Origin of the sequence: Gordonia sp. NPDC062954, assembly GCF_044543825.1 — a bacterium.
Lineage (GTDB): Bacteria > Actinomycetota > Actinomycetes > Mycobacteriales > Mycobacteriaceae > Gordonia > Gordonia tangerina.
The window spans coordinates 1-114,413 of sequence record NZ_JBITWL010000018.1 but is presented as its reverse complement, the minus strand read 5'-3'; the positions used below and the strand labels follow the sequence as shown (position 1 = coordinate 114,413).

The 114,413-nt window shown below is 65.8% G+C and carries 102 protein-coding genes, 1 tRNA gene and 3 pseudogenes (1 of these 106 running past the window's edge); 54 read left to right on the top strand and 52 right to left on the bottom strand.

Going from position 1 to position 114,413, the window contains the following annotated elements; translation table 11 throughout:
* On the bottom strand, window positions 1–1,197 hold the 5' portion of the coding sequence (locus ACIGKQ_RS17260; protein ID WP_235722013.1) for an FMN-binding glutamate synthase family protein. It extends 327 nt beyond the left edge of the window; 1,197 of the gene's 1,524 nt are visible here — the first part of the coding sequence; it begins with the start codon at window positions 1,195–1,197; its stop codon lies beyond the left edge, outside the window.
* A gap of 591 nt (window positions 1,198–1,788) precedes the next feature.
* Between ACIGKQ_RS17260 and ACIGKQ_RS17255 the strand changes: the two genes are divergently transcribed.
* Genes ACIGKQ_RS17255 through ehuA form a run of 4 tightly spaced genes read left to right on the top strand, consistent with a single transcriptional unit; the run spans window position 1,789 to window position 4,820 of the window.
* Entirely contained in the window at window positions 1,789–2,634 is an 846-nt protein-coding gene (locus tag ACIGKQ_RS17255; protein ID WP_235722014.1) for an ectoine/hydroxyectoine ABC transporter substrate-binding protein EhuB, read from the top strand.
* A 20-nt stretch (window positions 2,635–2,654) separates the two neighbouring features.
* Window positions 2,655–3,386 carry an ectoine/hydroxyectoine ABC transporter permease subunit EhuC gene (ehuC, locus tag ACIGKQ_RS17250; protein WP_235721870.1) on the top strand — a complete coding sequence of 244 codons (732 nt, stop codon included), beginning with the start codon at window positions 2,655–2,657 and terminating at the stop codon, window positions 3,384–3,386.
* Window positions 3,383–4,027 carry an ectoine/hydroxyectoine ABC transporter permease subunit EhuD gene (gene ehuD, locus ACIGKQ_RS17245; protein ID WP_235721871.1) on the top strand — a complete coding sequence of 215 codons (645 nt, stop codon included), beginning with the start codon at window positions 3,383–3,385 and terminating at the stop codon, window positions 4,025–4,027. Before ehuC ends, ehuD begins: the two co-directional genes overlap by 4 nt.
* 31 nt (window positions 4,028–4,058) lie before the next feature.
* Window positions 4,059–4,820 carry an ectoine/hydroxyectoine ABC transporter ATP-binding protein EhuA gene (ehuA, locus tag ACIGKQ_RS17240; protein WP_235722015.1) on the top strand — a complete coding sequence of 254 codons (762 nt, stop codon included), beginning with the start codon at window positions 4,059–4,061 and terminating at the stop codon, window positions 4,818–4,820.
* A gap of 142 nt (window positions 4,821–4,962) precedes the next feature.
* On the opposite strand, the gene ACIGKQ_RS17235 is transcribed toward ehuA, so the two are convergent.
* Window positions 4,963–6,180 (bottom strand): DUF418 domain-containing protein, encoded by a 1,218-nt coding sequence (locus ACIGKQ_RS17235; RefSeq protein WP_235721872.1) that lies wholly within the window; start codon window positions 6,178–6,180, stop codon window positions 4,963–4,965.
* Between the two features lie 110 nt (window positions 6,181–6,290).
* Here ACIGKQ_RS17235 and ACIGKQ_RS17230 point away from each other — a divergent pair, with 110 nt between their 5' ends.
* Complete coding sequence (locus ACIGKQ_RS17230) at window positions 6,291–6,875, top strand: TetR/AcrR family transcriptional regulator (RefSeq protein WP_235721873.1); 585 nt, start codon at window positions 6,291–6,293, stop codon at window positions 6,873–6,875.
* A 199-nt stretch (window positions 6,876–7,074) separates the two neighbouring features.
* Here the strand turns inward: ACIGKQ_RS17230 and ACIGKQ_RS17225 are convergent, their stop codons facing one another.
* From ACIGKQ_RS17225 to ACIGKQ_RS17210, 4 genes are read right to left on the bottom strand one after another with little or no spacing between them, the layout of a single operon-like run.
* Window positions 7,075–9,708, bottom strand: a complete 2,634-nt coding sequence (locus tag ACIGKQ_RS17225) for an MFS transporter (RefSeq protein WP_396574552.1) — start codon at window positions 9,706–9,708, stop codon at window positions 7,075–7,077.
* A 36-nt stretch (window positions 9,709–9,744) separates the two neighbouring features.
* Complete coding sequence (locus ACIGKQ_RS17220; RefSeq protein ID WP_328716035.1) at window positions 9,745–10,551, bottom strand: YceI family protein; 807 nt, start codon at window positions 10,549–10,551, stop codon at window positions 9,745–9,747.
* Window positions 10,548–11,381, bottom strand: coding sequence for a collagen binding domain-containing protein (locus tag ACIGKQ_RS17215; RefSeq protein ID WP_396574551.1), 834 nt, complete (start codon window positions 11,379–11,381; stop codon window positions 10,548–10,550). The genes ACIGKQ_RS17220 and ACIGKQ_RS17215 overlap by 4 nt, the downstream gene beginning before the upstream one ends.
* Window positions 11,381–11,857, bottom strand: a complete 477-nt coding sequence (locus ACIGKQ_RS17210; RefSeq protein WP_396574550.1) for a MarR family winged helix-turn-helix transcriptional regulator — start codon at window positions 11,855–11,857, stop codon at window positions 11,381–11,383. Before ACIGKQ_RS17210 ends, ACIGKQ_RS17215 begins: the two co-directional genes overlap by 1 nt.
* Window positions 11,858–12,171: 314 nt before the next feature.
* Between ACIGKQ_RS17210 and ppk2 the strand changes: the two genes are divergently transcribed.
* Both ppk2 and ACIGKQ_RS17200 read left to right on the top strand, forming a co-directional pair.
* Entirely contained in the window at window positions 12,172–13,065 is an 894-nt protein-coding gene (ppk2, locus tag ACIGKQ_RS17205) for a polyphosphate kinase 2 (RefSeq protein WP_235721878.1), read from the top strand.
* 131 nt (window positions 13,066–13,196) lie between these two features.
* Entirely contained in the window at window positions 13,197–13,442 is a 246-nt protein-coding gene (locus tag ACIGKQ_RS17200; protein ID WP_235721879.1) for a three-helix bundle dimerization domain-containing protein, read from the top strand.
* Between the two features lie 40 nt (window positions 13,443–13,482).
* On the opposite strand, the gene ACIGKQ_RS17195 is transcribed toward ACIGKQ_RS17200, so the two are convergent.
* Both ACIGKQ_RS17195 and ACIGKQ_RS17190 read right to left on the bottom strand, forming a co-directional pair.
* Entirely contained in the window at window positions 13,483–13,689 is a 207-nt protein-coding gene (locus tag ACIGKQ_RS17195; RefSeq protein ID WP_235721880.1) for a hypothetical protein, read from the bottom strand.
* A gap of 93 nt (window positions 13,690–13,782) precedes the next feature.
* Window positions 13,783–16,566, bottom strand: coding sequence for an AAA family ATPase (locus ACIGKQ_RS17190; RefSeq protein ID WP_235721881.1), 2,784 nt, complete (start codon window positions 16,564–16,566; stop codon window positions 13,783–13,785).
* Window positions 16,567–16,730: 164 nt separating this feature from the next.
* On the opposite strand from ACIGKQ_RS17190, the gene ACIGKQ_RS17185 reads away from it, so the two are divergent.
* A complete protein-coding gene (locus tag ACIGKQ_RS17185; RefSeq protein WP_235721882.1) occupies window positions 16,731–17,300 on the top strand; it encodes a DUF4333 domain-containing protein in 570 nt (189 codons plus the stop codon).
* A 207-nt stretch (window positions 17,301–17,507) separates the two neighbouring features.
* Window positions 17,508–19,262: a BCCT family transporter gene (locus ACIGKQ_RS17180; RefSeq protein WP_235721883.1), complete on the top strand. Its 1,755-nt coding sequence runs from the start codon at window positions 17,508–17,510 to the stop codon at window positions 19,260–19,262.
* Between the two features lie 49 nt (window positions 19,263–19,311).
* On the opposite strand, the gene ACIGKQ_RS17175 is transcribed toward ACIGKQ_RS17180, so the two are convergent.
* Window positions 19,312–20,031, bottom strand: coding sequence for an alpha/beta fold hydrolase (locus ACIGKQ_RS17175; protein ID WP_235721884.1), 720 nt, complete (start codon window positions 20,029–20,031; stop codon window positions 19,312–19,314).
* A gap of 271 nt (window positions 20,032–20,302) precedes the next feature.
* Between ACIGKQ_RS17175 and ACIGKQ_RS17170 the strand changes: the two genes are divergently transcribed.
* Window positions 20,303–20,731, top strand: a complete 429-nt coding sequence (locus tag ACIGKQ_RS17170) for a hypothetical protein (RefSeq protein WP_235721885.1) — start codon at window positions 20,303–20,305, stop codon at window positions 20,729–20,731.
* Between the two features lie 206 nt (window positions 20,732–20,937).
* Here ACIGKQ_RS17170 and ACIGKQ_RS17165 read toward each other — a convergent pair whose 3' ends face one another.
* From ACIGKQ_RS17165 to ACIGKQ_RS17150, 4 genes and pseudogenes are all read right to left on the bottom strand, one after another.
* Complete coding sequence (locus ACIGKQ_RS17165) at window positions 20,938–21,546, bottom strand: pyridine nucleotide-disulfide oxidoreductase (RefSeq protein WP_396574549.1); 609 nt, start codon at window positions 21,544–21,546, stop codon at window positions 20,938–20,940.
* Between the two features lie 117 nt (window positions 21,547–21,663).
* Complete coding sequence (locus tag ACIGKQ_RS17160) at window positions 21,664–22,260, bottom strand: DUF1214 domain-containing protein (RefSeq protein WP_396574548.1); 597 nt, start codon at window positions 22,258–22,260, stop codon at window positions 21,664–21,666.
* Between the two features lie 145 nt (window positions 22,261–22,405).
* A pseudogene (locus ACIGKQ_RS17155) lies at window positions 22,406–22,618 on the bottom strand (DUF1254 domain-containing protein); the annotation flags it as partial.
* Window positions 22,619–23,055: 437 nt separating this feature from the next.
* A pseudogene (locus ACIGKQ_RS17150) lies at window positions 23,056–23,397 on the bottom strand (hypothetical protein); the annotation flags it as partial.
* 218 nt (window positions 23,398–23,615) lie between these two features.
* Between ACIGKQ_RS17150 and ACIGKQ_RS17145 the strand changes: the two are divergent.
* From ACIGKQ_RS17145 to ACIGKQ_RS17125, 5 genes and pseudogenes are all read left to right on the top strand, one after another.
* Window positions 23,616–26,345, top strand: coding sequence for a cation-translocating P-type ATPase (locus ACIGKQ_RS17145; RefSeq protein WP_396574547.1), 2,730 nt, complete (start codon window positions 23,616–23,618; stop codon window positions 26,343–26,345).
* 174 nt (window positions 26,346–26,519) lie between these two features.
* A complete protein-coding gene (locus ACIGKQ_RS17140) occupies window positions 26,520–27,743 on the top strand; it encodes an alpha/beta hydrolase (RefSeq protein WP_235721890.1) in 1,224 nt (407 codons plus the stop codon).
* An 80-nt stretch (window positions 27,744–27,823) separates the two neighbouring features.
* Window positions 27,824–28,264 (top strand): hypothetical protein, encoded by a 441-nt coding sequence (locus ACIGKQ_RS17135; protein WP_396574546.1) that lies wholly within the window; start codon window positions 27,824–27,826, stop codon window positions 28,262–28,264.
* Between the two features lie 103 nt (window positions 28,265–28,367).
* Window positions 28,368–28,853: pseudogene (locus tag ACIGKQ_RS17130) on the top strand (dihydrofolate reductase family protein); the annotation flags it as partial.
* A 129-nt stretch (window positions 28,854–28,982) separates the two neighbouring features.
* Window positions 28,983–29,189: a DUF2945 domain-containing protein gene (locus tag ACIGKQ_RS17125; RefSeq protein WP_396574556.1), complete on the top strand. Its 207-nt coding sequence runs from the start codon at window positions 28,983–28,985 to the stop codon at window positions 29,187–29,189.
* Between the two features lie 32 nt (window positions 29,190–29,221).
* Here the strand turns inward: ACIGKQ_RS17125 and ACIGKQ_RS17120 are convergent, their stop codons facing one another.
* Window positions 29,222–29,995 (bottom strand): enoyl-CoA hydratase, encoded by a 774-nt coding sequence (locus ACIGKQ_RS17120; RefSeq protein WP_396574545.1) that lies wholly within the window; start codon window positions 29,993–29,995, stop codon window positions 29,222–29,224.
* 168 nt (window positions 29,996–30,163) lie between these two features.
* Window positions 30,164–31,018, bottom strand: coding sequence for a hypothetical protein (locus tag ACIGKQ_RS17115; RefSeq protein ID WP_396574544.1), 855 nt, complete (start codon window positions 31,016–31,018; stop codon window positions 30,164–30,166).
* Window positions 31,019–31,797: 779 nt separating this feature from the next.
* On the opposite strand from ACIGKQ_RS17115, the gene ACIGKQ_RS17110 reads away from it, so the two are divergent.
* The 5 genes from ACIGKQ_RS17110 to ACIGKQ_RS17090 all read left to right on the top strand — a co-directional run bounded on the left by ACIGKQ_RS17110 (window position 31,798) and on the right by ACIGKQ_RS17090 (window position 35,705).
* Window positions 31,798–33,324: a protein rep gene (locus tag ACIGKQ_RS17110; protein ID WP_396574543.1), complete on the top strand. Its 1,527-nt coding sequence runs from the start codon at window positions 31,798–31,800 to the stop codon at window positions 33,322–33,324.
* Window positions 33,325–33,375: 51 nt separating this feature from the next.
* Window positions 33,376–33,795, top strand: coding sequence for a hypothetical protein (locus ACIGKQ_RS17105; RefSeq protein ID WP_396574542.1), 420 nt, complete (start codon window positions 33,376–33,378; stop codon window positions 33,793–33,795).
* Window positions 33,796–33,958: 163 nt separating this feature from the next.
* Entirely contained in the window at window positions 33,959–35,410 is a 1,452-nt protein-coding gene (locus tag ACIGKQ_RS17100) for an FtsK/SpoIIIE domain-containing protein (RefSeq protein WP_396574541.1), read from the top strand.
* Window positions 35,407–35,535 carry a hypothetical protein gene (locus ACIGKQ_RS17095; protein ID WP_396574540.1) on the top strand — a complete coding sequence of 43 codons (129 nt, stop codon included), beginning with the start codon at window positions 35,407–35,409 and terminating at the stop codon, window positions 35,533–35,535. The genes ACIGKQ_RS17100 and ACIGKQ_RS17095 overlap by 4 nt, the downstream gene beginning before the upstream one ends.
* Window positions 35,535–35,705 carry a helix-turn-helix domain-containing protein gene (locus ACIGKQ_RS17090; protein WP_396574539.1) on the top strand — a complete coding sequence of 57 codons (171 nt, stop codon included), beginning with the start codon at window positions 35,535–35,537 and terminating at the stop codon, window positions 35,703–35,705. The genes ACIGKQ_RS17095 and ACIGKQ_RS17090 overlap by 1 nt, the downstream gene beginning before the upstream one ends.
* Here ACIGKQ_RS17090 and ACIGKQ_RS17085 read toward each other — a convergent pair.
* Window positions 35,687–36,241, bottom strand: coding sequence for a hypothetical protein (locus ACIGKQ_RS17085; protein WP_396574538.1), 555 nt, complete (start codon window positions 36,239–36,241; stop codon window positions 35,687–35,689). The genes ACIGKQ_RS17090 and ACIGKQ_RS17085 overlap by 19 nt on opposite strands.
* A gap of 386 nt (window positions 36,242–36,627) precedes the next feature.
* Entirely contained in the window at window positions 36,628–37,170 is a 543-nt protein-coding gene (locus tag ACIGKQ_RS17080; RefSeq protein WP_396574537.1) for a hypothetical protein, read from the bottom strand.
* Between the two features lie 97 nt (window positions 37,171–37,267).
* On the opposite strand from ACIGKQ_RS17080, the gene ACIGKQ_RS17075 reads away from it, so the two are divergent.
* Both ACIGKQ_RS17075 and ACIGKQ_RS17070 read left to right on the top strand, forming a co-directional pair.
* Window positions 37,268–37,438, top strand: a complete 171-nt coding sequence (locus tag ACIGKQ_RS17075) for a helix-turn-helix transcriptional regulator (protein WP_396574536.1) — start codon at window positions 37,268–37,270, stop codon at window positions 37,436–37,438.
* 320 nt (window positions 37,439–37,758) lie between these two features.
* Window positions 37,759–38,868, top strand: a complete 1,110-nt coding sequence (locus ACIGKQ_RS17070; RefSeq protein ID WP_396574535.1) for a tyrosine-type recombinase/integrase — start codon at window positions 37,759–37,761, stop codon at window positions 38,866–38,868.
* Between the two features lie 96 nt (window positions 38,869–38,964).
* Here ACIGKQ_RS17070 and ACIGKQ_RS17065 read toward each other — a convergent pair.
* Window positions 38,965–39,035 (bottom strand) — tRNA-Gly (locus ACIGKQ_RS17065).
* A gap of 177 nt (window positions 39,036–39,212) precedes the next feature.
* Between ACIGKQ_RS17065 and ACIGKQ_RS17060 the strand changes: the two genes are divergently transcribed.
* The 3 genes from ACIGKQ_RS17060 to ACIGKQ_RS17050 are packed head-to-tail and all read left to right on the top strand — an operon-like array spanning window position 39,213 to window position 41,521.
* The gene (locus ACIGKQ_RS17060; RefSeq protein ID WP_396574534.1) at window positions 39,213–40,052 is read left to right on the top strand and encodes an SDR family NAD(P)-dependent oxidoreductase; all 840 of its coding nucleotides are present in this window, start codon (window positions 39,213–39,215) and stop codon (window positions 40,050–40,052) included.
* A gap of 31 nt (window positions 40,053–40,083) precedes the next feature.
* Window positions 40,084–40,716 carry a TetR/AcrR family transcriptional regulator gene (locus ACIGKQ_RS17055; protein ID WP_266062826.1) on the top strand — a complete coding sequence of 211 codons (633 nt, stop codon included), beginning with the start codon at window positions 40,084–40,086 and terminating at the stop codon, window positions 40,714–40,716.
* Window positions 40,717–40,732: 16 nt separating this feature from the next.
* Complete coding sequence (locus ACIGKQ_RS17050; RefSeq protein WP_396574533.1) at window positions 40,733–41,521, top strand: SDR family NAD(P)-dependent oxidoreductase; 789 nt, start codon at window positions 40,733–40,735, stop codon at window positions 41,519–41,521.
* Between the two features lie 9 nt (window positions 41,522–41,530).
* On the opposite strand, the gene ACIGKQ_RS17045 is transcribed toward ACIGKQ_RS17050, so the two are convergent.
* On the bottom strand, window positions 41,531–43,000 hold the full coding sequence (locus tag ACIGKQ_RS17045; protein ID WP_396574532.1) for a hypothetical protein: 1,470 nt from the start codon (window positions 42,998–43,000) through the stop codon (window positions 41,531–41,533).
* A 212-nt stretch (window positions 43,001–43,212) separates the two neighbouring features.
* Between ACIGKQ_RS17045 and dcd the strand changes: the two genes are divergently transcribed.
* From dcd to ACIGKQ_RS17025, 4 genes are all read left to right on the top strand, one after another.
* Window positions 43,213–43,788 carry a dCTP deaminase gene (gene dcd / locus ACIGKQ_RS17040; protein ID WP_235721898.1) on the top strand — a complete coding sequence of 192 codons (576 nt, stop codon included), beginning with the start codon at window positions 43,213–43,215 and terminating at the stop codon, window positions 43,786–43,788.
* A gap of 119 nt (window positions 43,789–43,907) precedes the next feature.
* Entirely contained in the window at window positions 43,908–45,317 is a 1,410-nt protein-coding gene (locus ACIGKQ_RS17035; RefSeq protein ID WP_396574531.1) for a UDP-glucose dehydrogenase family protein, read from the top strand.
* Between the two features lie 99 nt (window positions 45,318–45,416).
* Window positions 45,417–47,036 carry a hypothetical protein gene (locus ACIGKQ_RS17030; RefSeq protein WP_396574530.1) on the top strand — a complete coding sequence of 540 codons (1,620 nt, stop codon included), beginning with the start codon at window positions 45,417–45,419 and terminating at the stop codon, window positions 47,034–47,036.
* A gap of 204 nt (window positions 47,037–47,240) precedes the next feature.
* Window positions 47,241–48,233 (top strand): hypothetical protein, encoded by a 993-nt coding sequence (locus tag ACIGKQ_RS17025; protein WP_328715142.1) that lies wholly within the window; start codon window positions 47,241–47,243, stop codon window positions 48,231–48,233.
* A 25-nt stretch (window positions 48,234–48,258) separates the two neighbouring features.
* On the opposite strand, the gene ACIGKQ_RS17020 is transcribed toward ACIGKQ_RS17025, so the two are convergent.
* Window positions 48,259–49,038 (bottom strand): MerR family transcriptional regulator, encoded by a 780-nt coding sequence (locus ACIGKQ_RS17020; RefSeq protein ID WP_266062820.1) that lies wholly within the window; start codon window positions 49,036–49,038, stop codon window positions 48,259–48,261.
* 35 nt (window positions 49,039–49,073) lie between these two features.
* Window positions 49,074–49,649 carry a TetR/AcrR family transcriptional regulator gene (locus ACIGKQ_RS17015; protein WP_396574529.1) on the bottom strand — a complete coding sequence of 192 codons (576 nt, stop codon included), beginning with the start codon at window positions 49,647–49,649 and terminating at the stop codon, window positions 49,074–49,076.
* Window positions 49,650–49,747: 98 nt separating this feature from the next.
* Here ACIGKQ_RS17015 and ACIGKQ_RS17010 point away from each other — a divergent pair, with 98 nt between their 5' ends.
* Window positions 49,748–51,307, top strand: a complete 1,560-nt coding sequence (locus ACIGKQ_RS17010) for an MFS transporter (protein WP_396574528.1) — start codon at window positions 49,748–49,750, stop codon at window positions 51,305–51,307.
* On the opposite strand, the gene ACIGKQ_RS17005 is transcribed toward ACIGKQ_RS17010, so the two are convergent.
* From ACIGKQ_RS17005 to ACIGKQ_RS16980, 6 genes are all read right to left on the bottom strand, one after another.
* The gene (locus tag ACIGKQ_RS17005; RefSeq protein WP_396574527.1) at window positions 51,272–52,408 is read right to left on the bottom strand and encodes a PDR/VanB family oxidoreductase; all 1,137 of its coding nucleotides are present in this window, start codon (window positions 52,406–52,408) and stop codon (window positions 51,272–51,274) included. The genes ACIGKQ_RS17010 and ACIGKQ_RS17005 overlap by 36 nt on opposite strands.
* Window positions 52,409–52,412: 4 nt before the next feature.
* Window positions 52,413–53,306: a metal-dependent hydrolase gene (locus tag ACIGKQ_RS17000; RefSeq protein WP_235721906.1), complete on the bottom strand. Its 894-nt coding sequence runs from the start codon at window positions 53,304–53,306 to the stop codon at window positions 52,413–52,415.
* Window positions 53,307–53,310: 4 nt separating this feature from the next.
* Window positions 53,311–55,098 carry an SDR family oxidoreductase gene (locus ACIGKQ_RS16995; protein ID WP_396574526.1) on the bottom strand — a complete coding sequence of 596 codons (1,788 nt, stop codon included), beginning with the start codon at window positions 55,096–55,098 and terminating at the stop codon, window positions 53,311–53,313.
* A 240-nt stretch (window positions 55,099–55,338) separates the two neighbouring features.
* Complete coding sequence (locus ACIGKQ_RS16990; RefSeq protein WP_235721908.1) at window positions 55,339–56,592, bottom strand: pyridoxal phosphate-dependent aminotransferase; 1,254 nt, start codon at window positions 56,590–56,592, stop codon at window positions 55,339–55,341.
* 160 nt (window positions 56,593–56,752) lie between these two features.
* Window positions 56,753–60,238 carry a heterodisulfide reductase-related iron-sulfur binding cluster gene (locus ACIGKQ_RS16985; protein WP_287014930.1) on the bottom strand — a complete coding sequence of 1,162 codons (3,486 nt, stop codon included), beginning with the start codon at window positions 60,236–60,238 and terminating at the stop codon, window positions 56,753–56,755.
* A gap of 272 nt (window positions 60,239–60,510) precedes the next feature.
* Window positions 60,511–61,920 carry a wax ester/triacylglycerol synthase family O-acyltransferase gene (locus tag ACIGKQ_RS16980; protein WP_396574525.1) on the bottom strand — a complete coding sequence of 470 codons (1,410 nt, stop codon included), beginning with the start codon at window positions 61,918–61,920 and terminating at the stop codon, window positions 60,511–60,513.
* 158 nt (window positions 61,921–62,078) lie between these two features.
* Between ACIGKQ_RS16980 and ACIGKQ_RS16975 the strand changes: the two genes are divergently transcribed.
* A complete protein-coding gene (locus ACIGKQ_RS16975) occupies window positions 62,079–62,726 on the top strand; it encodes a vancomycin high temperature exclusion protein (RefSeq protein WP_396574524.1) in 648 nt (215 codons plus the stop codon).
* On the opposite strand, the gene ACIGKQ_RS16970 is transcribed toward ACIGKQ_RS16975, so the two are convergent.
* From ACIGKQ_RS16970 to ACIGKQ_RS16960, 3 genes are all read right to left on the bottom strand, one after another.
* Window positions 62,666–63,433, bottom strand: coding sequence for a GAF and ANTAR domain-containing protein (locus ACIGKQ_RS16970; RefSeq protein WP_396574523.1), 768 nt, complete (start codon window positions 63,431–63,433; stop codon window positions 62,666–62,668). The genes ACIGKQ_RS16975 and ACIGKQ_RS16970 overlap by 61 nt on opposite strands.
* A gap of 137 nt (window positions 63,434–63,570) precedes the next feature.
* Window positions 63,571–64,827: an acyltransferase gene (locus ACIGKQ_RS16965; RefSeq protein ID WP_396574522.1), complete on the bottom strand. Its 1,257-nt coding sequence runs from the start codon at window positions 64,825–64,827 to the stop codon at window positions 63,571–63,573.
* A 149-nt stretch (window positions 64,828–64,976) separates the two neighbouring features.
* Window positions 64,977–67,112 (bottom strand): acyltransferase family protein, encoded by a 2,136-nt coding sequence (locus ACIGKQ_RS16960; RefSeq protein ID WP_396574521.1) that lies wholly within the window; start codon window positions 67,110–67,112, stop codon window positions 64,977–64,979.
* A 204-nt stretch (window positions 67,113–67,316) separates the two neighbouring features.
* Between ACIGKQ_RS16960 and ACIGKQ_RS16955 the strand changes: the two genes are divergently transcribed.
* The 3 genes from ACIGKQ_RS16955 to ACIGKQ_RS16945 all read left to right on the top strand — a co-directional run bounded on the left by ACIGKQ_RS16955 (window position 67,317) and on the right by ACIGKQ_RS16945 (window position 69,289).
* Entirely contained in the window at window positions 67,317–67,532 is a 216-nt protein-coding gene (locus ACIGKQ_RS16955; RefSeq protein WP_396574520.1) for a hypothetical protein, read from the top strand.
* A gap of 128 nt (window positions 67,533–67,660) precedes the next feature.
* Window positions 67,661–68,725, top strand: a complete 1,065-nt coding sequence (locus ACIGKQ_RS16950) for a hypothetical protein (RefSeq protein WP_235721915.1) — start codon at window positions 67,661–67,663, stop codon at window positions 68,723–68,725.
* Between the two features lie 123 nt (window positions 68,726–68,848).
* The gene (locus ACIGKQ_RS16945; protein WP_235721916.1) at window positions 68,849–69,289 is read left to right on the top strand and encodes an anti-sigma factor; all 441 of its coding nucleotides are present in this window, start codon (window positions 68,849–68,851) and stop codon (window positions 69,287–69,289) included.
* 56 nt (window positions 69,290–69,345) lie between these two features.
* On the opposite strand, the gene ACIGKQ_RS16940 is transcribed toward ACIGKQ_RS16945, so the two are convergent.
* A complete protein-coding gene (locus ACIGKQ_RS16940; protein WP_235721917.1) occupies window positions 69,346–69,747 on the bottom strand; it encodes an STAS domain-containing protein in 402 nt (133 codons plus the stop codon).
* Window positions 69,748–70,129: 382 nt separating this feature from the next.
* Here ACIGKQ_RS16940 and ACIGKQ_RS16935 point away from each other — a divergent pair, with 382 nt between their 5' ends.
* A complete protein-coding gene (locus ACIGKQ_RS16935) occupies window positions 70,130–70,897 on the top strand; it encodes a SigB/SigF/SigG family RNA polymerase sigma factor (RefSeq protein ID WP_396574555.1) in 768 nt (255 codons plus the stop codon).
* Window positions 70,898–70,920: 23 nt separating this feature from the next.
* Here the strand turns inward: ACIGKQ_RS16935 and ACIGKQ_RS16930 are convergent, their stop codons facing one another.
* Window positions 70,921–72,099: a zinc-dependent alcohol dehydrogenase gene (locus ACIGKQ_RS16930; protein ID WP_235721918.1), complete on the bottom strand. Its 1,179-nt coding sequence runs from the start codon at window positions 72,097–72,099 to the stop codon at window positions 70,921–70,923.
* A 207-nt stretch (window positions 72,100–72,306) separates the two neighbouring features.
* Here ACIGKQ_RS16930 and ACIGKQ_RS16925 point away from each other — a divergent pair, with 207 nt between their 5' ends.
* The 3 genes from ACIGKQ_RS16925 to ACIGKQ_RS16915 all read left to right on the top strand — a co-directional run bounded on the left by ACIGKQ_RS16925 (window position 72,307) and on the right by ACIGKQ_RS16915 (window position 74,560).
* A complete protein-coding gene (locus tag ACIGKQ_RS16925; protein ID WP_235722018.1) occupies window positions 72,307–73,104 on the top strand; it encodes an SDR family oxidoreductase in 798 nt (265 codons plus the stop codon).
* A gap of 87 nt (window positions 73,105–73,191) precedes the next feature.
* Window positions 73,192–73,581, top strand: coding sequence for a hypothetical protein (locus ACIGKQ_RS16920; RefSeq protein ID WP_396574519.1), 390 nt, complete (start codon window positions 73,192–73,194; stop codon window positions 73,579–73,581).
* A 43-nt stretch (window positions 73,582–73,624) separates the two neighbouring features.
* Complete coding sequence (locus ACIGKQ_RS16915; RefSeq protein WP_396574518.1) at window positions 73,625–74,560, top strand: oxidoreductase; 936 nt, start codon at window positions 73,625–73,627, stop codon at window positions 74,558–74,560.
* Here ACIGKQ_RS16915 and ACIGKQ_RS16910 read toward each other — a convergent pair whose 3' ends face one another.
* Window positions 74,561–75,388, bottom strand: a complete 828-nt coding sequence (locus ACIGKQ_RS16910; protein WP_396574554.1) for a helix-turn-helix domain-containing protein — start codon at window positions 75,386–75,388, stop codon at window positions 74,561–74,563.
* Window positions 75,389–75,590: 202 nt separating this feature from the next.
* Between ACIGKQ_RS16910 and ACIGKQ_RS16905 the strand changes: the two genes are divergently transcribed.
* A complete protein-coding gene (locus ACIGKQ_RS16905) occupies window positions 75,591–76,337 on the top strand; it encodes an SDR family oxidoreductase (protein ID WP_396574517.1) in 747 nt (248 codons plus the stop codon).
* A gap of 107 nt (window positions 76,338–76,444) precedes the next feature.
* Here ACIGKQ_RS16905 and ACIGKQ_RS16900 read toward each other — a convergent pair whose 3' ends face one another.
* The 14 genes from ACIGKQ_RS16900 to ACIGKQ_RS16835 form a co-directional block, all read right to left on the bottom strand.
* Entirely contained in the window at window positions 76,445–78,001 is a 1,557-nt protein-coding gene (locus ACIGKQ_RS16900; RefSeq protein WP_396574516.1) for a hypothetical protein, read from the bottom strand.
* A 259-nt stretch (window positions 78,002–78,260) separates the two neighbouring features.
* Window positions 78,261–78,602 carry a DUF1801 domain-containing protein gene (locus tag ACIGKQ_RS16895; protein ID WP_287016374.1) on the bottom strand — a complete coding sequence of 114 codons (342 nt, stop codon included), beginning with the start codon at window positions 78,600–78,602 and terminating at the stop codon, window positions 78,261–78,263.
* A 35-nt stretch (window positions 78,603–78,637) separates the two neighbouring features.
* On the bottom strand, window positions 78,638–79,666 hold the full coding sequence (gene nrfD, locus ACIGKQ_RS16890) for an NrfD/PsrC family molybdoenzyme membrane anchor subunit (protein ID WP_287016375.1): 1,029 nt from the start codon (window positions 79,664–79,666) through the stop codon (window positions 78,638–78,640).
* Window positions 79,663–80,583, bottom strand: a complete 921-nt coding sequence (locus tag ACIGKQ_RS16885) for a 4Fe-4S dicluster domain-containing protein (RefSeq protein WP_396574515.1) — start codon at window positions 80,581–80,583, stop codon at window positions 79,663–79,665. Before ACIGKQ_RS16885 ends, nrfD begins: the two co-directional genes overlap by 4 nt.
* A 4-nt stretch (window positions 80,584–80,587) precedes the next feature.
* Window positions 80,588–83,866 carry a formate dehydrogenase gene (fdh, locus tag ACIGKQ_RS16880; RefSeq protein ID WP_287016376.1) on the bottom strand — a complete coding sequence of 1,093 codons (3,279 nt, stop codon included), beginning with the start codon at window positions 83,864–83,866 and terminating at the stop codon, window positions 80,588–80,590.
* Window positions 83,863–84,159, bottom strand: coding sequence for a hypothetical protein (locus ACIGKQ_RS16875; protein WP_287016377.1), 297 nt, complete (start codon window positions 84,157–84,159; stop codon window positions 83,863–83,865). The genes fdh and ACIGKQ_RS16875 overlap by 4 nt, the downstream gene beginning before the upstream one ends.
* Window positions 84,160–84,256: 97 nt before the next feature.
* Window positions 84,257–85,096: a glycosyltransferase family 2 protein gene (locus tag ACIGKQ_RS16870; RefSeq protein ID WP_287016378.1), complete on the bottom strand. Its 840-nt coding sequence runs from the start codon at window positions 85,094–85,096 to the stop codon at window positions 84,257–84,259.
* A complete protein-coding gene (locus ACIGKQ_RS16865; RefSeq protein ID WP_287016379.1) occupies window positions 85,093–86,064 on the bottom strand; it encodes a hypothetical protein in 972 nt (323 codons plus the stop codon). The genes ACIGKQ_RS16870 and ACIGKQ_RS16865 overlap by 4 nt, the downstream gene beginning before the upstream one ends.
* Complete coding sequence (locus tag ACIGKQ_RS16860) at window positions 86,061–87,137, bottom strand: glycosyltransferase (protein ID WP_287016380.1); 1,077 nt, start codon at window positions 87,135–87,137, stop codon at window positions 86,061–86,063. Before ACIGKQ_RS16860 ends, ACIGKQ_RS16865 begins: the two co-directional genes overlap by 4 nt.
* Window positions 87,130–88,269, bottom strand: coding sequence for a glycosyltransferase (locus tag ACIGKQ_RS16855; protein ID WP_287016381.1), 1,140 nt, complete (start codon window positions 88,267–88,269; stop codon window positions 87,130–87,132). Before ACIGKQ_RS16855 ends, ACIGKQ_RS16860 begins: the two co-directional genes overlap by 8 nt.
* Window positions 88,270–88,344: 75 nt before the next feature.
* Entirely contained in the window at window positions 88,345–90,057 is a 1,713-nt protein-coding gene (gene ctaD / locus ACIGKQ_RS16850) for a cytochrome c oxidase subunit I (RefSeq protein ID WP_287016382.1), read from the bottom strand.
* 114 nt (window positions 90,058–90,171) lie between these two features.
* Window positions 90,172–91,971, bottom strand: a complete 1,800-nt coding sequence (locus tag ACIGKQ_RS16845) for a thiamine pyrophosphate-requiring protein (RefSeq protein ID WP_287016383.1) — start codon at window positions 91,969–91,971, stop codon at window positions 90,172–90,174.
* A 151-nt stretch (window positions 91,972–92,122) separates the two neighbouring features.
* Window positions 92,123–92,383, bottom strand: coding sequence for a DUF6480 family protein (locus tag ACIGKQ_RS16840; protein WP_287016384.1), 261 nt, complete (start codon window positions 92,381–92,383; stop codon window positions 92,123–92,125).
* Window positions 92,384–92,519: 136 nt separating this feature from the next.
* Window positions 92,520–94,289, bottom strand: coding sequence for a glycoside hydrolase family 15 protein (locus ACIGKQ_RS16835; protein ID WP_396574514.1), 1,770 nt, complete (start codon window positions 94,287–94,289; stop codon window positions 92,520–92,522).
* Window positions 94,290–94,376: 87 nt separating this feature from the next.
* Between ACIGKQ_RS16835 and ACIGKQ_RS16830 the strand changes: the two genes are divergently transcribed.
* Window positions 94,377–95,744, top strand: coding sequence for a glucose-6-phosphate dehydrogenase (locus ACIGKQ_RS16830; protein ID WP_396574513.1), 1,368 nt, complete (start codon window positions 94,377–94,379; stop codon window positions 95,742–95,744).
* Window positions 95,745–95,817: 73 nt separating this feature from the next.
* Here the strand turns inward: ACIGKQ_RS16830 and ACIGKQ_RS16825 are convergent, their stop codons facing one another.
* Window positions 95,818–97,416: a hypothetical protein gene (locus tag ACIGKQ_RS16825; RefSeq protein WP_287016386.1), complete on the bottom strand. Its 1,599-nt coding sequence runs from the start codon at window positions 97,414–97,416 to the stop codon at window positions 95,818–95,820.
* A 366-nt stretch (window positions 97,417–97,782) separates the two neighbouring features.
* On the opposite strand from ACIGKQ_RS16825, the gene ACIGKQ_RS16820 reads away from it, so the two are divergent.
* Window positions 97,783–99,183: an MFS transporter gene (locus ACIGKQ_RS16820; protein WP_396574512.1), complete on the top strand. Its 1,401-nt coding sequence runs from the start codon at window positions 97,783–97,785 to the stop codon at window positions 99,181–99,183.
* Between the two features lie 22 nt (window positions 99,184–99,205).
* Here ACIGKQ_RS16820 and ACIGKQ_RS16815 read toward each other — a convergent pair whose 3' ends face one another.
* Window positions 99,206–100,870, bottom strand: coding sequence for a PucR family transcriptional regulator (locus ACIGKQ_RS16815; RefSeq protein ID WP_396574511.1), 1,665 nt, complete (start codon window positions 100,868–100,870; stop codon window positions 99,206–99,208).
* A gap of 226 nt (window positions 100,871–101,096) precedes the next feature.
* Here ACIGKQ_RS16815 and ACIGKQ_RS16810 point away from each other — a divergent pair, with 226 nt between their 5' ends.
* The 13 genes from ACIGKQ_RS16810 to ACIGKQ_RS16750 all read left to right on the top strand — a co-directional run bounded on the left by ACIGKQ_RS16810 (window position 101,097) and on the right by ACIGKQ_RS16750 (window position 112,004).
* Window positions 101,097–101,546 carry a heme-binding protein gene (locus tag ACIGKQ_RS16810; protein ID WP_396574510.1) on the top strand — a complete coding sequence of 150 codons (450 nt, stop codon included), beginning with the start codon at window positions 101,097–101,099 and terminating at the stop codon, window positions 101,544–101,546.
* A 183-nt stretch (window positions 101,547–101,729) separates the two neighbouring features.
* Window positions 101,730–102,449 (top strand): TenA family transcriptional regulator, encoded by a 720-nt coding sequence (locus tag ACIGKQ_RS16805; protein ID WP_266062805.1) that lies wholly within the window; start codon window positions 101,730–101,732, stop codon window positions 102,447–102,449.
* Window positions 102,450–102,520: 71 nt separating this feature from the next.
* Window positions 102,521–102,895, top strand: coding sequence for a Rieske (2Fe-2S) protein (locus ACIGKQ_RS16800; protein WP_396574509.1), 375 nt, complete (start codon window positions 102,521–102,523; stop codon window positions 102,893–102,895).
* A complete protein-coding gene (locus ACIGKQ_RS16795; RefSeq protein WP_396574508.1) occupies window positions 102,892–104,115 on the top strand; it encodes an NAD(P)/FAD-dependent oxidoreductase in 1,224 nt (407 codons plus the stop codon). Before ACIGKQ_RS16800 ends, ACIGKQ_RS16795 begins: the two co-directional genes overlap by 4 nt.
* Before the next feature lies 1 nt (window position 104,116).
* Window positions 104,117–105,574, top strand: coding sequence for an aldehyde dehydrogenase family protein (locus tag ACIGKQ_RS16790; protein WP_277615220.1), 1,458 nt, complete (start codon window positions 104,117–104,119; stop codon window positions 105,572–105,574).
* 28 nt (window positions 105,575–105,602) lie between these two features.
* Window positions 105,603–105,959 (top strand): non-heme iron oxygenase ferredoxin subunit, encoded by a 357-nt coding sequence (locus tag ACIGKQ_RS16785; protein WP_235721935.1) that lies wholly within the window; start codon window positions 105,603–105,605, stop codon window positions 105,957–105,959.
* Complete coding sequence (locus ACIGKQ_RS16780; protein ID WP_396574507.1) at window positions 105,956–107,557, top strand: gamma-glutamyltransferase family protein; 1,602 nt, start codon at window positions 105,956–105,958, stop codon at window positions 107,555–107,557. Before ACIGKQ_RS16785 ends, ACIGKQ_RS16780 begins: the two co-directional genes overlap by 4 nt.
* A complete protein-coding gene (locus tag ACIGKQ_RS16775) occupies window positions 107,544–107,981 on the top strand; it encodes a RidA family protein (protein WP_396574506.1) in 438 nt (145 codons plus the stop codon). The genes ACIGKQ_RS16780 and ACIGKQ_RS16775 overlap by 14 nt, the downstream gene beginning before the upstream one ends.
* Window positions 107,978–108,673, top strand: coding sequence for a YoaK family protein (locus ACIGKQ_RS16770; RefSeq protein ID WP_396574505.1), 696 nt, complete (start codon window positions 107,978–107,980; stop codon window positions 108,671–108,673). Before ACIGKQ_RS16775 ends, ACIGKQ_RS16770 begins: the two co-directional genes overlap by 4 nt.
* A gap of 54 nt (window positions 108,674–108,727) precedes the next feature.
* Window positions 108,728–109,351, top strand: coding sequence for a glyoxalase (locus ACIGKQ_RS16765; RefSeq protein WP_396574504.1), 624 nt, complete (start codon window positions 108,728–108,730; stop codon window positions 109,349–109,351).
* An 82-nt stretch (window positions 109,352–109,433) separates the two neighbouring features.
* Window positions 109,434–109,796 (top strand): nuclear transport factor 2 family protein, encoded by a 363-nt coding sequence (locus tag ACIGKQ_RS16760; protein WP_266062798.1) that lies wholly within the window; start codon window positions 109,434–109,436, stop codon window positions 109,794–109,796.
* 115 nt (window positions 109,797–109,911) lie between these two features.
* Window positions 109,912–110,454: a hypothetical protein gene (locus tag ACIGKQ_RS16755; protein WP_396574503.1), complete on the top strand. Its 543-nt coding sequence runs from the start codon at window positions 109,912–109,914 to the stop codon at window positions 110,452–110,454.
* A gap of 68 nt (window positions 110,455–110,522) precedes the next feature.
* Window positions 110,523–112,004, top strand: a complete 1,482-nt coding sequence (locus ACIGKQ_RS16750; RefSeq protein WP_396574502.1) for an MFS transporter — start codon at window positions 110,523–110,525, stop codon at window positions 112,002–112,004.
* A 19-nt stretch (window positions 112,005–112,023) separates the two neighbouring features.
* On the opposite strand, the gene ACIGKQ_RS16745 is transcribed toward ACIGKQ_RS16750, so the two are convergent.
* From ACIGKQ_RS16745 to ACIGKQ_RS16735, 3 genes are all read right to left on the bottom strand, one after another.
* Window positions 112,024–112,509: a polyketide cyclase gene (locus ACIGKQ_RS16745; RefSeq protein ID WP_396574501.1), complete on the bottom strand. Its 486-nt coding sequence runs from the start codon at window positions 112,507–112,509 to the stop codon at window positions 112,024–112,026.
* On the bottom strand, window positions 112,506–112,706 hold the full coding sequence (locus tag ACIGKQ_RS16740) for a dihydrofolate reductase family protein (protein WP_287016398.1): 201 nt from the start codon (window positions 112,704–112,706) through the stop codon (window positions 112,506–112,508). The genes ACIGKQ_RS16745 and ACIGKQ_RS16740 overlap by 4 nt, the downstream gene beginning before the upstream one ends.
* A 507-nt stretch (window positions 112,707–113,213) precedes the next feature.
* Window positions 113,214–113,939 (bottom strand): cutinase family protein, encoded by a 726-nt coding sequence (locus tag ACIGKQ_RS16735; protein WP_266062793.1) that lies wholly within the window; start codon window positions 113,937–113,939, stop codon window positions 113,214–113,216.
* Between the last annotated feature and the right edge of the window lie 474 nt (window positions 113,940–114,413).

Genomic DNA, 114,413 nt, shown 5'->3' with positions numbered 1-114,413 from the left:
GGTGTGGCACCGCTGAGATTGGATGCAACCCACGGCCATCATCATCGGTCGTGCGGCATTGGTGTAGTCGGCTCCCTGGATGAGTCTTTTGACGATGTCGTTGCCGGTCGCGACCTTGCCGCTGGCACCGATCCGGATGATGTCGCGCAGCCCGGTCCCGACCAGCGCATTGTGTACCGTCATCAGTCCGTCGGTCAGCGGCAACCCGACGTGGTCCTCGTACTCCAGCGGTGCCGCGGCGGTACCACCTTCGGCGCCGTCGACCACGATGAAATCCGGCGCGATCGACTCCGCGCGCATCGCCTTGCAGATGGCCAGCACGTCGACTCGCGATCCCACGCACAGCTTGAAGCCGATCGGCTTTCCGCCGCTGAGCTCGCGCAGGCGGGCGATGAAGCCGACGAGTTCACGAGGCGTGGAGAACTCCGAGTGACCGGCCGGGCTGACACATTTCTGTCCCTCGGGCACGCCGCGGTAGCGGGCGATCTCTGCGCTGACCTTCGCCGCCGGCAGCACGCCACCGATGCCGGGTTTGGCGCCTTGGCTGAGCTTGATCGAGATGGCTTTGATCTGTTCGGTGGCCGCCTTGTCCGCGAACTGGTCGGGATCGAAGTGTCCCTCGTCGGTGCGGGTGCCGAAGTAGCCGGAGCCGATCTCCCAGATGACGTCGGCACCACCGAGGTGATACGGCGTGAGGCCACCCTCGCCGGTGTCATGGGCGAACTCGCCTCTGCGTGCGCCGTTGTTCAAGGCGCGCAAAGCGTTACCTGATAGTGCGCCAAAGCTCATCGACGAGATGTTGAGCAGCGACATGGCGTACGGTGCGGCGCAGTCCGGGCCGCCGACCGACACCCGGAATGGATGGGGCGGCGGCTCGACCGGCGCGGTGGAATGCACCAGGTATTCGTAACCGGCCCTGTCGATGTCGCGTTCGGTGCCGTAGGACAGCTCAGCCGCGGTGCCCTTGGCGCGCTCGTAGATCAACGAGCGGACATCCCGATCGAACGGCCGACCATCGACGTTGCGCTCGATGAAGTACTGCTGCAACTCGGGCCGCACCGATTCGAGCAGGAATCGCAGATGGCCGACGACGGGGTAGTTGCGCAACACCGAGTGGCGGCGCTGGACCAGATCGTAGACGCCGAGCGCGGCGAGCGCCCCCACAATCACCGTGGGAATGAGCCAGCCCCACCACACCGCCGACGCCGCGCCGCACCCGATGGCCGCCAGGACCAGAACCGCAACGCACAGGATTCGCACCGCTCGCACACCTCCCGCCCGAGCATAGCCAGGATGCTCCGGCCGCAAACCCGTTGCGTGCACCAGCCGTGACGACCGTGTGAGCTCCTCGGTGCGCTCGTGCTGCCTAGGTCGAAGGTGCGCGAACACAACGCGAGAGACGTCGGCGTCGGATCGGATGGTGTCGACGAATACCACCCGGATTCGTTTTCTGCACAAATGGTTTCACCCAATGACAACCCGATACCGTGTGTGCTGTCAGAAGAAAACGGTCGGACGGGGATGGGCTCGCGAAACCCGGAGGTGGGAAGCCCTTTTGGCGCCATCGTCAGGATGGGCGGGATGAGGGCCGCCTGAGCGCCACCTGAGATCCGTGTTAGGTTCACTAGGCGTACGAAGCGATCAAATCGGAGAAGTTGGGCGTCGGTTCGGTGACCGGAGCGCGGGCTCTGGCCTGTACGGCGGGTGCGTCCCGGCTGTTACCGGAAGGCTGAGTTCATGGCATTGTCTGCAATGAAGAAGACCCTGCATCGTCGATCCGTCCGGACCATGGCGGCTGCAGTCCTGGTGGGCGCGAGTCTCGCGGCGTGTTCATCGACCGATTCCGGCGGCGATTCCAGCCTGTTGGAACAGTTGCAGGACGAAGGGGTCGTCACGGTCGGCTTCGCCGGTGAGGCGCCGTATTCGTTCGAGGAGAACGGGCAGCTGACCGGCGCGACCGTCGCCCTGCACCGCGAGATCTTCGGCAACCTCGGCATCGAGACCGTCGAAGGCGTCAACGCCGACTTCGGTGCGCTCATCCCGGGTCTACAGGCCAACCGGTTCGACGTGGTCAGCGCCGGTATGTCGATCCTGCCCGAGCGTTGCGAGCAGGCCTCGTTCAGCGATCCCGAATTCAACTACACGACCGCTCTGATGGTGCCCACCGGCAATCCGATGAACCTCACCGACATGCAGTCGGTGGCCGAGAGCGGCGCCCGCCTGGCCACCATGACCGGCGCGATCGAGTCCGACTATGCGTCGAGCCTCGGCATCGACAGCATGCAGGTGGCCACCCCGCAGGACGGGATGGACGCGGTCACCTCGGGACGCGCCGACGTCTTCGCACTCACCGGCATCTCGCTGAACTGGATGAAGAATAACAACCCGGACGCCCCGGTCGATGTGACGCCGTCCTTCGTCGCCGTCATCGACGGAGTCCCGCAGGTCGGCGCGGGCGGCACGGTCTTCCGCACCGATGATCAGGACCTGCTCGACGCCTACAACTCCGAACTCGAGAAGATCACCTCCGATCCGGAGAAGTACCTGTCCATCGTCGGTGAGTTCGGGTTCACCGAAGAGGAGCTGCCCGATCCAGAGCTGACCACCGAGGATCTGTGTGCCGGCAACATCTGAGGGGCGACGAGTAACGACTCGTGGGTGACAACTTCGACGCCTTCCTGGATGCGTGGCCGCGCATCTGGGAAGGCATACTCACCACTGTCTACCTGACCCTCGGTGGGGCTGCGCTGGCGTTTGTGCTGGCGCTCGTTCTGGGGGTGGCGGCGGGGGCGCGTCAGATCGCGATCCGCGGGACCGCTCGGGTGATCGTGGAGTTCTTCCGCGGCACATCGCTTTTGGTGCAGCTGTTTTGGCTGTTCTACGTGCTGCCGTTGTTCGGTTACGAACTCGACCCGATGTTCTGTGGCATCCTCGCGCTCGGTCTGAACTACGGCGCGTACGGCGCGGAAGTGGTGCGCGGGTCGCTGGCCGCGATTCCCGCTCCGCAGCGTGAAGCCGCTGTGGCGCTGAACTTCTCGGCCTGGCAGCGGTTGCATCGGGTCATCTTCCCGCAGGCCTGGGTGCAGATGATCCCGCCGATGAACAACCTGCTGATCCAATTACTCAAGGGCAGTGCCCTCGCGAGTTTCATTCTGCTGCAGGATCTGACGTATCAGATCGAACAGCTGCGCCGCGGCACCGGTGACACGCTGTTCTCCTTCGGTATCGGTCTGATCCTGTACTTCTGCATCGCCTACGTGCTGACGCTGTTCATGAATCTCCTCGAGATGCGTGCCAAGTCGCGCCTGGGCGTGGGCCCGACGCTGCGCGAGGTGCTCAGCCTGCGACCCGAGCGGGTCGACGAGAACGTGGGGGTGGGCCGATGAACGTCGACTGGAGTTGGCAGCGCGCCTGGGACTGCCTGCCGATCTTGTTGGAGGGCTTCAAGATCACCTTGCTCGCCACGGTGCTGGGCTTTGTGATCGCGGCGGTACTGGGGTTGGCTATCGCGGTACTCCGTCGAACCGGGCCCGCTGTGATCAGCGTCCCCATCCGGGCGGTCTGCGAGTTCATCAGGCTCACCCCGCTGGTGGTGCAGTTGCTGTTCGCCTACTATCTGCTGCCGCAGTTCAGTGCGCTGCAGATCGGCATCGTGGTGCTCGGCATCCACTATTCGACGTACATGGCCGAGGTGTATCGCGCCGGCATCGACTCGGTGCCCAAGGGGCAATGGGAGGCGGCACACGCGCTGTCATTGCCCACCGCGCGAACCTGGCGTGCGGTCGTGTTGCCGCAGGCCATCCGCAACACGACGCCCGCCCTGGGCAATTACGCGATCTCCATGTTCAAGGACACGCCGTTCCTGTTCGCGATCACCGTGGTCGAGATGGTCACCGCGGCGCAACAGTACGGTGCCCGCACCTTTCAGTACCTGGAACCGATCACGATCGCCGGTGTCATCTTCCTGATTGCCAGCTATCCCACATCCATCCTGATCCGAAAGCTGGAGAAGTCCCTTGCCTACTGAGCTACTACCGACCGAACCGTCGTCGGATGCGATGATCGTGTTCGACAAGGTCGTCAAACGTTTCGGCGATCACGTGGTGCTCGACCACCTCGACTTCCGGGTCGAGCGCGGGGAACGGGTGGCCCTGATCGGTCCCAGTGGCTCCGGCAAGACCACGATCCTGCGCCTGCTGATGACCCTCGAGGACGCAAACGGCGGAGTGATCTGGGTCGAGGGTGATCCACTGACCCATCAGTTCAAGGGCGACAAGTTGGTGAAGCCTTCACAGAAGCACCTGCGTGCTGTCCGCTCCAAGATCGGCATGGTGTTCCAGCAGTTCAATCTGTTCCCCAACATGACCGTGCTGGAGAACATCACCGAGGCGCCGATCCACGTGCTGGGCAAGAGCAAGGCCGAGGCGGCCGAACGTGCCCGGGAACTGCTCGCCACCGTCGGCCTCCAGGACAAAGAGGACGCGCACCCCACCAAACTGTCCGGCGGCCAGCAGCAGCGCGTGGCCATCGCCCGGGCGTTGGCGATGGACCCCGACATCCTCCTTCTCGACGAGGTCACCTCGGCGCTGGACCCGGAACTGGTGGCCGACGTGCTCGGCGTGCTGCGGCGCATCGCCGAGACCACCGACATCACCATGCTCATCGTCACCCATGAGATGGGCTTCGCACGCGACGTCGCCGACCGGGTGCTCGTCTTCGACCAGGGGCGCATCGTCGAGGAGGGCGATCCGAAACAGATCTTCACCGCCCCGCGTGAGGAGCGGACCCGGTCATTCCTGAAGGCCGTTGTGGATCACTGAGTGTCGCGGTGGTGTGCGGGTAGCAGCGCCCTCCGACCGGTTTGTGTCCGAGCAGACCCGTGATCTTGGTGAGTGCTACCAGATCATTGCCGAGATCTGGGACGTCCCCGCAGATCGTCTGGGCGACTGCGACCTCATGGTCTCACGAGGAGGCATTCGTCGGGGTGTGGTCCGCCGGTTCGGTGGTCCGCATCCGCTCAGGCCGGTGTAGTCGCGCATAGCTGCTGTGCCAGAGCCGTTCCAGGGGACCGCGATCGAATCGCCGGAGCCACAGCCGCGCGAGCACCATCAGCACTACGGTGATGCCGAGGAACAGCCCGATCGTCGCGGGCACGACCGTGGTCGGGTCGAGGCGTGCGGCCAGGCCGAGTCCCCACCCGTAGCAGATGGCGCCGGCCAGTGCGTTCTGGAAGACGTAGCAGCTCAACGCCGTCCGGCCGATCGGCGAGAGGGCGCGGCCGAGGATCCCGGGTGTCCGGCCGTCCGCGTAGAAAGCCGCGATCGCCGCGAGGATCCCGAGTGCGACGATCGGCGCGAGCAGGTAGCGGCCGACGATCAGGCCGGCGTCGCCGCCGGTGATGCCGACGACGAGGTCGAGCGGGAACGCGACGCCGAGTCCGACGATCATCAGCCGCCTCCGCAGCCGGCCGGCCGACGGTACGCGTGTCGTCGGCTCGAGGACGCCTGCCCGCAGGAGGGCGGCGCCGACGAGGAACAGCGCCACCGACATCGGTAGGATCAGGACGACCTCGGCACGGAACAGCGCGATGTGCGCGGCACGGAACACGACGAGATCGAGGAACGAGCCGTCGGCGTACGGATTGGGTGACAGCGGTTGTGCTCGGTCGGTCGGTGGGGCGGTCGCGAGCGCGGCGACGATCAGCGTCAGCAGCAGCACATGGATGACTGCGGCAGTGATCAGCGCGACGTGTTGTCGTCGGATGGTCGTCGACAGGATGAACGCCACGATCAGGCCGGTGACCGCGTAACCCATCAGGACGTCGAACTCGGTGAAGAGGAAGTAGTTGACCGTGCCGTCGACGAAGAGCAGTGCCGCGCGCCACGGATAGCCACCGGGCCATGATTCGCCACGACGTTCCGCGGAACGCTGTTGGATGGCGAGTCCGATGCCGAACATGATCGTGAGCAGGCCGAGGAACTTGCCCTGTGCGAGCTGTTGCAGGACGTCCTGGACCACGGACCACGCCCCGGTCGCCTCGTGGGTGCCGTTGAGATAGCCGACCAGACCGTCGACATTCGTGAAGATCCAGATGTTGGTGGCCAGCGTCCCGAGAATGGCGACGCCACGCAAGACGTCGAGGGCGGCGAAGCGTCGGGGCGCGGTGGGCAGGTCCGTCACAGTTCCTTCGTCGTCGTCGGGAGTCGTCCGGGCAAGGCGCAGACGATTGTGGTGGCACGACTGTGTTGGCAACGCGACCTAAGCTAGCACAGTTGGGCTACCATGCGGAAGTGCCCAAGCTGATCGACCACGACGCCCGACGAACTGAGATCGCGGAGGCGCTCTGGCGGGTGGTGCTCCGCGAAGGGGTGTCGGGGGTGTCGATCCGGGACGTCGCCGCCGAGGCGGGGATTTCCGCCGGGTCGTTGCGACATGTGTTCGCCGACAAGGAGGAGTTGCTCGCGTTCTCGATGCGGCTGATCTATCAGCGGGTCGGGGAGCGTGTCGTCGGGCACGGGTCTGTCCGCGATCCGCTGCGGCGCGCGGAGGCGATGCTGTCGGAGGTTCTACCGTTCGACGACGTCCGGCGGGTCGAGATGCACGTGAACCTGGCGCTGGTCACCGATGCGGTCGCACATCCGGGGCTGGCCGAGGCCGGACTCGAGGCGCACGACGGCCTGCGGGCGCTGTCTCGGCGGGTGCTGACCGATCTGGGCGACCACGGGCTCGTCGACGCGCGGCACGATCTGGAGGCCGAGGCGATGAGACTGCACGCGCTTGTCGACGGGCTGGCGGTGCATCTGCTGTTGGGGCACAACGACGCGCCCGCCCGGGTACGCCGGCTGGTCCGGGATCACCTGGGGTCGTTGCGCTGAGGCGCGCTTTTCCGGAATGTGCCCGCCGAAGAATCCGCCGCGCCGGAAGACCGCCCCAGAAAAGCGCCCTGCGTAGCGGGGCAGCCGACGCATTGTTGACGGGTTCGCTACGGAGGGTGCTGTGTCGGGGCGCTTTTCCGGGGACGTGCACGGGCGGCCCGGACGGGCCGGTCCGGTGCCGACGCGCGCCGGACGATCGCTACGACACGACCGGCTTGTGTCCGGCGCCGAGCGCGATGTCGGCGGTGTTGCGTTGTCCGGCGGACACACTGACCGCGAGGGCCGTCGGCTCGTACATGTTGGCAACCACCGTGAACGCCGAGTCGGTGAGTCCCTCGATGCGGTAGCGGCCGTCGGTGTCGGTGGTCACCGACGCGACGATCGTCTGATCGGGTCCGATTGCCGATACCGTGGCGCCGACGAGCGGTGTGCCGTCGGGGGTGAGGACCGTACCCTGCACGCCACCGGTGGCGATCAGGACGATGTCGACCACGCCGGGTGCCGAGGCGTCGACGGTCACGAGTTGACTTGTCGGCTGGTAGCCGGGCGCCGAGGCCGTGACGGCGACAGTGTCCCCGTTCGACAGGCCGCCGATGACGAAGTCGCCGTCGGAGCCGGCGTGCGCCCGGGTGACCACCGCGCCCGACCGGTCGGTGACCACCAGGGCCGCCGGTAGCGGACGGTCCCCGTCGCGGACCGTGCCGCGCAGAGTCGATCCCCCGGCGAGGACGAAGTCGCGACGGAAGGTCAGCTCACCGACGACGGACACCGTGAGCGCCCGCGGCGACCGGCCCGGTGCGGTCGCGATGACCGTATAGGTGCCGTCGGCGAGATCACCCACCGCGTAGGACCCGTCCGGCCCGACCGTGGCCGTACCGACCTGGTGGCCCCGGACATCGGTCACCGTCACGGCGGCTTCGGCGGGCGCGACGCCGTCGGACCCGTTGATGTGTCCGGTGATTCGGGGGTCGCCGCTCGCCGCGGAACCTGCCGTCGACGGGCCAGGCTTGCGGTGTCGTGCCCCGGTCATGTGCGCTTCGTCGATCAGCTCCGCGGGTGTGCCTACGCCGGCATCGGCGGCGACGGCAGCCAGTTCGGCGCCCACCATCTCCGGTGTCGCCGACTTCGGCGATCCGGTGAACAGCGAGGCGATCGCACCGATCACACAGCAGATGAGAGCGAAGGTGAACGCGGCGGTGAGGCCATCGGAGAACGGATCACTGATCAGATGCGGGAAGAAGTCCAACCCGGTCAGGTGATCCACCGCCGACTGCGGCAGGCCCTGCAGCGCTTGACCGCCGACCTCACGGATGGGGTTGTAGCCGAGGAACGCCGCGAAAAGGATGCCCACGGTGGGCAGATGAGCAATCCCGTCGGCGGGCGCGTCGGGCATGCCGTTGGCAGTGAGTCCGCTGAACATCGCGTCGGGCAGATGCGCGCTGAGTCCGGCGATCATCAGCGAGAAGAACAACCCGATCGACAGCACCATCGCGGCGTTCTGGAATGTGGTCATCATCCCGGCGCCCGACCCGCGGGAGGTGATGGGCAAGCTGTTCATCACCTCGGCACGGTTGGGGGAGGCGAACAGCCCCATGCCGATTCCGTTGATGAGCATCACCAGAGCGAAGACCCAGTACTGGAAGTCGACCGGCATCGCGATGAGTGCGGCGAAGGTACCGGCGGTGATGACCATGCCGGTGGTGGTGAACCATTTGGTACCCAGCCGATCGGACAGTGCACCCGATACCGGTGCGCTGAGCAGGAAGCCGATGGTCATCGGCACCATGTAGATACCTGCCCACAGCGGCGTGCGCGAGTAGTCGTATCCGTGCTGCGGCAGCCAGATGCCCTGCAGCCAGATGATGAGGATGAACTGAAGACCGCCGCGTCCGATGGAGGCCATCAGATTCGCTATGTTGCCGAAGGCGAAAGAACGGTTGCGGAACAGGGATAGTTCGAACAGCGGGCTTGCGACCTTGGTCTCGATGAAGACGAAGATGCCCAGCACGACGGCACCACCGATGAGTCCGGTCAGGACCCACGGGTTGCCCCAGCCCATGTTGGAGGTGCCGTAGGGCTGGATGCCGTAGGTGATCGCGATGAGGATGGCGATGAGCCCGACGGCGAAGGTGATGTTGCCCCACCAGTCCATCTTGGCCTTGCGGCGTTCGCCGGTGTCGTGGAGTTTCAGGTACGCCCAGATGGTTCCGACCACGCCGAACGGCACCGAGACCAGGAAGATGTAGTGCCACTGGATCGGTGCCAGCACACCGCCGATCAGCAAGCCGAGGAACGACCCGGCGATGGCGGCAACGCCGTTGATGCCCATGGCTAGTCCGCGCTGATTGGCCGGGAAGGCGTCGGTGAGGATGGCCGACGAGTTCGCCATCAGGAAGGCGCCACCGACGCCTTGGATGATGCGCCAGAAGATCAGCCAGATGGCCGCTTCGCCACCGTCGAACCAGGTGATGGCCAAGAAGATCGACGAGACGGTGAAGATCGCGAACCCCATGTTGTACATCCGGGCGCGACCGAACATGTCGCCGAGACGACCGAAGCTGACCACCAGCACAGCGGTCACCACGAGGAAGCCCATCATCATCCACAGCAGATAGCTGGTGTTCTGCGGTTCCAACGGATTGAGGTGAATGCCCTTGAAGATGTCGGGTAGCGCGATCAGCACGATGGAGGAGTTGATGGTCGCGATCAGCATCCCCACCGTGGTGTTGGACAGGGCAATCCATTTGTAGTTGGGGCCGAGTTCGGCAAGGGAGCGCTGTCGGGAGCCGCGGGCGGTGGTGCCCGGGGCGACGGCGGTGCTGGTGTCGGACATGATGCCTTTCAGATCAATCAGGAACAATGTGGTTGCTCAGGGGGTACGGATGGCCTGGATCTCCAGATCGACCGATGCGGTGCCGCCGATCTGCGCCACCCCACTGATCAGTTTGTCGTCGAAGCTGATGCCGAAATCGTTGCGCTGCAACGTCCCCGTCGCGCGGAATGCGGCCCGCCGACCGCCCCAGGGGTCGTCGACCTCGCCGAGGTAGGACAGGTTGAGGTCGACCGGAACCGAGGTCCCGCGCAGGGTCAGATGCCCGGCCAGGCGCCAGGTGTCGTCGCTGCCCGGGCACACCCGCGTCGCCCGGAACTCGGCGAGCGGATACTGCTCGACATCGAAGAACGCCGCGGAGCGCAGGTGTCCGTCGCGGGTCTGGTTGTCGGTGTCGATGCTGGCCGTGCTGATCTGGGCGCTCACCGACGACGCCTCGACGTCCTCGGGCACCTCGATGCGGCCTGAGAAGTCGGTGAATCGGCCTTTGATGTTGGCGATTCCGAAGTGCCGGACGCTGATCTCGACGGTGGAGTGGCCGGGATCGATCTCCCATGATCCGGCCGCCGGCACCGGCGCTCCGCCGGAGCGGGTCACCGCGATCGTGCCGAGGCTCACCTGTCCAGCGCCGTTGACCACCGCCGTGCGGGCGGTGGGCGCGAAGCCGTCGGCGGTGATGACCACCGTGTAGGTGCCTGCGTCGAGGGCGTCGGTGGTGATGGCGCCGCCGTCGTCGCCGCGCAGGACGGCCTGCTGCTCGCCGGTGGCGGACATGACGGTCATCACCGCGGCCGGCAGCGGATGGCCGCTCGACGTCGCCACGCGCGCGGTGATGGTGCCACTCATGCCTGCCCCCGTGCGCCCAGGACGAATTCGTGGGTGACCACGCGCCCGGGCTCGATGTCGATGGTGATGGCCTCCGGCGCATAGCCGTTGGCGATGACGGTGTAGTCGCCGGGTGCGAGGTTCGCGAAGAGATAGCGGCCGGCGGCGTCGGTCAACGTACTCGCCGCCATCTGCCCGGCATTGTCGAGTAGACCGACCTGGCTGTGCGGCACCGGTTGTCCTTCGGTCACGCCGTCTCCGTCGGTGATCACCCCGGCCAGCTCCGCTGCGGTCCGCAGCACGATGTCGGCCACGGCGACTCCGGTTCCGCCGACGGTGACCGTCTCGGCGACCGGGTCGCAGCCGGCCGCGGTCACGATGACGGTGTACGTGCCGACCGGCAGTCCGGAGACTTCCCACCCTCCGGTGGCATCGGTGACCGCGGTGGTGGTGACGTGACCTGCCCGGTCGGCCACGGCTACCGACGCGTGGGCCACCGGCTCCCCGGTCGCCGACGTCGTGACCGTTCCGCCGAGTGCGGCCATCGAGGCGAGCACCACCTCGACGTCGATGGGCGCGGCTCCCACCGTCACCGTCACCGCGGTGGGTTCATGGCCGGCCGCGGAAACAACGAGAACGTAGTGGCCACCAGCGGACACGTCGACGACGAAGGTCCCGTCGCTGCGGGCCATCGAGCGCGCGGCCTGACGGCCACCCGGATCGACGACGGTGATCGTGGCGTCGCCGACCGCCGTTCCCCCGGAACGGATCTCGCCACGTATCACGCCGCCTGATACTCGGGGCGGCGCTGTGCCATCGCCTTCGCGATGGCCGTTGGTGCTGGGCTGCATCAGGTTCCCTTCTGCTGAATGGGGGTCAGGGCGCACACGGTGTCGGCGAGCAGCCGCATCGACCGTTCGACACACCGGCGATCCGGATCGGTGAGTGCATCGAGCGCGGACTCGAACAGCGCCGAGTTCCGTGACGAGGCACCAGCGAGATGCGCACTGCCGGCGTCGCTCAGCGCGAGCAGACTCACCCGGCCGTCGTGGGCGTCGGTGGTGCGGACCACCATCCCGAGGTGCTCGAGCGAGGCCGCCACCCGCGACATGGTCGGTGCCGCGACTCGCTCGCGGTCGGCGAGTTCGGTCACCCGGATGGGTGCATGCTGCGCAATCGTCCACAGCGCCGACATCTGGCTCGGCGACAACAGGTTGTCTCCGGTCGTCGACCGGACGGCACGCCCGATCCGGATCAGGTCGCGGTGGATGGCCGCGGCGCCGCGCAGCGCCATCGTGTCGGCGGGATCGTCGACGATGTGACTCATCCCTGCCCTCCAAAAAACTTAGTAACACTAAATTAATTACTTAGCCACCCTAAATGGATCTGGTGGGCACAGTCGATTCGGATGGGTGTGAGTTGGGCGACATCGGAGCTGAAAATTGGGACAAAGCAGCATATTTCGGACAACCCACGTTGGCGGAGGCGGTGTTTTCGTGGTCGTCGGCGTCGCCGGAGCGCACGGGATCCGTCGACGGGTGTATCGATGTTCGCGTTGCCGCGTCGGCGATGTCGTAGCATCTCGGACACGTCGAACACGGTGCGACACATGGTCTGGGGAGCGAAGGGAAGGGTGGCGCCATGGGGAAGAAGTCGAAGAAGAAGCGCGACGGGGGCCGCGCCGGGCACGACACCTCAACCGGTGGCTCGGGCCAGTCGGCGCCGATCGACAACAAGCCTGGCGAGACCAAACCGGTCGAGGGCAAACCGATGAAGAACAAGGAGTATCGGGAACAGCTCAAGCAGGTGCACGCGGAGCTCGTGGCGATGCAGGAGTGGGTGCGCTCGACCGGCGCCAAGATCTGCATCGTCTTCGAGGGCCGCGACACCGCCGGCAAGGGCGGCGTCATCAAGGCCCTGACCGAGCGGGTCAGTCCCCGGATCTTCCGGGTGGTCGCGTTGCCGACACCCACAGAACGCGAGAAGTCCCAGATGTTCCTTCAGCGGTACGTACCCCACCTTCCCGCGGCGGGCGAGGTCGTCATCTTCGACCGCAGTTGGTACAACCGTGCGGGCGTCGAGCGGGTGATGGGTTTCTGCACCGAAGAGCAGTCGAAACAGTTCTTGTCCGATGCTCCCGAGTTCGAGCGGGCCATGGTGCGGTCGGGAATCCTGCTGATCAAGTACTGGTTAGAGGTCAGCGACGACCAGCAGACCCTACGGCTGCAGAGCCGCATCGACGACCCCCGTAAGTATTGGAAACTCTCCCCGATGGATCTGAAGTCCTACACCCGATGGGACGAGTACACCCGTGCCCGCGACGACATGTTCCGCTACACCGACACTGGCTGGGCGCCCTGGTATGTGGCCAACACCGACGACAAGAAGCGCGGTCGGCTCAACATCCTCACCCATCTCCTCGGGCTGGTGCCCTACACTCCGCTCGAAGCGCCCGACGTGGAGCTTCCGAAACGAACAGTGGGTGCCTACGAGGGGCCGTCCCTCCCGGTGACCAGGGTGCCGTCGGCGTTCTGAGCGCCACCAGCCGGGGCCCGAACACGGGACGGCCGAAACGCGAGCACCATTCGAATGCAGATCGATGAACAGTCCATGAACAGTGTCCGGTTTGTCGGGCCGCGTCTGATGGTGACCCCTAGCCTTGTCCTGTGGAGGACGCAGACGAACGACGGCAGATCGGCGAAGTGCAGGAACGATTGATCGCCGCCTACTCGGATCGTCCGAGTCAAACGGTGGCGGCCGCGGTCGAGGCCGCGTATCGACATTTCGACGGCATCCGCGTGCGGGACTTCGTTCCGCTGCTCGTCGAGCGTAGGGCGAACGCGTCGCTCAACGGCAACGGCTCCGCCCCGATGGCGGACTCGCACCTCGCGCCGCCGCATCACGAAGACTGAGAGTCACCGCCGCCGGATTCAGACCGAGACGAACGCAAGTTCAGCCGTGGGCGGCGTTCAGCCCGAACCGCTGCTGTAGGCGCTGGATGTAGCCGCGTACCTCGAACAACTCGGCCCGTTTGGCCGCGGAGGCGGCACTGCTGGGTACGCTCTCCATCTCGTCGACGAGAGCGTCGGCTGCGCGTTCCAGTTCGTTGACCAACTGGCGCGCCTGGGCACGTGCCGCAGGGTCGAGGTCGTCGAGCATGCGCACGAGCGTAAGTCACCTGAACGACCTGCGCCAACTCTGACTGGGTCGACGGTCCGGTTGTACTCCCACTCATCGCAGGCGTCACGCGGCTCAGGGCGCAAGCGCAGGCCGCAGTTCCGCCCGCCCGGATATGCCGAGCTTGCGGTAGGTGTGGGTCAGGTGCAATTCCACCGTTCGGCGCGTGAGGAACAGTTGTTCGGCGATCTCCCGGTTCCCGATGTCGGTGGCGGCCAACTGGGCGACGCGGCGTTCCTGCGGCGTGAGCGCCTGCAGTCCGGTCACCTGAGGTCGACGCGGTCGCGCACCGGTGGCCCGCAGTGCGCTCATCGCCCGCGACACGAGTCGCCACGAACCGCATCGATGTGCCGCGTCCATTCCGGTACGCAACAGGTCGCGGCGCTCGGCGACGTCGCCGGATTCGGGCGCGGCGCCGAGCTCGACCAGCGACTCGGCGAAAACAAGCGCGGCCTGCGACGGACGAAGGATCTCGACAGCCTCCCGCAGGTCCGCCACCGCTGCTGCCCCCGATCGGAGCTGTGCTCGCGCGAGCAACGCCTGGCCGACGGCTCGGGGTGCGCCGTAACGCCGGGCCTCGGTCAACTCCGCCTCGAGCAGATCCCGGCAGCGTGTGTCGAATGTGCCCTGCAGCGACCGGACGGTCGCGGTCATCGAGCGCCACGGCGACGCGACCGGATTGAGATAGGCAGACCGATGGCCGCGCTCGCTCACCTCGGCGAGGTCTGCCAGCGCACGCTCGTGGTTGCCGAGTGCGGCGAACAGCCGGGCCCTCGACAGCAGCAACGTGTCGATCGTGCCGATGTCCGGAAGCTCACCGTTCAGTCCGTAGTGCTCGAGCATCGACATGGCGCCGGCGCAGTGCTCCCGCTCCACCGCGACCTCGATCTGCCATCCCACCGTCATCGCGAAGCACATCGGATCGACATTGGCCAACTCGTCGAGGACTCGGTGTGCGTCGGTCTCGGCTTGATCTATCGCGCCGCGGTAGACGGAGTTGCCCGCGCGCAACGCCGTCGCGTAGGCGACGCCGACCAGCGACCCGCTGCCGACTGCGGCTGTGATCCCGGCGGTGGCGAACTCGTCGACCTCCTGATACTCGCCGGTCCAGGCCAGGGCGCTGCCGGCGTAGATGAAGACCGGGGAGGCCGACCCGACCTCCGAGATCAGGGCTGTTCCACCGATCGCGCGCCGGGCGAGGTCGGCGACCTCCCGGTGACCGGCTGCCGCGCGCACCGCGGCATCCCACGCGACATGTGCCAGCACCGCACGCTGGGCAGGGGTGGTGGCACCGCACACCACGGGCCGCAGTTCTGCTGGGCGGCCGCGGTTGCGACGAGAGATCGCCTCGGCGTTGAGCGCTGCGGCCTCCAACCGCAACCATGATGTGTAGTCGCAGGTCTGGTCCACGGTGGCCAGCGCCGCGCGGCAGACCTCGCCGGCCTGCTCGAGTAACGCGGCATGAAAGAGTGCGGTCGCATACGCCTCGACGATCTCGATCGCGGGTGCGTCGGTGAGGTCTCGCGAGAGTTCCCACGCCCGGTGCAGGTGATCGAGCGCCTTCGGGTCCTTCGCCTCGTCGTACAGTCTGCCGAGCTGATGGCGGATCGTGATCTCGGCGCTTGTGTCCAACGATTCGCCAAGTGCGAGTTCGAGATAGGCGACCGCTCGCGTACTGCCGCCCTGCCCGCAGGTGACGGTGGCCGCAGCCGTCAAGGTGGGAACCACCCACGGGCGGTCGAACGGCGCGAGCTGTGCCGCCTGCAGCAGGTGTTCGGCCGAACGGACCGGGTGACGTGCCGAGTTCAGCTGTGCGGCACGAAGTGCGAGGTCGAGTCGATGACCGGGTGGTACGGTCCCGGCCACCGCGTCGCGCAGCAACGGGTGACGAAAATGTCGCGGGTCGGTGGGGTCGAGCAGTTCGGAGCCGATGAGTTCGTCGATGGCAGAGGTGGCTTCGGCCGTCGACACCCGCGCCAACTCGACGATGTCGCCGAGCACAGCGGATTCACCCAATGTCGCCGCCGCGACCGCGATCGACCGCGCTGCGCGGCCCACGGTGGCGAGCCGGCGATCGGTCGATTCGACGATGGTCGCCGGCACCTCGTCGAGGCGAGCGCCCCGCGCCGCGAGATGGCGGGCGAACTCGCAGACGTAGAACGGGTTGCCGCCGGTGCGTTCGGTCAGCGCGGGTAGTACCGCGTCGAGGGCGTGATCGTCGAGGCCGCTGAGGGTCGCGAGGAGGTCACGGGTTGCGTCCGGACTGAGTGGTTGCGGTTCGAGGCGTCGGTGCGCCGCGCCCGTCAGCTCGTCGAGTTCGGGCGGGGCGGGGGTCGCGCTGCGCGCGGCCACGACCACGGCGATCGGATGACCCGCGAGTCGGTCGGCCAGGTACCGGAGGAAACGCAATGACTGGGGATCGGCGAGCTGTGCGTCGTCGACGATGAGTAGCAGCGGTCGCTGTTCGCTGAGGCTGATGGTCAGCCAATGCAGGCCGTGGAGTAGTTGGAACTCGTGCAGATCGGTTCGCTCGCCCTCGAAGAAGAGAGGCAGACTCAGTGCACTGGCACCCCGGAACACCGCGGGATCGGTGTCGAAGACCGCCTGATCGAGCAAACCGACCATGGCGGCGAAGGGCTGGCCGGCCTCGCTGGCGCGACCCCGATAACGGCACGTCCGGAACTGTTCGTTCCGCTGCGCCAACGCCTCGAGCAGGGAGGTCTTTCCGATGCCGGCAGGCCCACGGACCACGACTGCCTCGCCGTCGCCGTCTGCGGCTCGCGCGAGCACATCGGTCAGGATGCGCAACTCGTCGTCACGCTCCATCAGGACCGGACTGCCGACACCCGCGGACCGCATGACACCAGATCCTATGTCGGATATGTCCCGTTGGCCTACGGACCGGCCGCCGAAACCCTTCGGTGCCGAGACCACTCGACGGGTGCGCGTTCATGACAGCCTTGAGATCGCCCCTTCCACGACCTGGCCCGCCCGCCGCGGCCGTCCTCGCGACAGGAGTAGCAGTGACCAGCAAACACCAATCCCTGAGCCGGTTTGCCATCCTTGCGGTGGCGATTGTTCTCGCCGGGTGCTCGGTGTCGGTCAGCACCGGTGACTCGCAAGGTCTCAGCGCCGATCAACTCGAGACCGAACTCGGTGACGAGGCCGCCGCCCAGACGGGCGACGCGCTCGACGCCATCGACTGCACCAATGGTCTCGACGCGGAGGTCGACGACGCCACCAACTGCTCGGTGACCGAGAAGGGGGTGGTCGCGATTTGGGATGTGAAGGTCACGAATGTGGACGACGACAACGACTCCATCGACTTCAGCTGGCAGGTACAGGACGGATCTCAGCGGCTGTTGGCGTCCTCGATCGTCGATTCGATCGGCGCGGACTTCGGTCGGCAGACCGGCTACACGTTGACCGCCGTCCAGTGTCCTCAGCAGGAGATCTCCGCTCAACCGGGCACCACCGTGACCTGCGACGCCTCGACGGCGGAAGGGGAGACCGGCCCGCTACGCCTGACGATGGACGGGGCCGAGGGGATGGTCGTCAACTTCTCGTGGGATCTGCCGACCGGCGCGTCGTGAGCGGTTGGCGAGCGGGCCGGCTCCGGGTGCATCAGAACGGAAGCCGACGCGATTGCGGCAATCGGGGCAAATGTAACGAAGCGATTGCATCGGTGGCCATCGTCGAATCGGGGGACGATGCTGGGGTTCTAGTCGACGGTTCACACGACATCCGACACGCGCGATCCCGACCCGACATCGAGCCGTCGAGGATGGAGACGGCGACCTGTGGACACACTCGCTCGAAAGCTCGGTCTCAAGACGAACCCGCAGATCTTCTTCTGGTCGGCAGGGCTCACCATCTTACTGCTGGTGCTGTTCCTGATCTTCCAGGATTGGGTGGGTGACGCATTCGGGTCCGGCCGTGAATGGATTGTCACCAACCTCGGTTGGTTCTTCATCCTCGGGGTGACGGTATGGCTGGTCTTCCTGATCTGGGTGGCCATCAGTCGCTATGGGCGGCTCCGCCTCGGCGACGACGATGACAAACCGGCGTATTCCAACCTGTCGTGGTTCGCCATGCTCTTCGCCGGTGGTATCGGCACGGTGTTGATGTTCTGGGGTGTGGCAGAACCGATCTCACATTTCTCCAATCCGCCGTTCGAGGGGGTGCAACCCTACAGCGCGGAGGCCGCCGAAGATGCCATGAGCATCTCGCTCTATCACCTGAGCCTGCACACGTGGGCCATCTTCACCCTGCCCGGCTTGGCATTTGGCTACTTCATCTATCGCTACAAGCTGCCGATGCGTGTCTCGTCGGTGTTCTATCCGGTCCTCAAGGAGCGCATTCACGGGCGTATCGGTAAGACCATCGACGTCGTCGCGGTGCTGGGAACAGTTTTCGGGCTTGCGGTTTCGTTGGGTCTGGGCACCTCGCAGATCAACGCCGGTCTCAGCGAACTCATCGGTCTGCCGGACTCGGTGTGGGCCAAGGTCATCATCATCACCACGCTGACGATCGTCGCGACCTCATCGATCGTGGTGGGCTTGGAGAAAGGCGTCAAACGGCTCTCCAACATCAACATCCTGGTGGCGGTCGGCCTGATGATCTTCGTGCTCATCTTCTCCGACACCGTGTTCCTGCTCCGGCAGCTGATCGAGAGTCTGGGCACATATGCTTCCGACGTCGTGCCCCTTGCCTTCTGGAACGACGCCATGGCCGAGTTCACCAAGGACGGCGGTTGGGGCTGGCAGGGCGGCTGGACGGTGTTCTACTGGGCGTGGACGGTGACCTGGGCGCCGTTCATGGGGGTGTTTCTGGCCCGCATCTCCCGCGGCCGCACCATCCGCCAGTTCGTGATCGGTGTGCTGGTCGCGCCGTCGCTGTTCACCCTGGTCTGGTTCGTGATCTTCGGCTGGTCGGCCATGGAGATCGACGGTATCGGCGGTGACGGCGGCCCGATCTCCGAGGCCGTCGCCGAGAGTGTGCCGTTGGCGATGTTCGAGTTCTTCGACAACTTCCCGCTGACCACGTTGATCTCGGGTATTGCCGTCGTGGTGGTGGCGTTGTTCTTTGCCACGTCGTCGGATTCGGCATCCCTGGTGGTGGACATGTTGTGTTCAGGCGATGCCGAAGCCGGCCCGATCCGTCAGCGCGCCTTCTGGGGACTCACCGAGGGCGCGGTGGCCGCAACGCTCATCGTCGTCGGCGGCGAGGCCGGACTCAGTGCGCTGCAGGAAGTGATCACGGTGGTCGGCCTACCCATCTTCATCCTGGTGACATTGATGATCCCGACGCTGTTTATCGGTCTGCGCCACGAGAAACACAAGGTCACGCCGATGACCCATCAGCACTTCGTGCAGATGTACTCCGATCAACTCAACGGCAACGGGAACGGGTCGGACACCGGAGAGGCATCCGGCGGGGGAGACGAGTCGGTGAGCGCGCCGAAGTCCGGTGCGGCGCCTAGCGCCTCGACAACGCCGCCATCGGAAACCGCGACACCCACCGCGAATCCGGAAACACGTTCTGACACCAGCTGATACGCACACTGCGGTGCCCCGCGCCGAGTGATCGATCGGAGGGGATCGATCACTCGGCGTGATCGGCTGCGGTGGCGCGTTGAATCAGCCCTGCCAATGCTTTCGGGTCGATGAAGGCCGACATGTGCGACCAGTCAGGATGCAGATCGAACTCGGCACCGTGGATGCGTCGGGCGAGATCGGCCATGACCTCGGGCGTGGACACGCCGTCCTTACCCGCGGCCACCACGGTGACCGGCATGGCCAGGGAGCTCGTCCGCGACCATCGGTCATAGGTGGCGATTGCGGCCAGAGCGGCAGCCCAATCCTCGGTGTCGGCCTGGGAGAGTTGTTCTCGGGCAGCACACACCGCATCAGAGTCGGCAATCAGTTCGGCGGCGGTGAACCAGCGTGCCAGCGACCCGACAACCGATGGTCCCGACCCCGCGCGGACCTGCGCGGCCACCGGTCCGAACGCCGGGAACGGGGTGTCGCGGGTGCACAGCACGGTCAGCGTCCGAACCCGATCGGGGTGCGCCAGCGCGAGGTCGATCGCGATCTGCCCACCGAACGAGTGCCCGACAAGATCGAGATCACCCTCGAGGTCGGCAGCCACCTGTTCGGCCAGGATCGATTGCGCATCACGGGAGTTCGGCACATGCGTGCAATCGGGCGTGATCACTGTCCGCCCACTCAGATGTGTGACGGTGTCCGCCCAGATCTCCGGTGTCAGCGGCGCACCGTGCAACAGCACGAGAGTGCGATCGGAGTTCTGGACGTGGTGCGCCATTGCCGGAGACTACCGCGCCGCGGTCGCACACGTCACCGGTGTGCCACCGACGCGGAACACCAGGTCGGCAGTGTCATTTCGGCACTTGTCCGTCGATGGCATTTCCGCACTGCCGTCGGACACGATATTCGATTGCACGAGTACGACCAAAAGTATTGCCGCAGGCCATCTTCGCGCAGTCGCAACTCAACGGGCGTGGAGAATGAGAATGGCGAAAAAGGTGACGAGAATGGATTGTTGGAGGACGTTCGGGCTGATACCTTCGGTCGCCATGGCAAAGAAAATTCTCTGTTCTGTAGTGGGTTTGTCGGCGGCCCTCGGAGTCGGTGTCGCCGCGGCGGGCAACGCGGCCGCTGCGCTTCCCGAATTCGGGGTGACGTCGGCGGGGGAGACCGCCAATTCGGTGACCGTGCAGGTCGCCCGAGGTGACGATGGCGCCGGCACATACCTGTGCCTCGCCGTGGCGCAGCCCGACGGACTCCCGGACGGTGTCAACGTGTCCATTCCGAGCAACCCGGTACCTGTTGCACCCAACCGAGCGACGGACCTGACGATCACCAACCTGCAGGCCGACACCGACTACACCGTCACCGTGACCTGCACCAGCATCGCCGACCTGGACATCGGCAGTGCCTCGGTGCGCGTGCAGACCACCTCGGGTGCGGGAGGTGGAATCGGGAGCGGAAGCCTCGACTTCTGAGTTGCGCTCACCGCGCGGTGGTCGGGTACAGCGGCCGCGGGCGAGTTGCCGCGAGGTCGCGGAGCACCGGCACCGATGGGCCACCGGTCGGTGTATCTGTCTGCGGTGCCAGCGGTGGGCGGCGACGATAATTGACGCTGGTAGCTGCTGAGGCTGCAGACAGATACACCGGACGGGCGTCGCTCTCGGACGGCCGGCGCAACGGCTCAGGCGGGTTCGACCGCACGCAGGCAGTATCCGATCGCCTCCGGCTCGGAGAACACCCACGCGGTCTGATCGGCGGCGCAGGTGATCGAGTCGTCCGAACGGGTGACGGCCTTGGCGATGACGGTGTCGGTGGCCGCGGGGGCCGCGCAGTCCGACTCCCGGTAGTCGACGAGTTGTCCGCCCGGCAACGGGATCTGATAGCACCGGCTGTCGACGAAGTTGGGAGTCATGCAGAGCTTCTGCGGATCTCCGTCGAAGGACAGGCTTGCGCTGTTGTCCCCGGCGCAGTCGGCGTCGGCGGCGACCGTCTCGGCGGCGTAAAAGGTGAGTCCGTCGGCGTCGCAGGCGATGGTGGTGGCCCGGACGTTCCCCTGGTCATCGGCTTCGTCGTCGATCTGCAGGCAGTCACCGATCGTGATGTCGGAGGTGGATTCCACCGCTGAGTCGTCGGTACCGATCGAGACGCTGCACGCCGTCATCGCGGCGAGTCCGACCGTGGCCAGCAGGAGTGCGCAGTGTCGAGCAAGTGGCCACCGCGCGCTGGGGTGTGGGGGTTCGTCGGTGATGTAGGTGATGGGCGTTTTCGGGGTGGACGCGTGGTAGGACATCGCAGAGCCTTTCGGTAGCTGAACTGCCGTCAGCTTGTCGATCGGCTCTTGCGGCGCGCTTGGAGTCCACTTGGTCGTGGACGTCGGGCTACTCGGATTCCCGGTCGGGTGGCCGGGCTACCGCGGCACCACCGGTGGTGGCACGTATGTGTCGTTCGCCGCGGCTGATCCGGGAACGACGCCATAGAGGCGCAGCATCACGTTGAAGGGACGGAAGCCGACTGGCAACCAGTTCGCCTCTGGCACTCCCGGAGGCCGCACCCGCGCGATGTGGATGGAGATGGAACCGTCGCGGTTGCGCACCAGGCCCGGTGTGTAGCCGGCGACGACGTACTTGTTGATCGGATTGAGGATCATCTCGACGGAGTTCGGCGTGTAGGCGGTCAACGACCAGAAGCGGGAGGCCTCGGGGATCGCCGATGCCGGGAAGGTGAGGACGTAGCCGCCAGGTCGGCTGCCGTCGGGCGGTGCGCCGGCTTGGTCGCGGAACGCGTGGTAATAGGCGGCGGTGGCGATTCCGTTGCCGAACTGGATGAGCTCGGTGAGCAACGCGCGGTCGAGGACGTTGTCGCCCCGGTTGCCGAGGTTGGTGAAATGGATCCAGTTGTTGCGGTCCCGGTTTCCGAGGTAGTTGTTGATCAGCGCGGATGAGATCGGTGCCGACGGCGAAGGTCCGATCGAAAGCGGTTGCCAGGGTGCGCTGTCGGGCGACAAAAGAAGGCACCCGCGCCGCATTGTCGGCCGCACGCTGGGTTTGACGCAAGAACTCGACTGGTGCGGTTTGGATCAGCGTGTCGGCGAGGGTCTTGACGGGAAGGGCGAACTCGGCCACCGGGCGGATGCGGTGGGGCGAGTCGTAGACGTTTCCGTAGGCATCGAGTAATAGGACCGAATAGCTGACCGGTGTGTTGGGTACGGTCACCATCACCGGCCCGACCGAGGTGTCGACAGGCGAACTGGCATACAGGGTGTCGTCATTGATGTCCACGACGCCCTGATAGAGCGGCGAGATGGTGTCGGTCCGATGAGTCCGTTGTGCGGGGCGACGTCGAACTGGGTTTGCGCGAACCACAACCAATAGAACGTCTCCACCTACCGCTTCGTCAGCGCGGACACCGTGTCGACATGTGCCGGCGCAGAAATCAGCGCGGCGGCCGCGACACAGACGACGGCGACCGCCATTGTCACCCGAAACGATACTCGCGCAGCAGATCTCGTGAAACGGGCAGGGCTGGTGGACATGGCGGCGGCCTCCGCACCTCGCGTTCGACGAGGTGTCCGCACGGAAATCGCGGCCGGGCCCGAGCCGACCTGCGCGATTTTGCTGCGAGCCGGGTGTTGTCTATGCCGAAATGTCGGAATCGGTTCTCTGCGTGGATGGTGACGGGTTCGTGCTCGCCGCGCGGACAGGCCGCACGGCGTACGTTCTCAGCGGTGGGTCGGAGTGTCGTCGGGTCCGGGCTCCATGGGAACCTCGGGCGATGCTCCGTTGCGAGTGCCTCGGTGGTTCTTGACGTCGGGGTCGAGCTTGTCGGCGCGCGCGAACTCACGCTCGACCTCGGTGCGGGATTTAGCGGCGTGGCCCTGGTGGTTCTGGGCCTCTTCGTTGAGTTGTTTGGCCTCGGCGGCCTTCGCGTCGGCCTCGGCCTGGGCCTTGCGAGCGCGGGCGTCGGCCTCCTCGGCGATCGCCTCGCGGTGGCGGACCTCGGACACCTGCGAAGTGGCGTTCTCGCGGATCTCGTGTGCTTTGCTGCGGCGCCGCACGGTGCGCTGACGCAAGAGAAGGGCGATGACTGCAAGTACGACGATTACGATGACGACGGCCAGAATGATCCAGACTGCGGTGTCCATGATGTTTCTCCTCACTCGAGTGCACCGGGAGATACCCAGACGGGGTCGATCTCAATCGCGAACCGCGAGGTGGTTTGCGATTTTGTGCGCTCGAGATCGGTGAAATCCGGCATCGCGCCCGATCGTCCGGCATGATTGTCTGGTGTTTCGCCGAGAAGGCGGGGCGGTCCTCGCCTGGTCGTGAGGCCGCCCACGGGCTCTCTGAGAGGACCACTTCCATGGCTTTTACTGGTGTCGCAGCGCCTTTGACCGATGCCTACCTCCGCGACACGACCGGCGTGGCCGCCGCGCTCGACGTCGACGCCCGAGTCGGGCTGACGTCCGCGGAGGCCGCAGGTCGGTTGGCACGTTTCGGCCCCAACGAGGTGACTCCCGAGCCGCCGCCGACACTCTGGGCGGTCTCCCGTGGTCAGCTGGCGAATCCGATGAACATCATGCTGCTCATCGTTGCCGTCGCCAGCTTCGCGATCGGCCAGTTCGCCACGGGCATCGTGGTGGGGCTGCTGGTTGTGTTCAACGTGGTGATGGGCACCAAACAGGAGATGAAAGCCCAGGCCAGCGTCGACGCGCTCGCCCAGTTGCAGGTTCCGGTGGCGCGGGTGCGCCGTGACGGACAGGTGGCCGAGGTGCCGGCCGCCGAGCTGGTGCCCGGCGACATCGTGCTGGTGGAGGCGGGCGACCTCGTTCCGGCGGACGGACGACTCCTCAACTCCGCGACTTTGGAGGTTCAGGAGGCCGCGCTGACCGGTGAAAGTGCGCCGGTGCCCAAGGACTCGGCGCCGATCGCGGGCACGGAGGTCGCGCTGGGTGACCGCACCAACATGGCATTCCAGAACACCCAGGTCACCCGTGGGTCGGCGCAGTTCGTGGTGACCGCGACCGGAGCCGGCACGCAGATGGGCCGCATCGCCGACATGGTCACCGCAACCAAACGGTCCAAGTCGCCGCTGCAGCGCGAACTCGACGGGATGACCAAGGTCTTCGGTTTCCTCGCCTGGGGTGCCGTCGCGGTCATCGGCATCATCGGACTTCTGCGCGGACAGAACGGCGAAACGCTTGCGTTACTGTGTATCTCCACCGCGATCGCGTCCATCCCCACCGGTCTGCCGACCTTCGTGCAGACGATGTTGTCCTCGGGTGCACAACATCTCGCCGACGAGAAGGCGGTGGTCAAGTCGCTCGCCGACGTCGAGACCCTCGGCGGCACCACCGTCATCAACTCCGATAAGACCGGCACGCTGACGATGAACGCGATGACCGTCACGGCGCTGTATGCGGGGGACCAATGGTTCCGCGTGGAGGGTTCCGGCTACGCCAAGACCGGCGCAATCCTCGGCGCGGCAGGCGATCTGCCCGACTTCACGCCACTCGCGTTGGGGTTGTGTCTGTGTTCGGACGCCACAGTCGCCGACGACGAATCGATCATCGGCGATCCGACCGAGGCGGCGTTGGTCGTGTTGGCCGCGAAGATCGGGGTGGACGCCGAGGTCACACGCCGAGCCATCCCGCGCGTCACCGAGGTCCCATTCGACTCGGACTACAAGTTCATGGCGACATTCCACGACCGTCCCGACACAGTCCACGGCACCGTGGTGGACCAGCCCCATCTCGTGGTGGTCAAGGGAGGGCCGGACGTGGTGCTCGATCGGTGCTCCCACGCGCTGCGGCACGGCGATATCGTGCCCGTCGACCAGATGCGCCAGAACATCCTCGACGCCAACCGGGAGCTGTCCGAGAAGGGATTGCGCGTGCTCGCGTTCGCCGCGAAAGGGCTCGACGACACCGCAATGGCAGCCGCCACTGCTGACCCGATGGCCGCCGTCGGTGATCTCGTGCTGATCGGGCTCGTCGGCATCATCGACCCGCTGCGCGCCGAGGCGACCGCGGCTGTGCACACCGCGCTCGGGGCGGGGATCGATGTCCGGATGATCACCGGCGACCACACCATCACCGCTCGGGCCATCGCCGACCAACTCGGTCTGGGACCCGGCGTCATCACCGGCACCGATCTGCAACATCTCGGCGACGACGAAGTCCGGGCGCAACTGCCCGACCTGCATGTGTTCGGCCGGGTCGCGCCCGAGGACAAACTGCGGTTGGCCCGGCTCATGCAGGAGGACGGTGACGTGGTCGCGATGACGGGCGATGCCGTCAACGATGCGGCGGCTCTCAAACAGTCCGACATCGGCGTGGCCATGGGCAGCGGCTCGGAGGTGACCAAACAGGCCGCCAAGATCGTGCTCACCGACGATAACTTCGCCACCCTGGTGCGCGCGGTCGAACTCGGCCGCGACATCTATCGACGCATCTCCTCCTACATCCGGTTGCAGCTCACCGTGTTGTCGGCGGTGCTGCAGATGATGGTGTTGGCGACGATCCTCAACATCAACGGCGGCGTTGCACTGTTGCCGATGCAGCTGTTGTTCTGCAAGTTCTTCGTCATCGTGACGGTGGTGGTCGGGTTCATCGTCGACGCCTCCGATCCCGGCGTCATGCAGCGGCCGCCACGCGCCCCGGGAACACGGATCGTCAACGGCCCACAGATCGCTCGCTGGGTGATCAGTGGCTTCCTGATCGCGGGTAGTGCGCTCGCAGTTCTGCAGTGGGGGCCGGACGAGCCGTCCGCCGATCGCGGTTCGGTGGCGATGACGATGGCGTTCGCCGTGGTTGCCTTCAGCGGCGTCAACCTCGGCGTGGTGATGCGCCGGGAACGTGAGGCGCCGTGGTCGTCGCCGGTGTTCCCGTACTTCGGGTGGCTGATCGGCGGCTGGTCGCTGGCGTGGGCCGCCGTGGAACTCGGTATGCTCCAACGTCTGCTGGACACCGTGTCGCTTTCGGGTGGACAGTGGCTCGTCGTCCTCGGTCTGTCGCTGGTCGCGCCGGCCTTTGTCGGGATCGACAAGGCCATCCAGTTGCGGCGCATGGCATCTGTCTCCGGTGGCTCCTGAGGCCCGTCACCACCTGTTCCCCCTGGAACGAGCTTCACCTCCGGATTCCTGGGGAGCGAGCTTGCGAGCGTCACCGTTTGTTCCCTGAGGAGCGAGCTTCACGAAGGGCACGAACAACTCCAACCGTCGCCGGCCACCGTGACACACTGGTCGCAGGACGTGAGGGGTCCATCGATGACGACGGCGACGAACCAGGAACGGGCCGGGAGTGTCCGGTCCGCGCTGGACAAGGTGCGTCCCGGCGCGTCGCCTCCGGACCTACTCGGGATGACGGCAACCGAACGCGCCCGCTGGTGGGCTGGGCTCACACCCACCGAGCAGGTCTCAGTCGGGCTCGCTTTTCCCGAGATCATCGGTGTCGGACAGGGTTTGCCCGCATCGGTGCGCGACAGGGCCAACCGCCTGCTGCTCGACCGCGACCTCGCCCAGGCGCAGGCTGTGGTCACGCTCGAGGATCGCAGCGACGATGCCCGGAGAACACTGCGCAACGCACAATCGGTGCGCGCAGGCCTCGTGAAGGCGCAACAGACGGCACCTGGCGCCGCGGTCACGCTCTATGCCTATGACCCGCACGCTTTCGGCGAGGACGGCAAGGCCGTCGTCGCCGTCGGTGATCTGGACTCCGCACGCAACGTCGCATGGTTGGTCCCGGGCGCCGGCACCGAGATCTCCACGACCCCGGGCAACGTGCAGAACGCGGCCGACCTGTACAAGCAGGCCGGCGGGGAGCTCGGTGATGTCGCCGTGGTGACCTGGATCGGCTACGACGCACCCAGCGGTGCCGATCTCGGTGCGATCGTGGGGACCGGTTCGGCCCGCGATGGCGGTCGGATGCTCGCCGATGACATCGGCGGGTTCATCGCCGCTCGAGAACAATTGGGGGTCGGAGATGACGACCACCTCAACCTCGGACTCATCGGCCACAGCTATGGATCGACGACGGTCGGCTGGGCCGGCGACAACGGGCGCCTGTCAGGTGCCCTCGACACGGTCACGATGCTGGGGTCGCCGGGTGCCGGTGGCGTCGCGACGGCCGATGAGTTCGGGATCGGGGCGCGCAACGTCTTCGTGGGTGCGGCATCCGACGACGCCATCGGACACCTGGGCGGGGCCACGTCGACCACCGGCATCGGCGGATTGGGTATCGATCCCGCCACAACCGCTTTCGGGGCGCAACGTTTCCGTGCCGAGGGCGGCGACCTCGCGCCGGTTGTCGGCAACCACAGCAGCTACTTCCAGATCGGTTCGGAATCGTTGGAGAACCTGGGACGGATCGTGTCGGGCCGAGGTGGTGACATCACGCGCGAGAACCGACGCAGCGTGGCAGATGTCGTGGCCGGTCAGCTGTCCGGCGGGCGTCGCGATCCGGCCGTCGACTCCCGAAAGGCAGGACGGTGAGAGCGAGTTCCTCAGCACCATTACCAGATCGGACATCAGCCGTCGACGATGAACGGCCACTGACCGCTGCGCAGAGCGCGGTGGTGCGCCGACGTGCCAGGGAGGTCACGCAGGCAATCATCGACCTGCTGGTCGACGCCGAACACGTCATCCTCGACGATCGGGCATCCACCGAGGAGTGGGCCGGCTGCTGCGCCGTCGCCGATTCGCTCACCTACGGCACGCATTACAACGGTGTGCTGTACTCCGCACACATCGTCTTTGCATCGGACGTCGGCATCGACGTCGGGCGCCTGCACGAGGTTCTCGCTCCGGTGGGTATCGGGTGGCATGACGATGACCCCGGCATCGGCGCGGTGGGGATCTTCCGGGTCGCTGTCGACGCCACGCGGCTGCACATCCGGCTGACCACTCCGTGCTACTTCATCCGGGAACTCGGCGTTGCCGACGGCGGCACCTTGCCCGCTGTCGAGATCACCACGGTCACCGGGTTTCTCACCCGCTCCTGGGTTCGCCGCTAGCGATCTGCGCCGATCCCCCGGGCGAGTAGTCGGCCGATGAATCACGGCCGCGGGTTTTGTCTGTTCTTGTGGCACGCGATCGAGATCGAAGAGAGGAGAACACATGCGCAAGCTCGTCGTGACTCAGAACATCACCCTCGACGGTTCCATCGAGATGCTGACCACCTGGTTCGACCCGACCGAGGACGCCCCTGACCTCATCGAGGAATCGCACCGACAAGACGCCGCGGCGGAGGCCCTTCTGGTGGGACGACAAACCTTCGAAGATTTCCGTGGATACTGGCCACACCAACACGACGATCCGAATGGCATCTCCGACTATCTGAATGCGGTGCACAAGTACGTCGTCTCGTCGACGATGGCCGACCCCGCCTGGCAGAACTCGACTGTGCTGGCGGCCGAAGACGTGGCGCGGCAGGTGAACGACCTCAAGCACCGGGACGGCAAGGACATTGTGGTCACCGGCAGCATCTCACTGACACACGAGCTGATCTCGGCGCGGCTCGTCGACGAGTTCCGGCTCTTCGTTTATCCCACGGTGCAGGGACGCGGACGCCGCCTGTTCCCGCAAGGCGCTGAGCCGCCGCAGTGGTCTCGGTCAGCTGGATCCTGGCGGGTGCTGTGGCCATCCCGTGATCTGTCCGGCGTTGTGTCTCGACTTCACACCATCGGCGTCGTAGGCCGTTTCCTCGAGGCTGCGGCGGGGCATGCTCGTGACATGGCGATCAGCAAAGACGACAAGGTCGAATGGAACACGTCGCAGGGCACGACGGAAGGACACGCCCGCGAGAAGCGCGTCTCGGAGTTCACTTTCGAGGGGCAAAAGTTCAATGCCAGCAAGGAGGAGCCGTACTGGATCGTGGAGTTGTCGAAGACCGGCGCCAAGGCTGCACACAAGGAATCGTCCTTGACGAAGAAACAGTGATGCTCAGAAGCGGGTCACGGTGTCTCGGCCGATCATGAGTCCGTCCACACCGGATCACGCTTGCCGAGGAACGCAGACATCCCTTCCTGGGCGTCGCAGGTCAGTGCGTTCGTCGCCATCGTCTCCTGCATGAGCGCATACGCGTCTGCTTCGCTCTCATCGATCTGCTGGTAGAAGGCCTTCTTGCCGATAGCAACCGTCATCGCGCTCGACGCCGCCACCTTCTGCGCCAGGTCCATGACTGTCGAGCCCAGCGCGTCGTCGTCGACGACGTCGTTGACCAGGCCCCAGTCGGCGGCCGTGGTCGCGTCGATTGCGTCGCCGGTGAGCAGCATCTTCATGGCGCGTTTGCGCCCGACGGCCCGGCTGAGGGCGACCATCGGGGTGGAGCAGAACAGGCCGATCTTGACGCCCGGCGTGCTGAACATGGCCGAGCGTGCGGCGACGGCGAGATCACACGTCGCGACCAACTGACAACCGGCGGCGAAGGCAAAGCCGGCGACCTCGGCGATGACTGGTTGCCGAACGGCGTGCACCGCCGAGATCATCTCGGTGCACGCGGAGAACACCGCGCGTTCGTCGTCGAGAGTCCGGTCGACCAGTTCGGACAGGTCGTGGCCGGCGGAGAAGGCCGGACCGAGTGCCCGGATCACGATCACCCGGACCTCGGACGTGAGGCCGAACTCGTGCAGCGCGGCCGTAATCGCCGTCATCGTCTCGGTCGACAACGGATTGCGGCGACGTGCATCGGTGAGGGTGATCACCCCGATGCTGTCGTCGCGCGTGATGTCGACTCCGTGTGACATGACGGCCTCCTTGCCCGAGTCCCCCCCGGACGGTTGTAGCACGCACGCCCGCCCGGACAGGCCGACTGCCACACGTGTTCTTCCCCGGGTTTCGTTTCGCTCGCCGCCGAGTAACAGGCGGGAAGGAAACGATGCCCGGGGAAGAATGTCAGCTTTCGGCGATCGGGGTCACGGAAGCTTGGGTAGCGCGTCTGTGATGCCCTTGATGGCTCCGTTGAACTGCTTGTTGGCGTCGTCGAGCGTCTTGTCAATCGTCGTGCGTACCGTCTGCTCGACGTCCCGCTGGGTCTTGTGCCACTGTGCCGTCGTCGGCATGCCGAGGTTGTTGTTCCCGAGGGTTTTTGCTCCGTCGCCCTTGCGCAGGCCGAGTTTTTCGTCGTGAATCATCATCGCAGTACCGACGCCGCCCAGTGCCGCACCGACACCCGCAGCCGTCCAACTGACCGCGAGGGTCGCCGCCGCTCCGGCCACGAATCCGACCGGAACTCCGATCACTCCGCCGATGACACCGCCGGGAATCGCGCCGATCCCGCCGGCCAGGCCGCCTATGCCGGCACCGATCGCGGCGCCGATCACGCCTCCCGCTGCCGCGCCGCCGATGAGCGCCACGGTCTCGAAGGCCAACAGGGGCACCAAGGTGACATAGCCCGCGACCTGCGCGCCGGTCTGCGCATCGCTGCCGATTCGCTGCCAGTCGGCGGGGGTGAAGGCCCACGGGTTGACGTTGGGTGCCCTGGTCGGAATCGCGGATGCCGGCAGCACGATCACCTCATCGGCGACATCGGTCGGAGTGGTTGACGCCGGCTTCCCGCTGAGCCGATCCGACTGCGTCGACGGGATCACCTTCATCACCTGTTCGGCCGCACCAGTCGTCAGCTGCGCCGGCGCAGTGGTCACCGGCTGCACCGCCGGCGCAGCTGCGGCGGCAGGCCCGGCGAGCTGGCCGAACTGGACTGCAGCGGACACGGTGACCGCACCGGCGATCATCTTGAGCGACGTCGTGCGCACACGCGACAATTGCATGAGAGTTCCCCTTTGATTCCCCGACGGCATGATCGGCACGATCAGCCGGACGGGCCGACCGTAGCGGATGTGGAGGTCGGACTCTGCCAAGGGGGTGGTCGGGAGTTGTCTCGATCAGGAGTGTCAGCGGCCATCCGGGTCGGACCGGAAGCAACGACATTGCGGCGCATAATCTATTGGGGGACAGATGGTTTCGAGGTGGCTTTTGGTGGGTGCAGCCGAATTGTGCCGATGTACCGTCCGTGGTGCGGCCCCGCGCAGCCGATCACGAAAGGTCGGAAGTTCATTCGCGTGAACGAACGAACCTCCGATCCCCCGCACGCCGGAGTCGGCGTGGGGGAGACGGCGGCACCTTCGAGACCGGACCGCCATTTTGGTCCGTTGCCGGCGCTGCCGTACGGGAACCCGACGTTGCTTGGCCATGGTCGAAGTCATAGCCAAAACTTCCGCTCACCAGAACGCCGACGCCGTCAGGTTCACGAATCACGCCAGGCCCTTCGCGACGTGTCCAAGCCCGAAACGCGCCGCTTGTCCCGCCTCTTGCCGCGGACAGCGTCTGTGTTGGCATCTGCGCTCACAGTGAGTATTGAGCACGATCTGACTCAAACGTGGAGCCGATGACGGGAATCGAACCCGCGTATTCAGCTTGGGAACGTGATGGAAACATCGATCATGACGCTCACCAGCTGAGATAGCGCTCACCAGGAGCACGGCGAACCACCCCGTGCGGAGTACTCGTACCGAGGACTCGTACCAGACCGGACAGCTGCGAGCTGTCAATGGGGATCAACGCCACCAACGATGAACAGAGTCGGACGCGCCCGCGCCAGCGGGTCGGCCGAAACCGAGGCGCCGTCGACGAGAGGGTAGCGACCAGGAAAGGCGCGAAGCGAAGCGAGAGCGCCGACCAGGGGAGCACCACCCCGAGGCACGTAGCGCCGCTTGAGAATACGCGAAATAGTGAGTCTCACCTATCCATCCCCGGACCTGTCGATGAAGCGGGCCTGGCTCAACGGTGGTCTGATCGTGCTGTTCGTACCTCGATGATGGACTATCTCCATCGGAGGTCGTCCCTGTCTCGGGTTCAGCAGTGCGGGATCGTCGCGGTCGGTCCTGTGCACTTGGAGGTCGGCGTACCGCCTGAGGGTGGATCTCGGGTCGGACGCTTTCGGGGATTGAAAACCTGCGGGTCAGTGTGGGCCTGCCCCGTCTGTGCGCCGAAGATCGGACGGGCTCGCGCTGATCAGATTCGTGAAGGTCTGCTTGCCCATCGAGGTCGGGGCGGGTACGCGCTGTTCATGACGCTCACGATGCATCATCGTGCGGGAGTGGATCTGCAGGAGCTATGGGATGACCTGATGATCTCTTGGCGATCGTTGAAGCAGCGTTCGACGTGGAAGTATTTGCGACAGCGCGGGGTTCGTGATCTTCGTAGTATCGAGGCCACCTGGTCTGAGCAGCACGGCTGGCATCCCCATCTTCATGCGCTGGTGTTCGTTCCTGATGCGTCAACGCAGATGGAGGTGCTTCGTCTCTGGTCCAGTCTGGTTCAGGATTGGATTCGGGCAGTGGATGCGCGTAATCCTCAAAGTAATCGGAGGTTCAGTAGGACTGGTGCGCGGATTGAGCCGGCTCCTCGAGGGGTGAAGTATGCGGGAGTCAAGGCTCAGCACCTGAAGACCGTCAACTTAGATGACCCGGCAGATCTAGGCCAGTACGTCACCAAACTGGCCTGGGACGTGCCCGCCGAGATTGCTCTTGGCGCAGTGAAATACGCTATGTCAGTGGGTGACAGGGAGTCTCGCACACCGTTTGAGATTCTCGCGGCAGTGGCGACGGCGGATCGTACTGACAGGGATGATGCTCAGGTTCAGCGTGATCGTCTGCTCTGGTATCAGTGGGAGCGGGCATCTCATGGACGGCGACAGATCACCTGGTGTCATGGGCTGCAGAAGGATCTTGGGCTCACCGATGTTGGTTCTGATGAGGAGCTCGCCTCGGTGCCGGAGGAGTCTGAGCAGGTGGTGTTCCGCTCTGTCGCGGGGTTCACCAAGCATGAATGGTCCCGTGTTCCTGTGCCTTTGCGTGCTGCTCTCAAAGAGGAGCTGCTCCGGGTCTCGGAAATCTGCTCAGCTGAAACACTATTTGTGTCACTTCGTGCGGTTGCGGCTCAGTATCGAGTGTCACTGCTCACCGGTAGTTCGTGGACTGCTCATCTGGATCTGCACGGTGATGATCAGTTCTGCACTGTGCATGATGTGTCCAATATCGTTGCTGCGGTTCACCTTTCGAAGTCTATGCGATAGTATCGAAGAAGATTCGAGATAGCGGATCATTCTCTAGCGGAAAGGATTTCAATGCCAGCGATCACAGGACCGATCCCGGTAGATACGGCGGCGTTCAACAAGGTGGTCTTCTTCAGCTCAGAACCCGCGATGGCTTGGGACCAAGATGAGGGCGCGCCTTCGGAGACGGAGCAGGCCAAGGATGACGACGGTCGAGCGCTGTACACAGTGCGACTGGCTGTGGAGTACACCGGAGCCTTCGGTCGATCTGTCGCGGAGATCGTGGAACTGCGCACCACTGAACAGCGAGGTGAGGATCCCGCCAAGACGTGCTCGGGTAAGCCAATCCGTATCGACGGTCTCACGGTGAGCAATCAAGTGAGGACCACATCGGCCGGCAATTCCTTTCTGCAGCAACGCTGGTACGCCGAATCGGTAGGTCCTGTGTCAGCGAATCACGCTACGACTGCGACGACTCAGGTGAAGGCGTAGTCCAATGGGGGTGGGCGATGAGTTGTTCAGGATCTTAGGGGCAGGTGAAGTAGTAGCGCCGCGGCGATCTGTGGCCAGTTACGAGGGCCAGATTCGTCGTCACCGTCGGAATCGGTTGATCTTTCGGGCGCTTCGCTGGTGTGCACTTCACTGGTACGTGGTTGTGCCGCTTTTTCTGCTCCTGTTCAACTTCTGGCTGGGGCTGGTCGCAGCTGTGCTATCGCTCACCTATGTGTGGTATCGCCGAGACCAAGCCGGCAAGGAACGGGCACGTCGGGTTCAGCTGGTGGGCTCCGAGGCGGACTTTGCTCTCATGACGGCGGTGCATCAGTCCTGGGCCCAGACCATGGTGCAGGTGGGGCTGGCGCGTCGGCCAAATGGGATGCACGGTCTCGGTGATCGGCGGGCGTACGGAATGTATCGGTATCGTACTGAGATCCAGTACAACCGGCTCGCGGACGGGGATCGGGACTTCGAGGTTCCTCAATCTCAGGTGATCGGTTCGTCACCTGTGGGTCCGATGTTGGAAGTCAAGATGCTACTGGGCCAGGTAGTCGAGGAATGGGTTCGCGTTGCGGATCGGTTGGCTAACGCCTGGAACGTCCCCAGTGTTGGCATTGTCCAGGTGGGGCCGAGTCTGCTCCGCGTCACTTTGGTGTGCCGTGATCCATTGGCGCGCACTGTCGGTGGCCAAATACCGTCCCCGGCGGAGGATCTCACCAAGGTGTCTTGGGGTCTAACAGCAGACGGTGAGGAGCTTGTTCTCACCTTGAAGGACAACGCCGGAATGGTGTTCGGTGCTGAGCCGGGCGGCGGCAAGACAGCGTCACTCTGTGCACTGTTGGTACGTCTGGCGCAGAACCCCGCAGTTCAGTTCGCGGTCATCGACGGGAAGGCTGGCGCGGATTACGTCTGGACGGAGGAGCGCGCCCAGTTCTGGTTGCCCACCAAGGATAGGGAAGCTGCCGCCGAAGTGCTCCGTATGTATGCCGCTGAGTTGGATCGTCGTACTGCGTACTTCCGTGCTCTCGTGACGGAGTGGAAGCGGGTCGGTGCGCCGGAAGGAATCGACCCTCCCACGTCGTGGTGGCATTCGCCTCCCTCTGCACAGTTCCCGTTGCTCGTCATCGTGATTGACGAGGCACACGTGTTCGTATCTGGAGCCACTACCAAGGAGGAAAAGGCACAGCAGGAGGAGGTGACGGAGTTGATCGCAGATCTGGTTGCGCGCGGTCGCTCCGTTGGCATGTTCACGATCTGTGCGACTCAGAAGCCCACTTCCGATGCTCTGCCCACCAAGATCTCTGCGAAATCGTCCGTTCGGGTGGCCGGCAGGTTGGTGACGTCTCAGAGCACAGTGGCTACGTTGGGGCGATCACCCAACGAGGGGGAACCAGACCCAATGTTGCTGCCTGAACGGCCCGGCATGGTGGTCCTGGATCAGGAAGGTTCCGGGCGGTGGGTTTCCGGACGCACCTGGTACGTACCGAACTCGGATCTGGTCCGCTTTGGCATGACTCTGGGCCATCTTCGTACGCCGCTACCTGAGGCATCTGATCCCATCGATGAGGAGTTTCGTCACATGACGGAAACGAATGAGAAAGGAACACAATGAGTTTGGATCTGGGCATGTTTACTGGAGTGGAAGACCCCATCACCTTGCTGGCTTTGTTCAACAATGTCTTCACGGGTACGTTTCAGACCATCTTCTTCACCACTCCGGCGCCGTATCTGTTTTGATGCGTCATCATTCGATCCCGGAGGCAGCTCGGATGCTCGGCGTTGCAGAGTCCACTCTGTATCGGTGGGTCAAGCTGGGCACGGCGGAGGCGTCTACTACTCCAGGTGGACGCCTCTGTCTATCGGACGCAGAGCTCGCTAGGCTGCGGGACTACTGCTCCAGTAGGTGAGTGATCGCCCATTTGAGTGGAACACTGTTGTTCGCCATCGTGTCGATCTCGTCCACGTCCACTGTTGTGTCGTCCAACTCCTCGATGATGCTCAAGTCGTCCGCGTAGAACACCACTCGTTGTTCGGGCTGGTCTATCCGGGTATCAATCATCACGCCCGCCCAGTTGGGGTAGTCGCGCACCGTGCGTTTTACCCGCTTTGCAGATATGGGGCTGGGTGGTAGATGGATCTCCCCGCGCCTGAGCGCATCGATACTGTTGTTTACAAATACTTGCCAGCTTCCTATAAATATCGTCGTGTTCTGGTTCAGTTCCTCGGTGCCAGTCTGTCGAAGGGTGTCATATCGATGGTGTTCTGATATCTGTTGTGCATCGCAAAGCATCACCATGTATCGGAGACCCATATCAGCGTGTAGCGCCACAATATCTGCGTATAGTTCTGGGTCTGCGCTTTCTGTCCTATCGGGTGTCAGGACTAGCGCAGCGCTGCTGGCACTGCTGCTCGTGGCCAAGACAAGAGTTGCGATGTCAATCAAGTCGCTGCCTTTCGTCTATCGCATACCGAATCAGGGGCTGTTGCCGTATTTTGAAGTGGTCATCTCATTCTCGCGTTAAGCTCGTGTGGAGCTCGATCTAGTAGAGAGTATAGAGAAACGACTCACAGTCGTTCCTCGGCGCTCTGAGAGCGCAGTATAGGGTCAGCGGGAGACGAGTCTCCTTCCGAAACTTCCGATTCTTTCTCTGGTGCGCGACATGACCGAAGTGGAGGAAGAGCTGACCCTATACTGGACAACGCAAGATATTTACTGATATTCTCACATATAGAGCGAGATCCCCATCCTCACTCTATATGTGGTGGTGAGCCCCTCCTGGCTATGTCGGTCAGGAGGGGCTCATTCGTTTTGCACGGGCCAGATCACCGTCATTGGTTCCTGGTGTCGGGCAGGCGCTCCACGAAGGGGCCGCGTCGTGAATGGATTCTTTTCTGGTCGAATAGCTTTCGTGTTTCCGTATCCGGTTCCGTGAGTGCGAATGACCAGTCGTTCCCATGTTGCTTCACACCGGTTATGCGATACGGAGCTAGGATGAAGGTTTTTGATGTCACTAAAAAGACCTCGTCTATCCAATCCGGTGCATCTTTTACTGCCCAGTATCGGTTTACTCCGTCGATCTGTCGCTTCGTGTAGTTGTTGGGTAGGCCTGCGATCCACCCTTTATGGGTTCGAGGATCACCAGGAATCGGTGTTATTGACTCAGCGGGCTGCACTTTCACGGCGATTGCCCTTGGGTGCGGCAGATCTTCAATGAATTGTCGATCTGCAAGTTCTTCGACCGTTTCTTCTGGCCACGCTCGGGTCTTACCGATTGTTACAGGCGTCCCAGTGATTACGCCCAGCGCTTCCAGCGCCCGGATGTTGCTGGTGGGGATGGCCAGGCGTTTCGCAAGCTCGTTGGTGGTGATCACTGGGGCATCATACATCCCGCAGTCGGGTGGATTAATTGAATCCACGTGTTTATTATGTGTGGTAGAGTATCGAAGACGACGAGAGAGGAGGTGAGGGATGAAGCCGTTGATGCAGGTGGGAGAGGTCTCGGACGCGATCAGGGTGTCGCCGGCCACGGTGACGCGACTCACGCGGACGGGTGCACTGCCCGGGGTGCGAGTGTCGCCGCGACGGTGGGCCTGGCGACCCGAGGATGTCGAGGAATATGTGAAATCGAGAATCTGCTGAAGGGAGCGGGAAATGGGGATCAGCATTCATTCATGGGATTCAGACCGGTCGACATTCTTCGGATTCAAGGCCTGTGCTTGTGACGAAGACTATTTCGCCCGGGTTTTCCACGACGACATCGGCCACGAGATTTTCTGTCCGATATGCCATTCGTCACTCCGGGTTATGGAGTCGGATGTGTATCCGCCCTGGTTTTTGGAAATGAGGTGATTTTGTGATAGGCGGTGGCGAAGCTTTTCTCACATACGAGAACGGTCGCTGGATTTCTGAATCAGAGATCCTGAGGCGAAGTCGAGAAAAGCAGCAGCAAGAAGAGGCTGATGGCGAGCAAGAGGACCGTTAACGGTAAAACGAAGTGGCGCGGTCGAGTATATCTCTACGACCGCGCCACTTCGGCTGTTCGAGAACAAACCAAAACTTTTGACCGGAAAACAGATGCGCAGGAATGGGAGCGCGTTCAGCGAAAGAAGAACAAGCGGATACCCTCACGACGTGGACCTGTTACTCTGCAAACCTATCTGACGAGCGACAAACTCGATCAGGTGCTGTACGGGCTCGGTGCCCATACAAAAGAAGTGTATCGCTCCCATATTCGGGTCAGGATTTTTCCCGATCTTGGTCTGCTGCAACTGGATCGGATCACACCATCTCATCTTGAGGCGGCGCAGCTGAGTTGGCAACGTCAAGTCGGCACGTCCACGATCGCAGGGACTCGAAACTGCCTATCTCGTATCATGAAACAGGCAATCTCTGATGGATATACGACCGTCAATCCGGTTGATGATTCGCGTCGACTGAAAGCGCAACCTCGAATAGTGTCAGAAACAACCCTTTCACCGGTAGATGCCAATCGACTCATTGAGATACTATCGAAAAGAATAGAAAACAAGGATGTTTTGCTATTCATTCTCATTGCATTGCATACCGGAATGAGGGCAGGGGAAATTGAGGCGCTACAAGAAAAAGATGTTGATCTTAGCCGAAGAACAATTACGGTGTCTCGCGCATATTCAGGATACTCTCCACGAACATTACAGACCACAAAGTCCGGAAAAGGGCGCACCGTCCCGATACCCAACGCTCTGGGACGAGCGTTCACAGAGCTACATCCCCAAATCGGACGCACCGCCGACCCGCTGCTGCGAAAACCGGACGGAACCCGACTTACGGCAACCTCCGTGGTTCGGAACAAGGCCGTGAACTGGAACGCCACACTGGAGCAGCTCGGATACCCGGCCTTCAAGGTCCGCGACCTTCGCGCCACTGCCATCGTGGGCTGGCTCCGAGCAGGAGTGCCAATCTCCACGGTGAGGGAATGGGCAGGCCACGCGGACCTCAAGACCACCACCAAATATGCCCGTATCGCCGGCACTGACCTCGCCCACGGTCTCGCGCTCCTCGACGCGGTGGACAGAGCTGAGGAGCGGTGAGAGACCGCAGCCCCTTACTTAGAGGCTCGTTTCTCGTACCAACCACTCGTACCAATCGGAAGGAGGAGTGCAGCAAAAATCCGGTCTGACCTGCAGAGCCGATGACGGGAATCGAACCCGCGTATTCAGCTTGGGAAGCTGATGTTCTGCCATTGAACTACATCGGCGTGCGAGCCGAGACTCGCGAACGACAGCCTAGCAAACGGTCGGACATGCGGTGATGCCGACGCCCCGGTGGATGGTGTGACGGGTCGTTCGGTGGCGGTGACTGCCGTTCGGCAGACGTGGGGTGCAGGTGGGTTCCATACTCGACGGACCGCACATGCCCGACGAAGGAGTCACGCGTGGACTACCGCGACAAGACCGTCCTGATCACCGGCGCCAGTGGAGGTATCGGCGCCGCTTTCGCGACGGGTCTCGCTGCCCGCGGAGCCAATGTCATCTTGGTCGCGCGCAATGAGGCCAAGCTCAAGGAACTCGCCACCGACCTGCACGACAGTCATGGCATACGTGCCGAGTACCTGGCGGCGGATCTGTCGGAGCCGTGCGCGTCCGATGACGTCGTCGAGGAACTCGATCGTAGGGGACTCGCCGTCGACATCCTGGTCAACAACGCTGGGTTCGGGATGCACGCCGATTTCGCGGACTCCGATCCGGCGCGGATTCGTGACGCGGTCGCACTCAATGTCGGGGTGTTGACCGACCTCTGCGCCGTCTACATGTCACGGATGACACAACTGGGCGCAGGAGCGATCATCAACGTGGCGAGTGTCGCTGCTTTCCAACCGGTTCCGCACTTGGCCGTATACGCGGCCACCAAGGCCTACGTGCTGTCTCTCAGTGAGGCGCTGTGGTGGGAGGGGAAGCAGAACGGGGTCAAGGTGCTCGCCGTGTGTCCGGGGGCCACCGACACCGGGTTCTTCGAAGCTGCGGCGCCAACGCCGATTCCGTCGGACCGCGACGGTCGACGAGCCAGGTCGTCAACACGGCGCTTCGGGCTCTCGATGCGGGCAAGCCCAGCGTCGTGGACGGGCTGTACAACCTGGTCGTCGTTGCAGTCAGCCAACTCGTCCCGCGGCGGCTTGCACTGGCCGTCGCCGAACTGGCCGTCCGGCCCAGCGCACAGGGCTGAGCAGGCGTCCGTCACTCCAGCACGGGCGAAGAACCTACCGGGAGGTTTGTAAAAACCAACCGACAGGTTTACTCTTGGCAGGTGTGAGCTCTCCACAACCTTCCACGGCCAAAGGCGCCGCAACGCGAGCCCGCCTGCTCGAGGTCGCGGCCATCGGATTCGCTGAAAAGGGCTATTCGGCAACTAAATTCAGTGAGCTCATCAAAACATCGGGACTCACCAAAGGTGCGTTCTACTTCTACTTCCCGTCCAAGGCGGCGTTGGCCTCGGCTGTCATCGCCGACCAAGAGCAACGATGGGTCGACCAGGTGGAGAAGCGGGTCCTGGCCCACCAGACACCGACCGAGCAGCTGGCCGACCTGCTCCCGGCGATGCTCGACCTGCTCAAGCACGAACCCGGTGCCTGGAGCGTCGTCCGGCTGGCCGGCGAACTCGGTGCCGACGGCGCGCTCGACGGGAACGTGGCCCAGCCGACCGATGCGTGGGTGGAGTTGCTCGCCGGCATCATCCGAGCCGGCCAGAAGACGCGAGAATTCCGTGCCGAACTCGACGCGGGCGGGGTGGCGACTGTCCTCGTGGGTGCCTTCCACGGCATCAAGAGTCTCGCCGACGCCGGCACACCCGCGGACCGCGGCCCCCAATTGGAGCGTCACGCCGAGATTCTCGCCGACCTCGCGTTCGCCGGGCTCGGCATCCTCAACCTTCCGACAGCCTGACCGACAGGAGCGAACCGTGGACCACCGCGACACAACCGCACTCATCACCGGCGCCAGCGGCGGCATTGGCGCCGAGTTCGCCCGCACGCTGGCGGCCAGGGGTTCTCATCTGATCGTCGTTGCCCGCACAGAGGCCAAGCTCGCCGCACTGGCCGATGAACTGGCCGGCCGGCACGGCATTCGCGCCGAGGTCATCGCCTGCGACCTGTCGGTACCGGGGGCTGCGCACACCCTGATCACCGAGATCGACAAGCGAGAACTGACCGTCGACATGGTGATCAACAACGCGGGTTTCGGCACCCACGGCGATCTCGTCGACGCCGACCCAGGGCGGATCAGTGGCGAGGTGTCCCTCAACGTCGCTACCCTGACCGATCTCACCACGGTCTTCTTTCAGCGGATGGCGCAGCGTGGCGCCGGAACCATCGTCAATGTGGCCAGTACCGCAGGGTTTCAACCGATCCCACACATGGCGGTCTACGGCGCCACGAAGGCGTATGTGTTGTCGCTGAGCGAGGCTCTCTGGTGGGAGGGTCGGCAGCACGGTGTGAAGGTTCTCGCTCTGTGTCCGGGCGCCACCGATACCGAGTTCTTCGACGTGGCTGGTTCCGACGACGCGGCTGTCGGTGCGCGGCGCTCGACACGCCAGGTCGTCGACACCGCCTTGCGTGCTTTGGACGCCGGTAAACCGAGCGTGGTCGATGGCATGCAGAACCGAATCATGGCCGTCTCGAACCGGTTTGCGCCTCGGCGCGTGGTGCTGGCGATCACCGAGCGGGCCGTGCGGCCTCGCCGCCGGGCCTGACGGCGTCCATTACCACCGCGCAGCCGACACCGACCCTCGCTTCGTTGTCGCTCCCGCTCCAGCCGGACGCTTGTCCTCGGCCAGGCACATCGACCGCAATACGTTGTGGTACACCACAAGTCCATACAGGTTGGGTGCGCCGACGAGGCCGGTGGACTTCGGGATCATGTCCGCAGTGATGCCGGCGTCGGGAAGCAGGTCGTTGAGCAGGGCGGCGGCCGGATCGACCCCGGCTTCCGACCAGGCCAACTCGACCATGTGTGCGGCCAATGCGTACGCGTAGTAGGCCGCGGTCAACGTCTTCGTCACCGAAAGATCGGCGATCGGGGCCGTCGCCGCGAAGTCGGCACCCTGATTGCGGTTGTGGCTCAACCCGATCACCACGTCGAGTGGTGCGCCACCAACGTACGGGATCAACACGCCGATCTGTGAGATCGCGTACTCGGCGGTGTTGTAGTCGGCGGGATCGGCCGGGATGAGATTCTGATGGACCCGGGTGTTCCGCATCCACTGCGCCACACCGTCACCCATCGCAGCGATCCGGCGATCGGTTGCCGAATCAGTGGTGATCGACTGGAGATAATTCGAGGTACGCTCGACGATCCGCGACAGCGGCAGCGTGCCGATCGACGGGCAGTTCTCCGGGTCGGCGAGGTCCACCTGACCGGCGATGTCGCGCAGCAGGCCGGGCACGGCCCGGGTGAAGCGTAGATCCTTCACCGACTTGCCGGCATTCTCCTTCTCCGAATGCGTCACCGACACGATGCACGCCTCGACCAGACGTGCACTCACGGCCTGGTACACCTGTGTCGCGGCAAACACCCCCAGCAGGATCGGCAACGTGATCAACGTGCCGACCGAGATCGGCCCGGCGATCGTCGCGATCGACGGTATGGTCCGGCGTGCAAGGGTGAGCGGAACCATCACCGTGACGTACAGGTACAGCCACACCGTCTCGACCGCCTGCGCGACGGTCAGGTTCTCAGCCGGAATCGCCTCGGTGGCCTCGCCGTTGCGCACGTTGAGCAACTGCGTGACGATCCACTGCGAGATCGGGTCTCGGTAGGTCATGATCGGGTCCTCGTCGTCGGCGCCGAGGTCGTAGGGGTGATTGGAGACCGCGAGTTTCGAGATTCGCAGCCCCTGCATATCGCGATGGGCGCGCGCCTTGATCGACGGTGCACGCTGCTGGATATCGGCAGGCATCGTCGGTAGCAACGAATCGAAGATCGCGTCGTAGACGGCGCCGAAGGTCGCGAACCGTGACCCGACGCATTCCTCTGGCTCGGCCGTCGTCCTCGATGGGACTGCAGCCGACGGTACGGTCGGCGCCGCCGAGGCCAGTGCGCCGACGCCCCGCTCGGTGCCGAACGACATCGCCACCGCGGTCACCACTACTACGGCGATCCCCACCACCAGCGCCCGCCGTCCGGCGTGACCACTCACATCCGACAAAGCCGACCCCCCACGCTTGCGCATGTGCCCCTTCTTCCCACACGCGACGCCGGGTTCGCCCCGGACCCACCCACGGTCGTTGTCTCGCGCATGTCACGCAGCGATCACGCGAGCATCACGCGGCTCACTGTAGAAGACGATTCGACCCGTTGACCATGCTTCGGAACGATTCGCATTCGGTTCGACAGCCGGCGGCCATCCGTCGTTCACCGGCCCGCGTCGGATAACCTCACAACGTGCTCCTCTCCGACCGCGACATCCGTGCCGAGATCGCCGACGGACGGTTGGCGCTCGAGCCGTTCGATCCCGCGCTGGTCCAACCGTCCAGCGTGGATGTGCGACTCGATCGGCTCTTCCGTGTCTTCAACAACACGAAGTACACCCACATCGACCCGGCGCAGCGGCAGGATGAACTGACGTCTCTCGTCGAACCCGCGGAGGGCGAACCGTTCGTCCTGCACCCGGGCGAGTTCGTGCTCGGTTCAACCCTCGAGGTCTGCACCTTGCCCGACGACCTCGCCGGACGTCTGGAAGGTAAGTCCTCACTGGGGCGGCTCGGATTACTGACGCATTCGACGGCCGGTTTCATCGACCCTGGGTTCTCCGGCCACATCACCCTGGAGTTGTCGAACGTCGCCAACCTCCCGATCACCTTGTGGCCGGGAATGAAGATCGGCCAGCTCTGCCTGATCCGGCTGTCGAGCCCGGCCGAACATCCCTACGGCAGCTCGTCGGTCGGTTCGAAGTATCAGGGCCAACGCGGCCCGACGCCGTCGCGTGCATATCTGAACTTCACCCAGCCCGCCGACTGAGGACACCGCGCCCGATTCAGGCCGCGTTCACCGTCGACGACCTGGTGTTCACCCGATCGATCGGGGCGGGTCACGTCACCGTAGCGTCGACGACGGATACCCCGCGTACCCACAGAACCATGAAGTTGACGGTGATCGGGTGTGGCTACCTCGGGGCCACCCACGCGGCCTGCATGGCCGAGCTGGGACATGACGTACTGGGTGTGGATGTCGACGCCGACAAGGTGGCGCGGCTCCAGAACGGCGAGGTCCCGTTCTTCGAGCCCGGATTGTCGGATGTGTTGCGGCGCAACCTGGCCGCCGGACGGCTGCGCTTCACCACCGATCACCGCGCGGCAGCCGAGTTCGCCTCGGTGCATTTCCTCGGCGTCGGCACCCCGCAGCAGCGTCGCGGGTACGGGGTCGACCTGTCGCACGTCGAGGCGGCGGTCGACGCCCTGACGCCGCTGGTCCGCGGCGACCACCTCATCATCGGCAAGTCGACGGTGCCGGTGGGAACCGCGGCAGCACTCGCACAGCGGATCGCGGTGCTCGCCGCACCTGACACACACGTCGAACTCGTGTGGAGCCCGGAGTTCCTCCGGGAGGGTTTCGCCGTCGAGGACACCCTCGAACCCGACCGACTGGTGCTGGGCGCCGATCCCGACCGCGACGACACCCGCGCGGCGCGAGTTCTCGCTGAGATCTATCGAGACATCCTGCAATCCGGGGTACCGTTCGTTCGAACCGACTGGGCCACCGCAGAATTGGTCAAGGTATCGGCGAATGCCTTCCTGGCCACCAAGATCTCGTTCATCAATGCGGTCAGTGAGATCTGCGAGAACGTGGGTGCCGATGTCTCCACCTTGGCCGATGCGATCGGCTACGACAACCGCATCGGACGTCGATTCCTCAATGCCGGACTGGGATTCGGCGGCGGTTGCCTACCCAAGGACATCCGCGGGTTTCTGGCCCGCGCCGATGAAGTGGGCGCCGGGCGGGCGCTGCGGTTCCTGCGGGAGGTCGACGCCATCAACACCCGTCGCCGTGGCGCGCTGGTCGACCTGGTCGCCGACGCGGTCGGCGGCGACGTGTTGGGCACCAACATCGCGATCCTGGGAGCCGCGTTCAAACCGGAGAGCGACGACGTGCGGGACTCGCCCGCACTCAACGTCGCCGGTCAGTTGGCGCTGCGCGGCGCCACCGTGACGGTTTTCGACCCCAAGGCGGTGGCAAACTCGCGTCGTCTGTATCCGACGCTGGGCTATGCCGACAGCGCGGTGGAAGCCTGCGAGGCCGCCGATGCCGTCGTCGTGGCGACCGAGTGGGCGGAGTTCGTGCACATGGTGCCCGAGGAACTGTCCAACGTCGTGCGCGCTCGGGTCATCGTCGACGGTCGGCGTTGCCTGGACGCCGGCGCCTGGCAGTCGGCGGGGTGGCGGTTACATGCGCTCGGCGGCCCCATGCGGCCTGCGGTCTCGCACTTTCCCGCAGACCTGGTATCCGGCGGCGATCCGATGGCTCCGGAGATCGCCCGACCGCACGTGTGAGGCGGTCATGTTAGTGTCGTGACCGCGTGCCATGGAGCGACGTCGTCGCCGAGGCGCGCACACGGGGGAAATGTTCACGGACGCAGGGCATCGGATCGGATGACAGACGACTCGACGGATGACGATCGGTCGGTCGACGCGACCACCGACTTCGACGCACGTCCGATCGACCGGTCGGTTCTCGCTGACGTCTCGGCCCAGCAGAACGCGCTCGCCATCCCGCCAGAGCTGCCGTTCGTCGTGATCGACGTGCGGCCCGGCGGTCTACGAGTGGGGCTGGCCGACCCGCGACTGGAAGCGGTGATCGGGGAGCGCACCGCCGCCGGTATCCGTCCAGACGTGCTCGATCAGCTCCTCGCCGATCATCTCGTGAGCACCGGTCGTGTTGCCGAGCCGACCAGTGACGAGTGGACCGCGGAGTTACTCACGCTTGCCGCACGAGCCCGCGCTCGGCTGGCCACCGCGGATGCGACCTTCATCATGGGCCGCGAGCACGTGCGGTTCTTTCGTGTCGCCCAACGTGACCTGGACGAGGCGACGGCATCACTGGCCGACGAGGTCGTCCGACTCTGCGACGAGGTGGCCACGACCACCACCGAATCCGTGCGGTCGGTGGTGCTCGCACCAGGGCATCAGACATGGCCGGGTCTGCTCACGGCGCTCGCCGCGCGCACACCGTGGCCCGTCCTGGCGATCGGGACGGCGGTCGACGCGGGCCCGCGTAGCCGCCATGACGCGCACGATGAGGTCCGTGAATCGGTCGTCGAGCGGCCGGCCGGTCCGATGCCGAGCGAGGCGATCGGGGCGCAGCTCATCGACTCGGCGACAACCGAATTCCCGCACAGTGACGGTGGTTCGGAGGCCGTCGACGCGGAACTGCCCGGCGCCGACACCGTTGCCCCCGAATCCGTTACCCCCGAACCGATTCCCACAGAATCCGTTGCCCCCGAAACGATTCCCGCAGAATCCGTTCCCGCAGAATCCGTTACCGCAGAACCTGCTGGCGCCGAGCCGGTCGCGCAACCCACTCAATCGGGGGACTTCCCCGTCGCGTGGATCGACGATGTGCTGACACCGATCACCGAGCCGATTGCAGTGGTGACCGCCACCCACGATCGCCACGGTCATCGGCCGGACGATGTCGCGGCGCGTGCCGGTCAGCCACCTTCGCCCCACGGCGAACCCGAGCGGAGCACAGCCGGCGACCCATATCTGCTCGATGCCCCCGCGACGCTCGACGACCCGGCACCGCGCACGGTCACCGACGTTCCGTCCCCGCCCCCGGGTGGTTACGACCCGCGCGACTGGTCTCTCGAACCCGCCGCTGCGGTGCCGTCGGTGCCCGCCGGAAAGTCGCGGCCGCGCATGCCGACAAGGCTGCTGGTGGGCGTCGGCGCTGCGGGAGTGGTAGCGGCGATCGCGGTGACTGTCGCATTCGGGGCCAGCGGTGACGGCGACCCGGCCGAGCGGCCGACCGCATCGTCGGCTGCCACCCACACCACTGACGCCCCCACGCCGACCTATGCGGACCCGGCCGATGTGGTGGACGCGGGGGTGGCGGCGGCACGTTACACGCCGCCCCCTCCACCACCGCCGTCCACCACCACCAGCGAGCCGACCCAACAGCAGCAGAATCAGCCGCGTCCACGCCCGCGTCCGCGTCAGCGCGTGATCCCCAACCCGATTCCCGGGTTGCCGCCGATCATCTTGCCCGGCTGACGGGCACCGGCCCGGCAAGGCTGTGCCGGCGATGCGGCTGTAACTGTGTCCTGCGATGATGCGTGTTACTGTCGGGAACGCGGCACGCTGGGACGATCCGTCGTGCCGAGGTCGGTTGATCGATGATCGCCATGTCATTTGGAGAACCGGCAACCAGCCGGCGTGCGGTCCGGAACTGCTCGAAACCGCAGGGCATCAGGTCCCATGACTCATTCTGTGACAACCGTCGGTCGCGGCGCCGCCGCCACGACCAGATCTCCGGTGCGCCGACTCAGTGCCGGCTTTCTGCGTGAGGTCGCGGAGAGTCAACGGGCGCGGGACATCGACCCGTCGCCGCTGTTTCTGCTGGTGAACATCACCGAGAACGGTGCGCACGTATCGACGATCGACCCGGAGACCGCGGCGGTGGTCGCTGATCGCCGCGACCGCATGCGCCGACCTGGCCAACGCGATGTCGCCGCAATGTGTCACACGGCGGAACTGACCGCGCCGGGACACATCGGCTCGGTAGTGCTCTCGACCGGTCACGACTCATCTCCCGATCTCGTCGCGACGATCGAAGCGCAGACCGAGCTACCGGTCCTGGTAGTGGAGCCGCGCTCGCCGCATGCCGGTGGCGGCGCGATGCCGACACCGGCCCCCACGGCGCAGACGCCGCCCGATCCGGCCACGGATCCGACGTCGGATCGGCCTGCCGAGAAGCGGCAGTGGCTCGCCAAACCTCGGGTCGCCCTCGGTATCGTCGCGGTCTGCGCCATCATCGGCGTCGGCACCGCACTGGTCTTCGCTGCGGTGATCGCAGTGTTCGCCGGCGACGACGTCGACAACCCCGACGGATTGTCCGCATTCGTCGGCGACGAACAGACGTCGGCCCCGGCCGACCCTGCTGGCGGTGGCGACGACGATTCGGGGCCGAAGCAGCCCGATCCGGTGAATCCCGGTCAGGTGGAGCCGACGCAACTCGACGCGGCGCGGCGACCGGCCGCGCAGTACGTCCCACCCCCACCGCCAGAGCCCACGTGGTCGGCCACCGATCCGGCGCCGGGTGGTCCGCCGCAGCGGCGTACTCCGGGCGAACCGGCGCCACCGCCTCCGCCGGCCCCCGCTCCGGCGCCGATCCCGGCACCGCCTCCACCCCAGCAGCGGACCATTCCCAATCCGATTCCTGGGCTTCCGCCGATCGTCGTGCCGTTCTGACGAGGCGGAGGTCGCGGGCCCCGGTCTACTGTGCGGGCGGAATGTCCGCAGGGCCCGTGGCCGACGCGCGCGCCCGGTTGAGGTAGTCGTTGAGCTGGCGAGCCAGGTCGCGATCGAGAGCACGGTCGAGCGCGTTGTGCGCCGACACCGAACCGGCTCGTCTCAGCTCCCCCAAAAGTTGTGCTGCCCAGTCAGATTCGGCTGCGGTGCGAGGTATCCACCCATCCTCGTGACCCTCGGTCACGGCGCGTCGGCCGGCCGAGATGACGATCTCCGCGACGGCCGACATCTCGTGGTCGAGCCGACCGTGTACATCGAGGATGCCGCTCAACGGCAGACCGAGCTTCACCAGACGTCCGTAGGCGGACACGGTCTCCTGGTCGAGGATCGTGTACCGCTCCGGTGGGTCGCCGGGTCCGTCGGCCTCGATCAGCCCGTAGGCGGCCAGCCGCTCGTAGTGTGCGGGATTCCCCGAGTTGAGCAGGTCGCGCAGCTCGTCGGCGGAGATCGTCGTCGAGGTCGCCGTCGACCACGGCTCGGAGACGAGCTCTTCGACGCCGAGTACCTCGGCCAGATTCTCGCCACGCTGCAAACCCGACAGGAACTCGCCGATGTGGCGGATCGTGAAGCCTCGTTTGAGAAGGTCGTTGATCACTTTGAGGCGCGCCAGATGTGCGTCAGTGTAGATCGCGATCCGGCCGCGGCGCAACGGCCGGGGCAGGAGACCGCGGTCCTGGTAGCCGCGGACGTTGCGGGTCGTGGTGCCGGCGGCGCGTGCGAGATCGTCGATCCGGTATTCGGTCACCGCGACATTCTCCCAGATCGACTGCCGCTCTCGGGTCACGGTGCCAGACCCCGGGCGATCAGCAATAGGACATTCTCGTAGTTTGCGGCGGCGTCGACGAACGGTGGATGCGCCGACGTCAGTTCCAGGCTCACCGCCCCGTGAACGCAGGCCCATGTCTGCGCGGCCAGCGCCACGGGGTCGCCGTCGCGGATGACGCCTGCTGCCTGGCCGTATCGCACGATGTCGACGAGGACCCCGAAGGCGGCCGCCGCCACCTCGTCGTCGGCGTGGCACTCGGTGGAGAACATCAGCTCGTAGAGACGGGGGTGGGCCAGCGCGAACTCCCGATACCTGTGCCCGCTGGCCAGGAGTCGCGCCGAAGCATCGGCGTCGACCGCCGCGATATGCGTGCTGAAGTCCCGGAAACCGTCGGTGACGACCGCGTCGAGGAGTCCGTCCTTGCCGTCGAAATGGTTGTAGACGCCCATCGGCGCCACGCCGGCTTCGGTCGCCACCGCCCGCACGGTCAAGGCCGACGGACCCTCCCGCTCGAGCAATGTGCGCGCCGCGGACAGCAGGTTGGCGCGAACCTCCGTCGCGCGGGTGCGCGGATTCTTGGTCGGCGACATGTTGACAACCCTACTAGCACGGCGTTCTACTTGAATAGAACAACGTGCTACAACACTATGACAACGTTCTAAATGTCCGCTTCTTCGGAGGAAAGACCATGCGTACTCGTTGGTGGGCCCTGGCGGCCCTCTGCTTTGCCGAGCTGTTGGTGATGGTCGACAACACGATCGTCAACGTCGCGCTGCCCACCATGGCGCGCGATCTCGATGCCGGGATTTCCGGGCTGCAGTGGATCGTCGACGCCTACACGCTGGTGTTCGCCGGGTTGCTGCTCACCGGCGGCTACCTCGGTGACCGCTTCGGACATCGGCGGATGCTGCTGAGCGGCATCGCCGGTTTCGCCGCGGTCTCCGCCCTCGCCGCGTCCTCGCAGACCCTCGGGCAGCTCATCGCGGCACGCGCCGGACTCGGCCTGTTCGCCGCGCTGGTGTTTCCCGCCACCCTCGCCATCATCGTCTCGATCTTCGTCGGGTCACGCGAACGTGCTGCGGCGGTGGGTATCTGGGCCGCGACCTCGGGTATCGCGGTGGCGATCGGTCCGGTGCTGGGTGGCTGGCTGCTCGAGCACTACACCTGGGCTTCGGTGTTCTGGGTGAATCTGCCGCTCGCCGCACTTGCCGTGATCGCCATCGTCGCGGTGGTCCCGGGCACCCGGCCCGCGCGCGTCTCCCGGTTCGATCTGCCCGGACTCGCCTTGTCGGTGGTGGGCCTGGGCCTGCTGACCTATTCGGTGATCGAGGGGCCGCACTTCGGGTGGACCGACCCGCGGACGATCGGCGGTCTGGTGGTCGCAGTGGTGGCGCTGGGCCTGTTCGCGTGGCGTGAGCTCACCGTGGACCATCCGATTCTCAACGTGCGGCTGTTCGCCAACCGCCACTTCGCCACCGCCGCAGCGATGATCAGCGTCGCCTTCTTTGCGCTGTTCGGCTTCATCTTCCTGATCACCCAGTTCTTCCAGGCGGTCAAGGGTTACGGTCCGCTCGAGGCCGGCCTGCGCACGTTGCCGTTCGCAGTGGTGATGGCCGTGTTCTCACCGGTGGCGATGGCGCTGTCGCATCGGTTCGGGCCGCGACTGGTGGCGGTGGCCGGGGCGCTGCTGATGTCCGGCGGCTTCGCCCTGGTCGAGGTGTCGTCGCGAACCTCGGGGTATTGGGAATTGATCATCTGGTCGATGTCGCTGATGGCGATGGGCCTCGCGTTCATCTCCGGGCCGTGCACACAGGTGATCATGGACGCGCTCGACCCCGAGCAGGCCGGCGCGGGGTCGGCGGTCAACGACACCACCCGCGAGATCGGCGGCACCCTGGGCGTTGCGGTGTTGGGATCGGTGCTCACCTCGGTCTACACCACGGGGGTGGCGGATCGACTGTCTGCGTTGGGTTTGCCGCAGACCGTGTCGGGCCTCGCCGAGGACTCGGTGATGGCCGGCGTGGAGGTGGCGCGACAGGCGCCCGCGACGGTGGCCGACCCGATCCGGATCGCGGTGCAGGAGGTGTTCGTCGACGGACTCCACGGCGCGGTGTGGGTGGCCGTCGCCATCACGTCGGCCGCTGCGCTCGCTGCGTTGATTCTGCTGCGGGGCGCACCGCGCGGCCACCGCGCCCAGCCCGACACCGAAGCGTCACAGCTCGAGCGTGAGGTCCCCGCGACCGCGTGACACGCAGGTGAGGAATGCGCCGCCGGCTCGTTCGGGTTCGGTGAGGATGTTGTCGCGGTGATCGGGCTCGCCGGACAACATTCTCACCTTGCACGTGCCACAGAAGCCCTGCTGACACGAGTACGGCACCGATCCGACCTCACGCCGCAAGGCCGCCAGCGCAGTCTCGTCGGCGCTCACCTCGACCTGCCGGCCGGTCGAGGCGATGGTGACCGTGAACGGCTCGCCGTCCTCGACCGGGGGTGGGCTGAACCGTTCGTAATGCAGTTCGATGTCCGGTCGGTCGGCGAGATGGGCGCGTAGGGACTCCAACATGGGCACCGGTCCGCAGCAGTACACCGCGAGTCCGGACGGGGCGCGGCCGGTGTGCGGGTCGAGCGGTCCCAACAGGTCGTCCATCGAGGGTAGTCCGTGTTCGTCGTCGGTGCGGATCACCACCCGATCGTCGTAGCGGGCCACCTCGTCGACGAACGGGATCGACGCGCGACTGCGCCCGGTGTAGACCATCGACCAGTCGAGTTCAAAGCGCTCGGCCGCGGCGAGCATCGGCAGGATCGGGGTGATGCCGATGCCGGCGGCGATGAAGCGAACCGTGCGTGCCGGCGATCCGTGCCCGGGGATCGACAACGGGAAAGCGTTGCGTGGTCCCTTGACCGACACATCGGTGCCCACGGTCACGGTATCGTGGACCTCGATCGATCCGCCACCGCCGTCGGGGATGCGCCGCACCGCGATCCGGTAGTGGAGGCGGTCGGCGGGGTCGCCGCACAGTGAGTATTCGCGCATACGGCCCGAAGCCAGCAGCAGGTCGAGGTGCGCGCCGGGATGCCACTGCGGGAGCGGACCGCCATCCGGGGCGCCGAAGGTCAGGGCCACCACATTCTCGTCCTCGGCCACCACGGTGCGGTCGATGACCCGCAGGGTCCGTACGCCGTCGTCGGTGGGCGGCTCGTGCAGCGGTGCCAGTGGACGCCAGAACGGCCACCATATCTTCGCAATCATGGTGCCGGCCAACAGCAACGGATCGTGCCGCCAACGGCCATAGAGATGCGGTGGGGGAGAAGTCATCTCGGTGCTGTGCGGGTGCGCGCGCTGATTCACCGGATCACCTTGCGTTGCGCGCTGCCGGTGATGCCGCGAGGTAGGCCACCGCCTGCGCGGTGCTGCCGATCTCGTTGGGATGGAAACCGGGGCGGAAGTAGCTGAAGGTGGCCCACACGATCTTGCGCATCTTCGGCAGCACACCGGCACGCACCCCGCGGTAGTAATGGTACTGGCGCTGAAAGAAGTTGTAGTGCACCGTGCAATCCTGCTTCATGATGAATCCGAACCCTCGATGGATCAGCACGAGCAGGATGGGTAGCACCACCAGCATCGCGCGGCCGCGGCGGAGATAACTGTCACCGAAATGGACCGCCACATCGTGGGCCACCGCACGGTGCTCCACTTCTTCGGCGCCATGCCAGGTGAACAGGTCGGTCATTGCGGGGTCGGCACCTGTCTCCACCCAGGTGTTGTTGAGGGCGAAATCCCCGAGGATGGCGGTGTAGTGCTCGAGCGCCGCGATCAGCCAGAGGCGTTCGATCAGGTGCTTGCGCCGGGCAACTGGTGTTCCGGAGTCCATGGGACCCAACACTTTGCGGAAGATCCATTCCATCTGCCGCTGATATGGCCGGGGGTCGATGCCGTGGATGTCCAGGAATTCCCACAGCACATGGTCGTGGGCTTCGGCGTGCATGGCCTCCTGGCCGATGAATCCGCGCATCGACGCCGCGAGCTCGTCGTCGGCGACCAGGGGCAGCGCCTCGTTGTAGGTCTGCACGAACCATCGTTCGCCCTCCGGCAGCATCAGATTGAGCACGCTGATGAAGTTCGATGCGACCGGGTGGCCGGGTATCCAGTGCAGCGGGGTCTCGGTCCAGTCGAAGGTCACGTTGCGGGCATGCAACTCGACCGGCCCGGGATCGGAGCTGTCGACATCGAGCGGTTGGCCGATCATGGGGCTACCCCGTCACTTTCCGGCGCGCGGCGATCCGCGACAGCCACGGCGCGAATCGATAGATGCAATAACCGATCGCGGCTTCCGGGGTGACCGGCACGACGGCCTTGTTGTGCACGATCGCGTCGACGATGGCGCGGGCGACGCGGTCGGGTGTGAATCCCCGGCGACGGTACAGGCCGTCGAGGCGTCGCCGTTCGGCGTCCTCATCATCGGCCTGCAGGCCCGCGATCGGGGTGGCGCCGACGATGTTGGTGTCCACGATGCCGGGGCAGATCGCCGACACCCCGATCCGATGCTCGCCGAGCTCGGCGCGCAACGATTCCGAGAACAGCAGCACACCCGCCTTGGAAGCGGCATACAACCCCAGGGAGCGCTGCGGGGTGAAGGCCGCCGCCGACGCCACGTTGACGATGTGCCCGCCGATCCCGCGTTCCACCATCTGCCGGCCGAACGCCCTGCTGCCGGAGATGACCCCGCGCAGATTCACGTCGAGTAGTCGGTCGACCTGATCGTCGGTGGCGGCCAACGCGCCTCCGGCCAGTCCGATCCCGGCATTGTTGACGACGAGGTCGGGGGTTCCGTGTCGATCGCGCACTCGCGTGGCGAACTCGGTCACCGCCTCGACATCGGCGACGTCGACCTCGTAGGCCGTGGCCTGCGCGCCCAGTGCCTTGCTCTGACGGGCCGTCTCGTCGGCCCTGGTGAGGTCGATGTCGGCGACGACCAACTCACATCCCTGCTCGGCCAAAGCGAACGCGGTCTCGCGCCCGATGCCGCTGCCGGCTCCGGTGATCACGGCCAGCTTCCCCGACAACGCATGCGGTGCACCGAACACGCGGGTGCGGTCCATCCGGGCGGCGATGTCGGGCGTCGACCGCGCGGCCTGCGTTGCGATGAAGTCGGATGCGCTGCGCACCAGATGGTCTGGGTTGGTGTAGGGCAGCCAGTGACCGGTTGGGGTAGAGCGGCGCCACAAGCGCTGCGCGTACTGGTAGGTGTCATCGAAGATTGCCGGTCGCAAGGCGATGTCGCGTTCGTTGACCAATTCGAGGGTCGGGACCAGGGTCGATCGGGTCCGCGGATCGATCAGCTTGGCGCGAATGTTGGCGCGGTACAGCCGAAGCCCTGAGACCATGTCCTGTCGCAGGGTGTCACCCACGATCACCCGGTCGCGTGGGGTGCCCTCCACCCGGTGCAGGAACTCGCGCCACACCGCCGCAGAACCGGCGACACCGAAGAACATCCGCGGTAGCACCGGCAGCTGGAAGAACACGGTGTACGCCGACGAACCCACCTGCGCCGCGGCGTGACCCAGGTTGCGCGGAGTGGGTCGCCGTAGTTTCTGCCGGGCCCACGTGCCGAGCTGATCGAGGTTGGGTCCCGATACCGAGACGAAGGACGCGATCCGGTCTTCCGCGCCGGGCCGGGTGACCGCCTCCCACGCCTGCACCGACCCCCAGTCGTGGCCGATCACATGGACGGGCCGATCGGGGCTCACAGCGTCGGCGACTGCGAACAGGTCGTCGGCGAGCGCCTCGAGCCGGTAGGCGGCGTCTCCGTCGGGTCGGTCGCTCTGGCCGAACCCGCGGCAGTCATAGGCGACGACGTGGTTGTCGGCGGCCAACGCCGGTGCGACATGTGTCCACAGATGGTGGGTGTCGGGCCAGCCATGTACGAGCAGCACCGTCGGCCGGTGCCCGTCGTCGTCGGTGGTGGCCGACCCTGCCACCTCGAAGACGGCCAATGACACGCCGTCGTTGTTGACTCGCTGTATACGCCAATCGACCATGCGACTCCCCTTCGAGACGATCGAATGGTGCTAGACGTTACCAAGCGTCACAGCAATACGTCCAGAGTTGTCTGTGACAAGGAGTCACAGTGAAGGGGCGTCGGGTGAGGACTGGTCTCGATACACCACCTCGCCTAGCGGCTCGGCGGTTACTCGACCAGCGGTTTGGTAGTTACTGCGTGGATCGAGTAGCCGCGAACGAAGTGAGTGGCGTATCGAGATCGACCAGCGGTTTGGCGGTCACTGTCGGTACGACGACAGGAAATTGCCGATCCGATCGATCGCCTCGTCGAGGTCACGCGCCCACGGCAGAGTGACGATCCGGAAGTGGTTGTGGTCGGTGAGGTTGAAACCGGTGCCCTGCACCACCAGGATCTTCTCCTGCAACAGCAGGTCCTGGACGAACAGCTCGTCGTTGTGGATCTCGTGCACGTTGGGGTCGAGTTTCGGGAAGGCATAGAGCGCGCCCATCGGTTTCACGCAGCTGACACCGGGGATATTGTTGAGCTTCTCCCAGGTCACGTTGCGTTGCTCGAACAGGCGTCCGCCCGGTGCGACGAGTGCGTCGATGCTCTGGTAGCCGCCGAGGGCCACCTGGATGGCGTGCTGGCCGGGGACATTGGAGCACAGGCGGGTCGACGCGAGGATGCCGAGCCCTTCGATGAAGCCGCGCGCATGGTCCTTGGGGCCGGTCAGTACCAGCCAGCCGGCGCGGTATCCGCACACCCGGTAGGCCTTGGACAATCCGTTGAAGGTCAGGCACAACAGATCCGGCGCCAGCGAGGCGACGTTGATGTGCTCGGCGTCGTCGTAGAGGATCTTGTCGTAGATCTCGTCGGCCATGATCAGCAGCGAGTGCTGCCGGGCGAGTTCGACGAGTTGCTCCAGTACCTCGCGGGAGTAGACCGCGCCGGTCGGGTTGTTCGGGTTGATGATCACGATCGCCTTGGTGCGATCGGTGATCTTGGAAGCGATGTCGGCGACGTCGGGGTTCCAGCCGTTGTCCTCGTCGCAGCGGTAGTGCACCGGCCGACCACCCGACAGTGACGTCATCGCCGTCCACAGCGGATAGTCTGGCGCCGGGATCAACACCTCGTCGCCGTCGTTGAGCAAAGCCTGCATCGTCATGGTGATGAGCTCGGACACCCCGTTGCCGAGGATGACGTCGTCGACGTCGAAGTAGGGGAACTCGGGGAGGAGTTCGTAGCGGGTGACCACGGCGCGGCGCGCCGACAGCACCCCCGCGGACTCCGAATAGCCCTGGGAGTAGGGCAGCGCATGGATCATGTCGCGCATGATCACGTCGGGGGCCTCGAACCCGAACAGCGCCGGATTGCCGATGTTGAGCTTGAGAATCCGGTGTCCCTCGGACTCGAGCCGCGCCGCGTTCGCGTGAACCGGACCTCTGATCTCGTAGCACACGTTCTGCAGCTTCTGGGACTGCTCGAGCGGCTTGAGGTTCTGGTTCAGGTGGGATACATGCGGTCTACTCACGAGTTCAATTGTGACAGTCCAGCGCAAACGGGTTTTCCGCGACACCGTGACCACGACGACGCGGCGAGCTCACGGTGTCACAACAGATACCCCGAAACGCCAACACCACCTTGGTTCGGTTCCAAGGTGGTGTTGGCGAATAAGGGTGGCGACCCGATGACTAGGAGTGGCCGGGCCGCTTCTTGCCCGCGGCGATGCCGAATCCCTTGGCCTTGGATGCGCCGGTCTCGGCGATCGTCTTGTCCGACGACCCGTTCGGCGACGGGGCCGATTCCTCGGCAGGCGAATCGGCTTCGGTGTCGGCTGGGGTTTCGGCCGTCTCCGGTTCCGCCGGGGGTGCGGGTTGGGTCGGCTCCGGTTCGCTCGCGGGCTCCGGTGTCGCGGGCTCTGCTGTCTCGGGAGACGGTGCGGCTGCGGCCGGTGCCGCCTTGCCGATGCCGCCGGGACGCTTCTTGCCCGCCGCCATGCCGAAGCCCTTGGCCTTGCCGGGCTTCGCTTCCGTGGCAGCAGCTGCGGAGGTCGTCGCGGATGCATCCTCGGCTGCTGCGGCCCCGCCATCGGCAGGAGCCCCGGCGGTCTCCGCCGGAGCGGACGCCTCAGCCGGTGCCGCGGTCCCCGCCGGTGCCGCCGACGCGTCCGGCGCGGCGGCCTTGCCGGCGCCACCGGGACGCTTCTTGCCGGCGGCCATGCCGAAGCCCTTGGCCTTCCCCGCCTTTGCCTCAGTGGCTGCGCCGCCGGAGGTCGCGGCGGTCTCGGTGTCGGCCGTGGCTGCTGCCTCGGGCGCCGATTCCGCTTCGGCCACCTTGTTCTCCGCCGGCGCGGTCACCCCCGCGGCCGGGGCCGCGGCGTTCGACGCCGCACCCGGGCGCTTGGCCTTACCCATGCCGAAGCCCTTGGCGGCCGGCTTCTTCTCCACCGGCGGGTTGTCGGCGGAGGTGGCCGCCGCGGTGGATTCGACTGCCGCCGACGACTCGGCCTCGGCGGGCGCGGGTGCTGCGGACCCGGCGTCGGCCTTGGCCGTACCGGGCTTCTTGGCTTTGGCGCCCATGCCGAAGCCCTTGGCAGCGGGCTTCTTCTCGGCAGGCTTGCTCTCGGCGGGCTTGCTTTCGGCTGGTGCGGAATCGGCAGGCTTGGCCTCGGCCGGCGCCGTGGCCTTCGCCGACGCCCCCGGCTTCTTGCCGCCCTTCATGCCCAGGCCGACCTTCGGTTTCGGCTTGGCCTCGGTGGCCGTCGCGGTTGCCCCCGCCGCCGTCGCAGCCGCAGCCGGCTCCGGTTCGGATTCCTGCGCTGCTGCGGGCTCGGGTTCGGTGGTCGGCACCGATGCGGGACCGAGGTACCGTCCGCCACGCTTGACCTCGGGGGCGCCGCGCTTGACCGACTCCAGCAGCAGCTGGGCCACGTCGACGACCTCGATCTTGCCTTCTTGCTCGGTATTCGCCGTGCGGGCGGTCACGCCGTCGGTGAGCATCACGCGGCAGAACGGGCAGCCGGTGGCAACCTTCTGCGGCGCATCCCCGTTCGGCGTGCCGAGAGTATCGAGCGCCTCGTCGACCCGGTCGATGTTGATGCGCTTGCCGATCTGCTCTTCCATCCACATGCGGGCGCCACCGGCACCGCAGCACATGGACCGTTCGCCGTGCCGCGGCATCTCGGTGAGGTTCGAGCCGGATGCGGCCATCAGCTCACGCGGGGCGTCGTAGACCTTGTTGTGGCGGCCCAGGTAGCAGGGGTCGTGGTAGGTGACGCCCTCGCCGAGCGGGGCGACCGGCACCAGGCGCTTCTCCCGGACCAGTTTGTTGAGCAGCTGCGTGTGGTGTACGACCTCGTACTTCGCGCCGAGCTGCGGGTACTCGTTGCCCAGCGCGTTGAAGCAGTGCGCACAGGTGACGACGATCTTCTTGCGCTGCTGCGGCGCGGTGGCGAACACCTCGCCGAGCATCTCGATGTTCTGCTGGGCGAGCATCTGGAACAGGAACTCGTTGCCCGCGCGGCGTGCGGAGTCGCCGGTACAGGTCTCGCCCTCGCCGAGCACCAGGAAGTTGACGGCCGCGACGTCGAGCAGCTCGGCGACGGCCTTGGTGGTCTTCTTCGCGCGATCCTCGTATGCGCCGGCGCAACCGACCCAGAACAGGTACTCGAAGCCTTCGAAGGTTTCCACGTCCTGGCCGAAGACCGGGATCTCGATGTCCATCTCGGAGATCCAGTTGGTGCGCGCCGAGGCGTTCTGGCCCCACGGGTTGCCCTTGTTCTCCAGGTTCTTGAACATGCCGGCGAGCTCGGTCGGGAAGTCCGACTCGATCAGCACCTGATAGCGACGCATGTCCAGGATGTGGTCGACGTGTTCGATGTCGACCGGGCACTGCTCCACGCAGGCACCGCAGGTGGTGCAGCTCCACAGGGTCTCGGTGTCGATGACGGCACCGAGGGCGGCCGGATCGAACTCGCCGTCGGCGGCCTCGATGCCGTTGCCGCCGCCCAGCGCGCCGTGCGATTCGCCGACCAGCTTGCGCGCTGCCTCGGCGCGGGCTTCCTCGGGAATCGCGTTGAGCTTGGCTTCATCGACGTTGCCGTCGGCGTCGACCAGTCCCACCTCGTCGCCGGCCATGTCCTGCTTGCCGCCCGCGAGCAGGTAGGGCGCCTTGGCGTAGCCGTGGTCGCGCAGCGACATGATCAGCAGCTTCGGCGACAGCGGCTTACCGGTGTTCCATGCCGGGCACTGACTCTGGCATCGGCCACACTCGGTGCAGGTGGTGAAGTCCAGCCAGCCCTTCCAGGAGAAGTCCTCGATCTTGCCGGCACCGAACGCGTCGACGTCGGGGTCGGCGGTCTCCATGTCGAGGACCTTGCCCTGGCTCATCATCGGCTTGAGCGCGCCCAGAGCGACGCCCCCGTCGGCCTCACGCTTGAAGTAGATGTTGACGAACGCCGCGAACCGGTGCCAGGCCACACCCCAGTTGATGTTGCGCCCGACCACGGCCAGCCAGATCATCGCCGAGAGCAGTTTGATCACGGCCATCGCCGAGACGGTCCACTCGGGCGCGCCCTCGAAAGGCATCGCCAGGTAGTGCAGCGTCGGTGACGCCCAGATCGGGGCGTGCTCGATGCCCGAGGCGATCTTGAAGAACTTCACCCCGAGCATGCCCAGGCCCTCGATGATGACGACTGCTTCGACGAAATAGGCGGCACCGAAATTCGAGCCCGAGAACCGCGACAGGCGCTCCGGGACACGGGGGTGGTTGAGCTGGCGCACGATCACCAGTGCGACACCGCCGATGACAGTGGCCCAGCCCAGGACCTCCTCGGCCAGCACGTAGGGGCCCCAGGTGCCCAGCCACGGCCAGTGGAAGTGCGGATCGAAGGCCTGCCCGTAGGCCTCGAAGACGAAGATGAAGCCGAGTAGGAAGCCCACCATCACCAGCCAGTGCGCCCAACCGACGGTTCGGAACTTCGCCATCCTGGTGTGCGCAGCGAACTCGACGACGACCGTCTTGATACGCGGCAGGATCGGGAAGATTCGCGCTGAGTCGATCTTCTGGCCGTGGCTGATGGTGCGGACCATCTTCCCGACGCCCTGGAAGAAGATCGCCCAGCAGACGAGACTGACGAGGGTCGTGATGGTACCGATGGCGATCGTCGTGGAAGTCACGGGCGCGTCCCGGCCTTTCTTTGGGTCGGCATCGGCCCATCTGCGCAGGGCTTTGGCGCACGCGGGCCGACGTGTACTACAGGTAACCGTAGTTCCTGGCGGTGGATCGGCGCTGCCAAGGCTGACCTAACTAACGCTCGGCGTCCACCGCCGTGGTCCACTGGATAATACTCGCGAGTAACTTACTGTCGAGTCAGGTCGCGGTAGGTGGCGCTTCTTGTGGCAAGCGTCACCGGAAGGGGAGCGGCGATGCGGGTCTCATGGGGTGGATCTCATGGGACCGACCTCAGCGGGCGAACCCCGGCGACCTTCTCCAGATCGTCGAGCGCGGTGTCGAGGTGGGTGAGGATGCGCTGCAGGCTCGGCAGTTCCTTGCGAGCGCCGATCAATCCGAAATTCACTTGATCGGCGGTGGTGGTGAGGGTGATGTTGAGCGCTTGCCCGTGCATCGCGATCGACACCGGATAGCAGCCGTCGAGGGCCGCACCATTCCAGTACATCGGCCGCGACGGACCGGGCACATTGCTGATCAGCACATTGAACTGCGGCGGTGTGGATCGAACGAATCCCGGGATGGGCGCCAGCGCCAGCGGAGCGAATGTCGCCGCACCGAACGCCAGTGCCTGCAGCGGTGAGAGCCCGCGAATCACCTGTTTGGCCTTGCGGGTGGAGGCGATCACGGCGGCGAGGCGGCGCTCGGGGTCGGGCTGATCGGTCGCGAGATTCGCCATGATGGCGGTGACCGCGTTGCCCTCGGAGCTCTTGTCGGTGCGCGTCGAGACCGGTATCGCCGCGATCAGCGGGTCATCCGGAAGCGCGTCCTGGTCGATCAGGTAGGCGCGCAACGCGCCGGCGCACATTGTGACGACGACGTCATTGAGGGTGATGTCGAGCGCCTGACCGACCGCATCGAGGCGCTGCCGCGGCCACTGTTGGGCGGCGAATCGGCGAGCACTGCCGATCGGGACGTCGAGGATCGTCTTGGGTGCGGGCACGAACGGCGGCGCGAAGGCGTCGTCGGTGATCCCCGCCCATGCGATCTTCGCTGCGGCCGGACCGGCGCCCACGATCTGCCCCGTCAGGTTCAGCGCCTGACCGAGCGGGGCGGTGAGCCGCGAGCGCAGGGAAGCGCCGGTGGTCTCGCGGGGCGGTCGGCGGCGCAGCAGTGCGGTGTCCCACCACGCGGTCCCGGTGCGGTCGTTGGGATCCGGCGACAGCGAGTTCTCCAACAGTCGCAGTGCGGAGATCCCGTCGACCAGTGAGTGATGGATCTTGGTGTAGATCGCCACCCGGCCATCGTCGAGGCCTTCGATGATGTGCAGTTCCCACATCGGCCGGGTGCGGTCGAGCAGCGCGCTGTGGTTGAGCGACACATAGCGCAGTAGTTCGCGGATCCGGCCCGGACGGGGTAGGACCGCGCGTCGGACGTGATAGTCGACGTCGATCTCGTCGTCGTACGACCAGGCCAGCGTCCCGAGCAGCGCGGCCGGTGACGCCGGGCGTTTGCGAAACAGTGGCCGAATGTCCGCGCATGAGTGAAACGTCTCGACGATTTCCTCGGCGAGCTCGGTCGCCGACTGCCCCTCGCGCGGGATGAACAATTGCAGTCCACCCGCATGCATCGGCTGTTCCCGGGTCTCGGCGATGAGGAACATCGATTCGGTGACCGGCATGTAGGGCATCGTTAGGACCTCCCGGGATCATCGAGCAGGGTGCTCCGCGACAATGCGTTGTTCCAGTATCGGCCCGGGTCCACGCCGCGCGGGCGTTTTCGGCCACTTGAGTTGGTGGGGTTCGTGTCACGGGGATCGGTGGCTGCGCTCGGGTATCGTGATCCCCGATGCAGTCGGCGGCGCGGTGGGTGGTGCTCATCGGGTTGGTGGCGGTGGAACTGATCGTCACCAGTGCGGGGACCTGGATCTATTTCGCTTCCGCCGGAAGGGTTCTCGAGATCGACGACGTGCCGGCCGGGTCCACTGCCCTCGTTCTGGGGTCGCTCGTCGAGGACGGTACACCCGGTTCCTACGTCCAGGGCCGCCTCGACACCGCTGTCGAACTCTACGAATCGGGCCGGGTCAGCCGCATCATCAACTCGGGTAACGGCACTGCCGCGGCCGGCGACGAGCCAGCGGTGATGCGCCGCGACCTCAAGTCACGCGGTGTCCCGGCCGACGTCATCGTCGACGACCCGCTGGGTATGGACACCGATGCCAGCTGCCGCCGCGTCCACGACGACTTCGGCCTGCGCGCCGTGGTGATCGTCACCCAGGACTTCCACCTCACCCGCGCCATCGCACTGTGCCGGGCGCATGGGGTCGACGCGACCGGAGTCACGGCTCGGTGTGAGTGCGCCACCTGGACTGTCGTCCGCAACCATTTGCGCGAACTGCTGCTGGCGAGACCCCATGCGTTGCTGGGATTGCCGGTTCAGGACGTCGCGTTCTCGGCAGGTCCGCCAGACCTCAGCGGTTCGACACTGACAACCTGAGTGGCCAAGTCCGCGAGCGGGGTGTTGGACTCCTGCGACAGCTGCCGCAGGATGTCGAAGGCGCGGTCTGCATCGACCCGATAACGCTCCATGAGCATGCCCTTGGCCTGGCCGATGATGTCGCGAGTGGCCACTGCGCTGCGGAACTGCTGGCCGCGTCGCGCCCCGCTCAGCGCGATCGCGGCGTGCGCGGCCAGTGTGGTGGCGATGTCCTCGGTGTTCCCGTCGAATCCGTCCACGGTTTCGGAGAACAGGTTGAGTGCGCCGAGTTCGAGGTCGGTGACGAAGAGCTGGATCGACAGAATCGATCGGACCGGCGTCTGTTCGGCAACCGTTCGCATCAGGTCTGGCCAGCGCGGTTCGTCGGCGGTGTCGCAGATGAGGACGGTCTGCTGGGTCCAGACGGCCTCGAAACACGGGCCGTCACCGTGTTCGTCCTGCAGCGCGTCGAACAGACGGGGCACGTCGCCGGTTGCCGCGACCGACGACAGGTCGGCTCGCTTGTGCTGTCGCTGCTTGCGGACGACCGTGGCGCCGGCGTGATCAACCGGCGGCAGCAGTTGCACCGCAGAATTGGTGACCGTCTCGAGGACATCGTCTGGCCGAACAGATCCCGGGGATGAGCCGTGCACGGAACGCGCCAATCGCGCGATACGCGCGTGGACGGATGTCGGATCCGCCGCGTATCCGGATCTCGGACTGGTCATTGCTGTTTCCTCCGGCGCAACAAGGTTGTGACAACCGCAACCCGTCTAGTATCTCAAAGCGACGGTTTGTCGTCGACTCTGCAGCGTTGCACTGAGTTTCGAGCATTGGGACACCAAGTGCAGAATCCGGGTCGGCGTCACGCCGCGGTGCGTCGCAGGCGCAGTCGGGGGCGACCGGTGAGATACACCGAACCGGGCAGGCGACGCAGTAGCTCCATCAACAGCAGCGAACCGGCGATGGTGAGCACGTAGGTGCCGATCGTGCCCCACGGCTGACCGAGGGTGGCCAGAATCCACGGCTGATCACCGGACTGCGGTTTCAGTACGAAATACAACACCAGCACATGTGCCAGGAACACCCCGAACGACCGGTTGGAGGCGAACGCGACGACGCGGGCGAACCGAGGCGTGAACTCGCGCCACGTCTTTCCCCAGTGTGCGGCCGCCGCGTAGAGGCAGGTGATGGCCACGATCAGAAAAGGCAACAGCCACGGGAAGAACGCGGAGTCGTGGTCGTGCACGGGCTGCCCGCCGAACCAGACGCCGCCGAGATAGATGCCCACGGCGAGCGTGCCGGTCGCGACCAGCGCACCGAACAGCCACCACCCCTTGCCCTGCAGCCACCGGCCGATGGCGTCGCGGTGCACCGCGGCCACCGCGCCGTAGAGGATGAAGAACTGATACGGCACGAAGGTCGCGTAGTGATGCCACCAGTACTCGGCGACCGTCGGCGGGGGCGTCCACCAGGTGATCGTTATGGTGATGGCGACCTGCACGGCCAGGCTGGCGCCCAGCAACAGCGCGTGGCGGCCGGCGGTACGCCGCACCAGCCACAGGATGAGCGGAAAGAGTAGGTACACCTGCAGCATCACGAACAGGAAGTACATCTGGAAGCCCGACAGCCCCCAGGCCGCGAGCTCGGCGAACTCGCGGAGACCGCCGATCGGGTCGGCGGCCAGCTCGCCGATTCGGCCGCGCGCCCACACCTGCTGCACCAACCAGTAGATGGCCGACCAGATGAGGTACGGGAAGATCACCAACTTGATGCGGCGCCGCCAGAACGTCGTGGTTTGGAAGTCGGCCTTGTCGTAGTTCTGATACATCAACACGAAACCGGTGAGGGCGAAGAACGTGTTGCGGGTGAAGTGCAGCAGCAACGAGGTGGTGTTGACCGGCAGGTTGTTGAATTCGTCGGTGGTCTGGGTCAGGCAATGCACGAAGATGACCAGCGAGAATGTGGTCGCGCGGATGAGATCGAGATGGTGGAGGTAGGCACGTTTGCCGACCCGGTGGATTGTCGCGGCGGCCCCTGCCGCGCTGGTGTCAGTGGGAGCGGACTCACCGCCGGTGGACGTGGAGTCCCCGTCGTCGTGCCGTGGTGTGTAGGTCGTCATGCGTGTGCCAGGGCCCCAAAACCGTTCGATGGCCGATCCGCCGTGGCGCGGATCGCGTCGCTCAAGTTAGCAACCCGACCTGGGTGCAGGCTGAGGCGTCGTCGCCGGCCATCCCGCGGGCTGCATCGCATTGTCGGTGGTGTCGCGTGTCACCACCACTTCAGCGCCGGGCCGAGGTCGGCGTCGAGCGCGGGGACGAGACTGCGCACGAATGTCGCCGACAGGTGGTGATAGTCATGCCAGAGCAGGATGTTGCCGACCACCGCCGGACAGTAGGTGGGGTCGCACATGGCGTCGGTGTAGTCGAGGAAACTCATGTTCGGGTAGTCGGCCGCGATCGCCTGGGCCGGGTCGGTGGGGGCGAGCGCCACTTCGCGCGCAACCCCGCACACCTCGGGTTTCTTGCCTTCGGCCAGACATTCCGGTGGTGTCAGCTTGCCGTGCGCCCATGGGTTGTCGCGCACGGCGACTACCCGCTGACCGCGGTCGCGGAACTCGGCGAAGATGTCCTTGTAGTCCTGTGGGACGAAGTCGCCGCGAGCCCCCTTGCCCTCCACCGGGCGGGTCGAGTTGGTGAACACCACGTCCGGTTTGTCGACGGCAAGGCGGTCCATCACGCGTCGCGACCAGTCGTTGCACTGGTAGTACTTCTGGCCGAACCAGATGAAGACGTGGCTGGTGGTGAGCGCGCAACCCACCTTGAGGTAGGTGGTCACCTTGAAGCCGCGTTGCTTGCCGACGGCGTCGAGCGCGGTGATCCAGTACTCGGCGTGTGAACCGCCGACGAGGGCGATGGTTCGGGTCGCGTTGGGGTCGCCGTAGACGCCGACCTTGATCGACGGGTCCTTCCATCCGGAAATCACCGAGTCGTAGGAGGTGATCGGCCAGTCCTTGTCGACGACCTCGGGGCTGGGCTGCGGATCGACCTTCGGCACCGCCGCGCCGTCGAGGAAGGCCCGGGCACCGGGGTAGAGCCGCGGGTCGAGATTCTCGGTGTTGACCGTCGCGTTCGCCGCGTCGCGCTGCCAGACGACGGCGGTGGTGCCGGCGATAACGGTGGCGATGACGATCAGCGCGACCAGGCCGCGTTGGACGCCTCGGGAAATGCCGCTGGTGCGTCCGGCCCGCAGCGGCGCTTCGATGAAACGGGTGGTGGCCCACGCCAGCACCACCGATACCGCGAGGATGCCGGTTCCCTCGAGCCAGTTCACGTCGTCCTGGTAGCGCCAGCTCAAGTAGAAGATCAGCAGCGGCCAATGCCACAGGTAGAGGGCGTAGGCGATGGAGCCGAGCCACACCAGACGGGGGTGGGCCAGGCCGCGGCTGACCGCCCCCGGCGCCGAGGTCGCATCCGGCAACGTGGCCGCCGAACCGGTCCAGATCAGCAGCAGGGTGGCGCCCACCGGCACCAGTGCCATCGCGCCGGGATAGGCCTGCACGCCGGAGATCCACCAGCCGCAGGTGACGATCAGCCCCAGCGCGATGATGCCGAGCGCGTTGCGCAGCCACACCGGTATCCGTACCCGCGGAATCCACACGGCGAGCAGGCCGCCGGCAAGGGGCTCCCACAGTCGGGCGACGGTGTCGTAGTAGTTGAACGGTTGGTTGATGCCATGCCGATAGTTGGCCCAGGCGAAGGACACCAGCGCCACGGCCAGCAGCGACCCGCCCACGACAGCTCGGATGGCCGACGGTTTCGCGAACACGTCGAACCGGCGCGACAACGCTCGTAACACCCCACCCAAGGCGAGCGCGCTCAGCAGCGTCAGTAGGAAGAACTGTCCCTGCATCGACATCGACCACAGGTGCTGCAATGGGCTGATCGCCGAATCGGCGGCCTGATAGTCCTGCGAATCGAACGCAAGATGCCAGTTCTGGTAGTACAGCGCGCTGGCCTGGATCTCTGAACCCAGCGGACCCCACCGGGTCTTCGGCATGATCAGCGCGATCATCGCGGTCACGAAGATCAACACCACCAGCAGCGCCGGCAGCAGTCGGCGCACCAGCCGCCACAACCGCGGCCACGGGTCGATCGCGCGGCGCCACGACACCGTCGCCGGCTGGGTGGCCACCACGTGTTTGAGCAGTGATGCGACAAAGAAGTAGCCCGACAGGGTCAGGAACACGTCGACGCCGCCGGACACGCGGCCGAACCACACGTGGAAGATGGCCACCAACGCGATCGCCACACCGCGCAGGCCGTCGAGGTCATGCCGATATCCCGAGGTGTTGCCGGTGGCGGCATCCTCGTTGGGGGTCCGGGTAGGGGTGACGGCCGTGCTCACAGCCAGGGATGTTACGGGGCGCGGCCGCCAGAACCCGCATTTGGCGGCGACACTCCCGGGCTGTTGTGGGTGGTCAGCGGCGTCATTCGCGACCAACCTCACAAACCGGTCACACCCCGGAGGGCTTCGCCTATGCGCAACGTTTCGTCGGTGCCGTCGATGGGGACTCTGGGCTCATCTGATTCCGACAGCAAGGGGCCTGACATGACCGACCCGGAATCGACCAACGGCGGGGGCGTCCCGGAGGGTCACGAAGAGCAGCCGGACCCGCGTTCGGCCCGCGAGACCGTGGACCGACTCGAGGAGGAAGTGGTGAATCCGGCCACCGAGGAGACGACCGTCGACCCCGAGGCCGCCACCGATTCCGAGACCGGTGACCCGGACAGTCCCGAGGCCGGCGATGCCGAGCCGCCGGACTGATCATCGGTCTGGAGTGAGGTGAACGTGTCGGATTCCGACACGTTCACCTCACTGTCCGATGTGGACGCCCGGCACCGCCGGTAGAGCATGTATCGAAAGCGCGTCTGGTGGGTACGCTCGCTCGCGATATGGACAAAGCACCCACACCACGACGCCCCGACGGACTGCGCATCGTGACCGAACCCGGCTTGCCTGCGGCCCTTGTCGACCACGCCGATCTGCGTATTCATCAAATCCTCGAGGACAGCGCCGTCACCTACCGCGAGTTCGCGGTCACCGAGCAGACATCTCTGCACATGTCGCCGCAGGGTGACCTCGATTCGGGCTGGGCCGGAGAAGCAGCAGGTGAATCCGATGCGGTGATCTTCGTGACCGAACTGCCGCGCGCGCAAGGGCGCGATGTGGTGGTCGTCGAGCTCGACCACACGCGGTCGGCGGCGGTGATCTGTACGCCGGCACTGGGCCTGTTGCCGTCGCGCGCCTTTGTCGCGTGCATTGAGGCGGTCCTCGCAAGGCTGGCCGGTGGACCGCGTGACGCTACCGGGCCGGTGGGTGGTCGCTGGCGCAGCGAGGACAACGGGGACACGGAGCTGTTGATCGCCCGCGGTATCTCGAGCCGGGTGCGGTTGATCTGCGGAATGATCCGCGGAAATCGACCCTGGCGGATGATTCCCACCCTGACCGGGATGACCGCAGCAGCAGCGGCGACGGCGTCATTCGGCGTCTTCTTCTCGTCGATCTGGTCGATGGCCAACGCGCTGAGCCCGGTACGTCTGAGCCTGATCAGCGTGCTATCGATCGCCATGGCGTCGGTCTGGCTGATCGTCAACAATCGGCTCTGGGAAACCGCCGGGGTGATGCCCAGGTGGCGGCGTGTGCTGTACAACACCGCGACCATCGGGACGGTCGGATTCAGCGCCATGGTGCTCTACGTCGGATTGTTCGGCGCGACGCTCGTCGCCGCATTGGTGGTGATCGAGTCGGATTTCATGGGCCAGACGCTCGGGCAAGACGTCGGAATCCGCGAATACGCTTATCTGGCGTGGTTGGCGACATCGATGGGTATGGTCGCCGGCGGGCTGGGGTCCAGTACGGATAGCTATGACGACGTCCTGCGGGCCACCTACGGGCATCGTGAGCGCATCCGTCGTCAGCGCGCCGACGAACGGGAGCGACGCCGAGAGGAGTCGTGACGCCCTCGGGTGGTGACCCGCGGTACGCGCGCGGTTGAGGTTTTGGTTCCGCCGCCGAGGGGTAACAGTCGAGGGGTAACAATGGTTCGATTGCACCGAGACCGTCGTTTGAGGAGATTTCCAGTGGCCGACTTCGGAGGGATCACCGACGAGCACTCTGTGATCGACGTGATCACGGAGGCTGCTGCAGCCCCGGTGAAACTGTCGGTCGCCGCCGATGCCGATCGCTTGACTATCGTGCGGTCGGTGGTGGAACGGACCCTCTTCGTCGACGACTGGAACGTCGACGACGTGGCCGATGTGAAACTCGGCGTCGACGAGATCTGTTCGCAGCTGATCGCGGCCGCAGAACCCGGCAGCTGCATCGAGGTAGCGGTCGCGGCCGGCCCAGTCGGAGCGATTGTTCAGATCGACGGCTGGCCGGAGGGTGATTTCGAGGTCGACACCAACGGATTCGGTTGGCGCGTGGTGGAAACGGTCACCGACGCCCAATCCGTCGCTTATGTGGGGGACGGGCGTCGGCGTCAGGTCGTGGTGCGGGTGGCCAAGAGTCGTACGCCCTGACCACTGATCCGACCAACTTGGCCGACGCCGGGTTGGTCGGATCAATGATCGGGTGTCTACGCGCTCAGCGCGTTGCCCGCATCCTCCATTGTTTCGTACACGGCGATGAAATCGGTCAGTCCGCACGCCTCGAGCGGACGCGCAACCACGCGTGGGCACACCATGGCCACCGGGATGTGCAGATCAGCTGCATCAGAGGCGAAACGCGCCAAGACCGGAAGGCCCGAGGCGCCGAAGAAACCGATTCCGGTCATGTCGAGCACCACGCATTCGGGGTCTCGGCTGATCACCCGGTCCAACGCTGCCGCGAAGTCGGCGGCGCTGTCCATGTCGATCTCACCGGAAAAGCGTTGCACACAAAAGGAATTGTCTGCCCGCAGGCCGGCGGTTGAAGTGCGGTGACGCGACTCTGCGGCGGTGTGCGACGGCTGGAAGGTGGTTTGAGTGTCGAGGTTCATCGAGCACGCCCGTTCATATCGGGATGAGCGCGAGCGACCCGGCATCGACAAGGTCGTTCGCCTGCAGCTTTTCACTGAACCGCTTCGTCTACCGTACGGCGACGACGTCTGCGCAGCAACCCGTGTTTCCAAACGGTTCGCGCGGGGTAGTCGATAGTGTCTCAATCGTCGATACGCCAAAGTCGACACCCAACGCCACGCAGATCGGAGGGCTCGCTTGCAGTCGTCGCCATCGGCCGAACAGGGGTCGGCCGTGCACTCGGAATCGGAAGGTGATTCCGTGTCCGAGACCGTCGGCAACGCACTCGACGACAGTTCATCTGCGCCCCGTCGGAGCTCGACAAACGACGATTACGCCGATGTGCCGGGATCTTTGCAGCGCATGCACGAGCAGTCCGATGATGAGCAGCGGGCAGCGCTGCGCGCGCAGATCGTCGAGCGATGTCTGCCCCTGGCCGAGCACGTCGCCCGTCGCTTCAGTGACCGCGGCGAAGCGTTCGAGGACCTGTTGCAGGTGGCGCGTGTGGGTGTGGTCAACGCCGTGGATCGGTTCGATGCGGATCGGGGCAACAGCTTCCTGTCTTTCGCCGTGCCCACGGTGATGGGTGAGGTTCGGCGGCACTTCCGCGACACCATGTGGTCGATGCGGGTGCCGCGACGGGCCAAGGAGACGTCGCTGCGCATAGGGCGGGCCAGCGACGAACTCGTACAGCAACTGGGTCGGTCGCCGCGGCCGACAGAACTGGCTGCGCATCTGGACATGCCGGTCGATGAGGTCATCGACGGGCTGATGGCGCGCTCGGCCTACAACGCCATGTCCATCGACGCCGAGCCGGAGGGCGACGACGACAGTCGTTCCATCCGGGACACACTGGGTGAGGAGGACGAGCGCTTCGACCAGGTGGAAGAGTTCGTGATGCTGCGCCCGGCGCTGGAGAAGCTACCGGAGCGGGAGCGAGAGATACTGTCGCTGCGGTTCTTTCACTCCATGTCCCAAAGTGAGATCGCTGCCAAGGTGGGGATCTCCCAGATGCATGTGTCGCGGTTGCTTTCGCGCACGTTGACCCAACTGCGCGCGGAGATGGCGCCGAAGGGCGCCGCGGCGGACCCCGATGGCGAGGCAGCCGCCGCGGCAGCGACCGAGGCGTGAGCCGACGATCCCTCCGGGGACGATCAGGGCTTGAGGATCACCTTGACCGCTCCATCGGCCTTGCGCTGGAAGATGTCGTAGGCATGCGGCGCATCCTCCAACGGCAACTCGTGTGACGCAAAGGAATCCACCCCCAGTGGATCGTCGTCGCCGAGCAATGGCATGATGGACGGCACCCACTTCTTCACGTTCGCCTGGCCCATCCGGATCTGTATCTGCTTGTCGAACAACGTCATCAATGGTAGCGGGTCGGCCGTGCCGCCGTACACGCCGATCAGCGACAATGTCCCACCGCGACGGACGATGTCGATCGCGGAGTAGAGCGCGGACAGCCGGTCGAGGCCGGCATGCTGCATCAGCGGTTCGGCAACGGCGTCGGGCATGGCGCCGACGATCCGCTGCATCATCTTGTTGACCGGCGAACCGTGGGCTTCCATGCCGACCGCGTCGATGACGGCATCGGTGCCGCGCCCCTGGGTGCGCTCGCGGATCTCGCTGCCGAGGTCGTCGACCCGATCGAGGTCGATCGTAGTGATGCCACGAGATTCGGCCCGTGCCAACCGTTCCGGTACTCGATCGACACCGAACACCTGTGCTCCGCGGTGCTGGGCGATACGCGCGGCCATGTCCCCGATCGGCCCGAGGCCGAGGACGGTGACCGACCCACCCGGCGGGATGTCGGCGTACTCGACTGCCTGCCAGGCGGTGGGCAGCACATCCGACAGGTAGACGTAGCGCGAATCGGGGGCATCGCCGGGCACCTTGATATGAGTGAACTGCGCCTGAGGTACCCGAAGATACTCCGCCTGACCACCAGGCACGGATCCGTAGAGCTCCGAGTAGCCGAACAGGGCCGCGCCGCTGCCCTGTTCACGCACCTGCGTCGTCTCGCACTGGGTGTACAGGTCCTGAGAGCACATATAGCAACTGCCACAGGAAATCTGGAATGGGATCACCACCCGGTCGCCGACGCTCAGATCGCCGACATCGCTGCCGACTTCCTCCACGATGCCCATGGGTTCGTGGCCGAGAATGTCGCCGGGATTCATGAACGCGCCCAGGACCTCGTAAAGATGGAGATCGGAGCCGCAGATATTGGTCGAGCTGACCTTGATGATGGCATCGGAGGGTTCCTCGATCTTCGGATCGGGAACGGTGTCCACACTGACATTTCGCTTGCCCTGCCATGTGACTGCGCGCATCGCGTCACTCCTGTCTCCGGTCCGCACTGCGGAGCCCGGTCGATGTCGGTTCGTGGTGAGAGTGCCCACCAGATGGTGGGGGTAAACGCTTCCCGGTCACGTGTCGCAGCGGTTTGTGCCCGCCGCGGCGCGGGTAAGCGTTGAAGCGTGAGTAGCGAGAAACCACACGCAGAGAAAACAATCGAGTATCCCGGTCGAACGCAGGAGATGCCCGATCAGCCGCACGACGAGATGCGTGCGTATCGTGGTCGCGACCTGCTGGCGGGAAAGGTTGCCCTGGTGACCGGTGGGGATTCGGGGATCGGCCGAGCAGTGGCGGTGGCCTTCGCGAAGGAAGGGGCCGACGTGGCGATCGCCTACTTGACCGAGACCGACGACGCGCGCCATACCGTGGAGCTGATCGAGGCAGAAGGGCGTAGTGCGCGTTCGTTTGTCGGTGACCTGGCGGATCCGGAGCACTGCGCCGATGTGGTCGCCCGGACCGCCGACGAACTGGGGGGTCTCGATGTGCTCGTCAACAACGTGGCGTTCCAGAGTCCGGTTGACGATTTCATGGAACTGACGCCAAGTCAGTGGCGTCGGACGTTCGACGTGAACATCGACAGCTTCTTCCACACCATCCGCGCCGCGGTTCCGCACCTCACAGGCGGCGGGGCCATCATCAACACCGGATCGATCAACGGTCTGCGTGGCAACAAGCAACTCATCGACTACTCGGCCACCAAGGGCGCTGTCACCGCGTTGACCTATTCGCTGGCGCAATCGCTGCTCGAGCGCGGAATCCGGGTCAACTGCGTCGCACCCGGCCCGGTGTGGACGCCGTTGATTCCGGCGACTCTGCCCGCCGATCAGGTTGGCGAGTTCGGCCGTCAGGTGCCCTACGGACGAGCGGCGCAGCCGGACGAGATCGCGCCGTCGTACGTGTTCTTTGCTGCAGAGCAACTGTCGTCGTACTACAGCGGCGAGGTCTTGGCCCCGATCGGCGGTGAGACGCTTCCGGGGTGAGCGCCGGGATGCGTTTGTCGTGGCCGAGCAGCGGGTACGGCTGTGTAACTGTCCATCACAGAAGCCAACATGTGGAACTGATCGACCATGGAAATCACTGGTGATGTCTCGGTCCAGGTCACGGTGCCGGCAGTGGCCGAGCAGGTCGGTTTGGTCCGGCATGCGATCTCCGGTGTACTCACCGATTCGGCCGTACCCGACAGTACCGCCCTGGACGTGCTGCTGGCCCTGGACGCGATGTGCAGCGTGGTCATCGCGTCCTCGGGCGAATCCCGTCGGCTGAGATGCGTCTGCACGGTGGGTGATGACTGTGCGGAACTGCAGGTGACCGGTCACCTCCTCGGTGATGTCGCTTTGGTGCACCGCGGATACGCGTGGTGTCTGCTCGACCGCACCGTCGAGGGTCTCATGGTGGCGACGCACGATGACGGCGTGGTGCAGCTGTCCGGACGCAAGGCCTATCGCTCGAACCGGTGACGGCTCGGTATCGTGAACCATCCGTCGATATCAGGGGTGGAGCATGGCCAGGAGTGGATGGGGACCGGCTCACGCGCCGCGGCTGGACGGTCGCGTGGCGGTGGTAACCGGTGCCAACTCCGGGATCGGCCTGGAGACCGCCAGACATCTGGCCCGCCTGGGTGCCCGCGTTGTGATGGCCTGCCGCAACGTCGACAGCGCAGACGCCGCACGGTCCGACGTGCTGGCCACGGTTCCGGATGCGAATGTGCACGTCGTGCAGACCGACCTCAGCGAACTCGGATCGATACGCAAGGCGGCACATCAGATCGAGCTCGACCATCCCGTGGTGGACGTGTTGATCAACAACGCCGGCGTGATGGCCGGCCGGCGGGAACTGACCGCCGACGGTTTCGAGATGGACTTCGGCACCAACTTTCTGGGGCACTTCGCGCTGACGGGCCTGTTGTTCGAACGTCTGCTGGCCGCCGATGCCGGTCGGGTGGTGACGGTGGGCAGCAACGCCCACCGGGGCGGCACGGTGGATTTCGACGATCTGACCCTGGCCCGGAACTTCAGCACCTCGCGTGCGTATCAGCGAGCGAAGTTCGCCCAGCTGGTCTTCGCCGTCCAGTTGCAGCGTCGACTGACCGCGACCGGTCACACCGCTCCGATCTCGGTGGCCGCCCACCCGGGCGCCACGCACAGCGGCGTCATGCGTGACTCCGGCCGGGTGCTGAGCTGGCTGTTCACCACACCGTCGCTGCATCGGGTACGCAGCACCTTCATCATGGAGGCACCTGACGGCGCTCTGCCGTCACTACGGGCGGCCACCGATCCGGAGGTCACCGGCGGACAGTACTTCGGCCCATCGGGTGTGATGGAATTCAGCGGGCCACCGGTGCTGGTGCGACCGAGCCCACGTGTGCAGGACCCAGCCCTGGGACGACGGCTGTGGGAGGTCGCCGAAGCGCTGACCGGAGTGCGTTACCCCTTCTGATCAGACGCTCACGGCGCTGAGCATCGCCAGCTTCTCGTGGTCGTCGCTTCCCGGGGTCGCCGTGTACACGAGCAGCACCTGCGCCGTATCCGGGTCGAGCAACGTCTGGCAGAACACCTCGATCACACCCAGCTCCGGGTGCAGCAGCCGTTTGCGCTCATCGGTGAGTCGGGTACCGACATCGTGGCGATGCCACAATTCGGCGAAGGACGGACTGATCGGCAGCAGTGCCTCGGCGATCTCGGCGGCGCGCGAGTCCGGTCCCTCGCGGGTTGCCGCCACGCGCAGACGCCCGGTGTGTGCGCGAGCGTGATGATCGTGGTCGTCGGCCGGGAAACGTTCTCGGGTCGCCGGGTCGGTGAACCACCGATATGTGATGCTGCGATCGAGTCCCTGGAACGCCATGTCGTCGCCGACGAGGGCGGCCGCCGGGCCGGTCTGGAACAGCGTCTCCCCGGCGCTGTTGACCACCATCGCCGGGGTGTCGGCGAGGCGGTCGACGATCCGCATCATGCCCGGCCCGATGTGGTCGATCCGTGCGCGCCGGACGGGGCTGTGCTGGCCCGCGAGCTCGAACAGATGATCCCGTTCGTCCAGCGAGAGATGCAGGGCGCGAGCCAGCGCGGCCAGCATCTGTTCGGACGGATGCGGTCCACGCTGCTGTTCGAGGCGGGTGTAGTAGTCGGTCGACATTCCGACCAGCATCGCCACTTCTTCGCGGCGTAGTCCGCGGGTGCGGCGCCGCGCGCCTACGGGCAGGCCGACGTCGGCCGGTTGCAGGGCCTCGCGCCTGCGGCGGAGAAACCCGGCGAGTCCCGCCCGATCCATCGCCATCGGTGGCTCCCTCTCCTGCGGTCATTCGTCGATCGCATCGTCGACATCCACTGTGGCTTATCGGCAGCCCGTCATCCAGGGATCGGCGATCCCCCGATCGGTGCGTCCTTGTTGTCACCGGCGACTCGGATTGGACTGGATCCCATCGATCGATGCACTGGCATCGATCGGGAACCGACAACGCAGGAGACGAGATATGCGCATCCACGACAACACCATCTTCATCCCGGGCGCCACCTCCGGTATCGGCCTGGCACTGGCGGCCCGGCTGCACAGCGAGGGCAACCATGTGATCGTCGGTGGCCGACGCACCGAACTGCTCGCGCAGGTCGCACAGGAGTATCCCGGCATCGACACCGTTCGGATCGACGTGGCGGATGCCGCCGACGTGGATCGCGCCGCAACCGAGGTGCTCGAACGGTTCGGCGGTGTGAACGTGCTGATCACCATGGCGGGTCTGATGCGTGCCGAGAACCTTCGCGACCGCGACTTCCTGCCGACAGCGGTCACCGAAGTGCAGACCAACATTCTCGGCCCGCTGCGCCTGATTGCCGCCTTTATGGAACACCTTGTGGCGCAACCGCAGGCAACCATCATCACGGTGTCGTCGGGGCTGGCGTTCACACCGATGGCCACCACGCCCACCTACAGCGCCACCAAGGCTGCGATCCACTCCTTCACCGACAGCCTGCGCCTGCAACTCGCCGACACCGGTGTGGAGGTGCTCGAACTCGCACCGCCGGCGGTGCAGACCGATCTGATGCCCGGTCAGGCCGACGCCGAGTGGGCGATGCCCCTCGACGACTTCGTCGACGAGGTCATGTCGCTGCTGCCTTCCGCGACGCGCGAGATCCTGGTCGAGAATGTGAAGCCGCTCCGCTTCGCCGAGTCGGCAGGTAACCGCGACGACCTGATGGCGGCCCTGGCACATCAGGCCCACTGAAACACGCTGCAGATCACCGGGAGACATGACTCAACGACCGGCCAGGAAGGTCGGTTGTGGAGCGTCACGCACGGGTGCGGGGCGGGCCTTGCCGAGGCCCCTGCAGGCTAGGGGTGTCGGCAGCGGTAGTCGCGGTAGCGGACGATGCGGTGGGCGCGTGGGGTGCCCGCGCAGCGGGATTCGAGCACTGCAGGTGTCGGTGGGAGGACGGCAGGTGTGGACTCGTTCGAGCGCACCCGCCGCACGTCGAGTGGGCGCCGTTCTCCGTCGACTGGGTGCTGTTTCCCGTTGAGTGGGTGCTGTTTTGCGTTGAGTGGGCTTTGGTGGCCCGAGTCTTCGTCGTCGAGGGTGCGTTCGGCGGCGTGGTGGTGTGCGAGTGGGTCGACCTCGGTGGGGTTGTGTACAGGCCCCACGTTGTCGGGGCAGGCGTTTGACGACCCGTGCACGTCGGGGGTCGGTGTATCGCAGCGCGCGGTCCACGTTGTTGATTGGCTGCCGTCGCCGGGGTCGTCGTCGGATGTCGGATCAGGGGCGGTGCCGGTGGTATCCGACTGTGTAGCAGAAGGTTCGACAGTGGTGGTGTCGGGTTCGGCGGAGTCCGTGCTGTCGTCGGTGTGTGTGGCCGTGGTCTCGGGTGTGACCTTGTCGTCGACCGCGGCCGACGGGGTCGCGTCGGCGGCCTGCTTGCGGGTGCGGGCGGTGCAGGTGTCGTAGCCGCATTCACATTCCAGGCGCACGTCGGGGACGCTGTGGATTTCGGCGAGGGCGATGGCGCGTCGGTGTCCGACGCGGCGCGGGTCGCGGCGGCAGACCCGTTCGGCGATGAGGTCGGCGATGCGGTGTTGGAGGTGGATGGCGTGTTCGGCGCTCAGGCACGCGGACATTTGCATGTGGCCGAAGGCTTCTTTGGCGAAGGTGACGTTCTGGAAGGCTTGAGCCACGTCTTCGCGGGCCTGGGCATGCGCGTCGGGGTCCAGACTGATCAGTGCGCTGTCGAGTTCGTCGCGCAGCACGGTGTCGGGGGTGGGCCGGTAGGCCAGTTCCAGGGCGATGTCTTCGAAATCGACGGGCGCTTCGGCCGGGTCCTGGGGTGTCTCGTCGCGGCCGTCCGGGTCGCTGTCGCCGTCAACGCTCGCGTCACCGTCACCGTCGGCGCACGCGTCTGCGTCTGGGGTGGGTTCCTCGATTGGGGTGTCGGGTCGGGGGCCGAGTGCTTCGTCGAGGATGTCGTTGAGGCGTGGTCGCAGGTTGCCTTTCGGGGCGGTCTGCGAGCTGGTGGCCAGTTCGGTGACGCGGTGGGTGCTGAAGTCTCCGGCGAGGTAGGCCAACCGGATTTTGGGCAAGTCGGCCAGCATGTGTGCCAGTGAGGCCCATTCGCCGGCTTTGCCGCGGGTGATGCCCAGTTGCAGGGAGATCTCGCCGATGGCGTATTTGTGGGCTGTGGTGTGGGAGCCGGAGTTGGCGTGTGGGCCGTGGCTGTTCAGGCGGTCGTTGTAGGCGCGGTCGCCGATCATGCCGGCACCGAGCACGGTGCGGGCCTCGGATTGGCGGCTCAAGCGCAGCGTGTCGCGCACACCCTCGGCGTAGGCCATCTGTTCGGCGACACCATCGAGCGGCGCCGACAACACGGTGTCATCGGCGTCGTGATCGGTGAAGGAGAACACCAGACGACCCTTCTTTTGAGACGGCGGCGGACAACGAATCAGGAACTACAGTCAGGCTAACGATGGGGTCCGACAACAACGGTCCACCAGCATCGGAAGATGCGGCACCGGCGCGGCGTCATCGAACAAACCCAGAGTATCGACGGGGTACGACAACAACCGACCGACGATCGGCACACTGAGGCAACGCATGACAGCAGGGTAGGGATCACCTCCGACAAGGTCCCGCTGCGTGGCGTGCGCCGGTCGACGACCGCGGCTACTTCCGGTTGAATGCCACTGCGGCACGGATCAAGTCGGCAAAAGCGTCGTCGTTCACGGTGTCGGATTCTCTGATGTCGACGGCGCGGCGCGTACCGGCGGTCAGGCTGGCGTTGAAGACATTGGCCGGATCGGGTAGCGAGGCGCCCTGGGCGAAGGTGACCTTGACCTTGTCCTTGTAGGTCTCCAGCGTGCACACCAGCCCGTCCAGCGAGAAGGTCGGCACCCCGCCCGGGTTCGACGGCTTGCGCCACTTGATCTCTTCGGTGATGTCGGGTTCGGCCCGCAGAATGATGGATCGGATCTCATCGACGCGGGCGTCCCGCCAGTCGGTGGTCATGGGAACACGGTACTCCGCGGCACCGGCCTCGACCGTCAGCTGCGCTGCTGACCTTCCTTCTGCGGGATCACCACATACTTCGGATCGTGCGCCGACTGCGCTCCCGCGGCGAATATGCCGAACCGCATACATGCCGATCCGGCCAGCCCCGCCGCTCCGGCCAGCATCGACGCTGCCCGCGACCGGCGTCCGGCCGTGGCAGCCAGCCCGGCGGCGAGCACACCGAGTCCTTGGGCGGCGCGGGTCAATCGGCCGGCTCTGCCGGCATGGAGAGTCTCTCCGGGCAGCCCCATCTGCCGACGCATGATCTCCTCCATGCCGAGTTCCACCACGGCACCGGCGAGTACAGCACGCCGGGCGGGTCCGGCCTGCTGCACCGGCGCGGCGAGCATGCCGAGTCCGCCCGCGGCCATGGATGCGGAACCGACGAACAGGTACGGCATCTGCCGGTGGCCGGCATGCCATGCGGGCACCGCGGTGTCGCTGATGAGCACCGCGGTGTAGGCCGCAACGGCCGGTCCGGTCGCAGCGGCGGCCGTGGTGGCGGCCGTGCCGATGCGTGGGAACCACCCGGTGAGGTCGGTGACGGCGGCCACCCCGGCCGCCGGGCCGTAGACGCTCAGCAGCCACGATCCCATGCTCATCGGTGAACTCGGTTTGACCACCCGCAACATGTTGACGAATCGCTCGGGTCGACCGAGATCGTGGATCAGCGCGACGAGAGATCCCGAGATCGCTCCCAGCGCACCGATCTTGAGTGACCGTGCGAGTTCGGGACGTCCGGTGAGGTGGGCGCCGGCCGCGAGTACCGACGATCCGCCCGCCAGTCCACCCAGGAACAGATATCCCGCGATGTCGGTGGCCGACCATGTCGGGCCGTTGAGAATCGGCTTACCGTAATAGCTCTGGAAGTCGGCGTCGGGGACCATCAACTCTTCGCCGCGCTTGCGACGTCGCTTGCGCTGCGCCGACCGTTCTCCTCCGTCGGGCCGTTCGCTGGTCACGGCTTCGCGTTCGGGAGGTGCGATCGTGTCGTCGGGTACGCCCGTGCGTCGTTCGGTCATCGACTCCTCCCGAGGAACACCGCGGCAAGGCCGGTGAGCATTCCGGCGGCCGCAATCCCGGCGTGCTTCCACATCGTCGGCAGATCCCTGGTGGTCACCACCGGATCCGGGGGCAGGCCATACACTTCCGGTTCATCGAGTAGGAGGAAGAACGCACCGTCGCCGCCGACTCCGTCGTCGGGATCGTGACCGTACAGTCGGGCGTCGTCGATGCCTGCATCGTGTAGTTGCGCGAGGCGAGCGTCGGCGCGTTCACGCAAGACGTCGAGCTCGCCGAACTGAATGGAATCGGTGGGACATGCCTTCGCGCAGGCCGGTTCCATGCCGTCGCCCATTCGGTCGTAACACATCGTGCATTTCCAGGCGCGTCCGTCGTCCTGACGCTGGTCGATGACACCGTAGGGGCAGGCGGACACACAGTAGCCGCAGCCGTTGCAGATGTCCTCTTGCACCACCACGGTGCCGAATTCGGTGCGGAACAATGAACCAGTGGGACACACGTCGAGGCAGGCGGCGTGCGTACAGTGCTTGCACACGTCCGAAGACATCAGCCAGCGAAACGCGGTCCGGTCGCCGGCGTCAGTGGCATCGCCCGGACGTTCGAAGCCCGGCAACCCGAGATCCACTGCCCCGGCTTCGCTCTTCTGATCACCCAGCGGCTTGCGTTGCTCGATGAACGCGACGTGCCGCCATGTGTCGGCGCCGAGGCCGCCGGTGTTGTCGTAGGAATTGCCCGAGAACTCGAGGCCGTCCTCAGGGATGGCGTTCCATTCCTTGCAGGCGACCTCGCAGGCCTTGCAGCCGATACACACACTGGTGTCGGTGAAGAAACCGAATCGCGGCGTGGCGTCGTCCCCGTATCCGCCGTCCGACGGCGGGTCGTCGGCGGACAGTGACTGCGGCAGTGAGGGATTCACGGTGTCAGGCCTCCGTTCCGGTGTCTGCGGTGATGTCGGCGCGTTCGCGGTGTTCGCGCACCAAGTCGGGTGCGGCCGCGCCACGGGGGCGGCGGCCCGGCATGATGTCGGCGGTGAATGCCTTCACTTCCTGGATGTGTGAATTCGGGTCGAGCACGATCGCCGAGAGTTCGTTGATCGCATCTCCGGTGCTCTGACCGTTCGGTCCCCAGTGATAGGGCACGCCGATGTGGTGGGTGACCGTGCCGTCGATCCGTAGCGGAGTCATCCGGTCGGTGACCAACACCCGGAACTCCGCGACCCCGCGCGGACTCACCATGGTGGCCCAGCCTCCGTTGACCAGTCCGCGTTCGGCGGCCAACTCGGGGGAGACCTCGCAGAACGCCTCTGGCTGTAGCTCATTCAGGTAGGGCGACCAGCGGGTCATGCCGCCCGCGGTGAAGTGCTCGGTGAGGCGGTAGGTCGTCACGACGTACGGGTAGACCTCCGCGCCACGCTTCCCCGGGTCGGGCGAGTAGCGGTTGTGTTTGTCGCGGTAGACCATCCGGCCGGGATTGCGTTGGTGGCTGTAGACCGGGTTGGCGATCGGCGAGTCCTGCGGCTCGTAGTGGGTCGGCATCGGGCCGTCGACGACGCCCGCGGGCGCGTACAGCCAGCCCTTGCCGTCGGCTTGCATGATGAACGGGTCGATGCCGGACAACGCGTCGACGCCATGGGCATCGGGGTCAGGGCGGTAGTCGGGGGATTTGTGGGGTTCGAAGTCGGGTACGTCGAGCCCCGACCACGAGTCCCGCTCAGCGTCCCACCAGACCAGCTTCTTTCGTTCGCTCCACGGCGTCCCGTCAGGTGCCGCCGACGCACGGTTGTACAGGATGCGTCGATTGGCCGGCCAAGCCCACGCCCATTCCGCGCCTACCCAGTCCTGCTCCTCGGTCGGTTTGCGCCGGGCCGCCTGGTTCACGCCGTCGGCGTAGACGCCGCAGTAGATCCAGCATCCGCCCGCGGTACTGCCGTCGTTGCGCAGCTCGGTGTAGGAGCTCAGCATCTCGCCGTCGGCATTCCACCCGTTGATCTCGGCCAGGACGGCTTCGGCGACCGGCTCATCGAGCGGGCCCTCGGTGGGGTAGTCCCAGGTGAGGTCCAGGATGGGGCGGTCACGAGGGTCATCGGACTCGGCCAGCTTCTCCCGGATGATCCGGCCCAGGTGATACATGAACCACAGGTCGCTGCGGGCATCGTCCTCGGGCTCGACGGCCTGATGATGCCACTGCAGCATCCGGTTGGTGTTGGTGAAGCTGCCGGCTTTCTCGATGTGAGCGGCGGCAGGCACGAAGAACACCTCGGTGTCGATATCGCCGGTGCGCAACTCGCCGGACTCGATCTCCGGGCCGTCCTTCCACCAGGTTGCGCTCTCGATCAGTGAGAAGTCGCGAACGACGAGCCAGTCGAGCTCGGCCATGCCGAGGCGCTGCATCTTCGCATTGGCCGAGCCGACCGCTGGATTCTCACCCATCAGGAAGTAGCCCTTGCACCGACCGGCCAGTTGCTCCATCACGGTGTCGTAGGTGCTGTGCGAGCCAGTGAGCCGAGGCAGATGGTCGAAGCAGAAGTTGTTGTCGGACGTCGCCGTGGCCCCCCACCAGGCTTTGAGGAGGCTGACAAAGTAGTCCTCCATGTTGGCCCAGAAGCCTTTTCGAGCGGCATCGGACTCGATGAACGATTCGAAGGTGAGATGCTCCTTGGCGTGCGGCATCGGCAGATAGCCGGGCAGCAGGTTGAACAGGGTCGGGATGTCACTGGACCCCTGGATGCTCGCATGTCCGCGCAGGGCCTGAATGCCACCGCCCGGACGACCCATGTTGCCCATCAGCAACTGCAGCACCGAAGCCGCCCGGATGTACTGCGAGCCGTTGCTGTGCTGGGTCCAGCCGACCGCGTAGACGAATTCGGTGGTGCGCTCGCGGCCGGAGTTGGTGACCACCGCCTCGCACACCTCGGCGAATACGTCACGAGAGATACCGCAGACCCTCTCGACCATCTCCGGTGTGTATCGCGAATAGTGCTTCTTCAGAAGCTGGAAGACGCACCGTGGGTCCTGCAGTGTGTCGTCGGTCCGAAGATCACCCTCGATCGCCGCTCCGCCCGACCCATGTTGCTCGCCCCGACCCGCGGCCTGTACATCGCTCTCGTGTTCGCCCGTCGTCTGATTGTCGTCCTTCGAAGCATCCGATGGGGGCCGTTCACGCTGACCCGATGCGGCCGCCACCGAGGTGCCCTCGTACTGCCAGGTGGACAGGTCGTAGCGCCGGTTCTCCGCATCGAACCCGCTGAACAGCCCGTCGAGGTCTTCGGTGTCGCGGAAGTCCTCGTTGACGATGGTTGCGGCGTTCGTGTAGTTCAGTACGAAGTCGTGGAAGTACTTCTCCTCGGACAGAACGTGATTGATGATGGCACCGAGGAAGGCGATGTCGCTGCCCGCCCGGATGGGGACGTGCAGATCGGCGAGTGCACTGGTGCGAGTGAAGCGCGGATCAACGTGAATAACTTTCGCGCCGCGGGCTTTTGCCTCCATCACCCATTGGAACCCGACGGGATGTGCTTCGGCGAAGTTGGAGCCCTCGATGATGATGCAGTCGGCGTGTTGGAGATCCTGCAGGAACGTGGTCGCGCCGCCGCGTCCCATCGACGTACCCAGGCCGACGACGGTCGAACTGTGGCAGACACGCGCCTGGTTTTCGATCTGCACCACACCGAGCGCGGTCAGCAGTTTCTTGATCAGATAATTCTCTTCGTTGTCCAGGGTGGCGCCGCCCAGACTTGCCACACCCATCGTGCGGTTGACGGGCAGACCGTCCACCTCGTCCTGCCAGAACCGGCGACGGGTGTCGACGACGCGGTCGGCGATCATATCCATCGCCGTGGCCAGATCGAGGCGCTCCCAATCGGAACCGCCGGGACGCCGGTAGAGCACGTGGTGCTCCCGCGCCGAACCCGTGGTGAGCTGCAAGGTCGCTGACCCTTTTGGGCACAGGCGGCCGCGACTGACCGGCGAATCGGGGTCACCCTCGATCTGCACGACCTTCTCGTCCTTGACGTAGACGTTCTGTGCACATCCGACCGCGCAGTAGGGACACACGGATTTCACCACCCGGTCGGCCGTCGCAGTACGTGCGCGGAGTCGGTCGGTGGCCGGCGACTTCACCGACGCTGCGCGCCCCAGCGGATCGTCGCCGGTGAGTTGCCGATACACGGGCCAGGATTGGATGAACTGCCGGATGCTCATCGGCCGGCCTCCCCGGTGGCGCGCAACTCGGCTGCCGCGCGGCGCCGCACCCAGTCCTCGACGTCGGGATGGTGTGTCGGGTTGTGGTGCGGCGGGTTCGAGAGTCTCTGTGTGCGGGCGGACTCGACATGAGGTCGGCGTCGGGTGGTCGCGTCCAGGGTGTCACCGCCGTCAGCGGGAATCCCGGTCGCGATGAGATGAGCCAGACCGGGCGAGATGCCGAGCGATTCGGCGACCTCCTCGTACGTATGGCCTTGATCCAGAAGTCCGGTGATCTGCTGTGCGCTCGGCATACGCTCTCCTCTCGCGGCGCGGGTACCCCACCCCACCATGGGCCAAACCGAGCGACACTGCACGACTTCGGGACATCCGGCTAAGTGGCACTGTCCACTAAGTGGCTCGCCGCCACGACTCGGTTGCCGGATCGTAGGTGATGAGCCCCGCACCGACGAAGGCGTTGAGCCAGCCCTCCATCGGCCACCGATGCCACCGACGATGAAAGATCAGCGCGTTCCGGAGAATGTCGTCGAGGTGCTCGACGGGCGGGTCCGATGCCGGGTGCCATTGATGATAGGCGTGTGCCCCACCCACCCAGGCGATGCGAAATCCCTTGTCGAGCGCGCTCATGGCGAAGTCGGTGTCCTCTCCGCCGTAACCGCGGTATCCCGGGTGAAATCCTCCGACGGCCTCCCATCCGGTTGCGGTGATGGCGAACGACAACGACCAGAACAGAGCCCACCGGTCGTCGACGGTGACGTCACCTGCAGGTGGGTTCGGCCGCGCAGGATGAGGTCTGGTCCGCCGCTCCAGGTCCCCGATGGGCTCGTCCGGTCGCAGGTAAGTGACCGGGCCACACAACAAGAGTTGATCACCGCATCGCGACTGCGCTGCCTGACGGTAGCGGCCGATAAGCTCTGGGCCGGGAATACAGTCGACATCGAGAAAGACCAACAACTTCGCACCGCGGTCGATTGCCGCCTGCGCCCCGACGTTTCGGGCCGCCGACAGTTCCAGGCCGTCAGAATCGGAACTGACCTCGAGGAGCGTGGTCGACGCCTGATCTGTGGTGATCGCCCGTATATCGGGGTCATTCATGGCGACGACGACGTGCTGACCGGGCAGGATGTTTCCCGCCTCAAGTCCCGCGAGCTGGCGACGGAGGTGCTCGTGCCGTCCGGACGCGATCGTGATGACCGCGACTGCGGGGTCGGGGGTCTGCCGGCTCGTCACGACGCCACCGCCCCTATCGCGGCTGCTGCGCGTTGCGCGGCCCCGAGGGTGTGCCACCGGGACCATGGTGGTTCGTCTTCGGCCGCGGTCAGCAGCTCCCGCCACTCGTACGGCGTCGGCCAACGCTGTGACACACGGGCCAGACCTGACCGGTCGAGGGTGGCCGCGGTCGCCTGCTGCTCGGCGAACGGACGGTCCTGGGGCAGTATCACCGCAGGGCGACCGGCCGCCGCGGTGTCGGCGACGCTTCCTTGGCCTGCGTCGATGACGACGATCCCGGCGCTGCACAGATATGGCCAGGGGTCGCTGACCCAGTTGTCGAACGCGGCGCCCAGGGCTCGAACGGTGAGCTCGGGATGCTCGTCGGCGAGTTCGGCGACTTCGCCCGGAGCGGTACGGGTTCCTCCGGAGCCGCTCATCACCAGGACATCGGAGGCCAGTGAAACCGAGGACCGGCGGCGACGGCCGTCGTGTCGACTGATTCCGCCGGTGAATGACGTTTTGGTCAGATGCTCGTGGAGCCACACGGGCTGGGAGAGGTCACCCGGCCACGGCGCGATGATCGCGTCCGCGACCCGGTAGGCGAGCTGGTGTGCCGGGTCGCCTCGATCGCCGGGCATCGCCATGACGATCACCGGCACGCCCATCAGCCGGACGAACACCGCCACTTCGACCGAGACGTCGACGACGATCGCTGCGGGTCTCCGGTCGGCCACGAACTCGGCGATCTGGGACATTCGCGCGCGCAGCCCGTCGTCGGCGCGCGGCGCCCAATGTAGCGCACCACTGGCCGTGACGTCGTCGGGACTCCCGTTGTCGTCGCGTTGAAGTCGCACCACAGCAGAGAACTCGCGCGCCTGCAGGTCCAGGCTCGTGAGCGCGACCACGGGGTCCGACAGGTGTCGGGTGATCGCCCGCGCCCGGTTCAGGTGGCCGTTGCCGTGGTGGTGGATGTAGTAGCCGATCACGCGCTCACCTCCTCGGACCCGATGAGGCCGCGGTACAGATTCCGGTAGCGTTCGACCATCGTCTCCAGCGAGCAGTGGGCGCGGGCGTGTGCCCGCACAGAGCCACGGTCCACCCGTTGCGCCTTGACGGCTCCGGCCGCGAGGGCGGTCACGTCATCGCGGGGCACGAGAACACCGTGATTCCCGACGATCTCGGGTATGCCACCACGCTCGAAGGACACGACCGGCGTTCCGCAGCACATCGATTCGGCCACGACCAGTCCGTAGGGCTCGTCCCACAGCGGGGTGACCATCGTCGCCGCCGACGACCCCACCAGCCGAGCCAAGTCGGATTGCTCCAGATGACCGACATAGCGGACATCGTCGTCGAGTTCTGGTGCGATCATCGCTGCGAAGTAGTTCGGGTCGCTGACCGGTCCGGCGATCCGTAGCCGCCGACCAGCGCGACGAGCTGCCTCGATCGCGACATGTGCGCCCTTCTCCGGGACCAACCGGCCGAACCACACGAGATCGCCACCGCCCGGCCCGACTGGCCATCGGTCGAGCCGCACACCGTTGGGAACCACCGGGACGTTGCCCAACACATGAGCCCAGGATCGGGCAGTGTGCTCGCTGACCGCGATGCAACGGGTGAGCGGCGCGATGGTCATGGCCGACTCGAGCCAGGGCGTCGGGGGTGTGTGCAAGGTGGTCACCATCGGTATGCGTACCGCGGGTGCCATCGCGATCGGGAGGTGGTGCAGGCTGTGGTTGTGGATCACGTCGAATCGGTCGGGGCGACGTGCGAGTTCGAGCATCAGGGACAGGTAGGCATGGTGGTCGGCGAGAACGTTCATCGGTGGCATCGACCCATCGGCACGGGCGGCGGCGGACGGCTCGAACAACTCGGTCGAAAAGACCTCGGCGTCGGTGCCGACGTCTGACCCCGCGCCCGCGAAAAGGGTCACGTGGTCACCGGCGGCGGCGAGTGCGCGTGTGAGATGCCAGACGTGGGCTTCGAGGCCACCGGCGAATGGTTGGGCAATCGGAAATCGGCCCGACGCGATGATCGCGATCCGCAACGGCCTATCCATCGAGGCACCGGTTGTACAGGTCGGTGTGGGCACGGTCGAGCTCCCCGCGCTGCTCGGCCCGGGCGACCCACGACGCCCTCGGCGCTGAGGGGCTGGAGCGGAGGTCCTTCACCGCGGTGGCCAGAGACGCTGGATCGAAACTCTGCTCGTCGAGGTCGTAGACCCGACATGCGGGCTTCCCCGTAGAGAAATGCTGCTGATCGTAGAATCCGCAGGTGGGCGCGATCACCGGGACACCGAGGTCATGGCATGCCTCCAGCCAACCCGAATGCGTACCGAATCGGTAGGGCAACACCGATGCCGAGAGTGAATCGAGGTAATCCCACAGTTCGGCGTCGGAAAAGTAGGGATGAACGTGGACCCGCGCGCGGGCGTGATCGCGAAGACCGATCACGGACGCGCCGAAATCCGGGTTGTACCAGTGGTTGCCCGGATCGAAGATCTCGTCGTGCACGTTGACCTGCACCACCATGTCCTCGGTGAACTCGGCAGTGTGCAGCAGTGCACGGATCACCGGGAGCGGATCCATGTTGGCTCGGACACTCTTCGCATGGACTCCGACAACGAACTCGTCGTGTGCACGTGGTGCGATGCGATCGAATCGTTCGCGAGGGACGACATGCGGGTGGGGGAGGACCGTGGCTGTGCGCCCCCAACGTTTTTCGATCTCCGCCGCAGCGCCAGGTGTCAACGTGACCACCGCATCGGCTGCGGGCACGAGGACGTCGAGGACTTCATCGTGCGCCCTGGCCGTCGGATGATGTGGGTTGCGCAGATCGTGGAGCGTGTAGACGAGCGGCTTGTGGTGGACGGCCAATTCGTGGACGACGTCCGCCATCGTCGCCGGGCTGATCGCATCAAAACCGAAATGAATGTGAAAGATGTCGAACTCGTCATGGTTTCGCGCGATCCATTGGGGATCGAGCATCAGTGGCGGCCACCAACCGCCGGGCACTTTCCGTCCGTCGGCGGGGATCGGATCGGGTAGTCGTCGGACAGGTGAATCTTTCGAGACCGGCGAGAGATGGCGTACGTACACGTGTGAACTCGGCACGGACGCCACCCGGATGACGCTGTTGGGCACCCACCACCTCTTCTGTCGAAGGACTTGTGAGGCTGTGGGTTCAACCATGCGACGCGAACGTCGGCCTGTGCATACCCGGAAGGCGACATGTCAAACGTCGCTTCCCGTGTATCCACGCACGGGTCAGGTTCGGTCCGCCGTGTCGTCGAAGCGCGCGAACACATGTGCTTCGTCACGCATCCGTTGTCGCATGTGCGGGTAGTGCAACTCGAAGGCGGGACGCTCGGAACGGATGCGGGGCAACTCGGTGAAGTTGTGCCGCGGCGGCGGGCAGCCGGTCGCCCATTCGAGCGAATTGCCGAAGCCCCACGGATCGTCGACAGTCACGACCTCGCCGTAGCGGTAACTGCGGAAGACATTCCACAAGAACGGCAGCATCGACAGCCCGAGAATGAACGCTCCGATTGTCGACACCGCGTTGAGTGCTGTGAAGCCATCGGACGGAAGGTAATCGGCGTACCGCCGGGGCATCCCCTCGTTCCCCAGCCAATGCTGCACCAGGAACGTGGTGTGGAAGCCGATGAATGTCAACCAGAAATGTGCTTTGCCGAGGCGCTCGTCCATCATGCGGCCGGTCATCTTGGGAAACCAGAAGTAGATGCCGGCAAAGGTCGCGAAGACGATGGTGCCGAACAGGACATAGTGGAAATGGGCCACCACGAAATACGAGTCGGAGACGTGGAAATCGAGGGGTGGCGAGGACAGGATGATGCCGGACAACCCGCCGAACAGGAAGGTCACCAAGAAGCCCACCGAGAAGAGCATCGGTGTCTCGAACGTCAGGTGCCCTTTCCACATCGTGCCGACCCAATTGAAGAACTTCACCCCGGTCGGTACGGCGATGAGCATGGTCATCATCGAGAAGAAGGGCAGCAAAACGGCTCCGGTCACGAACATGTGGTGAGCCCACACGGCCATCGACAGCAGCCCGATGGCGAAAGTGGCGTAGATGAGGCCGTTGTAGCCGAACACCGGCTTGCGCGAGAACACCGGGAAGATCTCGGTCACGATGCCGAAGAATGGCAGCGCGACGATGTAGACCTCGGGGTGGCCGAAGAACCAGAACAGATGCTGCCACAGGATGGCACCCCCGTTGGCTGGGTCAAAGACGTGGGCGCCGAAGACCCGATCGGCCATCAAACCCATCAACGCGGCGGTGAGCAGTGGAAACGCCAGCAGGATGAGGATGCTGGTGACCAGAATGTTCCAGGTGAAGATTGGCATTCGGAACATCGTCATGCCGGGTGCGCGCAGGCACACAACCGTGGTGATCATGTTGACCGCACCGAGTATGGTCCCCAGACCGGAGACCGCCAGTCCCATCGCCCACAGATTCCCCCCGACACCGGGACTGTGTATGGCGTCGCTGAGCGGCGTATAAGCAGTCCAGCCGAAATCGGCTGCACCACCGGCGGTGAAGAAGCCGGCCAACACCACTGTCCCGCCGAAGACGAACAACCAGAAACTCAGCGCATTCAGGCGTGGGAACGCGACGTCCGGCGCGCCGATCTGCAGTGGCAGAACCACATTGGCGAAACCGATGACGATCGGCGTCGCATACAGCAGCAACATCACCGTCCCGTGCATGGTGAACATCTGGTTGTACTGCTCGGTGGACAGGAACTGCATGCCCGGCTGGGCGAGCTCGCCCCGCATCAGCAACGCCATCAGTCCGCCCAGGAAGAAGAAGGCCAGGCAGGCGACCAGATACATCTGACCGATCAGCTTGTGATCGGTGGTGGTGAGCAGTGTGTAGAGCACGCCGCCCAATTGTCGCCGTCGGGGCGGATAAGGGCGCTGCGCTTCGACAGCCGCGGTTTGTTCGACGGTCGACACGGTCAGGACCTCCTCGGTGGCGGAACGGGCGGGATCATCGGAGCATGGTCGGTGTCACGCCGCGCACGCGATCAGGCCATGGAGCGCTCGAGGTCACCACCGAAGATGCCCGAACTACTCTGCGTCTCTTTTGGTTCCCGGAAGATACTGCTGCACCTTCTGTTTGGCGCCTTCGCGGATGATGCCCCAGGCGTCTTCGTCGCCCTTGACCAGTGCGGTGCTCAGCGACATCGCCTGCTCGACGGTGGCGTGCGGCGGGATGGGCGGTATATCCGGATCGCACCGCACGTCAAGCAAGGTGGGCCGATCGGCCGACAGTGCGCGGTCCCAGGCGTCACCGAGTTGCCCGGTCTCGTCGACATTGATGCCGTGTAGCCCGATGCTGCGTGCGAACGCGGCGTAGTCCATCTCGGGCAGGTCCTGAGAGGCGGCGAATTTGGGCGAACTGGACATCGCACGCTGCTCCCAGGTGACCTGGTTGAGGTCGTTGTTGTGCAACACGACCACGATGAGACGCGGATCGGTCCACTGCTGCCAGTAGCGGGCGACGGTGAGCATCTCGGCCAGGCCGTTCATCTGCATCGCGCCGTCACCCTCGAAGGCGATCGTCGGCCGGTCGGGGTGCGCCCACTTGGCGCCGATCACGTACGGCACAGCTGGGCCCATGGTGGCGAGCGTGCCGGACAACGAGCCGCGCATCTCGTCACGGAAAGTGATATGTCGGGCGTACCAGTTGGCGGCACTCCCGGAATCGGCGGCGATGATGGCGTTCGACGGTGCGCGTTCGGAGAACTCGTGGAAGATCCGCATCGGATTGATCGGGTGCGCATCGGTCATCGCCTGGCGTTGTGCGGTTTTCTGCCAGCGGGTGACCTGCTTCTCGATCGACTCGCGCCAGGAGCGGTCCTGCTTGTACTGGAGTTTGGGAATAAGTTGCTGCAGTGTGCGTTTGGCGTCGCCGACCAAGTTGACCTCGTTCGGGTAGCGCATGCCGATCCACTTGCCGGACCGGTCGATCTGCACGCCGCGCGCCTGGTCGAGTTCCGGGAGGAACTGCGTGTAGGGAAAGTTGGATCCGACGGTCAGCAGGGTGTCGCAGTCACGCATCAGGTGGTAGCTCGCGGTGGTGCCGAGCAGCCCGATGGAGCCGGTCACCCACGGCAGGGTGTCCGGCAGGACATCACGACCCAGCAGCGCCTTGGCACACCCCGCTCCCAACGTATCGGCGACCTGGGTGAGTTCGTCGACGCATCCGCGCGCGCCTTGCCCAACCAGAATCGCGACCTTCTCGCCGTGGTTGAGAACCGTCGCCGCCCGGGCCACCGCGGCCGGGTCCGGATCCGGTGTCGCCTCGTCGATGCCGAGACTGGACGGCACCTGCTTGAATTCGTGTTGCGGTGGTGAATAGTCGAGTTCGAAAACATCCGACGGGAAAATGAGGGCGGTCGGTACCCGTTCGGTCATCGCGATCCGGAAGGCGCGATCGAGGAGATTGGGGATCTGCTCGGGCACCGTGCACATCTGCACGTAGTCGCTGCACACGTCCTTGTACAGCGAGAGCATGTCGATTTCCTGCTGATACGAGCCACCCATCGCCGACCGTTCGGTCTGCCCGACGAGTGCGACGACCGGCACATGATCGAGTTTGGCGTCGTAGAGGCCGTTGAGCAGGTGAATGCCGCCGGGTCCGCTGGTGGCAGCACACACGCCGACGCGACCGGAGAACTTCGCGAAACCGACAGCTTCGAAGGCGCTCATCTCTTCGTGTCGGGATTGCACGAATTGTGGATCATCGTCCGCATCCGCCCACGCGGCGAGTAATCCGTTGATCCCATCACCGGGATACCCGAAGACCTGCTTGACATCCCACTCACGCAACCTCGACAGCACGACATCGGCAACTGATTGACTCATCACATCTCCTGGACTTGGGTGCAGTGCGCGTCGACCTATCGGCTACCCCTGCGTCCCGCGTTCCACACTTCGACCCTTGACTCAGCATCGTTCGGGGTTGGGCAGGGTCGTCGGGACGCCGGTGGGTGGACATTGCGTGACGAGTACTCCGTCACAGCATTGTGATGAGCCCGACGGCGACTGCGATCATGGCGACGATCAGCACTGCCGCGCCGATGAGCATCACGATGCCGCTCACGGGAAACACGCGGGCGAAACGATCCTCGTGATGCGAGAGGCCCGACGTCTGCGCCGTATCCGGTGGTGTGTCGCCCGGTGCCACGCCCCCGCCCTTCTCGAGGTCGGGTGTCGCAGTGGGGTCCGGATCCTGGGCGGCCGGATCATGTGTGGGGCCGCTGTTGCTTCCGGGCATGGTCACTCCGTCTGTCGGCGCGTATCGGCGCGCGGTCGTCCGGCGCTGCGGCCGATTGGGCAGTCTCAGAGGCCTACCCGTTCGGGTTGTCGGCTACACGTGCGACCGGGGTATGCCGCGTCGCGGTGTGTTCCGGCTACCGTTCCCCGAGCGCGTCTGCCGCCCGCACGAACGCGAGATGCGACAACGCCTGCGGGGTGTTGCCCGCTTGGCGCTGTTCGTCGACGTTGTACTCCTCGGAGAACAGGCCGACGTCGTTGGCGGTGGCCAGCGCGGACTTCATCAGTGCGGTGGCGTCGTCGTGGCGCCCGCTGCGGGCATATTGGGTGACCAGCCAGAAAGTGCAGGCCAGGAAGGGATGCTCGTCGCCGGCCAGGCCGTCCACGCCTGTGCTTGTGCGGTAGCGCAGCACCAGGCCACCACGGAGCAGCGTGCGTTCGATGTGCTCCACGGTCGCCACCATCCGCGGATCATCCGGCGCACAGAAACCGACTTGCGGCAGCAGGAGCAACGAGGCGTCGACCTCGTCGGTACCCGCGTACTGCACGAACCGACCGGAGGCGGGATCGACGCATTCGGTGTCGATCTCGTGACGGAGCCGGTCTCGCAGCTCGCGCCAGTGATCGACCGAACCGTCGAGCCCGTAACGCTCCACCGCGCGGACACCCCGGTCGAACGCGGCCCACTTCATCACCCGGGACTGGGTGAACATCCTTGGCTCACCACGCATCTCCCAGATTCCGTTGTCGAGCCACTCGAGTTTGGCCTCCACCTGTTCGAGCAATGCCTTCTGCAGCGACCACGACAGCGGCGTCTCCGCCAGGCCGGCGGCGCGTGCGTCGTCGAGGCCCACCATCACCTCGCCGATCACATCGCCCTGATACTGATCGACCGCACCGTTGCCGATGCGCACGGGCGCCGAGTTCTCATAGCCGGGCAGCTGCGGCAGCTCGCGTTCGAGTAGATCCCGTTCGCCCGCAATGCCGTACATGATCTGGATGTCCTCGGTGTCGCCGGCGATGGCACGCATCAGCCACATCCGCCAGTGCTCGGCCACATGCAGGAAGCCGTGATTCACCAGCGCCTCCAGCGTCAGCGACGCATCACGCAGCCATACGTAGCGGTAGTCCCAGTTGCGGGCGCCGCCGAACTGCTCGGGAAGTGATGTGGTGGCCGCCGCGACGATCCCGCCAGTATCCAGATTGCTCAAGGCGCGCAAGGTGATCAGCGATCGGATCACCTGGTCGTGATACGGCCCGCTGTGGTCGATCCGACTCGCCCAGGTGGTCCACCAGTCGCGGGTGCGGGCCAGCGCGTCGTCGACAGGCAACGGTCCCGGTTCCTCGCGGTGCGAGTGATACCAGGTCAGCGTGAGATCCACGGTGACGTCGGGCTCGACCGTGAAGAACCCGCGATGAACGTCGCCGTCGGCATGCAGCGCGACACCGCGGACGACGCACGCGTCGGGACCGGCGATCCCGCGCAGGGCCGGCCCCATGGTGTCGCCGACCTGCAGTACCCACGGAATCGACTTCGCGTAGTCGAACCGCATCCGCAACTCGGTTTCGAAATCGACGTATCCCGACAGTCCGACGACCCGGCGGACCAGGTCGACCCGGCCGCCGTCGACCGGCATGAACTCGTGGACCTCGGCGGTGCCGGTGGACGTCACCCACCGCGTGACCAGGATCAGCGTGTCGTCGTCGTAGCGCCGGGTCATCCGGGCGTCGGGATCACGGGGAGCCAATCGCCACTGGCCGTGCTCCACCGAGCCGAGCAGGGCGGCGAAGATCGACGCCGAGTCGAATCGGGGGACGCACAGCCAGTCGATGCTGCCGTCCGCGGAGATCAGCGCGGCAGTCCGGCAATCGCCCACCATTGCGTAATCCTCGATGCGTGCACCCATGATCTCGATTGTCCTCATCGGTGACGATTCGTGCGGCAAGGCGACGAGATCCGCGCGCCCGAATCCGCTGGAGGGTTACCGTCGGGTATGGCGACCACGACGTTGTTCATCTTCGGTGCGATGGGGGACCTGACCTCACGCCTGCTGCTACCGGCCCTCGCCCAACTCCTCGCCCTCGAACCCGACCGCTCGGTGCGGTTGGTGGGAGTGGGCCGGCGCGACGTGTCCGACGACGAGTGGCGAGAACGGGTGTCCGGTGCGTTCGGCGATGACGTGGCACCGGCGGCCCGGCAGGTCGCCGACCGAACCACATTCCTCCAGGCCGATGTCGGCACGTCCGACGGTATGCGGAAAGTTCTCGATCAGGCGGGCGACGGACGTTCGGTGCTGTACTTCGCGGTGCCGCCGTCGGTGGCACAGCAGTCGTGTGACGCCATGGCCGAACTCGACGATCTCCCCGACGGCCTGATGCTCGCCCTGGAGAAACCGTTCGGCACCGATGACGACAGTGCAAGGGATTTCAATGCCAAACTCGCCCGGCTCGTGCCGGAGAACCAGGTGTTCCGCGTCGATCACTTCCTCGGCCAATCCATCCTGCTCGACCTGTTCGGCATCCGATTCGCCAACCGTGTGTTCGAACCGGTGTGGTCGGCCGAGCACATCGAGTCGGTGGTCATCCGCTACGACGAGACCCTCGGACTCGAAGGCCGCGCAGGCTATTACGACAAAGCCGGCGCTCTGACCGACATGATGCAGAGTCACCTGCTGGAACTGCTGGCAGTGGTCGCGATGGACCCGCCGGCGTCGTTGAACGAACGCGATCTGCGAGACGCGACGGGAGCTGCGCTGCGCGCCACCCGTGTCATGGGCGGCGACCCCGTCCGATCATCGCGCCGCGCGCGCTACACCTCGGGTCAGGTCGACGGCAAACACCTTCCGTCCTATGTGGACGAGGATGGCGTCGACCCGACCCGGGCCACCGAGACGTTGGCGGAGGCGACCTTCGAGGTGAACACCGCCCGCTGGGCAGGGGTCCCGTTCACCTTACGGTCGGGAAAGGCGCTCGAACCGGCGGTGAAGGAGATCGCGCTCCATTTCCGACCGGTCCGGCACCTACCGGAGCAGTTCAGCGGGGACGTGGCACCCAATGTGCTCCGCCTGACTTTCGGTCCCGACGCGATGTCGTTGCGGCTCAACGTACATGACGGCACCGACCCGTTCGATCTGGCGGCCACCGAGCTCGGTGCGGATCTGGGCGAGGGCTCCATCCGCGCCTATGCCGAGGTGCTCTCGGGCATCCTCGACGGCGATGCCACTCTCGCCGTCCGGGGCGACGCGGCCGAACAGTGCTGGCGCATCGTCGGTCCCATCATCGACGCCTGGCAGGCCGATCGCGTACCGCTCGAGGAATACCCCGCCGGTTCGGCGGGGCCGGAGGGATGGCCTTCGGTGTGACCTGAAAGCACCGAACCCCGTCCGGCGCACCGACTGTGCGCACGAGCGGGGTCCGGGTGAACACGATATGGCGCTACAGCAGGTAGACCGCCACGATGGTGGAGATCACCAGACCCGAGACCACCGGGACGAAGCACTTGCGCGCCAACGTGAGTACCGGCACCCGGGCGAATCCCGCGACCGCCACCAGCGAGGACCACGCCACCAGCGTGCCGCCACCGGACCAGATGTTGCCCATCTGGCCGATCGCGGCCAGCGTGGCCGGGTCCATGTCGACGCCGGGTGCCAGCGCGCCTGCCAACGCACCGGTCAGTGGCAGACCCGAGAAACCCGAGCCGTCGAGACCGGCGACGATGCCGACCAGCAGGACGCCGAGTCCGGTGAGGATCGGGATGTTCGGCAGGTGCGACTGGGCGGAGCTGACCAGGTCGAAGAGGAAGGCCGGGCCGGTCACGTCCTCGGGCAGCCCCAGGATCTGGCTGGAGAAGTCGGAGTTGCCGATAAGGAAGAAGCCTGCGATCGGCAACACGATGCCCATCGCCTTGAACGCGAACACCAGGCCGTCGACCAGGTGATCGGCGGTCGTCTCCAGGAAGTTGCGCGGTTCGTGCGCCGCACAGACGGCGAACAGCATCAGGGCAGCGATCCCGCCGACCATCGCGGCTGCCTCACCGCCTTCGAGCGCGGGGACGACGCCGGCCTTACCGAGGATCAGGAAGACGATGAAGGCCAGGTAGGCCAACGGAACGAGCACCGCGAACAATTTGGCGGTACGCGTTGCCCGAGGTTCGGCTCCCGGATCGTTCGGCTCCGGGCGGTCGATCACGGCGGTACCCGCCGAACCCGAACCGCTGCCGGCATCTGATCCACCGCCGCTGTTGCCGGTTCCGGCCGCGACCGAGCCGCCGGCCCCCGTACCGGAACGCCCCGCCGACCCGTCGGTCTCGGCGACCTCGAGTTCGGCCTCCACATCGGCGGCCCCGCGGTCGGCCTCGGCTTCCCATTCGCGCAGCAACTCCGCCGACGGTGCGCGCCACGTGCGACGCTGCATCACCCAGGTGATCACCACGGCGACGAACCCCACCACCAGCGACAGGACGAGTGCCTTGTCGGCGACGGCGTCGGTGTCCACACCGGCGGCGGTCGCGGAGATGCCCGGGGCAACCTTCATCACATAGTCCGACGACAGTGCCATCCCCTGTCCGGCGATTGCCACCACCATGCCGACCGAGATCGGTGACAGACCCGCCCGAATCGCGACCGGAATCAACACCGCGCCCACCAGGGGCACCGCGGGCGTCGGCCAGAAGAACAGCGAGATGAGATAGGTGACCACCAGAAGAACGATGAAACTTGCTGTGGCACCGCGCATCACGTGCCGGAACGGGGCGATCATCAGTCGATCGGCGCCCATCTGGCGCAGTGCGCCGAGCATCGCGGTCACCATCGCGATGATGAGGAAGATGTTGAACAGTTCCTTGGCCGCGACGAGGCTCGCGTTGAAGATCGACGCGATCGCGGTGACGATGCTGTTGGAGAAGGCGAACGCCGTGAGGAATGTGGCGATCACGGCAGGGACGACGATGTTCTTGCGCATCACCATCGTCGCGATGATGACGAGTATGCCGGCCAGGTAAATCCAGTGGGCGGCGGTCAGATTGATGGGCTGCACGTTGAATCCTTAGCGGGAGATGAACGAAAGGGGCTGTGCTGGTGAAGACCCTCCTCCCGCCGTCATCGGCGGTCAATCGATACGATGCACACCTCCGGTCGGTGTTCGCTGTGCACGATGCCGTCGAACGACAGTCTCACGATCGGTTGTGTCACGCCGGTAAATCGTCGGATACCTCAGTGTTTCGTCAGGTCGCAGATCCTGGTGATGCTGACCAGTCGGCTGTGCAGGTTGTCCTCATCGGACGTGGCATCGTGTGCACTCTGACATGCGCGCGAGGTGCCGACCGCTCCATTCGGATGGAAAAATTCTCGGTACCCACGGCGGTTGGTCGCGGGCGGATCGCGATGAACGGTAGGAGTGCAGATGGTGGAGCGCCGTGACGACGAGCGGGCGCGCGGAGACGATGCAGGTACCCCACTGGCCCTTGCCGCGTTGCTCACCGGCACGCTCGTCGGCACGGTCAGCAACAACGTCGTCAACGTCCCGCTCACCGACATCCTCGACGACTTCGACGCACCGTTGGGACGTGGAGTGCTCGTCGTCGTCGGGTTCCTGCTGACCTTCGCCGCCACCATGCCGCTGGCCGGCTACATCGCCGACCGGTATGGCCGACGACGCGTGTACTGCGCGGCCCTGGTGGGCACGGCGGTGTGTTCGGCCGGTGCGGCCACCGCGCCGACGCTGGAGGTGCTGATTGCCTGGCGCGCACTCGGGGGGCTCGCGGCGGCGGTGTTCGCGCCGGCGGTGATGGGACTGATCGCCTGGCTCTTCGGTCCGCGACGTCGGGCGCGCGCGGTGGGGGCATGGGCCAGTGTGAACGGCATCGGCCAGGCCGTGGGGCCATCGCTGGGTGGGCTGATGGCCGACGCCTGGGGGTGGCGTTGGGTGTTCGTCCCGCTGATCCCGTGCGCGTTGATCGGACTGATACTGACGCTACGCAGCGTGCCCCGATATCCGGCGCGGGTGATGCGGTTGGACAAGTTCGGCGCCGCCACCTTGACCCTCGGTTCGGCGCTGCTGATCCTGGCGGTCACATTGGTGGGGTCCGGCGGTGTGCCACTGTGGATTTCCGGCGTGCTGGCGCTGGGGGCGGCGGTGCTGCTGACGGCGTGCGTGGTGCATTGTCGCCGCGTGCCCGTGCCCTTCCTCGATGTCGGCGACATCGTCGAACCGCGGTTCGTGCGGAGCGCGCTGACCGCCTTCGCGCAGATGTTCGCGTTGGGTGCGACGCTGCTGGTCATCCCGCTCTATGTGGTGGGTGACGGCGGTAGCACCAGCGTCGCCGGGGCACTGCTGTTCGCGCTGCCGGCGACGATGGCGATCCTTGCACCGATCGTCGGCACCATCTCCGACCGTCTCGGCGCGCGCCGGGTGCTGCGCACCGGACTGGTGGTGTTGTGTGCCTCGCAGATCGCGCTGGGGGTGGTCATCGTCGCCGACGCCGGATTCATCTGGCTGGTATCAGTTCTCATAGTCGGTGGAGCGGGGATCGCGTTGGTGCAGACGCCTGCGGCCGCAGGTTCGACACGCTCGGCCGCCGGGGCACGCGGCACCGGGCTGGGCCTGTTCAATCTGATGCGATTCGGCGGGTCCGCGCTCGGTGCGGCGTGGGTGGCCGTCGCCTTGGCCCACGGTGGTCACGCCGTCCTGTTCGCGGTCACCGCCGCGATCGCCGCCGGTGGCTTCGCCGCCTCGTTCCTCGGTCGCACCCCCACCCCGCATGCGCCCGCCCCGGACGATCACCTGGAGCCGGCGGCCCGCTGACCGCAGGAACGGTCGCGGTCAGCTAGACGAAGTTGACCTCTCGGGCCACCGAGACGCCGAGATTGTCGAGCAGTTCGAGCCGAACGGCCAGCCACACGGTGAACTGATTCTCCGGCTCCCGGATGTCGAGTCCGATGGTCCGGGATATCCGGTCGAGCTTGGACAGCATGGTGTTGCGGTGCATGTTCAGCACGCGCGCAGCGGCATTCACGTTGCCACCCTGCTCCAGGTAGGCGAGCAGCGTGGCATGCAGTTCCGTGCCGAGCCGGATGGGGCCGAGCACGTCGGCCACGAGTTGGCGGCTCCGGTCGGTGTCGGCGATCTGCTCGAGCACGCCGTAGGACCGCAGATCGCGATACGCGACCGCACCCTGCAGGTGCATCCGCGAGGCGATTCCCAGGGCCACACGGGCCTCGCGATAACTGTCGCGGATCTGCGATGCGCCGACGGCGACGGCGCCGTAGGCGACCGGGGATCGCACGTCGTGACCGCGGGCGGTCAGTTCCTCGGCCATGGCTTGGGCGTAATCGGCCACCTCGATGTCCACCTCTGAAGGTGCCGTGGACCGGACGGTCCGCACCACCACGAGCACGTCGCCGAGCACGGTCACATATGACCGCACGTCGCGGTGGGGCAGCAGGCTGGCCGCAAACCGCGCCAGACGCAGCAACCGGCTGCTGCCGCGGGGATTCTCGTCGGAGTCCGGTGCGCGACTGTCGTCGCGGGTGATGAACACCGCAAACGTCGCGTCCAGGTCGATGTCGTGATAGCCGGCGCGCGTGCGCATCTCGAGGTCGGAGGCGAACCCGCCGTGCACCAGCGCCTGCACGAAATCGCCCCGCGCACGTTCCTCGGCTTCCTCGACGCTGCGTTGACGCAACATCTCCGAGCCGATGATCGCGGTGGCCTGCTCGGCCACCACGGCGTGCTGAGCGAGGTCATGTTCCCCGGGGCGTTCGCCACGGCGCAGGATCGCCACCCACCCCTCGAAGTACTTGCCGAGCAGGATCGGACTGGCCGTACATGTCCACCGCACACCGTCGGCCGTGAGGTCGGCAACGACAGCGGTGTGGTGGTTGTCGGGAGCGTCTCCACGCTCGAGGAGTGTCGTGCGTACCGCGGCGAGCACCGCCTCGGCGCAGTCTGCCGGGATGGCGTGGTCGGCGACGGGTACGCAGTGCGAGTCGAGGGCAACCGCGGGAGAGTGCGACAACGCCGACACCTCGCGCAACAGCAGCGGCATCCCGGCGCCCCGATGGAGCATGCCGGCAAGCGACTGATGAACATGGGTCGCATAGCGCATCACGTGCACCTCCTGGGTGAGGGCACGTTCGGCGAGCAGTCGGTTCAGCGGCCCGAAGCCGATGGGAAATCCCATCTCCAACACGACGAGGCCGGTGGGAAACGAGTCGGCGGTCATCGTGGACGGCAGCGGCCCGTCGACGATGACCGCCGGGGCGCCGCGCGCCAACAGGGAGCCGAGACTCGACGGCTTGGCGGCCAGCGACTCCGGCCGGGTATAGACGACGGTTGCGGTGAGATCGTCGTAGCGGCTCATGACCTCGGTGAACGGTAGCGCCCAGGTCACCGGGGTGTCGGTGGCGGCAGTGCCCGCCACCACACGGGCGCCCTCCATCAACGGTTCGTCGAGGAGGCCGGCGAGAGTCAATCGGGGATGCGGTTCCATCGGCCTGCTTCCTGTCGTCCTGCGTTCGGCACTGGTCCTCGTTCGGTGTCAGTCCTATTGTGGATTACCAGGGCACTTCGCACCGCTCTATGTGCAGATTGGCCTATAAGACCACGACCCTCAGGTCACTGTGACCCTCACGCTTCGTGGCTCTGTCCGGTTACATGTCGAGTACGCCATTCCGGCGGCAATCCTCCCGAGAAGCCTCACAGGAAAGACGACAGCCATGCATCGAATCTTGCGGATCACCCTCGACGACGCGCTCCCGGTCCTCGCGGCCGGCCGCGCCAAAGCCGAGGAGATCGGCGTCCGGCAAACCCTCTGCGTGTGCGACGACGGCGGCAATGTGATCGCGCTGCACCGACTTCCGGGGGCGCGGCTCACCGGTGTGGAGATCTCGATCGCCAAGGCGTTCACCGCGGCCGGCCACGAACGCGCCACCCACCTGTTCAACGAGCCGCCCAACGGTCCGGCCCTGCCGGGCAACGAGGCCTTCGGCATCAGCCACATGCTGCCCGGCAAGTTCGCCACCTTCGTCGGTGGGTTCCCGCTGGTGGTCGACGGGCAGATCGTCGGCGGCGTCGGGATCAGCGGCGGCAACGGTGAACAGGACAAGGCTGTCGGTGCTGCGATGCTCGCCGAATTCGACGCCGTCGTGGCTGCGGCAGCGCACTGACCGTGCACTCTGGCCACCTTCGGGCTCATCGTCGGGTCATTGTGACCGTGGAGCGCTCGCGCCGACGTACCTAGCCTGAAGTTGGTCGAAACAGCCTGGTTCATTTCGGTTTTCGACAGTCCTACTCGCAGCGTTGCGAGATCTCGGCCGATCCCCGGCCACCAGTCCATGAAGGGAATACCCATGACGACTCTGCTCGGGCGCGATGAGTTCCGCGCCGCTCTCGAAGACGCCATCAAGGGCCGCGAGGCGAAGAACGCCTCGTTCAGCAAGGCCTGGGCCGAGGGCAAACTCGAGAAGAAGCACTTCGCGCGGTGGGCGGAGAACCACTTCCACTACGTGGGCCCGTTCGCCGATTACCTCGCCAACATCTACGCCAACACCCCCGACGAGTTCACCGATGCCAAGGATTTCACCTTGCAGAACATGTACGAGGAAGAGCTCGCCGACATCCGGCACACCGATCTGCTCATCAAGTTCGGTGAGGCCTGTGGCACCACCAAGGAGCGAATCGAGAACCCCGACAACATGAATGCGATCACCCGCGGCCTGCAGTCGTGGTGCTACGCGGTGTCCCAGCGTGAACACTTCGTGGTCGCCACCGCCGCGCTGGTGGTGGGACTCGAATCGCAGGTGCCCAGCATCTACAAAAAGCAGATCATCCCGCTGCGTGAGGTATACGGCTTCACCGAGGACGAGATCGAGTTCTTCGATCTGCACATCACCTCCGATGTGGTGCACGGCGAGCGTGGCTACCAGATCGTGCTCGACTGCGCCGATACGCCTGCGCTGCAGCAGCGTTGCCTAAAGCTGGTGCAGTGGGGTGCGGAGATGCGGTTCTCCTACACCAAGGGTCTCTACGACACCTACGTCGCCGACGACCTGGAGCTGGCCGCAGTGTGACCCGATCATCCGTGGGAGACGTCGCCTGCGGTGTCTCCCACGGGTACGGCGATTTGACGAAAGTGAGTGACATGGCCAGCGAACCCATTGCGCCGTCCGGTGGCGACACGTGGCGGCCAGCGGCCACCATCAAGGAACTGGGTCGGCGACGCAAACTCCGCGTCGAGATCGACGACACCGCGATCGCCCTCTTCGCTGCCGGCGATCGCATCTACGCCTTCGCCGATCTGTGTGTGCACCAGGACCGTTCGCTGGTCAAGGGCACCATCCTGCACGGCCGGGTGATCTGTCCCGGCCACCAATGGCAATTCGACCTGGAGACCGGTTACGAAGCCGACCAGGATCTCTGCCAACCAACCTACGACGTACGTCTCGACGGCGACACCATCTATGTGAACCTGGCTGCGCGCGCTGCGGCCCCCGGCGACCAGAGGAAGATCTCATGACGATTCAGAGTGTGACCGTCGTCGGCGGCGGACAGGTGGCCGCGGTTCTCGCCCGCACCCTGCGCCGACGCGGGTTCGACGGTTCGATCACCATTCTCGGTGACGAGCGACATCTGCCGTATCAGCGACCGCCGCTGTCCAAGGAGTTCCTCACCGGCGACGGCGCACTCGAACCGCTGGCACTGCTGGCGCCGAAGTGGCTGGCGAACAACGACATCGACATCCGCACCAGCGCACGGGTCACGAGTCTCGACGCCGGCGGGCGGACGCTGACTCTCGCCGATGGTTCGTCGATGAGTGCCGATGCCATCGTGCTGGCCACCGGTGGCCGACCCCGGCGGCTCGCCGGGATCGCCGACTCGCCACACATCCATCATCTGCGCACCGTCGACGACGCGGAGCGCCTGCGTACAACACTGGGGGCCGGCAGTCGGATCGCGGTTGTCGGAGGTGGCTTCATCGGCCTCGAGATCGCGGCCACCGCCACCGGTCTCGGAGCACAGGTGACCGTTGTCGAACAGGAGCAGACCATCCTGGAGCGACGCCTCGGCCCGCAGATGGCGCGCTACTGTGCCGACCTCCACCGCAGCAACGGTGTGCGATTCCACTGTGGCGTGGGTGTCTCCGACGTCGCCGTCGGAGCGGACGGGGTGCGCCTGACGTTGACCGACGGCACCGTGCTCGACGTCGACGACGTGATCGTCGGCGTCGGGATCGAACCGAATGTCGAAATCGCCGTCGATGCCGGGCTGGCCGTGGGCAACGGCATCCTCGTCGACGCAGTCGGCCGCACCGATGCGCCGGGCGTCTATGCGGCCGGCGATGTGGCGGCCCGCTTCTCCGATGCCGCCGGCCGGCACGTGCGAGTCGAACATTTCGACAACGCCAACCGGCAGGCCGCCGCGGTGGCCCGCGCCATCCTGGGCGACCCGGTTGTCGAGGACGGACCGCACTGGTTGTGGTCGGATCAGTACGACCGCAACCTGCAGTTCGCCGGCAACACCGCCACCGCCGACGACGTGGTGGTGCGCGGCGACATGGCCGACCACGAGTTCACCGCGTTCTACCTCACCGGCGGGCAACTCAGTGGCGCGTTCGCCGTCGACCGCGGCGAGGACATTATGGCCGCGCGGGAACTCATCGGCCGCAGCGTCGATGCCGCCGCGCTGACCGACGACGACGTCGACCTCTGGGAACTCGGTGAGGAGATGGTGAGCTGACATGACGAACATCGAGATCACGACCGGATCGAATCTGGTTGACGGCCAATGGGTGCCCTCGGCATCGGGCGCCACGTTCCGCAGCGTCGACCCCGCCCACCCGACGGAAGTGCTGGGCGTCTTTCCGGACTCGACCGCACAGGATGTGGCGGCCGCGGTCGACGCCCTGGAGAAGGCCGCACCCGAGTGGGCCGCGACGCCGCCGGAACGACGCGCCCGCATCCTCGAACGCGCTGCGGATGCCCTCGAGGCCCGAGCAGACCAGTTGATCACCGAACTGATTCGTGAAGAAGGCAAATCGCGGGCCGAAGCGACCACCGAGGTCAGCCGCACCCCGATGAACCTGCGCTTCTACGCCGCCGAGGCGTTGCGATCGGGTGGCTCGACCTACCCGGCGGCGGGACAGACCATGGTGTACACCGTGCGCGAACCCGTGGGCATCGTCGGCGCCATCACCCCGTGGAACTTTCCCCTCAACATCCCGTCCCGCAAGCTGGGTCCGGCACTCGCGGCCGGAAATGTGGTGCTGTTCAAACCATCCGAGGTCACCCCGCTGATGGGACAGCGTCTGGTGGAGGCATTACTGGCCGGCGGATTACCGCCGACGGCGATCGCGCTGGTTCAGGGCGGCGGTGGCGCCGGAGCGGCCGTCGCCGCCGACGACCGGGTGACCGCTGTGACCTTCACCGGTTCCACGGACGTGGGCGCGGCGATTCACGCCGGCGTCGGACCGCAACGCCGGGTACAGCTGGAGATGGGTGGCAAGAACCCGACCGTGGTGCTCGGCGACGCCGACCTCGACTTCGCCGCGACCACCATCGTGAAGGGTGCCTTCGGCCTGTCCGGGCAGGCGTGCACCGGAACGAGCCGGGTGGTGGTGGTCGACGAGATCCACGACGCCCTGGTGAAAGCGGTGGTGGCGAAGGCCTCGGCGCTACGCCTCGGACCCGGCATCGACGACGGCGCCACGATGGGTCCACTTGCCAGCGCGGCGCAGCTGGCCAAATACCGCGAGTACGTGTCGATCGGTGTCGCCGAAGGCGCACTGCGACATGATGTCGACATCCCGGTCCCGGAGTCCGACGGCTACTTCGCCGCCCCAGTGGTGTTCACCGACACCACCCCGGACATGCGGATCGTGCGCGAGGAGATCTTCGGGCCCGTCCTCGCCTTTCAGCGGGCGCGGGACGTCGACGACGCCCTGCGCATCGCCAACGACACCCGCTTCGGCATGAGTGCCGCGGTCATCACTGCCGACCTCGGCCGGGCGATGGCGTTCGCCGCGGCGTCGAAGACCGGACTGGTCAAGGTGAACCAACCGACCACCGGGATGGCGATGAACGCCCCGTTCGGCGGCTACAAGGCGTCGAGCACGCAGACCTTCAAAGAGCAGGCCGGATCTTCGATGATGCAGTTCTATCAGGCCGAGAAGACCATCTACCTGACCCCGGCCGGCTGACGCCGACGGCACGACACGGAGTATCACCATGGATTTCAGAAGAGTCGCCCGATCGGGTCAGGTGCCCGAGGGAATCGTCCGCCGGTTCTACGCCGACGACTACGAGTTCGCCATCTCACGCCTCGACGGCACGGCGTATGCCACCTCGAACTACTGCTCGCATCTGGATTGCCTGCTCTCGTCGGGCAAACTGGTGCAGGACGGCATCGGATGCTCTTGCCACGGCAGTGCTTTCGATCTGGCGACGGGTGAGCCGATCTGCCCGCCGGCGACCGAGCCCATCAAGACCTACCCGTGCGAAGAACGCGACGGCGAGATCTTCGTCGGTATCGACCCCGCCGAACCCCCGGAGGGACCGCGACGTCGCAAGGCCCGGCAGGCATGATCGACGGGCAGGGCAGACCACCGACCATCGCGACGCGCGGCATGGTGGCCACCAGCCATCCGCTCGCCAGCGCGGCCGGGTTGGAGGTGCTGGCCTCGGGCGGCAATGCCATCGACGCGGCCCTCGCCGCGGCGGTGACCACCTGGCTGACCCTGCCGGGGCAGTGCGGCATCGGTGGTGACGCGTTCGCCGTGGTGCGCGAACCCGACGGCCGGGTGTGGACGGTCAACGGCAGCGGCTACGGACCCGACGGCGGCACTCCGGAGTTCTATCGCGCGCAGGGTCTCGAGGCCATCCCGCTCGACGGTGCGTTGGCCGTGGCCGTGCCGGGTGCGCCGGCCGCCCTGGCCGCCCTGCATGCGGGTGGGGCGTCGCGGCCGCTGCCGGAGTTGTGGGCGGGGCCGGCTCGAATCGCCGAGCGGGGCATCCCGTGTTCGGCGAAGACCCGCGATGATGTCGCCGACGCGATCGACGCCATCGGTGCCGATCCGCTGACCCGTGCGGTGTTCACCGACGACGGGCGGGTACCGATCGTCGGGCAGCGGCGTCCGCAACCCGAGTTGGCCCAGACGATCCGCTCGCTGGCCGACGATCCGCAGTCGATGTACACCGGCGACCTGGCGCAGCGCTGCGTCGACGCCCTGGTCGCTGCGGGCGCCCCATTTTCCGGCGACGAGTGGTGCGCCGGTGGGGATGTCGAGCCCGAGGATGCGATCACCCTGCGCTACGCGGGAACCGTCATTCATCAGACGCCGTCGCCGTCGGCGGGGTGGATGGTGTTGCACCAGGCCGCGTTGCTCGGCGACGACCTCGGTATGGTGCCGTGGCTCAGTGTCGAGGCGGTCGACCGGATGGTGCATGCCGCGCGGGTCGCATTCGAAGACCGATTCGCTCTGTGCGGCAGTGACAACGGCGGTATCGCGCAGATCCTTGACCCGGCCCGCCTGGCCGAGCAACGGATGCAGCTCGCCGACGACCCGGTCACCGAGCGCGAGTTCGCAGTGACCGGCGGCGACACCACCTCTCTGGTCGTGGTGGACGACGAGGGACGGTCGGTGAGCTTCATCCACTCACTTGCGTTCACCTTCGGGGCGAAATTCAGTGTGCCGGGTACCGGCATCGTGCTGAACAACCGGCTCGGTCGAGGGGCCTATCTCATCGACGGGCACCCCAACGAAGTGGCCCCGCGGCGCAAACCGTTGCACACGCTCAACGCCTGGGTGGCCACGGACGACGACGGCGGCCTGGTGTCGGTGGGCAATACCCCCGGCGGCGACGGGCAGGTGCAGTGGAATATGCAGGTGCTCTCGCATCTGCTCGACCACGGTCTCGACCCGCAGGAAGCGGTGGCGGCGCCGCGGTTCACGGTCTTCCCCGGCTCGGATGCGGACGTTGTCGGGGCGCAGCCGCGGCTGCGTGTCGAGGACACGATGCCCGAGGGCACGCGCGCGGCGCTGGCCGAGCGCGGCCACGACGTACGGGTGCATCCGGCCGGCGCCATCGGCGGCAGTGCCCAGGTGATCACGGTCGACCCCGGCGGGTTCCTGCTCGGCGGCAGTGACCCTCGACAGGAAGGTGTGGCTCTTGGTCTCGAATGAGACTGTCGCGGTACCGGTTCCACGCGGAAACTACATCCCGGCGACCCGCTCGGGAAACACGATCCGCACCGCCGGGATGACCCCGCGCCGCTCTGGTGAACTCGTCGTGGTGGGCCGCGTCGGTGACCGGGTGGACCTGGACCGGGCACGGGACGCGGCCGCGCTCGCGGTCACCAATGCGCTCGCCGCGGCGAGCACCATGCTCGAGCCACACGAACACCTCCGTTGCGCGGAGATGACCGTCTACATCGCCTGTGCCGCAGACTTCACCCGCCTGTCGGCCGTCGCCGACGGGGCCTCCGATGTGCTGGCCGCGCATCCAGATCGGCCAGGCCTCCCGGCACGCAGCGCCGTCGGGGTGTACGCCTTGCCCGACGCTGCTCCGGTCGAGGTCGCGCTGATCGTCGAGGCGGTCACCCGATGACGACCACCGTGAGCGCGACCGAGCCGGTGAGGCGCCGCGACGACGCGTCGCTGCACCTGGGGCTGATGGTGGCGCTGACCTTTGTCACCGGCATCGTCGACGCCGGCGGTTACCTCGGGCTCGACAAGGTGTTCGTCGGCAACATGACCGGCAACGTCGTGATTCTCGGCATGGGCGCCGCCGGTGCGGACGGCCTGCCCGTATTGGGGCCCGTACTCGCGTTGGTCGCGTTCGTCGTCGGCGCCGGCCTGGGCGGACTCGTCTTGCGCGGGCATGGGAGCGGATGGAGCACCCGGGTCACCGTGATGCTGTTGGCGTCGTATGCAATGGTCGCGGCCAGTGCGGTGGTCGTCGGTGTCGTAACGCTGACGGAGACAACGCAGATCACCGCGGCGGTGTTGACCGCGGCCGCGATGGGTGTGCAGGCCGCTGTGGCGCGCAAGGTGGGGGTGGCCGAGATGACCACCGTCGTCGTCACATCGACGATCACCGTGTGGGCCATCGAATTCTGGTCGCGACCGGGCTGGCGCACGTTGGCGAACCGGCGTCTGCTGGCGATCGGCGCCATCTTTCTCGGTGCTCTGGTCGGGGCGTTCCTGCTGACGATCGGGCCACTGTGGCCGGTCTTCGTCGTCGCCGCCGGCGTGGGGGTGAGCGCCACCGTCGTCGGGCATGTCCGATCGCAGCACTGATCGGTCAGGAATTGAGAAGCCGAGGTGCCCTCGGGCGGCCTAGCGTCATCGCCTATGACATCCATCGACACACTCACCCTCGACGTTCCCGACACTGCCGCCGCGAAAGCGTTCTACGACAACGCCTTCGGCATCGTCGACCGCCTCCGATTCCGCACCTCCGACAGTCCTTCCAGCGGCTTCCGCGGCTATGTGCTGTCGCTGGTGGTGCCCGATCCTGCCGTGGTCGACTCCCTCATCGGCCCCGCGATCGACGCCGGAGCCACCGTGATCAAGCCAGCCAAGAAGTCGTTCTGGGGCTACGGCGGTGTGGTGGCCGCACCCGACGGGGCGTTGTGGAAGGTCGCCTCCTCGAGCAAGAAGGAGACCGGCGCGCCCGCGCGACAGATCGACGACATCGTGCTGCTCATCGGTGCCGCCGACGTCGCTGCGAGCAAGAAGTTCTATGTCGACCACGGGCTGACCGTTGCGAAGAGTTTCGGCCGCAAGTATGTCGAGTTCGCCGGCGGCGCCGACGCCATCACCCTCGCCCTCTACGGGCGCAAGGCAGCCGCCAAGGACGCCGGTGTCGATCCCGCCGGTAGTGGCGCCCACCGTCTCCAGATCACCAGTGATGCAGGCGCGTTCACCGATCCCGATGGTTTCGTCTGGCAGGTGCATGCCGACGTCGCGGGCTGACATTCGCCCATCCCCGATCGTCGACCTTCTGTTGGTGCGGGCCGTCGGCGTAACCTGGGAGCGAACAGCCCAGGAGCAGCACATGGCACTTCCCGATCTCTATCGCCGCTGGATCGACCAATTGTGGAACGGCCCGTCCGACGCCGACGACCTCGCCGAGATCGCCCACGGCCTGGTGTCGGCGGGCTTCGTCGGGCACTGGCCGGGCCACGATGTACACGGCCCGACCGAACTCGCCGCGGTCGTCGCCGAGTCCAAGGAGATGTTCACCGCGATCGAGTTCACCATCGAGGTGCCCCCGGTGACCGACGGCGTGTACGTCGCCGCCCGGTGGATCGGGGCGGGGATGCGCGACGGTCAGCGACACCGCTTCCTGGGCAACGACATCCTGCGTGCACGTGACGGCCGGTTCGTCGAGTACTGGGTGGCGACGGTGCAGGCATAGCCCGGGTATGGCCGCAACTGGGTCGGTCGTCCCGATTCTCGCGAAAACGCCTCGCGTCTGGAGTGGCACCACTACGGTGCGGCTACAGGGGGAAACATCTGACCCAGGAGTCTCGATGCGTCGCAATGTCCTCGTCCGTAACGTCCTCGTGCGCAGTGCACTCGCGGTGGTGGCCGTGTTCACCCTGGCCTTCTCAGGCACCGCCGTCGCCCACGCTCAACCACTCCGACCAGGCACGACGCCAGTGGTGGGCCTCGCCGACGGCGTCGGCTACTCCATTGATGTGAGCGGTCGAACCATCAGCTACACGGTCACCGACGTCCCGCGCATCAGCCGACTGGCTCCGGGCTTCTGCACCTCGGCGGTGATCGACGCGGTCAAGGCGGCGCCGATCATCGGTCCCGACATCATTGCCTTGGTGCAGGGGCAATCGGTGAACGTGGTCGCCCTCCTGGCGGCGCTGCGCGATGCCGACGCGATCACCGCCACCCACCTGGGGCGGTTCGCCAATGGTGACGGCGTCGTCACCGGCACCTTCGAGGACATCCCCGACGGACTGTATGCCGTGATGAGCGTCTGCAACCTGGACCCGGACCTCTACGGTCTGACCGGTGCATTCGTGCTGGGTGACGGCCTGGATTACGGGTCATCGGCCTAGTGCTCCGCGTCGGTGACACCCACTCCTACCGGGATGTCGCGACGTAGACTCGCCGACGTGGGCAGATCATGACCGCGTCCGAGCCCGTCCGGGCGACACTCTCCGGTGTCGCTGCGTCATCTCCAGAGGGCCGATGGCTGATCGGGGCAGCCGTGCTCGGTTCGGGTGTCGCATTCCTGGACAGCACCGTGGTCAATGTGGCGCTACCCGCCGTCGCCCGTGACCTCGACACCGGGCTCACCGGACAGCAGTGGGTGCTCGACGGCTACCTGCTGACACTGAGCGCGTTGCTGCTGGCGGGTGGTGTGGCCGGTGATCGATACGGTCGTCGCCGCGTCTTCGTGCTCGGGCTCGGTGTTTTCGCGATCGCATCGATGGCCTGTGGCCTGGCCCCCACCGAAGGGGTGCTGATCGCCGCCCGCATCCTGCAGGGCCTCGGCGCGGCTGCGGTGGTGCCGGGCAGCCTCGCCCTGATCGACGCCGAGATCTCCGAGTCCGATCGCGGTCGCGCCATCGGACTGTGGGCGGGGATGTCCGGTGCGACAAGCGCGCTGGGTCCGTTCGTAGGTGGATGGCTGGTGGATACCGCATCTTGGCGGTGGGTGTTCTTCCTCAGCGTTCCGCTCGCTCTCGGCGCGATGGCGATCGCGCTGCGACATGTCGCCGAGTCGCGCGACGCGCGGATGGTCGGTCGCCTCGACATCGGTGGGGCAGTGGCGGTGACGCTGGGTTTGTCCGGCGTGATCTATGCCCTGATCGAAGGCCCGACGCGTGGGTGGGGGCCGCTCATCATCGGCTCGGCAGTCCTCGGCGCAGCCGCGCTGATCGCCTTCGTTGCCATCGAACAGCGTGCGCAGTCGCCGTTGCTGCCACTGGGACTGTTTCGATCCTGGCAGTTCGCCGGTGCCAACCTCACCACCCTCATGGTCTACGCAGCGCTCGGGGGTGCGCTGTTCCTGCTGGCGTTGCAGCTGCAGCAGAGCCTGGGCTATTCGGCGCTCGAGGCCGGCGTGGCGACGGTTCCGGCCACGGTCATCATGCTGTTCGGTTCGCCGTGGTCGGGCAAGTTGGCCCAGGTCACCGGTCCGCGGCTGCCGATGACGGTGGGACCGTGCATCGCCGCGGTCGGGTTGGCGTTGATGGCGCGCATCGTCCCCGGAGCCGGCTATGTGAGTGCGGTGTTGCCCGCGGTGATCTTGTTCGGGCTCGGCATGACGGTGACCGTCGCGCCGCTGACCGCGGTGGCGCTCGGTGCGGTGGAGCCCGGCCGGGCCGGCACCGCGTCCGGTGTCAACAACGCCGTGGCGCGGGTCGCCGGTTTGCTGGCCGTGGCCGTGCTCCCGGTGGTCGCCGGGCTCGATGCCGGCCCGGGCGCGCCGCTCGGCCCGGGCTTTTCGACCGCGATGTTGATCGCTGCCGGGTGCTGCGCACTGGGCGGCCTGATCGCGGCCATCAGTATCCGCACCGCCGCCGGGTTCACCCCGCATGTGCAACCCGCGGTCAATCACGGGTGCCAGCAACCCGAATCGGACCGCAGCTCGGTCCGGTGATCACGCTCGGCAGTGGTGGTCAGCGGACGGCCAGCTCGGCGAGATGCCGTAGCGAGTTGGCCAGATGGTCCGGCCCGAACGGCGGGAACTGCAGGTACTCCCGGATCCGGTCGGGTACCGCCGACCAGTCGTAGGTGAGTGTCACTGCGGTGCGGTGCGGCCCGATGACGGCGAGATCGTAGCGCCAGATCCAGCCGCCGAACTCCAGCGTGCCGTCACCGTTCTCGGTGCCGGGAGTCCACGCGATGGTGCGCGGCGGGTCGAACTCCCGCAGCTGATTGGCCACCTGGTAGGCGCCGTCGGGGTGATTGTGGTGAAACATCGACATCCGGAACACCTGTCCCGCGTGGTCGAGGGGAGAACGATCGACGGATGCCTGCACCCAGCCGGTGCCGTCGATGGCGGCATGCGTCCCGGGGTCGCACAGCACCGCGAAAACACGGTCGACCGCCGCCGCAACAACGAGCGTGGCGCTGGTCGTGTCGTCGGTGGGCGTCGCGGTCACCTGGCGCCGGTTGGGGTGACGTCGTAGGTGAGATGGGTGGCCGTCGACGTCGCGATCACGCTCCGCTGTTCCAGGCCGCACGGCGCAGAGGTGAACAGTGGTGTCCCGGACCCCAGCACCACCGGCGCGAGATGCAACGACAGCACGTCGACCAGCCCTGCCGCCAGGACCGACCCGATGAGCGCGCCGCCACCCATGAGCACCACATCGAGATCGTCGCCGGTAGCGGAGGTCTGTGCTCGATCGCGTGCGACGGCGATGGCGTCGGATGGTCCGGTGGTGACGAACGTCCAGTCGAGGTGGGTGAGGCGGATGTCGGTCGGGTGTGCTGGTCACCACGACGAATGGTGGGGTGGCGGCTTCGGTCGCGCCGTAGCCGACGGTGTCGTCCCAGCCGCCCGGTCCGTCGACCACATCGAACAGATTCCGGCCCATCACCACCGCACCCGAGCGCGAGGTCGCCGTCTGCAGGATGCGCTGATCCTCGGGATCGTCGGAGAATGCCCATGTGTGCAGGGCGTCGCCGCCGGTGCCCAACCCGTTCTGCGGCCCCGGGTCGGGGCCGGTCACGAAGCCGTCGACCGACATCGAGATGTCCGCGATGATTCGGGTCATGTTGATGCAGACCGAGCGGCGCCGCGTAAATCATCGCCGCCCCGGCGACCTGGTCGGTCGGCGGGGCGGCGATGGCTCGTTCGGTTGGGTCAGAGGTGCGCCTTCACATAGTTGGCGGCGTCGAGGGTCATCCCGTTGACCGAGTACAGCACGTGCAGACCGTTGGGCTGGCCGACCGGCGACCCGTCGCAGATGTTGTCACCGGGTATGCAATAGGTCTTGGTCTTGGCCCGGTACTCGCTGTCGACCTGGATGGCCGGCGAGCCGATGTCACGCAGGAAGCGGTCCGACGGCGGCGCGAACAGGATCACCGAGGAGACGTTGTCGGCGACGTCGGCCGGCAGCGGCGGCGGCACCTGGTTGCGGTACTGGCGGTACTCGTTCGGGACGTCGATGCCGGTCGCCGTGGTGAACCCGGCGACGGCCGCGCCCTGCGAGTAACCGCCGAGCACGATCTTCGTGTCCGGGCACGTGGCGGCAAGATACTTTATGCGCGTCTGCGCCGACCGCACGCCCACGGCCACCGAGTTCGCGATGGCGAGGCGATTGTTGAACTGGTCGCTGGCGGGATAGTTCACGCCATAGCTGCTGACCGTCTTGCCGGGCAGCTGCGAGCGCACCGCCTCGGAGAACGACAGCCCGGTCAATCCCATCGGCGGCGCCGGTTCGATAGTGCCGCGCGCGAAGATCACCTCCACGTCGGCGCAGGACGCGGCGCCGGCCGGGGCATTCGAGAACACAAGTCCGCCGCTCAGTGTCGTGGCCAGGCAGGCCATCGACACCGCGGCGCGGCGGGCGAAGGTTGAGATGGTCATAGACGCACTCCTCGGGTGAGACAGCAGAACGGACCCATACGTGCTCCATTCGTCTGGGACTGAGCGGCGGATGGGTCGTTGTGATGTCGAATGTAATCGGCGCCACACGAACTGTCTGTAGGATCTCATCCTCTTTGTCAGTCGCGAACTGGGGTTTCTCATGATCTTGTCACCTGTGGGTTCTCACTAACTTGTCAGAATCCTCAGGCCAGCACTGCTCCCCGGCCGGCGCGTCATAGTTCGAGGTTGCAGTGCTGAAGCGGCGGGTTGCTAGGAGACCGCTACGCGACGTGAACTGCGGCTTGTGAATGGTCGAACCGTCCGACCGGCTGAACAAGGGCGATCGAACGCCGGCCGGTGTCGTGGCGATGTTCCCGGATGTGACGTGTAAGGGCTCGGGACATGCTTGACGTCGTGTCGTCGGGACATCGTTGACGTCTCACGCTTGTCGGTGGTCGCAGTCAGAGTGTGGGG

Bases quoted from the DNA above. Each gene is read 5' to 3' on its own strand.
- ACIGKQ_RS16755 (WP_396574503.1), top strand. From the start codon at position 109,912: ATGCGTCGCAATGTCCTCGTCCGTAACGTCCTCGTGCGCAGTGCACTC.
- ACIGKQ_RS17120 (WP_396574545.1), bottom strand. From the start codon at position 29,995: ATGTCACACGGAGTCGACATCACGCGCGACGACAGCATCGGGGTGATC.
- ACIGKQ_RS17165 (WP_396574549.1), bottom strand. From the start codon at position 21,546: ATGTCCTACCACGCGTCCACCCCGAAAACGCCCATCACCTACATCACC.
- ACIGKQ_RS17000 (WP_235721906.1), bottom strand. From the start codon at position 53,306: ATGATCGGCCAACCGCTCGATGTCGACAGCTCCGATCCCGGGCCGGTC.
- fdh (WP_287016376.1), bottom strand. From the start codon at position 83,866: ATGAGCATCCGGCAGTTCATCCAATCCTGGCCCGTGTATCGGCAACTC.
- ACIGKQ_RS17210 (WP_396574550.1), bottom strand. From the start codon at position 11,857: ATGAGTCACATCGTCGACGATCCCGCCGACACGATGGCGCTGCGCGGC.
- ACIGKQ_RS16815 (WP_396574511.1), bottom strand. From the start codon at position 100,870: ATGGAACCGCATCCCCGATTGACTCTCGCCGGCCTCCTCGACGAACCG.
- ACIGKQ_RS16895 (WP_287016374.1), bottom strand. From the start codon at position 78,602: ATGACCACCGACTGGCGGGACGCCCGCGTCGATGAGATCCGATCCATC.
- ppk2 (WP_235721878.1), top strand. From the start codon at position 12,172: ATGGGGAAGAAGTCGAAGAAGAAGCGCGACGGGGGCCGCGCCGGGCAC.
- ACIGKQ_RS16905 (WP_396574517.1), top strand. From the start codon at position 75,591: ATGCGCATCCACGACAACACCATCTTCATCCCGGGCGCCACCTCCGGT.
- ehuD (WP_235721871.1), top strand. From the start codon at position 3,383: ATGAACGTCGACTGGAGTTGGCAGCGCGCCTGGGACTGCCTGCCGATC.
- ACIGKQ_RS16940 (WP_235721917.1), bottom strand. From the start codon at position 69,747: ATGAACCTCGACACTCAAACCACCTTCCAGCCGTCGCACACCGCCGCA.
- ACIGKQ_RS17190 (WP_235721881.1), bottom strand. From the start codon at position 16,566: ATGCGGTCCGCGGGTGTCGGCAGTCCGGTCCTGATGGAGCGTGACGAC.
- ACIGKQ_RS16980 (WP_396574525.1), bottom strand. From the start codon at position 61,920: ATGCCCTACATGCCGGTCACCGAATCGATGTTCCTCATCGCCGAGACC.
- ACIGKQ_RS17025 (WP_328715142.1), top strand. From the start codon at position 47,241: ATGACTCATTCTGTGACAACCGTCGGTCGCGGCGCCGCCGCCACGACC.
- ACIGKQ_RS17110 (WP_396574543.1), top strand. From the start codon at position 31,798: ATGGGGATCAACGCCACCAACGATGAACAGAGTCGGACGCGCCCGCGC.
- ACIGKQ_RS16820 (WP_396574512.1), top strand. From the start codon at position 97,783: ATGGTGGAGCGCCGTGACGACGAGCGGGCGCGCGGAGACGATGCAGGT.
- ACIGKQ_RS17175 (WP_235721884.1), bottom strand. From the start codon at position 20,031: ATGGCGCACCACGTCCAGAACTCCGATCGCACTCTCGTGCTGTTGCAC.
- ACIGKQ_RS17125 (WP_396574556.1), top strand. From the start codon at position 28,983: ATGGCGATCAGCAAAGACGACAAGGTCGAATGGAACACGTCGCAGGGC.
- ACIGKQ_RS16975 (WP_396574524.1), top strand. From the start codon at position 62,079: ATGCAGTCGGCGGCGCGGTGGGTGGTGCTCATCGGGTTGGTGGCGGTG.
- ACIGKQ_RS16875 (WP_287016377.1), bottom strand. From the start codon at position 84,159: ATGCCGAGCGCACAGCAGATCACCGGACTTCTGGATCAAGGCCATACG.
- ACIGKQ_RS17070 (WP_396574535.1), top strand. From the start codon at position 37,759: ATGGCGAGCAAGAGGACCGTTAACGGTAAAACGAAGTGGCGCGGTCGA.
- ACIGKQ_RS17225 (WP_396574552.1), bottom strand. From the start codon at position 9,708: ATGTCCGACACCAGCACCGCCGTCGCCCCGGGCACCACCGCCCGCGGC.
- ACIGKQ_RS16920 (WP_396574519.1), top strand. From the start codon at position 73,192: ATGGAAATCACTGGTGATGTCTCGGTCCAGGTCACGGTGCCGGCAGTG.
- ACIGKQ_RS17195 (WP_235721880.1), bottom strand. From the start codon at position 13,689: ATGCTCGACGACCTCGACCCTGCGGCACGTGCCCAGGCGCGCCAGTTG.
- ACIGKQ_RS17075 (WP_396574536.1), top strand. From the start codon at position 37,268: ATGAAGCCGTTGATGCAGGTGGGAGAGGTCTCGGACGCGATCAGGGTG.
- ACIGKQ_RS16760 (WP_266062798.1), top strand. From the start codon at position 109,434: ATGGCACTTCCCGATCTCTATCGCCGCTGGATCGACCAATTGTGGAAC.
- ACIGKQ_RS16965 (WP_396574522.1), bottom strand. From the start codon at position 64,827: ATGACGACCTACACACCACGGCACGACGACGGGGACTCCACGTCCACC.
- ACIGKQ_RS17170 (WP_235721885.1), top strand. From the start codon at position 20,303: ATGGCAAAGAAAATTCTCTGTTCTGTAGTGGGTTTGTCGGCGGCCCTC.
- ACIGKQ_RS17045 (WP_396574532.1), bottom strand. From the start codon at position 43,000: ATGCGCAAGCGTGGGGGGTCGGCTTTGTCGGATGTGAGTGGTCACGCC.
- ACIGKQ_RS17030 (WP_396574530.1), top strand. From the start codon at position 45,417: ATGACAGACGACTCGACGGATGACGATCGGTCGGTCGACGCGACCACC.
- ACIGKQ_RS16840 (WP_287016384.1), bottom strand. From the start codon at position 92,383: ATGCCCGGAAGCAACAGCGGCCCCACACATGATCCGGCCGCCCAGGAT.
- ACIGKQ_RS16785 (WP_235721935.1), top strand. From the start codon at position 105,603: ATGGATTTCAGAAGAGTCGCCCGATCGGGTCAGGTGCCCGAGGGAATC.
- ACIGKQ_RS16995 (WP_396574526.1), bottom strand. From the start codon at position 55,098: ATGGTCGATTGGCGTATACAGCGAGTCAACAACGACGGCGTGTCATTG.
- ACIGKQ_RS17105 (WP_396574542.1), top strand. From the start codon at position 33,376: ATGCCAGCGATCACAGGACCGATCCCGGTAGATACGGCGGCGTTCAAC.
- ACIGKQ_RS17255 (WP_235722014.1), top strand. From the start codon at position 1,789: ATGGCGGCTGCAGTCCTGGTGGGCGCGAGTCTCGCGGCGTGTTCATCG.
- ACIGKQ_RS16950 (WP_235721915.1), top strand. From the start codon at position 67,661: ATGGACAAAGCACCCACACCACGACGCCCCGACGGACTGCGCATCGTG.
- ACIGKQ_RS16935 (WP_396574555.1), top strand. From the start codon at position 70,130: ATGCACGAGCAGTCCGATGATGAGCAGCGGGCAGCGCTGCGCGCGCAG.
- ACIGKQ_RS17095 (WP_396574540.1), top strand. From the start codon at position 35,407: ATGAGTTTGGATCTGGGCATGTTTACTGGAGTGGAAGACCCCATCACC.
- ACIGKQ_RS16925 (WP_235722018.1), top strand. From the start codon at position 72,307: ATGCCCGATCAGCCGCACGACGAGATGCGTGCGTATCGTGGTCGCGAC.
- ACIGKQ_RS16855 (WP_287016381.1), bottom strand. From the start codon at position 88,269: ATGGTTGAACCCACAGCCTCACAAGTCCTTCGACAGAAGAGGTGGTGG.
- ACIGKQ_RS16835 (WP_396574514.1), bottom strand. From the start codon at position 94,289: ATGGGTGCACGCATCGAGGATTACGCAATGGTGGGCGATTGCCGGACT.
- ACIGKQ_RS16805 (WP_266062805.1), top strand. From the start codon at position 101,730: ATGACGACTCTGCTCGGGCGCGATGAGTTCCGCGCCGCTCTCGAAGAC.
- nrfD (WP_287016375.1), bottom strand. From the start codon at position 79,666: ATGACCGAACGACGCACGGGCGTACCCGACGACACGATCGCACCTCCC.
- ACIGKQ_RS16750 (WP_396574502.1), top strand. From the start codon at position 110,523: ATGACCGCGTCCGAGCCCGTCCGGGCGACACTCTCCGGTGTCGCTGCG.
- ACIGKQ_RS16955 (WP_396574520.1), top strand. From the start codon at position 67,317: ATGACCGACCCGGAATCGACCAACGGCGGGGGCGTCCCGGAGGGTCAC.
- ACIGKQ_RS16830 (WP_396574513.1), top strand. From the start codon at position 94,377: ATGGCGACCACGACGTTGTTCATCTTCGGTGCGATGGGGGACCTGACC.
- ACIGKQ_RS16970 (WP_396574523.1), bottom strand. From the start codon at position 63,433: ATGACCAGTCCGAGATCCGGATACGCGGCGGATCCGACATCCGTCCAC.
- ACIGKQ_RS16800 (WP_396574509.1), top strand. From the start codon at position 102,521: ATGGCCAGCGAACCCATTGCGCCGTCCGGTGGCGACACGTGGCGGCCA.
- ACIGKQ_RS16845 (WP_287016383.1), bottom strand. From the start codon at position 91,971: ATGAGTCAATCAGTTGCCGATGTCGTGCTGTCGAGGTTGCGTGAGTGG.
- ACIGKQ_RS16860 (WP_287016380.1), bottom strand. From the start codon at position 87,137: ATGGATAGGCCGTTGCGGATCGCGATCATCGCGTCGGGCCGATTTCCG.
- ACIGKQ_RS16790 (WP_277615220.1), top strand. From the start codon at position 104,117: ATGACGAACATCGAGATCACGACCGGATCGAATCTGGTTGACGGCCAA.
- ACIGKQ_RS17010 (WP_396574528.1), top strand. From the start codon at position 49,748: ATGCGTACTCGTTGGTGGGCCCTGGCGGCCCTCTGCTTTGCCGAGCTG.
- ACIGKQ_RS17115 (WP_396574544.1), bottom strand. From the start codon at position 31,018: ATGCAATTGTCGCGTGTGCGCACGACGTCGCTCAAGATGATCGCCGGT.
- ACIGKQ_RS16780 (WP_396574507.1), top strand. From the start codon at position 105,956: ATGATCGACGGGCAGGGCAGACCACCGACCATCGCGACGCGCGGCATG.
- ACIGKQ_RS16740 (WP_287016398.1), bottom strand. From the start codon at position 112,706: ATGGGTGGCGGCGCGCTCATCGGGTCGGTCCTGGCGGCAGGGCTGGTC.
- ACIGKQ_RS17090 (WP_396574539.1), top strand. From the start codon at position 35,535: ATGCGTCATCATTCGATCCCGGAGGCAGCTCGGATGCTCGGCGTTGCA.
- ACIGKQ_RS17140 (WP_235721890.1), top strand. From the start codon at position 26,520: ATGACGACGGCGACGAACCAGGAACGGGCCGGGAGTGTCCGGTCCGCG.
- ACIGKQ_RS16915 (WP_396574518.1), top strand. From the start codon at position 73,625: ATGGCCAGGAGTGGATGGGGACCGGCTCACGCGCCGCGGCTGGACGGT.
- ehuA (WP_235722015.1), top strand. From the start codon at position 4,059: ATGATCGTGTTCGACAAGGTCGTCAAACGTTTCGGCGATCACGTGGTG.
- ACIGKQ_RS16810 (WP_396574510.1), top strand. From the start codon at position 101,097: ATGCATCGAATCTTGCGGATCACCCTCGACGACGCGCTCCCGGTCCTC.
- ACIGKQ_RS16765 (WP_396574504.1), top strand. From the start codon at position 108,728: ATGACATCCATCGACACACTCACCCTCGACGTTCCCGACACTGCCGCC.
- ACIGKQ_RS16735 (WP_266062793.1), bottom strand. From the start codon at position 113,939: ATGACCATCTCAACCTTCGCCCGCCGCGCCGCGGTGTCGATGGCCTGC.
- ACIGKQ_RS16770 (WP_396574505.1), top strand. From the start codon at position 107,978: ATGACGACCACCGTGAGCGCGACCGAGCCGGTGAGGCGCCGCGACGAC.
- ACIGKQ_RS17145 (WP_396574547.1), top strand. From the start codon at position 23,616: ATGGCTTTTACTGGTGTCGCAGCGCCTTTGACCGATGCCTACCTCCGC.
- ACIGKQ_RS16930 (WP_235721918.1), bottom strand. From the start codon at position 72,099: ATGCGCGCAGTCACATGGCAGGGCAAGCGAAATGTCAGTGTGGACACC.
- ACIGKQ_RS16910 (WP_396574554.1), bottom strand. From the start codon at position 75,388: ATGGATCGGGCGGGACTCGCCGGGTTTCTCCGCCGCAGGCGCGAGGCC.
- ACIGKQ_RS17220 (WP_328716035.1), bottom strand. From the start codon at position 10,551: ATGAGTGGCACCATCACCGCGCGCGTGGCGACGTCGAGCGGCCATCCG.
- ACIGKQ_RS17215 (WP_396574551.1), bottom strand. From the start codon at position 11,381: ATGCAGCCCAGCACCAACGGCCATCGCGAAGGCGATGGCACAGCGCCG.
- ACIGKQ_RS17035 (WP_396574531.1), top strand. From the start codon at position 43,908: ATGAAGTTGACGGTGATCGGGTGTGGCTACCTCGGGGCCACCCACGCG.
- ACIGKQ_RS17015 (WP_396574529.1), bottom strand. From the start codon at position 49,649: ATGTCGCCGACCAAGAATCCGCGCACCCGCGCGACGGAGGTTCGCGCC.
- ACIGKQ_RS16795 (WP_396574508.1), top strand. From the start codon at position 102,892: ATGACGATTCAGAGTGTGACCGTCGTCGGCGGCGGACAGGTGGCCGCG.